At 72.8% G+C, this 86,060-nt stretch carries 85 protein-coding genes; 21 read left to right on the forward strand and 64 right to left on the reverse strand.

Translation table 11 applies throughout. The features are described 5' to 3' along the window. The 5 genes from ftsW to GCL84_RS18975 all read right to left on the reverse strand — a co-directional run. Positions 1-1,270 (reverse strand): putative lipid II flippase FtsW (gene ftsW, locus GCL84_RS18955; RefSeq protein WP_156756852.1); only part of this gene is annotated, 1,270 nt, incomplete at its 3' end. Continuing rightward, entirely contained in the window at positions 1,270-2,652 is a 1,383-nt protein-coding gene (gene murD / locus GCL84_RS18960) for a UDP-N-acetylmuramoyl-L-alanine--D-glutamate ligase (protein WP_235926428.1), read from the reverse strand. The genes ftsW and murD, both read right to left, overlap by 1 nt. Further along, entirely contained in the window at positions 2,649-3,737 is a 1,089-nt protein-coding gene (mraY, locus tag GCL84_RS18965) for a phospho-N-acetylmuramoyl-pentapeptide-transferase (RefSeq protein ID WP_156756853.1), read from the reverse strand. Before mraY ends, murD begins: the two co-directional genes overlap by 4 nt. Then, positions 3,734-5,203, reverse strand: coding sequence for a UDP-N-acetylmuramoyl-tripeptide--D-alanyl-D-alanine ligase (locus GCL84_RS18970; RefSeq protein WP_156756854.1), 1,470 nt, complete (start codon positions 5,201-5,203; stop codon positions 3,734-3,736). The genes mraY and GCL84_RS18970 overlap by 4 nt, the downstream gene beginning before the upstream one ends. Further along, positions 5,200-6,765 carry a UDP-N-acetylmuramoyl-L-alanyl-D-glutamate--2,6-diaminopimelate ligase gene (locus tag GCL84_RS18975; protein ID WP_156756855.1) on the reverse strand — a complete coding sequence of 522 codons (1,566 nt, stop codon included), beginning with the start codon at positions 6,763-6,765 and terminating at the stop codon, positions 5,200-5,202. Before GCL84_RS18975 ends, GCL84_RS18970 begins: the two co-directional genes overlap by 4 nt. Before the next feature lie 265 nt (positions 6,766-7,030). Here GCL84_RS18975 and bla point away from each other — a divergent pair, with 265 nt between their 5' ends. Continuing rightward, positions 7,031-7,954, forward strand: coding sequence for a class A beta-lactamase (gene bla / locus GCL84_RS18980; RefSeq protein ID WP_197523351.1), 924 nt, complete (start codon positions 7,031-7,033; stop codon positions 7,952-7,954). Positions 7,955-7,975: 21 nt separating this feature from the next. Here bla and GCL84_RS18985 read toward each other — a convergent pair whose 3' ends face one another. The 4 genes from GCL84_RS18985 to mraZ form a co-directional block, all read right to left on the reverse strand. After that, positions 7,976-9,826: a peptidoglycan D,D-transpeptidase FtsI family protein gene (locus GCL84_RS18985; protein ID WP_407924411.1), complete on the reverse strand. Its 1,851-nt coding sequence runs from the start codon at positions 9,824-9,826 to the stop codon at positions 7,976-7,978. Positions 9,827-9,944: 118 nt separating this feature from the next. Next, complete coding sequence (locus GCL84_RS18990; RefSeq protein WP_156756857.1) at positions 9,945-10,787, reverse strand: hypothetical protein; 843 nt, start codon at positions 10,785-10,787, stop codon at positions 9,945-9,947. Beyond that, positions 10,784-11,740 carry a 16S rRNA (cytosine(1402)-N(4))-methyltransferase RsmH gene (gene rsmH / locus GCL84_RS18995; RefSeq protein ID WP_156756858.1) on the reverse strand — a complete coding sequence of 319 codons (957 nt, stop codon included), beginning with the start codon at positions 11,738-11,740 and terminating at the stop codon, positions 10,784-10,786. The genes GCL84_RS18990 and rsmH overlap by 4 nt, the downstream gene beginning before the upstream one ends. A 190-nt stretch (positions 11,741-11,930) precedes the next feature. After that, complete coding sequence (mraZ, locus tag GCL84_RS19000) at positions 11,931-12,362, reverse strand: division/cell wall cluster transcriptional repressor MraZ (protein ID WP_156756924.1); 432 nt, start codon at positions 12,360-12,362, stop codon at positions 11,931-11,933. Positions 12,363-13,008: 646 nt separating this feature from the next. Between mraZ and GCL84_RS19005 the strand changes: the two genes are divergently transcribed. The 3 genes from GCL84_RS19005 to GCL84_RS19015 are packed head-to-tail and all read left to right on the forward strand — an operon-like array spanning position 13,009 to position 17,892. Continuing rightward, positions 13,009-14,136, forward strand: a complete 1,128-nt coding sequence (locus tag GCL84_RS19005; RefSeq protein ID WP_197523353.1) for an AAA family ATPase — start codon at positions 13,009-13,011, stop codon at positions 14,134-14,136. A 34-nt stretch (positions 14,137-14,170) separates the two neighbouring features. Then, positions 14,171-15,433: a DUF58 domain-containing protein gene (locus GCL84_RS19010; RefSeq protein WP_156756859.1), complete on the forward strand. Its 1,263-nt coding sequence runs from the start codon at positions 14,171-14,173 to the stop codon at positions 15,431-15,433. Beyond that, the gene (locus GCL84_RS19015) at positions 15,430-17,892 is read left to right on the forward strand and encodes a transglutaminase family protein (protein ID WP_156756860.1); all 2,463 of its coding nucleotides are present in this window, start codon (positions 15,430-15,432) and stop codon (positions 17,890-17,892) included. The genes GCL84_RS19010 and GCL84_RS19015 overlap by 4 nt, the downstream gene beginning before the upstream one ends. Positions 17,893-18,158: 266 nt before the next feature. Here the strand turns inward: GCL84_RS19015 and GCL84_RS19020 are convergent, their stop codons facing one another. Together GCL84_RS19020 and GCL84_RS19025 are read right to left on the reverse strand one after the other, a co-directional pair. Next, a complete protein-coding gene (locus GCL84_RS19020) occupies positions 18,159-18,566 on the reverse strand; it encodes a DUF3040 domain-containing protein (RefSeq protein ID WP_156756861.1) in 408 nt (135 codons plus the stop codon). A 217-nt stretch (positions 18,567-18,783) separates the two neighbouring features. Then, complete coding sequence (locus GCL84_RS19025; RefSeq protein ID WP_156756862.1) at positions 18,784-20,796, reverse strand: acyl-CoA dehydrogenase family protein; 2,013 nt, start codon at positions 20,794-20,796, stop codon at positions 18,784-18,786. Positions 20,797-20,903: 107 nt separating this feature from the next. Here GCL84_RS19025 and GCL84_RS19030 point away from each other — a divergent pair, with 107 nt between their 5' ends. Beyond that, positions 20,904-21,911: a PHP domain-containing protein gene (locus GCL84_RS19030; protein ID WP_156756863.1), complete on the forward strand. Its 1,008-nt coding sequence runs from the start codon at positions 20,904-20,906 to the stop codon at positions 21,909-21,911. 1 nt (position 21,912) lies between these two features. Here the strand turns inward: GCL84_RS19030 and GCL84_RS19035 are convergent, their stop codons facing one another. Then, entirely contained in the window at positions 21,913-22,347 is a 435-nt protein-coding gene (locus GCL84_RS19035) for a MarR family winged helix-turn-helix transcriptional regulator (RefSeq protein WP_197523354.1), read from the reverse strand. Positions 22,348-22,455: 108 nt separating this feature from the next. Here GCL84_RS19035 and GCL84_RS19040 point away from each other — a divergent pair, with 108 nt between their 5' ends. After that, positions 22,456-23,580: a PP2C family protein-serine/threonine phosphatase gene (locus GCL84_RS19040; protein ID WP_156756865.1), complete on the forward strand. Its 1,125-nt coding sequence runs from the start codon at positions 22,456-22,458 to the stop codon at positions 23,578-23,580. A gap of 108 nt (positions 23,581-23,688) precedes the next feature. Here the strand turns inward: GCL84_RS19040 and GCL84_RS19045 are convergent, their stop codons facing one another. The 3 genes from GCL84_RS19045 to GCL84_RS19055 form a co-directional block, all read right to left on the reverse strand. Then, positions 23,689-24,009 (reverse strand): STAS domain-containing protein, encoded by a 321-nt coding sequence (locus GCL84_RS19045; RefSeq protein WP_156756866.1) that lies wholly within the window; start codon positions 24,007-24,009, stop codon positions 23,689-23,691. A 100-nt stretch (positions 24,010-24,109) separates the two neighbouring features. Next, a complete protein-coding gene (locus GCL84_RS19050) occupies positions 24,110-24,709 on the reverse strand; it encodes an ATP-binding protein (protein WP_235926432.1) in 600 nt (199 codons plus the stop codon). Between the two features lie 46 nt (positions 24,710-24,755). Further along, positions 24,756-25,067 (reverse strand): STAS domain-containing protein, encoded by a 312-nt coding sequence (locus GCL84_RS19055; protein WP_197523355.1) that lies wholly within the window; start codon positions 25,065-25,067, stop codon positions 24,756-24,758. Between the two features lie 200 nt (positions 25,068-25,267). On the opposite strand from GCL84_RS19055, the gene GCL84_RS19060 reads away from it, so the two are divergent. Further along, positions 25,268-25,564, forward strand: a complete 297-nt coding sequence (locus GCL84_RS19060) for a WhiB family transcriptional regulator (protein WP_156756868.1) — start codon at positions 25,268-25,270, stop codon at positions 25,562-25,564. A gap of 30 nt (positions 25,565-25,594) precedes the next feature. On the opposite strand, the gene GCL84_RS19065 is transcribed toward GCL84_RS19060, so the two are convergent. The 4 genes from GCL84_RS19065 to GCL84_RS19080 form a co-directional block, all read right to left on the reverse strand. Beyond that, the gene (locus GCL84_RS19065; RefSeq protein WP_156756927.1) at positions 25,595-26,305 is read right to left on the reverse strand and encodes a SigB/SigF/SigG family RNA polymerase sigma factor; all 711 of its coding nucleotides are present in this window, start codon (positions 26,303-26,305) and stop codon (positions 25,595-25,597) included. 89 nt (positions 26,306-26,394) lie between these two features. Next, a complete protein-coding gene (locus tag GCL84_RS19070) occupies positions 26,395-26,838 on the reverse strand; it encodes an ATP-binding protein (RefSeq protein ID WP_197523356.1) in 444 nt (147 codons plus the stop codon). Positions 26,839-27,054: 216 nt separating this feature from the next. Next, positions 27,055-28,347 (reverse strand): DNA polymerase IV, encoded by a 1,293-nt coding sequence (locus tag GCL84_RS19075; RefSeq protein ID WP_156756870.1) that lies wholly within the window; start codon positions 28,345-28,347, stop codon positions 27,055-27,057. 32 nt (positions 28,348-28,379) lie between these two features. Then, positions 28,380-29,099 (reverse strand): class I SAM-dependent methyltransferase, encoded by a 720-nt coding sequence (locus GCL84_RS19080; RefSeq protein ID WP_156756871.1) that lies wholly within the window; start codon positions 29,097-29,099, stop codon positions 28,380-28,382. A gap of 34 nt (positions 29,100-29,133) precedes the next feature. On the opposite strand from GCL84_RS19080, the gene GCL84_RS19085 reads away from it, so the two are divergent. Both GCL84_RS19085 and GCL84_RS19090 read left to right on the forward strand, forming a co-directional pair. After that, positions 29,134-29,997 carry a ParA family protein gene (locus tag GCL84_RS19085; protein ID WP_235926435.1) on the forward strand — a complete coding sequence of 288 codons (864 nt, stop codon included), beginning with the start codon at positions 29,134-29,136 and terminating at the stop codon, positions 29,995-29,997. Between the two features lie 21 nt (positions 29,998-30,018). After that, entirely contained in the window at positions 30,019-30,816 is a 798-nt protein-coding gene (locus tag GCL84_RS19090; protein WP_156756872.1) for a DNA-formamidopyrimidine glycosylase family protein, read from the forward strand. A 13-nt stretch (positions 30,817-30,829) separates the two neighbouring features. Here the strand turns inward: GCL84_RS19090 and GCL84_RS19095 are convergent, their stop codons facing one another. Together GCL84_RS19095 and GCL84_RS19100 are read right to left on the reverse strand one after the other, a co-directional pair. Further along, the gene (locus GCL84_RS19095) at positions 30,830-31,276 is read right to left on the reverse strand and encodes a hypothetical protein (protein WP_156756873.1); all 447 of its coding nucleotides are present in this window, start codon (positions 31,274-31,276) and stop codon (positions 30,830-30,832) included. A 400-nt stretch (positions 31,277-31,676) separates the two neighbouring features. Beyond that, the gene (locus GCL84_RS19100) at positions 31,677-32,486 is read right to left on the reverse strand and encodes a hypothetical protein (RefSeq protein WP_156756874.1); all 810 of its coding nucleotides are present in this window, start codon (positions 32,484-32,486) and stop codon (positions 31,677-31,679) included. Between the two features lie 44 nt (positions 32,487-32,530). Here GCL84_RS19100 and GCL84_RS19105 point away from each other — a divergent pair, with 44 nt between their 5' ends. Continuing rightward, the gene (locus GCL84_RS19105; protein WP_156756875.1) at positions 32,531-33,580 is read left to right on the forward strand and encodes a quinone-dependent dihydroorotate dehydrogenase; all 1,050 of its coding nucleotides are present in this window, start codon (positions 32,531-32,533) and stop codon (positions 33,578-33,580) included. Here GCL84_RS19105 and GCL84_RS19110 read toward each other — a convergent pair. The 7 genes from GCL84_RS19110 to rimO form a co-directional block, all read right to left on the reverse strand. Further along, entirely contained in the window at positions 33,552-34,832 is a 1,281-nt protein-coding gene (locus tag GCL84_RS19110; protein WP_197523357.1) for a uracil-xanthine permease family protein, read from the reverse strand. The two genes, GCL84_RS19105 and GCL84_RS19110, sit on opposite strands and share 29 nt — an antisense overlap. Before the next feature lie 183 nt (positions 34,833-35,015). Beyond that, positions 35,016-35,801 (reverse strand): phage shock envelope stress response protein PspM, encoded by a 786-nt coding sequence (gene pspM / locus GCL84_RS19115; protein ID WP_156756877.1) that lies wholly within the window; start codon positions 35,799-35,801, stop codon positions 35,016-35,018. 14 nt (positions 35,802-35,815) lie between these two features. Further along, the gene (locus GCL84_RS19120) at positions 35,816-36,652 is read right to left on the reverse strand and encodes a PspA/IM30 family protein (protein ID WP_156756878.1); all 837 of its coding nucleotides are present in this window, start codon (positions 36,650-36,652) and stop codon (positions 35,816-35,818) included. Positions 36,653-37,016: 364 nt separating this feature from the next. Further along, positions 37,017-37,448, reverse strand: coding sequence for a helix-turn-helix domain-containing protein (locus tag GCL84_RS19125; protein ID WP_156756879.1), 432 nt, complete (start codon positions 37,446-37,448; stop codon positions 37,017-37,019). 208 nt (positions 37,449-37,656) lie between these two features. Next, positions 37,657-38,166: a CinA family protein gene (locus GCL84_RS19130; protein WP_156756880.1), complete on the reverse strand. Its 510-nt coding sequence runs from the start codon at positions 38,164-38,166 to the stop codon at positions 37,657-37,659. Then, positions 38,163-38,744, reverse strand: a complete 582-nt coding sequence (gene pgsA, locus GCL84_RS19135; RefSeq protein ID WP_328618780.1) for a CDP-diacylglycerol--glycerol-3-phosphate 3-phosphatidyltransferase — start codon at positions 38,742-38,744, stop codon at positions 38,163-38,165. The genes GCL84_RS19130 and pgsA overlap by 4 nt, the downstream gene beginning before the upstream one ends. A gap of 146 nt (positions 38,745-38,890) precedes the next feature. Next, positions 38,891-40,330 carry a 30S ribosomal protein S12 methylthiotransferase RimO gene (gene rimO, locus GCL84_RS19140; protein ID WP_156756930.1) on the reverse strand — a complete coding sequence of 480 codons (1,440 nt, stop codon included), beginning with the start codon at positions 40,328-40,330 and terminating at the stop codon, positions 38,891-38,893. A gap of 292 nt (positions 40,331-40,622) precedes the next feature. On the opposite strand from rimO, the gene GCL84_RS19145 reads away from it, so the two are divergent. Next, positions 40,623-41,912 carry a lytic transglycosylase domain-containing protein gene (locus tag GCL84_RS19145; RefSeq protein ID WP_156756881.1) on the forward strand — a complete coding sequence of 430 codons (1,290 nt, stop codon included), beginning with the start codon at positions 40,623-40,625 and terminating at the stop codon, positions 41,910-41,912. Positions 41,913-41,964: 52 nt separating this feature from the next. On the opposite strand, the gene GCL84_RS19150 is transcribed toward GCL84_RS19145, so the two are convergent. Next, positions 41,965-43,179, reverse strand: coding sequence for an acetyl-CoA C-acetyltransferase (locus GCL84_RS19150; protein WP_156756882.1), 1,215 nt, complete (start codon positions 43,177-43,179; stop codon positions 41,965-41,967). Between the two features lie 139 nt (positions 43,180-43,318). Here GCL84_RS19150 and GCL84_RS19155 point away from each other — a divergent pair, with 139 nt between their 5' ends. Continuing rightward, positions 43,319-43,813, forward strand: a complete 495-nt coding sequence (locus GCL84_RS19155; RefSeq protein WP_156756883.1) for an amino-acid N-acetyltransferase — start codon at positions 43,319-43,321, stop codon at positions 43,811-43,813. Between the two features lie 22 nt (positions 43,814-43,835). Here the strand turns inward: GCL84_RS19155 and GCL84_RS19160 are convergent, their stop codons facing one another. Continuing rightward, complete coding sequence (locus tag GCL84_RS19160; protein ID WP_156756884.1) at positions 43,836-44,225, reverse strand: VOC family protein; 390 nt, start codon at positions 44,223-44,225, stop codon at positions 43,836-43,838. Beyond that, complete coding sequence (locus GCL84_RS19165; protein ID WP_156756885.1) at positions 44,222-44,518, reverse strand: ArsR/SmtB family transcription factor; 297 nt, start codon at positions 44,516-44,518, stop codon at positions 44,222-44,224. The genes GCL84_RS19160 and GCL84_RS19165 overlap by 4 nt, the downstream gene beginning before the upstream one ends. Before the next feature lie 159 nt (positions 44,519-44,677). Between GCL84_RS19165 and GCL84_RS19170 the strand changes: the two genes are divergently transcribed. Further along, complete coding sequence (locus GCL84_RS19170) at positions 44,678-45,130, forward strand: phospholipase (RefSeq protein WP_235926438.1); 453 nt, start codon at positions 44,678-44,680, stop codon at positions 45,128-45,130. A 66-nt stretch (positions 45,131-45,196) separates the two neighbouring features. On the opposite strand, the gene GCL84_RS29380 is transcribed toward GCL84_RS19170, so the two are convergent. Continuing rightward, a complete protein-coding gene (locus tag GCL84_RS29380) occupies positions 45,197-45,802 on the reverse strand; it encodes a DUF5684 domain-containing protein (protein ID WP_197523358.1) in 606 nt (201 codons plus the stop codon). A gap of 99 nt (positions 45,803-45,901) precedes the next feature. Further along, positions 45,902-48,397 (reverse strand): FtsK/SpoIIIE family DNA translocase, encoded by a 2,496-nt coding sequence (locus GCL84_RS19180; RefSeq protein WP_156756886.1) that lies wholly within the window; start codon positions 48,395-48,397, stop codon positions 45,902-45,904. Between the two features lie 142 nt (positions 48,398-48,539). Here GCL84_RS19180 and GCL84_RS19185 point away from each other — a divergent pair, with 142 nt between their 5' ends. Together GCL84_RS19185 and GCL84_RS19190 are read left to right on the forward strand one after the other, a co-directional pair. Next, positions 48,540-49,370, forward strand: coding sequence for a lysophospholipid acyltransferase family protein (locus tag GCL84_RS19185; protein ID WP_235926439.1), 831 nt, complete (start codon positions 48,540-48,542; stop codon positions 49,368-49,370). Between the two features lie 665 nt (positions 49,371-50,035). Further along, the gene (locus tag GCL84_RS19190) at positions 50,036-52,300 is read left to right on the forward strand and encodes a SulP family inorganic anion transporter (protein ID WP_156756888.1); all 2,265 of its coding nucleotides are present in this window, start codon (positions 50,036-50,038) and stop codon (positions 52,298-52,300) included. 105 nt (positions 52,301-52,405) lie between these two features. Here the strand turns inward: GCL84_RS19190 and GCL84_RS19195 are convergent, their stop codons facing one another. Together GCL84_RS19195 and dapA are read right to left on the reverse strand one after the other, a co-directional pair. Beyond that, positions 52,406-54,124: a ribonuclease J gene (locus tag GCL84_RS19195; protein WP_407924410.1), complete on the reverse strand. Its 1,719-nt coding sequence runs from the start codon at positions 54,122-54,124 to the stop codon at positions 52,406-52,408. Beyond that, a complete protein-coding gene (gene dapA, locus GCL84_RS19200; RefSeq protein ID WP_156756889.1) occupies positions 54,121-55,134 on the reverse strand; it encodes a 4-hydroxy-tetrahydrodipicolinate synthase in 1,014 nt (337 codons plus the stop codon). The genes GCL84_RS19195 and dapA overlap by 4 nt, the downstream gene beginning before the upstream one ends. 78 nt (positions 55,135-55,212) lie before the next feature. Between dapA and GCL84_RS19205 the strand changes: the two genes are divergently transcribed. After that, positions 55,213-55,734, forward strand: a complete 522-nt coding sequence (locus GCL84_RS19205) for a hypothetical protein (protein ID WP_156756890.1) — start codon at positions 55,213-55,215, stop codon at positions 55,732-55,734. 52 nt (positions 55,735-55,786) lie between these two features. Here the strand turns inward: GCL84_RS19205 and GCL84_RS19210 are convergent, their stop codons facing one another. From GCL84_RS19210 to GCL84_RS19240, 7 genes are all read right to left on the reverse strand, one after another. Further along, positions 55,787-56,404, reverse strand: a complete 618-nt coding sequence (locus GCL84_RS19210; protein ID WP_156756891.1) for a TIGR03085 family metal-binding protein — start codon at positions 56,402-56,404, stop codon at positions 55,787-55,789. A 47-nt stretch (positions 56,405-56,451) separates the two neighbouring features. Next, positions 56,452-57,954: a serine/threonine-protein kinase gene (locus GCL84_RS19215; RefSeq protein WP_235926440.1), complete on the reverse strand. Its 1,503-nt coding sequence runs from the start codon at positions 57,952-57,954 to the stop codon at positions 56,452-56,454. Between the two features lie 51 nt (positions 57,955-58,005). Beyond that, positions 58,006-58,401: an ACT domain-containing protein gene (locus GCL84_RS19220; protein ID WP_156756892.1), complete on the reverse strand. Its 396-nt coding sequence runs from the start codon at positions 58,399-58,401 to the stop codon at positions 58,006-58,008. Between the two features lie 4 nt (positions 58,402-58,405). Next, entirely contained in the window at positions 58,406-59,158 is a 753-nt protein-coding gene (gene thyX / locus GCL84_RS19225) for an FAD-dependent thymidylate synthase (RefSeq protein WP_156756893.1), read from the reverse strand. Between the two features lie 114 nt (positions 59,159-59,272). Next, the gene (locus GCL84_RS19230) at positions 59,273-60,148 is read right to left on the reverse strand and encodes a DUF4097 family beta strand repeat-containing protein (protein ID WP_156756894.1); all 876 of its coding nucleotides are present in this window, start codon (positions 60,146-60,148) and stop codon (positions 59,273-59,275) included. Then, positions 60,145-60,696, reverse strand: a complete 552-nt coding sequence (locus GCL84_RS19235) for a toxin-antitoxin system HicB family antitoxin (protein ID WP_156756895.1) — start codon at positions 60,694-60,696, stop codon at positions 60,145-60,147. The genes GCL84_RS19230 and GCL84_RS19235 overlap by 4 nt, the downstream gene beginning before the upstream one ends. A 70-nt stretch (positions 60,697-60,766) precedes the next feature. Further along, positions 60,767-61,981, reverse strand: coding sequence for a winged helix-turn-helix domain-containing protein (locus GCL84_RS19240; protein WP_156756934.1), 1,215 nt, complete (start codon positions 61,979-61,981; stop codon positions 60,767-60,769). A 66-nt stretch (positions 61,982-62,047) separates the two neighbouring features. On the opposite strand from GCL84_RS19240, the gene GCL84_RS19245 reads away from it, so the two are divergent. From GCL84_RS19245 to GCL84_RS19255, 3 genes are all read left to right on the forward strand, one after another. Beyond that, entirely contained in the window at positions 62,048-62,605 is a 558-nt protein-coding gene (locus GCL84_RS19245; RefSeq protein WP_156756896.1) for a GNAT family N-acetyltransferase, read from the forward strand. A 60-nt stretch (positions 62,606-62,665) separates the two neighbouring features. Next, the gene (locus GCL84_RS19250; protein ID WP_156756897.1) at positions 62,666-63,229 is read left to right on the forward strand and encodes an EF-hand domain-containing protein; all 564 of its coding nucleotides are present in this window, start codon (positions 62,666-62,668) and stop codon (positions 63,227-63,229) included. Between the two features lie 96 nt (positions 63,230-63,325). Continuing rightward, entirely contained in the window at positions 63,326-63,832 is a 507-nt protein-coding gene (locus GCL84_RS19255) for a YqaA family protein (protein ID WP_156756935.1), read from the forward strand. A gap of 9 nt (positions 63,833-63,841) precedes the next feature. Here the strand turns inward: GCL84_RS19255 and GCL84_RS19260 are convergent, their stop codons facing one another. The 15 genes from GCL84_RS19260 to GCL84_RS19330 all read right to left on the reverse strand — a co-directional run bounded on the left by GCL84_RS19260 (position 63,842) and on the right by GCL84_RS19330 (position 77,180). Then, on the reverse strand, positions 63,842-64,051 hold the full coding sequence (locus GCL84_RS19260; RefSeq protein ID WP_156756898.1) for a DUF2277 domain-containing protein: 210 nt from the start codon (positions 64,049-64,051) through the stop codon (positions 63,842-63,844). Positions 64,052-64,214: 163 nt separating this feature from the next. Further along, on the reverse strand, positions 64,215-64,379 hold the full coding sequence (locus GCL84_RS19265; protein WP_156756899.1) for a hypothetical protein: 165 nt from the start codon (positions 64,377-64,379) through the stop codon (positions 64,215-64,217). 83 nt (positions 64,380-64,462) lie between these two features. Next, on the reverse strand, positions 64,463-64,945 hold the full coding sequence (locus tag GCL84_RS19270) for a GyrI-like domain-containing protein (RefSeq protein WP_156756900.1): 483 nt from the start codon (positions 64,943-64,945) through the stop codon (positions 64,463-64,465). Positions 64,946-64,976: 31 nt separating this feature from the next. Beyond that, on the reverse strand, positions 64,977-65,666 hold the full coding sequence (locus GCL84_RS19275) for an alpha/beta fold hydrolase (protein ID WP_156756901.1): 690 nt from the start codon (positions 65,664-65,666) through the stop codon (positions 64,977-64,979). Beyond that, a complete protein-coding gene (locus tag GCL84_RS19280; RefSeq protein WP_156756902.1) occupies positions 65,663-66,103 on the reverse strand; it encodes a hypothetical protein in 441 nt (146 codons plus the stop codon). The genes GCL84_RS19275 and GCL84_RS19280 overlap by 4 nt, the downstream gene beginning before the upstream one ends. 18 nt (positions 66,104-66,121) lie before the next feature. Then, a complete protein-coding gene (gene dapB / locus GCL84_RS19285; RefSeq protein ID WP_156756903.1) occupies positions 66,122-66,895 on the reverse strand; it encodes a 4-hydroxy-tetrahydrodipicolinate reductase in 774 nt (257 codons plus the stop codon). 17 nt (positions 66,896-66,912) lie between these two features. Beyond that, the gene (locus GCL84_RS19290) at positions 66,913-68,223 is read right to left on the reverse strand and encodes a M16 family metallopeptidase (RefSeq protein ID WP_235926441.1); all 1,311 of its coding nucleotides are present in this window, start codon (positions 68,221-68,223) and stop codon (positions 66,913-66,915) included. Between the two features lie 86 nt (positions 68,224-68,309). Next, a complete protein-coding gene (locus tag GCL84_RS19295; RefSeq protein ID WP_156756905.1) occupies positions 68,310-70,559 on the reverse strand; it encodes a polyribonucleotide nucleotidyltransferase in 2,250 nt (749 codons plus the stop codon). 279 nt (positions 70,560-70,838) lie between these two features. After that, complete coding sequence (gene rpsO / locus GCL84_RS19300; RefSeq protein ID WP_156756906.1) at positions 70,839-71,108, reverse strand: 30S ribosomal protein S15; 270 nt, start codon at positions 71,106-71,108, stop codon at positions 70,839-70,841. A 128-nt stretch (positions 71,109-71,236) separates the two neighbouring features. Beyond that, complete coding sequence (locus GCL84_RS19305; RefSeq protein WP_156756907.1) at positions 71,237-71,743, reverse strand: 2'-5' RNA ligase family protein; 507 nt, start codon at positions 71,741-71,743, stop codon at positions 71,237-71,239. Continuing rightward, the gene (locus GCL84_RS19310; RefSeq protein ID WP_156756908.1) at positions 71,740-72,210 is read right to left on the reverse strand and encodes an XRE family transcriptional regulator; all 471 of its coding nucleotides are present in this window, start codon (positions 72,208-72,210) and stop codon (positions 71,740-71,742) included. Before GCL84_RS19310 ends, GCL84_RS19305 begins: the two co-directional genes overlap by 4 nt. A gap of 121 nt (positions 72,211-72,331) precedes the next feature. Continuing rightward, positions 72,332-73,276 (reverse strand): bifunctional riboflavin kinase/FAD synthetase, encoded by a 945-nt coding sequence (locus GCL84_RS19315; protein ID WP_156756909.1) that lies wholly within the window; start codon positions 73,274-73,276, stop codon positions 72,332-72,334. A gap of 209 nt (positions 73,277-73,485) precedes the next feature. Continuing rightward, positions 73,486-74,400 carry a tRNA pseudouridine(55) synthase TruB gene (truB, locus tag GCL84_RS19320; RefSeq protein WP_156756910.1) on the reverse strand — a complete coding sequence of 305 codons (915 nt, stop codon included), beginning with the start codon at positions 74,398-74,400 and terminating at the stop codon, positions 73,486-73,488. Positions 74,401-74,431: 31 nt separating this feature from the next. Further along, positions 74,432-75,790 (reverse strand): MFS transporter, encoded by a 1,359-nt coding sequence (locus GCL84_RS19325; RefSeq protein ID WP_156756911.1) that lies wholly within the window; start codon positions 75,788-75,790, stop codon positions 74,432-74,434. An 88-nt stretch (positions 75,791-75,878) separates the two neighbouring features. After that, positions 75,879-77,180 carry an MATE family efflux transporter gene (locus GCL84_RS19330; RefSeq protein ID WP_156756912.1) on the reverse strand — a complete coding sequence of 434 codons (1,302 nt, stop codon included), beginning with the start codon at positions 77,178-77,180 and terminating at the stop codon, positions 75,879-75,881. Between the two features lie 61 nt (positions 77,181-77,241). Here GCL84_RS19330 and GCL84_RS19335 point away from each other — a divergent pair, with 61 nt between their 5' ends. Both GCL84_RS19335 and GCL84_RS19340 read left to right on the forward strand, forming a co-directional pair. Further along, on the forward strand, positions 77,242-77,745 hold the full coding sequence (locus GCL84_RS19335; RefSeq protein WP_156756913.1) for a CGNR zinc finger domain-containing protein: 504 nt from the start codon (positions 77,242-77,244) through the stop codon (positions 77,743-77,745). A gap of 99 nt (positions 77,746-77,844) precedes the next feature. Continuing rightward, complete coding sequence (locus GCL84_RS19340) at positions 77,845-78,531, forward strand: sigma-70 family RNA polymerase sigma factor (protein WP_156756914.1); 687 nt, start codon at positions 77,845-77,847, stop codon at positions 78,529-78,531. Between the two features lie 29 nt (positions 78,532-78,560). Here the strand turns inward: GCL84_RS19340 and GCL84_RS19345 are convergent, their stop codons facing one another. From GCL84_RS19345 to infB, 7 genes are all read right to left on the reverse strand, one after another. Continuing rightward, positions 78,561-79,640, reverse strand: a complete 1,080-nt coding sequence (locus tag GCL84_RS19345; protein WP_156756915.1) for an ABC transporter ATP-binding protein — start codon at positions 79,638-79,640, stop codon at positions 78,561-78,563. A 21-nt stretch (positions 79,641-79,661) separates the two neighbouring features. Beyond that, the gene (locus tag GCL84_RS19350) at positions 79,662-80,570 is read right to left on the reverse strand and encodes a carbohydrate ABC transporter permease (RefSeq protein WP_156756916.1); all 909 of its coding nucleotides are present in this window, start codon (positions 80,568-80,570) and stop codon (positions 79,662-79,664) included. A gap of 9 nt (positions 80,571-80,579) precedes the next feature. Continuing rightward, positions 80,580-81,518 (reverse strand): carbohydrate ABC transporter permease, encoded by a 939-nt coding sequence (locus GCL84_RS19355; RefSeq protein ID WP_156756917.1) that lies wholly within the window; start codon positions 81,516-81,518, stop codon positions 80,580-80,582. Then, a complete protein-coding gene (locus tag GCL84_RS19360) occupies positions 81,518-82,912 on the reverse strand; it encodes an ABC transporter substrate-binding protein (RefSeq protein WP_156756918.1) in 1,395 nt (464 codons plus the stop codon). Before GCL84_RS19360 ends, GCL84_RS19355 begins: the two co-directional genes overlap by 1 nt. 268 nt (positions 82,913-83,180) lie before the next feature. Continuing rightward, on the reverse strand, positions 83,181-83,633 hold the full coding sequence (gene rbfA, locus GCL84_RS19365; protein ID WP_156756919.1) for a 30S ribosome-binding factor RbfA: 453 nt from the start codon (positions 83,631-83,633) through the stop codon (positions 83,181-83,183). A 48-nt stretch (positions 83,634-83,681) separates the two neighbouring features. After that, the gene (locus GCL84_RS19370; RefSeq protein ID WP_156756920.1) at positions 83,682-83,975 is read right to left on the reverse strand and encodes a DUF503 domain-containing protein; all 294 of its coding nucleotides are present in this window, start codon (positions 83,973-83,975) and stop codon (positions 83,682-83,684) included. An 83-nt stretch (positions 83,976-84,058) separates the two neighbouring features. Then, a partial coding sequence (gene infB, locus GCL84_RS19375; protein ID WP_156756921.1) for a translation initiation factor IF-2 occupies positions 84,059-86,060 on the reverse strand: 2,002 nt, incomplete at its 5' end.

Genomic DNA, 86,060 nt, shown 5'->3' on the forward strand with positions numbered 1-86,060 from the left:
GCTTGTAGGGGTCGGGGGCGGGCAGGCGCAGCAGCTTGCCGAACCGGCCCGGCCCCTGCGAGCGCAGCGCGGACACGGCCTCGGGCTCGTGCCGGGCGCAGTTGGCCAGCAGGCCGAACACGATCATCGTCACCACCGCGGAGGTGCCGCCGGAGGAGATCATCGGCAGCGTGATGCCGGTGACCGGCAGCAGCCCGACGACGTAGCCGATGTTGATGGCGGCCTGCGCGACCAGCCACACGGTGAGGGTGGCGGCGACCATGCGCACCCACGGGTCGATGTTGCGCGCGGCGACCCGCATGCCCGCCACCGCGAGCATGATGAACAGCCCCAGCACCAGCGAGCAGCCCAGGAACCCGAGCTCGTCGCCGATCAGGGCGAAGATGAAGTCGTTGTGCGCCTTGGGCAGGAAGCTCCACTTGGACGGCCCCTGGCCCAGGCCGCGGCCGAACAGCCCGCCGTCGGCCAGCGCCAACTGCGCCTGGTTGGCCTGGTAGCCGGTGCCCTGCGGGTCGGCGCCCGGATTCAGGAACGACACCAGGCGGTCGAGCCGGTACCCGGCGCCGGTGGCGAGCAGCAGCACGCCCGCGACGCCGCCGAGCGCCAGCGCGCCGAACAGCCGCAGCGGGGCGCCCGCGAACCACAGCAGGGCGATCAGCACCACGCCCAGGGTGATCGTGCCGCCCAGGTCGGGCTGCAGCATGACCAGCGCGAACATCAGCAGCGCGACGGGCACGACGGGCACCAGCAGGTGCCGGTAGCGGTGCAGCACGGCGCGCTTGGCGACCAGCACGTGCGCGCCCCACAGCGCGAGCGCCAGCTTGGCGACCTCGATCGGCTGGAACGAGAACGGGCCGTAGACGAACCAGCTCTGGGTGTTGTAGACCTCTGTGCCCAGCGGGGTCAGGACGGCGACCAGCAGCAGCACGCAGACGGCCATCACCGCGGGGCTCAGCGCGCGGATCGTCGACAGCGGCACGCGCAGCGCCACCCAGAACAGCACCGACCCGATGGCGACGTAGACCAACTGCTTGATGAACACGGTGTAGAGCCCGGAGCCCGGCGTGTTGAACGACACGACCGACGACGCCGAGAGCACCATGATCAGACCCAGCACCGTGAGCAGGCCGAACACGGCGAGCACGAGGTGGAAGGAGGCCAGCGGCCTGCCCAGCCAGGCGGTCAGCGCGACGCGGACGGCGTGCACCCGCCCCGGGGCCCGGCGGACCCGGCGGGTGCGCTCCGGCCGGGCCTCGACCTGGGTGGCCATCAGCCGACCCCAGCTCCGCCGGGGCCGGGCGCCAGCGCGCCGACGGCGGCGGCGAACGCCTCACCCCGGTGGGCGTAGTCGCGGAACATGTCCATCGAGGCCGCGGCCGGGGCCAGCAGCACGACGTCACCCGGACGTGCCATGGCGCGGGCCGCGTTGACGGCTGCGGTCATGGCCCCATCGTCTCCCGGCGCGACCCGGTGCACGGGGACCTCGGGCGCGTGTCGCGCCAGCGCGGCGGCGATGACCCCGGCGTCGCGGCCGATCAGCACGACGCCGCGCAGCCTGCCCGCGACCTCGGCGACCAGCTCGTCGACCGAGGCCCCTTTGAGCAGGCCGCCCGCGATCCACACCGCCGACTCGAACCCGCGCAGCGAGCTGGCGGCGGCGTGCGGGTTGGTGGCCTTGGAGTCGTTGACGTAGAGGACCCCGTCGAGGGAGCCGACCGGCACCGACCGGTGCGCGCCGGGCCGGTAGTCCAGCAGGCCCTGCCGCACGGCCTCGGGGGGGACCCCGAAGGCGCGGGCCAGGGCGGCCGCGGCGAGGGCGTTGGAGACCGCGTGCGGGACCTGGGGGCGCACGTCGGCGAGGGTGAACAGCTCCTCGGCGGAGGTGTCCGGCTCGGCGATGTAGGCGCGGTCGACCAGCAGGTCCTCGACCAGACCCAGCTCGCCGGGGCGCGGGGTGGACAGGCTGAACCCGACCTTGGCGCCGTCGTGGCCCTCGGTGAGCCGGGTGGACCAGTCGTCGTCGAGGTTGTGCACGACGACCTTGGCCCCGGTGTGGATGGTGGCCTTGGCGCGGGCGTAGGCGTCCATGCCGCCGTGCCAGTCCAGGTGGTCCTCGGCGAGGTTGAGCACGACCGAGGCGTGCGCGCGCATCGACGACTGCCAGTGCAGCTGGAAGCTGGACAGCTCCACGGCGAGCACCTCGTGCCCGGCGCGGACCGCGTCGACGACCGGCAGGCCGACGTTGCCGCAGGCCACGGCGTCGAGGCCGTGGGCGCGCAGCATCGACTCCAGCATCAGCACCGTGCTGGTCTTGCCGTTGGTCCCGGTGACGGCCAGCCAGACCGGGGGTCTGCGCAGCCGCGCGCCGAGGCGCCAGGCCAGTTCGACGTCCCCGACGACCTCGACGCCCGCGGCCGCCGCCGCGCGCAGCAGCGGGTTGTCCGGGCGCCAGCCGGGGCTGGTCACGACCAGGTCGGTGCCCGCGGGCGGGCCGTCGGGGGCGTGCGCGGTCTCGACGCCGAGGTCGGCGGCCAGCGCGGCCAGCCGGTCGGCGTCGCCGTCGGCGACCGTGACGTGCACGCCCTCGGCGACCAGGGCCGCGGCGACCCCGCGGCCCGCGACCCCGGCCCCGGTGACCAGGACCCTCCTCACAGACCGCCGCCCAGGGCGAGCCAGTCGGCGTAGAACAGGCCGAGGCCGAACATCGCGCAGACGCCCGCGAGCAGCCAGAACCGGATGATGACCGTGGTCTCCGCCCAGCCAGCCAACTCGAAGTGGTGGTGGAACGGGGCCATCCGGAACAACCGGCGGCGGGTGGTGCGGAAGATCGCGATCTGCAGCACGACCGAGACCATCTCGACCACGAACAGGCCGCCAATAATGATCATCAGCAGCTCGGTGCGGGTGGCCATGGCCAGGCCCGCGACCAGGCCGCCGAGCGCCAGCGAGCCGGTGTCGCCCATGAAGATCTTGGCCGGGGCCGCGTTCCACCACAGGAAGCCGATGCAGGCGCCCATCGACGACGCCGCCACCAGTGCCAGGTCCAGCGGGTCGCGCACGTCGAAGCAGGCGGCCTCGGCCACCCGGCCGCAGTCGTGGCTGAACTGCCAGAACGCGATGACCACGTAGGTGCCCAGCACCATCGCCGAGGAGCCGCCCGCCAGGCCGTCGAGGCCGTCGGTGAAGTTCACCGCGTTCGACCAGGCCGACACCGCCAGGTAGCAGAAGATGATGAAGCCGATCGTGCCGAAGCTGACGATCGAGATGTCGCGGACGAACGACAGGTTGTCCGAGGCGGGGGTCAGGTTCCGCTCGTCGGGGAAGCTCAGCGCCAGCACCGCGAAGACGATGGCCACGACCAGTTGCCCGACCAGCTTCGCGGTCTTGTTCAGCCCCAGGTTGCGCTGCTTGCGGATCTTGATGAAGTCGTCCAGGAACCCGACCAGGCCCAGGCCGGTGGCCAGGCCCAGCACCAGGAGGCCGGACGCGGTGGGCGCCTCGCCCTGGGGGGTGGAGGTGGCGTTGACGATGTGCGAGGTCCCGTACCCGGCCCACATGGCGATGATGATCGCCACGCCGCCCATGGTCGGGGTGCCGCGCTTGCTCTTGTGGCCCTGCGGGCCCTCCTCGCGGATCTCCTGCCCGAAGCCCTGCCGGGAGAAGACCCGGATCAGGTACGGGGTGAGCAGGATGGACACGACCATCGCGACAGCCGCCGCGATGAGGATGCTCTTCACTCGCCAGCCTCCAGCAGCGCGTCCGCCACCCGCCACAGGGCGGCGGCCTTGGACGCCTTCACGAGAACGACGTCATCGGGCGCCAGCTCGGCGCGCAGCAGCGCGATCGCGGCATCGACGTCCGGCACCAGCACCGACTCCTCTCCCCACGAGCCCTCCAGGCTCGCCCCCTGGTGCATGGGGCGCGCGTCGGCGCCGACCACCACCAGGCGGTTGATGTCCAGTCGCACGGCGAGCCTGCCCACCTCGTCGTGCGCGACGACGTGGTCCTCGCCCAACTCGCCCATGACCCCCAGGACGGCCCAGGACCGGCGGCGGTTGCCCGCGCGCGCCATCGTGGCCAGCGCCTTGAGCGCGGCCCGGACCGACTCGGGGTTGGCGTTGAAGGAGTCGTTGACCACCGTGACGCCGTCGGCGCGGGTGGTCACCTCCATGCGGCGCGCGGACACCGGCCGCGCGCCGGAGAGCCGCTCGGCGACCTCGGCCGGGGTCGCCCCCAGCTCGAGCGCGATCGCGGCGGCGGTCAGGGCGTTGCCGACGTGGTGCTCGCCGTGCAGGCCGAGCGCGACATCGGCCTCGCCGCGCGGCGTGACCAGGCGGAAGCTCGCCCTGGCCTGCTCGTCGAGGACGATGCCGGTGGCCCGCACGTGCGCGCCGGCGGCCTCGCCGACGAGCACGACCCTGGCCGCCGTGCGCTCGGCCATCGCGGCGACCAGCGGGTCGTCGGCGTTGAGCACGGCGACGCCGTGGGCGGGCAGCTTCTCGACCAGCTCGCCCTTGGTCCGGGCGATGTCCTGGCGGGAGCCGAACTCGCCGAGGTGCGCGGTGCCGACGTTGAGCACGGCGCCGATGTGCGGCGGGGCGGTCTCGCACAGGGCGGCGATGTGTCCGGGGCCGCGCGCGGACAGCTCCAGCACCAGGTGCCGGGTGCCCGCGTCGGCGCGCAGGGCGGTCCACGGGTGGCCCAGCTCGTTGTTGAACGAGCCGGGCGGGGCGATGGTCGGGCCCATCGGCGCCAGCACGTGGGCGATGAGGTCCTTGGTCGAGGTCTTGCCGGACGAGCCGGTCAGGCCGACCACGGTCAGCCCGGCCGGGGCGAGGCGGTCGACGACGGCGCGGGCCAGCGCGGCGAGGGCGGCCAGCACGGCGGCGCCGGAGCCGTCCTTGTCGCCGGTCAGCGCGACCGAGCGGGTGTGCGCCCGGTCGGCAGGCGGCACGACGACCGCCGGGACGCCGACCGGGCGCGCGGCCAGCACGGCCAGCGCACCGTCGGCGACGGCCTTGGCGGCGAAGTCGTGCCCGTCGACCCGCTCGCCGGGCACGGCGACGAACAGCCCGCCCGGGGTCACCTGGCGCGAGTCGAACTCCACGCTGCCGGTGACGGGGGTTTCCGGGGCGGTGTCGCCCAGGTCGTGCAGGACGCCGCCGACGGCGTCGGCGACCTCCCGCAGGGTCAGGGGGATCATCCGGCGTCCACTCGCTCGCGGATGGCGGCCTCCAGCTCGTCGCGGTCGGAGAAGGGGTGCACGACGCCCGCGACCTCTTGCCCGGTCTCGTGGCCCTTGCCCGCGATGACGACGATGTCGCCCTCGCGGGCGCGGGCGACGGCCTCGGTGATGGCCTGCCTGCGGTCGCCGATGTCGAGCAGCTCGCCGCGCTCGCCCGGCGGCACGGCGCGCGCCCCGGTGAGCATGGCGGCGCGGATGGCCTCGGGGTCCTCGGTGCGCGGGTTGTCGTCGGTGACCACCAGGACGTCGCTGCGGCGGGCGGCGGCCTCGCCCATCAGCGGGCGCTTGGCGGTGTCGCGGTCGCCGCCGCAGCCGAGCACGGTGATCAGCCTGCCGTCGGTGCGCGCGCGCATGGCGTCCAGCGCGACCGCGACGGCCTCGGGCTTGTGCGAGTAGTCGACGACGGCGGTGAAGTCCTGGCCGACGGCGACCCGCTCCATCCGGCCGGGGACGCGCACGCCGGCCAACCCGGCCAGGATCGCCTCGTCCGGCACGCCGATGGCGGTCAGCACGGCCGTGGCGACCAGGGCGTTGGCGATGTTGAACGAGCCGGGGATGGGCAGCGCCGCCGCCAGCTCGCGGCCCCCGGGGCCGACCATGGTGAACGACTGCTCGCCGGACAGGGAGGTGCGCGCGTCCTTGGCGGTCCACGCCGCGTCGCCGGTGGTGGACACGGTGACCGTCGAGGGCGTGACCAGCCTGCGGCCCCACTCCCCGTCGACGCAGACCACCTCGACGGCGGAGCGGCCGTCGAAGAGCAGGGCCTTGGTCTGGAAGTAGTCCTCCATCGAGGGGTGGAAGTCCAGGTGGTCCTGCGAGAGGTTGGTGAACCCGCCGACGGCGAACCGGGTGCCCGCGGCGCGGCCGAGGGCCAGGGCGTGGCTGGACACCTCCATCGGCACGTGCGTGACGCCGCGCTCGACCATGACCGCGAGCAGCGCCTGCAGGTCGGGCGCCTCGGGGGTGGTGAACTCGCTGGCCAGCCGCTGCCCCGCGACGCGGGTCTCGACCGTGCCGATGAGCCCGGTGCGGTGGCCCGCGGCGGCGAGGCCCGCCTCGACCATGTAGGTGGTGGTGGTCTTGCCGGACGTGCCGGTGACGCCGAGGACCTTCAGCGCCAGCGACGGCTCGCCGTAGATGTGGCCCGCGAGCGGGCCGAGGGCGCCCCGGGGGTCCTCGTGGACGAGCACGGGCAGACCGGTCGCCAGCAGCGCGGGCCGCTCGGCGCCCGCAACGTCGGTGAGCACCGCGACAGCGCCCGCGGCGGCCGCGGCGGCGACGAAGTCGGCCCCGTGCGCGCGGGCGCCGGGCAGCGCGGCGAACAGGTCGCCGGGCAGCACGTGCTGGGCGCGCAGGGTCGCGCCGGTGACGACCACTTGGGACACCGGCACGGCGGCGGGACCACTGCCCGCGCGCAGGCGCGCCGAGGTGCGGGAGGCCAGGGCGGCGAGGGGCACGGGCTGGATGCGGGAGGGGCGAGGCGGCGCTGTGACTGCCTTGCCGTCGAGCTTGGCGGGCACGGGGCGGAAGGCTACCCGCGCACGCAGGGCGACCGCGCGGCACCTCGATCACCCGGTCTCGACCGGCATGCGCTAAACGCCCCGGGCCGCCCCTGCCCGACCGCGCCCCACCTGGTCGGATGGGCCGCGGGCGGCAGGCGTCCGGACCAGGCGAGAGCCCCCCGCGGCGAACGCGCGTCCGCCTCCGGAGAGCGCTTTCGCAACGTTCCGCCCAGTCGCGCGTCTACCTGGTGAACCCCTGTCACCACGCGCGAGGAGCCACGCTGTGCAGCACCCACCCACCCCGAGCAGGCGCGCGATCCTCCTGGGCGGACTGGGACTGGCGGGGTGGGCGACCACCGCCTGCTCCGGTCCGTCCACACCGGCCGAGCGGCCTTCCCCGACCACGTCCGCGCTCGCGCCGCCGGAGCAGTCCCAGGCCACTGAGGAGTTCACCGCCCTGGAATCCACTTTCGGGGGCCGCGTGGGCGTGTACGCGGTGGACACCGCCACCGGCCGCTCGACCGGCCACCGCGCGGACGAGCGCTTCCTGATGTGCTCCACCGCCAAGGTCCTCATGGCCGCCGCCGCCCTGCGGGCCACCCCCGACCTCATGGACCGCCTCGTCCGCTACACCCCCGCGGACCTGGTCGCCCACTCCCCCGTCACCGAGCAGCACGTCGGCACCGGCATGACCGTCGCCGCCCTGTGCGAGGCGACCCTGACCGTCAGTGACAACACCGCCGCCAACCTGATCCTGTCCACCCTGGGCGGCCCCCAGGCCGTCACCGACTACGTCCGCACCCTGGACGACCCCACCACCCGCCTGGACCGCACCGAGACCGCCCTCAACACGACCACCCCCGAGGGCCTGGACACCTCCACCCCGGCCGCCTTCGCCCAGACCACCACCGCCCTCCTCGTCGACGGCGCCCTCCCCGCGCGGGCCCGCGACACCCTCACCGCCTGGATGAAGGCCAGCACCACCGGCCTCGACCTCATCCGGGCAGCCCTCCCACCGACCTGGACCACCGCGGACAAGAGCGGCTCCGGCGCCCAGGGCGAGGTCAACAACGTCGCGGTGACCTGGCCGCCCAACGGCAAACCCTGGGTAGTCGCGGTCTTCACCGCCCCGGACGACCCCGAGTCGGACGGCTCGCGCGAGGTGGTCGCCCGGGCAGCCGCCATCGCCCTCAAGACCCTGGGCTGACCGCCGGCCGGACGACCCCGGTCAGGGGGCGATGAGGGGGACGATCGGGGCCTCGGTGGCCGAGAGCGGGATGTTGTAGCGCTGGGCCAGGTACGAGGCCACGTCGTGGAAGAAGGGGGCGGCGGAGTTGCCCTCCGGGCTGGAGTAGACCGGGGAGTCGTAGACCATGCCCACGACGAAGCGGGGGCTGTCGGCGGGGAGTATGCCCGCGAAGGTGATCCAGTACTTGGAGTCGCTGTACTGGCCCGCCATCTGGTCGAACTGCTGGGCGGTCCCGGTCTTCCCGGAGATCTGGTAGCCGGTCAGGGCGGCGCCGGGGGCGGTGCCGCTGTTCTGGTGGGGGGCCTTCTGCACCACGGCGCGGAGCATCTCGCGGACAGTGGTGGCGGTCTGCGGGCTGACCACGCGGACCGGTTCGGGGCGTGGTTCGGCGATGCGGTCGCCGTCGGGGTCGATGCGGGCGGAGATGATCCGGGGCGGGACGCGGACGCCGTCGTTGGCGATGGCCTGGTACATGCCCGCCATCTGCAGCACGGTCATCGACAGGCCCTGGCCGATGGGCAGGTTGCCGAAGGTGCTGCCCGACCACTGGTTGCGCGCGGGGACCCGGCCGGGGCTCTCGCCGGGCAGGCCGACGCCGGTGCGCTCGCCGATGCCCAGCCGGGTGAGCATGTCGGCGAAGCGGTCGGGGCCGACCTGGTCGGCGAGCATGAGGGTGCCGACGTTGGAGGACTTGGCGAACACGCCGGTGGTGCTCATGTTCAGCGGGCCGTGTGCCCAGGCGTCGCGGATCGTGCGGTCGGCGACCTTGATCGAGCCGGGCACCGACTGCACGGCGTCGGGGGTGGTCACGCCGTACTCGATGGCCGCCATGGCGGTGACGATCTTGTTCACCGAACCCGGCTCGAACGGCGTGGTGACCGCCGGGTTGCCCATCAGCTTGGGGTCGCGGCCCTCGCGCGTCGACGGGTCGAAGGTCTTGTCGTTGGCCAGCGCGTAGACCTCGCCGGTCTTGACGTCGAGGACCACCGCGCTCGCGCTGGCGGCCCCGGAGCGCCTGGTGTACTCGGCGGTCTTCTGCTGCAGGTAGAACTGCAGGTCGGAGTCGATCGTCAGCTCCAGGTCGGAGCCGTCCACCGCGGGCTTGGGCTCGCGCTCGGTGAACGGGATGACGACGTCGGAGCCCTCCTGGGTCTCCACGAGCTGGCTGCCCCGCTGCCCGGCGAGGTCGTTGTCGCGCAGCGACTCGAGGCCCACGCGGCCGTGCAGGTTGTGCTTGCTGGTGTCCGGGTCGTCCATCGACCAGTGCGCGTACCCGACGATGTTGGCCGCCAGCGAGCCGCCCGGGTACTCGCGCACCGACCGGTTCTCGGCGATGAGCTGTGGGAACTCCTGCTGGAGCACGCGGGTGGGACCGGGCTCGGCGTTGTCGACCAGGTAGACGAACTTGCGGTCGGAGCGCAGCTCGCCGAGCAGCTCGGCCTCGTCGACGGAGGGGCCGAGCAGCTCGCGCATCCGGCGGGCGATGTCGGCGGTCTCCTGCTCGAACGACAGCGGCTCGTCGGGGTTTTCCGCGTTGAACTCCTCGATCTCCGCACGCTGGGCGATGGGCCGGTAGGCGATGGCCTTCGACTCCACCGTGAACGCCAACTGCGCGCCGTTGCGGTCGAGGATGGCACCGCGCAGCGCCGGGATGGAGATGGTCTCAGCGCGCTGCTGCAGCGCGCGGGCCGCCAGCTCCTCGGCCTTGAAGCCCTGCACCTGCACCAGCTTGAGCCCGGCCGCGACCAGCGAGGCGATCAGCAGGAAGCGGACGACGACGACCCGGGTGCGGTGGTCCGTCCCGGCGGCGCGCTTGGTCACCCGGCGCACCCGGCCCGGTGACAGGGGGGCACGCCGGACGGGGGCCGAACCACGCCGGGCCGCGGGCCGCCTGCCGTCCCGGTTGCGCTCAGCCACGATCCGCACCCACTTCGCTCGCCCCTCCCATTCAGCCGCCACCCGCCGCTGGCGGCGCGGGCGGCTGCTCCTGCTGCTCTTGTTGCTGTTGCTGTTGCTGTTCCTGCTGCTGCTGCTCCTGCCGCTGTCGCTCCTGCTCGGCGGCCACCCTGGCGGCCTCGCGCTCGGCGGCGATCTCCTGCGGTGTGCGCACCGGCGGGGGCGCGGCGGCCGGGGTCGGCTCGCCGATGACGGTCGTGCTGCCGTCGGGGGCCACCCGGATGTGGCCGGGGTCGCCGGAGGGCACCATGCCCAACGCCTCGGCGCGCCTGGCCAGCGCGGGCGCCGACTCCTCGCGGCTGACCTCGCGCTGGAGCTGGGCCGCGCGCTCGGCCAGCTCGGTGACGCCGTTCTTGGCCGCGTCGAGCCGGTAGGTGTCGGCGATGGCCTGCGTGGTCAGCCACAGCGTCGCCGCGACGCCGACGACCAGCAGGCTGATCACCAGCACGACGAACGAGGCCCGCCCGGCGGGCGCCTCCTGGTCGGCGGCGGACGCCGCGGCCTGGGCGACCCGGTGGTTGGAGTTGTGCGCGGGCCTGCCCTCGCGCTGGGCGCGCTTGGCGTAGGCGCGCTCGGCGGCGGCCGTGCGCGGCCTGCGCTCGCCGGCGCGCGCGGGGGCCTCGGCGCCCGCCCGCGCCTGGCGGCGGCCCTCAGACCCGGACCGCTCCCGCAGCGACCGTTCCCCCGTGCTCCGGGAGGTCCGCGCCCGGCGGGGCTGGGTCGAGGCGGGCGCCTCGGTCGTCGAACGCGACTTCGCCGAGCGGGTCTGGGCCGCGGCCCGGCGCGGCTGCGCGCCCGCCTCGTCCGGGGACGGCTTCCTGGCTGGCGCGGTCACGGGGCCTCCCTGGTGCGTTCGGCCGCGCGCAGGCGCACCGGCTGCGCGCGGGAGTTGCGTTCGGTCTCGCGCTCGTCCGCCTGCTCCGCGCCCCTGGTCAGCATGCGCAGCTGCGGGGCGTGCTCGGGCAGCTCGACCGGGAGGTCGGGCGGGGCGGTGGAGCGGGACAGCTCGGTGAGGCACCGCTTGACGATGCGGTCCTCGAGGGACTGGTAGCTCTCGACGACGATGCGCCCGCCGACGCGCAGGGCGGCGACCCCGGCGGGGATGGCGCGGCGCAGGACCTCCAACTCGGCGTTGACCTCGACGCGCAGGGCCTGGAAGGTGCGCTTGGCCGGGTGGCCGCCGGTGCGCAGGCTGGCCTGCGGGAGCACCGAGTACAGGAGCTGGACCAGCCGGGCGCTGGTGGTGAACGGGGTCTTGTCCCGCTCCTTGAGCACCGCCGAGGCGATCTTGCCCGCGTAGCGCTCCTCGCCGTACTCGTGCAGCACGCGGGCGAGGTCGCCGTGGGAGTAGGTGTTGAGCACGTCCGCGGCGGTGGGGCCGGTGGTCGGGTCCATGCGCATGTCCAGCGGGGAGTCGCGGGAGTAGGCGAAGCCGCGCTCGGGCAGGTCGAGTTGCATGGAGGACACACCGAGGTCGAACAGCACCCCGTCCACGCGCGACAGTCCGAGGTCGGACAGCGCCGCGGGCAGTCCGTCGTAGACGGTGTGCACGAGGTGGACGCGGTCGCCGTGCGGGGCGAGCCGTTCGCCCGCCAGGGCGAGGGCCTGCGGGTCGCGGTCGAGGCCGACGAGGGTGAGGCGGGGGTTGGCGGTCAGCAGGGCGTCGGCGTGGCCGCCGAGGCCGAGGGTGGCGTCGACGAGGACGGCGTCGCGGTCGGCGAGGGCGGGGGCGAACAGGTCGACGATGCGCTCGAGCAGCACCGGGACGTGGCGGGGGCGGTCGGTCACGCGCACACCCTTCCCGTCGAACTCCCGGCCGCGCCCAGCGGCACCCCCCGGCCGGATGGCCGGGTGCCGCCAGGTCCCCGCCCGCTCGCCGGACTTGGCACCGGGGAAGGTGTGCCAAGGCCGGGGGCGAGCGGACCGAGGCCTGGCGGCACCCGTGTCCCCCTCGGTGCGGGCGCGCTCCGAGCCGTGCTCAGAACACGCCGGGCAGGACTTCCTCCCGGGCCTGGGAGTAGCTGTCCTCGTGCTCGTCCAGGTAGGCCTGCCACGCTCCCGCGTCCCAGATCTCCAGCCTGGTGATCGCCCCGATGACGACGCAGTCCTTGTTGAGGCCCGCGTAGCGCCGCAGTTCCGAGGCGATCGGGATCCGCCCCTGACCATCGGGTCGCTGCTCGTCCGTTCCGGCGAACAGGTACCGCTGGTAGGCGCGGACCGCCTCGTTCGTCAACGGGGCGGCGGCGACCTTGCGCGCCATGTCCTCGAACTCCGCCCGCGGGAACACGTAGAGACAGTGATCCTGACCCTTCGTGACCATGAGTCCACCCGCGAGAGCGTCCCGGAACTTGGCGGGCAGTGTCAGCCGCCCCTTGTCGTCGAGCTTGGGGGTGTGCGTGCCGAGGAACACCCGGACACCCACCTCCCCACCGAACCGGTTGGATCGGCCGTGGAACCCCTGCTGCCCCACTGAGCGCCACAGTACCCCACTTTCCACCACAGTCAACGCGAACGACGGCCGTCCAGCTCCGCGAAAATCGACGTTTTCGCAGGTGAGAAGGTGGGGGTCGCAGTGGGGGGCGGTGGGGGCACCACCGTCTCGGGTTACTCGACCACCCCGTGAAACCCCCGGTATCCAGGGTGCAAGAGCCCGCAATCGCACGTCACGGGGGCAACGTGAGCACCGCTGGGGGTCGAGGTGGGGAGCGGTGGGGATGGGCGTGGGGACCGGTGGGGGAGCAGTCCCGCGCCACGCAGAGTCAGCACCAGAGATGGTTGAGCGAGCAATATCACTCGAATGGCCCAGGGGTGGCCCCCGCCGAACGGGCTAGCCGGCGCGCGATCAGGGCACGCCGGGGACAACCCGGCCCCGCCCGGGTGCGCGCGGCGTGCGGGGAAACAGTGGGGGACCTCGCCCCGGTTTGACACACTGGGTGCCAGGCTGGCGTCCGGCACGGGACTTGCGACGGAGTGAGTCCGGCCCCACCGCCTCCAGACCGCCCATCCCGGCGGCGACGAGCGACCGGACGGCCGCCGTGAACGATGCAGGAGGTCGCGTGACGTCGAGCACCCCGCCCAGCGCTCCCCCGGGCGCCCCGTACGGGGCGAACGGTGGTGAGCCCCACCCCGGGCGCCCGCACCAAGCCCCGCCGGTCGCCTACCCCGGGACGGGGGCCCACCTGCCGGTCGCGGGCCACCAGCAGGGGCTCGCGGAGTTGCACGCGGTGGTGAACCGCATCGCGGCCAACGTGGAGAAGGTGCTGGTCGGCAAGCCCGAGGTGGTGCGCATCGCGCTGGTGACGCTGCTGGCCGAGGGGCACCTGCTGGTCGAGGACGTCCCCGGCGTGGGCAAGACGTCGCTGGCCAAGGCGCTGGCCCGGTCCATCGACTGCTCGGTCAGCCGCATCCAGTTCACCCCGGACCTGCTGCCCTCCGACGTCACCGGCGTGTCCATCTTCGACCGGCGCAACAACGAGTTCGAGTTCCGGCCGGGTCCGGTGTTCGCCAACATCGTCGTCGGCGACGAGATCAACCGCGCCTCCCCCAAGACCCAGTCGGCGCTGCTGGAGTGCATGGAGGAGCACCAGGTCACCGTGGACGGCAAGTCCTACGGGCTGGACTCCCCGTTCATGGTCATCGCCACCCAGAACCCGGTCGAGATGGAGGGCACCTACGCCCTGCCCGAGGCCCAGCGCGACCGCTTCACCGCCCGGGTGTCCATCGGCTACCCCGACCCGGCCGCCGAGCTGGCGATGGTGGACGAGCACGCGGGCCACGACGTGTGGGCCGACCTCACGCCGGTGTCCGACGCCGACCAGGTGCGCGGTCTGATCGCGACGGTGCGCACCGTGCGGATGGCCCAGGAGGTCCGCCGCTACGCCGTGGAGGTCGTCACCGCGACCCGGCGGCTGTCGGAGATCCGGCTCGGCGCCTCGCCGCGCTCGACGCTGCACCTGGTGCGCGCGGCGCGGGCGCAGGCCGCGCTGGCCGGGCGCGACTTCGTGGTGCCCGACGACCTGCAGGCCGTGGCCGTGCCGGTGCTGGCGCACCGGCTGGTGCTGACCCCCGAGGCGCAGGCCTCCCGCCGCGCCCCCGCCGACCTGGTCCGCGGGCTGCTGCAGCGGGTGCCGGTGCCGCAGGCGGGCGCGGTGGAGTCGCAGTGGCCGGGACAGGGCAGGCGCTGAGCGGGCGGGTGGCCGTGGGAGAGGCGGGGTCGCGATGCGCGCGGCGTTGGCTGGTCTGACGACCAGGGGGCGGTGCCTGCTGGCCGCCGGGCTGGCCGCGGCGCTGTGCTCGCTGGTCCTCAACGAGCGGGACCTGCTGCGGGTGTCGGTGTTCGTGGTGGCGCTGCCGCTGCTGGTGTGCTGGCTCACCGCGGCGACGCGGGTCGGCCTGCGGGCGCAGCGGCACATCACGCCGAGCCGGGTGCCGGTGGGCGGGCAGGCGGGCGTGGTGCTCGCCGTGCGCAGCACCGGGCGGCTGCCGACGGTGGGCCTGCTGGTCACCGACGGCGTGCCCTACGCGCTGGGCGGCAAACCCCGCTTCCTCATCGACCGGCTGCCCCGGCACTCCGGGACGCGGCTGCAGTACGCGGTGCGGCCGATGCTGCGCGGCGTCCAGCAGCTCGGCCCGTTGCGCGCCACGGTCACCGACCCGTTCGGCCTGGCCGAGTACGAGCGCGAGCTGACCGGGCAGTCGCGGTTGGTCGTGGTGCCGAAGGTGCACTCGTTCGCCAGCGCGCCCGGCGGTTCCGGCCTGGGCTCCGGCGACGACGGCTCGCACCGGCTCTCGGCCGGGCAGGGCGATGACGACGCCGTGGTGCGCCCGTACCGGCAGGGCGACGACCTGCGCAAGGTGCACTGGCGCTCCACGGCCAAGCGCGACGAGATGATGGTGCGGGTCGAGGAGAGCCCGTGGCGCGGCGGCACGACGGTGCTGCTCGACCACCGGCAGCACGGCCACCGCGGCTCCGGGGCCGACTCGAGCCTGGAGTGGGCGATCTCCTTCGCCGCCAGCGCCTGCCTGCACCTGCACCGCTACGGCCACCAGGTCCGGCTGGTCACCGAGAGCGGCTCGGTGCTGGTCTCCGACACCGGCGACGGCGGGCACAGCGACACGATGGTGCTCGACGCGCTGGCCGCGCTGAGCCCCTCGCACCACCGGGACATCTCCTGCCCGGCCGACCCCGGCGGCGGCCAGGAGCTGATCGCGGTGCTGGGCAGCGCCACCCCGGAGCAGCTCGGCGCGCTGATCCGCTACCGCAACCGCGGCGCGCGCAGTCTGGCCGTGCTGCTCGACACCCGGGCCTGGGGCGCGCAGAGCCCCTCGGTCGACCCGACCGGCGCGGCGACGCTGCTGGCCGGGGCGGGCTGGGGGGTCACGGTGGCCCGGCCGGACCTGCCGATGAACCGGGTGTGGTCCAGCCTGCACCGCTCGGGTTCGCGCCGGGACGGGACGATGATCACCGGAGCGGGGTCGTGAGCACTCAGCAGACCGAACACAGCGCGCAGGACACCGGTCGGCACGCGCCGGACCGCTCGTCGGAGGCCGCGCAGTGGTCGACGACGGTGACCCCGGTGGTCGCCGCGCTGACGACGCTGTGCGCGTCGACGGCGCTGGCCGGGGTGGTCGAGGGGGTGCGCTGGCTCGGCTACGCGGGCGTCGCGGTGATCGTCGTGGCCGCGGTCGGCATGGGCCTGCGCGCGCTGCGCACACCGACGGTCCTGGTCGGCCTGGCGCAACTGGCGGCGCTGCTGTGCCTGCTCGTCGCGCTGTTCACCGACGACGGCGTGCTGGGCGTGTTCCCCGGCCCGGACGCGTTCGCCGCGCTCGGCGACGTGCTCGCCATGGCGGTGGAGACCGTCCAGGTCGGCGTGCCGCCGGTCGAGGCCGCCACGCCGGTGCTGTGCCTGGTCGTCATCGCGATCGGGCTGGTGGCGGTGCTGGTGGACACCCTGGCCGTGGCCGCGGGCGCGCCCGCGGCGTGCGGGCTGGTGCTGCTGTGCGTCTACGCGGTGCCCGCGTCGCTGGCCGACGAGATGCTGCCGTGGTGGTCGTTCGTGCTCGGCGCGGTGTCGTTCGCGGGGTTGCTGGCCGTCGACGGCACCCAGCGGCACCAGTTATGGCACAACCGGCCGCCGATGCCCGTCTCCGCCCGGGGCCTGGGCGCGCCCAGCGCGGTGGTGGCCGTCGCGCTGACGCTCGGCCTCGTCGTGGGGGTCTCGGTGACCGGCATCGGCACCGTGGGCGGGCTGCCGGGCAACCCGGCGGCAGGCTCCGGCGGCGGGCTGGCGCTCAAGCCGTTCACCGCGCTGCGCGGGATGCTCGACCAGGGCGCGAACGCGGAGCTGTTCCGGGTGCGCGGCCTGGGCTCCGAGGGCCGCTACCTGCGGGCGATGACGCTGCCGAGGTTCGACCGCAACGGCGGCTGGGTGGCCGCCGACGCGCTGTCGGTGGACGTGCGGGTCGAGGGCTCGCTGCCGCCCGCCCCCGGCGACCAGGGCAGTGGGTCGACCACGCGGATCGAGATTGAGCCGGTGAGCTCGCAGGACCTGTGGGCGCCGGTGTACGGCATCCCGCGCCGGATCGAGGGCCTGCCCGCGGACATGTACTACGACGTCGCGGGCGGGATGGTCTACTCGCGCAGCCCCCGCACCCTCGACACCTACGTCGAGCACGCCGACCTGAGCCACCCCGACGCCGCCGACCTGCGCCGGGCGAGCGCCCAGTACCCGTCGAGCATCGGCGTCTACCTGGGCGCGGAGGGCATCGACCAGGAGGTCGTCGACCTGGCGTCCCAGCTGACCCAGGACGCGGACAACCCGTTCGACAAGGCGCTGGCGCTGAAGGGGTACTTCAGCCCGGAGAACGGCTTCCGGTACGACACCCAGACCGGCACCTCCAGCGACGAGGACGCGCTCGAGGAGTTCCTGTTCCGGTCCAAGCTGGGGTTCTGCGAGCAGTACGCCTCGGCCATGGCCATCCTGGCCAGGGCCGCGGGCCTGCCCGCCCGGGTCGCGATCGGCTACACCGGCGGCTACCTCACCGGCGACTACCGCACCATCACCACCCAGGACGCGCACGCCTGGGTCGAGGTCTTCTTCCCGGGCAGCGGCTGGGTCACCTTCGACCCCACCCCGCTGGCCGACGGCCGCGCCTACCAGCCGCCGTACGTCGAGAACGGCGGGGGCACCACCGCCCCGCCGACGACCACGACCACGGAGCCCGTCCCCACCGAGGCCCCCGCCCCGACCGTGGGCCCGCTCGACCCCGGTGACGGCGACTTCACCCAGGGCGGGGGGCGCGTCGGCGGATCAGGCGCGTCGTTCTCCCTGCCCTGGCAGGTCTGGGCGGGTCTGGTCCTGCTCGTCGTCGTGGTCGGTGTGGGCGCCCCGACGACGACGGCCGTGCGCCGCGACCCGCGCCAGGCCCGGGTGCCCGTGCTGGCGATCGCCGCGCTGGCGGTGGCCGCCGTGGTGGTGTTCCTCGGCGCCGTCTCCTGGTGGCTGGCCGCGCTGGTCATCCCCCTGGCGGTCCTCGCCGTGCCGGTCGCCCTGCGCACCTGGCGCCGCCGCGAGTCCCGCGCCGCCATCACCGACCTCCAGGCCGACCAAGCCTCCGCCGCCTGGTCGGAACTGGTCGCCGAGTCCCGCGACCGCGGCGCCCAGGTCCCCGAATCCGACACGGTCCGCTCCACCGCCCGCCGGATGGTGCACACCCACAACCTCGACGACCAGGGCCAGTCAGCCCTGCGCACGGTCGTCGTCTCACTCGAGCGGAGCTGGTACGGCGGTCTCCCCGGCCAGGACCCCACCCTGCCCCCAGCGTTCGACGAGGTCGTGGCGAGCCTGCACCGCTCAGCCCCCCTGGGCTGGAAGGACAAGCTCCTCCCCCGCTCGATCGTGCGCCGCAAGCCCAAGAAGCCCACCAACGAGAACTAGGTCGTGTTTCGAAAGCCGCTGTCCGCGATAGCCGCGCCGGGGCGGCCCCTGATCACGACTCTCATCGAACGAACTTCCGAAACACGACCTAGCCCCACCGCCCCACCCAAAGCACCCAGCGTCCGCCTCCACCAAAATCTCCCAGCGCCCGACCTACGGAGATCTCCCAGCACCCCCACCGGCCACAGGACCACCCAGAACACAGCGGCGCCCGCCCCCCGAAGATCCCGGGGGCGGGCGCCACGCTGTCTGTCCTGTGGAGGAGCCTAACGCTCCTCGTCGAAGCGGCGCTTGAACCGCTCCTCCATCCGTTGCGAGAACGAGCTGCGATTGCGCGCGGGGGTCGCACCCCCGCCGCCGCCGCCTTCGGACTCCTCACCGGATTCCGCGGCCTCGCCCCCCCGCCGCATCGCCGTCAGCGTCACCAGGGCGCCGCCGAACATCGCGAGGAAGCCGAGCAGGCTCAACGCGGGGAACCCGTTGAAGTTGAAGGCCACGCCCACCACGAGGAGGGCTACCCCCACGATGAACAGTGCGATGCCCAACAGCCGCCGTCGGCGGGACGGCTTGCGCAGGCGGGCACCTCGGACGGTGGACGCGAATTTGGGGTCCTCGGCGTAGAGAGCGCGCTCGATCTGGTCGAGCAGTCGCTGCTCGTGCTCGGAGAGTGGCATCTTTCCTCCTCCGGCACAGTCGCGGGCGCCGGGCGATCACGGGTTGCCGCCGGACCCGGCGGGCACCCCGCACGGGGGTGTCACAACCCAGGATACGGGCCCTCGCGCCGGAGGACTACCCGATCCCGGATCACGAGTCGACGGGTTTTCGCCACGCGCCCGTCACCGGTGGGTCCACCCCGGGTCACGGGGCGTGGCGGTGACGGTCGGTGACCGCTCACGCGCGGGCCGCGTCGTGGGCGTGCTGGGCGGCCTGGCGGTCGGCCTCGGCTCCCGTCGCGATGGGCGCGGCGACCAGCGAGTCGGGGATGGCGAAGGCGTCGACCAGGTCCGCGACGTGCGGGCGCAGGTGCTGGCACAGGGTGTTGACCGCGCCGGTGACCGCCTTGGCCCTGGCCGCGGTCATCCGGCCGTGGCCGAGGAACCAGTCCAGGTCGGCCTCGATCTGCGAGAGCACGTGCAGGTCACACACCCTGCTCAGCAGCGCGGCGACGGCCTCGTCCGCGCACCGGTCGATGGCCGCGACGAACGCCTCCAGCACGACCCGCTCGATGTGCACCCTGGCCGCGCGCAGCACGTGGTCCTGGGCGTTGTTGAACACCTGGAACGGGTCGGCGTCGGCGTCGCCCGCCTTGCGCAGGCGGCGCACGGCGGTGTCGAGGACGTGCTTCTCCCGGTCCTCGAACAGCTTGAGGTGCCAGCCGCGGTCGAGCAGGTCGGTCTCGTCGTCGTTGGGGGTCACGGCGTTGACGAGCTTGTCGATCAGCGACCGGGCCGCGGTCCGCTCGATGACGGTGTCGACCACCTGGTCGGCGACGAACCGGGCCATGCCGACGCTGCCCAGCTCGCCGACGTGCTGCCGGTAGCCGGTGAGCAGGCCCTTGGCGACGAGCTGCTGCAGCACGGTGTTGTCGCCCTCGAACGTGGTGAACACGTCGGTGTCGGCCTTGAGCTGCGGCAGCCGGTTCTCGGCCAGGTAGCCCGCGCCGCCGCAGGCCTCCCGGCAGGCCTGGATGGTGCGGGTGGCGTGCCAGGTGGTGGCCGCCTTGAGCCCGGCGGCGCGCGACTCGAGCTCGCGCTGGCGGTGTTCGTGGGCCTCGGTGTTCTGCTCACCGTCGGTGTACTCGACGGCGGCGTCGTTGGCCTCGCTCAGCTCGTGCAGGGTCGTGACCAGCTCCTCCTGGGCGAAGTGCAGCGCGTAGGAGGTGGCCAGCGCGGGCAGCAGCTTGCGCTGGTGGGCCAGGTAGTCCAGGACCACGACCTCCCGGTCGCGGCCGGGCGCGTCGAACTGGCGGCGGACCAGGCCGTAGCGCACGGCGATGGTCAGCGCGCTCTTGGTGGCGCTGCCCGCCGCGCCCGCGACGCTGATCCGGCCGCGGATCAGGGTGCCGAGCATGGTGAAGAAGCGGCGGCCGTCGCTGTCGATGGGGCTGGTGTAGGTGCCGTCCTCGGTGACGTCGCCGTACCGGTTGAGCAGGGACTCGCGGGGCACGCGCAGGTGGTCGAACCAGATCCGGCCGTTGTCGACGCCGTTGAGGCCCGCCTTGCGCCCGCAGTCCTCGATGCGCACGCCCGCGACCAGGTTGCCCCCGTCGTCGCGGATCCGCACGAGCAGCGCGTGCACACCCCGGCTCCGGCCACCCACGACGAGCTGGGCGAACACCACGGCCATGCGCCCGTCGCGGGCGGCGTTGCCGATGTAGTCCTTGCGCGCGCCGTCGTGCGGGGTGTGCAGCTCGAACTGGCCGGTCGCCTGGTCGTAGGTCGCGGTGGTGCGCAGACTTTGCACGTCGGAGCCGTGCCCGGTCTCGGTCATCGCGAAGCACCCGGGCGTGTCCAGCTCCATGATCGCGCGCAGGTGCGCGTCGTGGTGGCGCTCGGTGCCCAGCGCCTCGACGGCCCCGCCGAACAGGCCCCACTGCACGCCCGCCTTGACCATGACGGACAGGTCGCCGAAGCCGAGCATCTCGAACGAGGTCAGCGACCCGCCGGTGTCGCCGTCGCCGCCGTAGCGCTTGGGGAAGCCGACGCGGGGGTAGCCCGCCTCGGCCAGCAGCTTGAGCTCGCCGAAGACCTGGGCGCGGTGCTCCTCGGTGCTCAGGTCGTGGGTGGCGGGCGAGGGCAGTTCCGACATCCGCTGCCTGGCCTGCCTGCGCACGTGCCCCCACCTGCCGTCCAACAGCTCGGTCAACCTGTCCACCGAAGCGGCGGGGGTGGCGGGGATGTCCATCGTGTCCTCCCGGATCGTGCTGCTGACCCACTCCCCGCCGACGCTAACCGCGCCCGTCGCGGCGCGCCGGGTGTGCGAGGTCCGCCCGGGTGCGGTTTCCTGGCCCGATGGACCCGGTGGCCGCCCTCAAGCTGATCGCCCTGTCGCTGGAGCGGGCCGCCGCGCCCACCCAGAAGGTCCGCGCCTTCCGCCGTGCCGCGGCGGTCCTCGCCGAGCTGCCCGCGGGCGAGCTGGAGACCCGCCTCACCGGCGGCACGCTGGAGGAACTCCCCGGGATCGGGGCCTCCACCGCCCGCGCCATCACCCAGGCGGCGGCCGGGGCCGAGCCGGACTACCTGACCGACCTGCTGGCCGCCCAGCCCCCCGAGCTCGAGGGCGGGAGCCCGCTGCGCGAAGCCCTCCGTGGCGATTGCCACACCCACTCGACGTGGTCCGACGGCGGCAGCCCGATCCGCGAGATGGCCGAGGCCGCGATCGCCCTCGGCCACTCGTGGATGGCCGTGACCGACCACTCCCCCCGCCTCCGGATCGCCAACGGGCTCTCCGCCGAGCGCTTGGAGCAGCAGTTGGCTGAGGTGGCCGAGCTGAACGAGGCGCTGGCGCCGTTCCGCGTCCTCACCGGCATCGAGGTCGACGTCCTCCTGGACGGCGCGCTGGACCAGTCCGAGGAGCTGCTGTCGCGGCTGGACGTCGTCGTGGCCAGCGTGCACTCCAAGCTCGCCATGCCCGCCGCGGAGATGACCGAGCGGCTGCTCACCGCGGTGGCCAACCCGCACGTGGACGTCCTCGGCCACTGCACGGGCAGGCTGGTCGGCGCCAAGAAGCGCCCGGAGTCGCGGTTCGACGCAGGCGCGGTGTTCTCCGCGTGTGCCGAGCACGGGGTCGCCGTGGAGATCAACTCCCGGCCGGAGCGCCTGGACCCGCCCCGGCGGCTGCTGGCCCAGGCGCGGGACCTGGGGTGCCGGTTCGCGATCGACTCCGACGCGCACGCGCCGGGGCAGCTGCACTGGCTGCCCCGCGGGTGCGCGCGGGCCCAGGAGTGCGGGATCGGGCCGGATCGGGTGATCAACACCCTGGACGCGGACGCGTTCCTGGACCGGCCGCGCACGCCCTGACTCAGGCGGTGTCCTGCTGGCGGATCGACTGCGCCGGGGTGGCCACGGCGGAGGTGAACTCGCGCAGGCCGCGCAGCAGCGCCCCCCGCCCCTGGGTGCTCATCCGCTCCAGGACCTCCGCCAGGCCCGCGCGGCGGGCGGCCCGCAGCCGGTCGAGCAGGCTCGCGCCGTCGCTGGTCAGCACCAGTTCGACCTCGCGGCGGTCGGCGGTGGCGGGGCGGCGGTCGAGCAGGCCCGCGGCCTGCAGCCGGTCGCAGACCCGGCTCGCCGACGAGGCGATGGTGCCCAGCTCCTCGGTGAGGCGGGTGAGGTTGATGGGCTCGTTGGCCCCGATGAACTCGAGCGCTCTGAGCTGGACGGCGGGGACCTTGGGGTAGACCGAGGCGGTGGCCTTGGCCAGGAGGGAGCCCAGGACGCCCGCCGCGATCTCGGTCATGGCCGCGGGGTCGGGTGGGTCCGGCGTGGGAGCGGGCCAGGACGGAGCCATACTTCAACTCTCGCACACTGGCGGCCCGAGCGGGCCCATGCCTGCCGGAGGCCACTCGTGATCGCCGCTGACAGCCTGCGCGCCCTCGGGGTGGCGCTGAGAGCCCTGCCGCTGCACTCCCTCGCCGACGGGTTGCCTGCTGTGCTGGCCGAGCACGTGGGGGTCAAGGGGGCCGTGGTGCGGTTGGTCGACTACCCGGCGGTCCAGCTCGTGTCGGTGGCCGACCCGCGGGACGCCGTGCCGATCGCGGGGACCGTGGTGGGAGCGGCCTACCGGGAGCAGCAGGCGGTGCTGGACGGCCCGGAGGCGCACCTGCCGCTGGTGTGCCGGGGGCACTGCCACGGGGTGTTGAGCGGGACCGTGCAGGACGCCGAGCTGGCGGAGCTGGCGGAGGTCGCCGACGCGGTCGCCGACGCGCTGCAGGTGGCGGACGTGGGCACCGACCAGCTCACCCGGGCTCGGCGGGACCGCCGGATGACGGTGGCGGCGGAGATGCAGTGGGACCTGCTGCCCGCCCGGGGCCTGGCGTGCGCGGAGTTCACCCTGGCGGGGCAGCTCGAACCCGCCTACAGCGTCCGCGGGGACAACTTCGACTGGAGCCTCGACCCCGGCCACCTGACCCTGACGCTGACCAACGGGTGGGGCGAGGGCATGGACGCGGCCGTGGTCACGGCCATCGCGATCTCGGCGATGCGCAACGCGCGGCGCTCCGGGCACGGGATCGCGGAGGCCGCCGCGCTCGCCGACCAGGCCGTCTACGGTCAGTACGCCGGGGAGCGGTCGGTGGCGGCGCTGCTGATGTCGATCGACCTGGCGACCGGGGCGATGAGCGTCGTCGACTGCGGGTCGCCGGAGCTGTGGCTGGTGCGCGACGAGGCGTGCACGCGGATCGACCTCGACCGGCAGGTGCCGCTGGGCGCGGTGGAGGAGACGCTGTACCGGGTGCAGCCGGAGCGGCTGCTGCCCGGCGACCGGCTCGTGGCCGTCAGCGACGGCGTCTTCGACTCCAGCGACGGGGAGCGGACCTACGCCGACACCTCGCTGCCCCGCACGCTGCGCACGACGCGGGGGCTGCCGCCTGCCCAGGTGGTGCGGGCGGTGCTCAGCGACTTGGCCCTCTTCCGCGACCACCGGGAACTCGACGACGACGCGGTGGTCGTGTGCCTGGACTGGCGCGGCTAGGCCGTTTTTCGGAAGTTCGTTCGATGAGAGTCGTGATCGGGGTGGTTCCTGGCCGTGCGGGGCCGCATCCGGCGCGGCTATCGCGGACAGCGGCTTTCGAGACACGGCCTAGCTCGCCGCCGCTGTCTGCAGGACGGCCGACAGGCCGGTCACCGCGAGGATGCGGTTGAGGAACGGTGGCACGTCGCGGAGCACGAGGCAGGCGCCGCTGTGGGAGAGCGCCGCCTTGTGCACGGCGATGAAGACGCTCAGGCCGCTGGAGTCGACGAAGCTGAGTCCGGCCAGGTCGACCACCAGTTCGGTGTCGTCGGCCAGCAGGTCGAGCAGGTCCTGCCGGAACTCGCCTGAGTTGTGCATGTCCAGTTCGCCGACCGCGGTGACCAGGACCCGGCCGCCCGCGACGGCGGCGTTGTGGTGGAAGTCGTTCATGGCGGCGGCGGTCCAGACGTCAGCGGGGAGGGGTCGCGCTCTCGGTCGCCGCGGACTCGCCCGGGGTCGGGCCCCTCCCGCGACGGGAGAGGAACCAAGATTACTGCGCCTCGGCCGGTCCCGCCGCCGCACGGGTGCGACTCACCGGCAGATCGGCGGGCAGGGCGAAGTCGGCCCACACCCACTTGCCGTCGTTGGCGAGCACCTCGTGGCCCCAGGCGGAGCTCAGCGCCTCGACGATGATCAGCCCCCGGGAGCGCTCGGACAGCAGCGAGGGCTGCCTGCGCACCGGGATGCCGCGCGACCGGTCGCCCACGCGCAGCCGCACCGCGCCGTCGAGCGCCCAGACCTCGACGTCGACCGACCCGGAGCCGTGCTCGATGGCGTTGGTGACCAGCTCGGACACCGACAGCACGATGTCGCCTGCCAGGGCGGCGGGCACCGACCAGGCGCCCAGCGCGGCGCCGACGAACTCCCTGGCCTCGCCCACCGAGTCCTCGACCGCGGGCAGCCGCGTGCTCGACCGACGCGCCCCGGCCGCGCCCGGCCCGCTGCTCACCGCGCTCCCGTCCACCGCCACCGTCCTCGGGGGATCACACGCCTGCTGCCACCACGCCCCGGTCACCGCGACCGGGGCGCGGCCCAGGTGCGCGTCCCGCTTGGTCACCACCGGCGCCAGCCGGATCGCCTGCTCGTCCACGCTCCGGTGGGTACCCCGCGCTGGGCGGGATGAACCACCTCGGCCCTCACGCGCTGTCTGCGAGCCCGAAGACCTCGGACAGACCCGTGATCTGAATGATGCGGCGGACCCGATCGTGCGGGGCGGCCAGGGTCAGCACGAGGCCCTTCTGCTCGGCGGCCGCACGGGCGGCGACGAGCACCCGCAGACCGGCGGAGTCCATGAACTCGACCCCGGCCAGGTTCACCCGGACCCCGGTGGCGCCCGGCACCCGCACCGCGTCGGCCAGCTTGGCCTCCAACTGCGGGGCCGTGGCCAGGTCGACCTCCCCGGTCACCGCCACGACGACCGGGTCGACGCCCTCGGTGTTGATCTCCACGTTGTTCCTTCCCTCCCGGCTGGGCCGCGCCCCGCCGTGTGGTGACAGTAGTGGGCGCGGGCCCGGCGCACCGGATCACCGCACGTGCGTGAGCGGCCGCACATTTTGCCCCAAGCGGGTGTGTTTCGCCCGCCGAGGGCCGGGGTAAGTCGTCGTCGCAACCCCGCGGCGCGGCGCGGGGCCGTGAGGAAGGAAGCAGCATGGCGGAGATCACCCGACTGCCCAAGCCGGTCGCCGACGAGTGGTCGTGGCAGCTCGAGGGCTCGTGCCGGGGGGCGGACAGCAGGGTGTTCTTCCACCCCGACGCCGAGCGGGGTCCCGCCAGGCACGCCCGCGAGGAGCGGGCCAAGGCGATCTGCCGGGAGTGCCCGGTGCTGGCGCAGTGCCGGGAGCACGCGCTCGCCGTGCAGGAGCCCTACGGCATCTGGGGCGCCATGGGCGAGGGCGAGCGGCGCACGCTCATCGCCCAGCGCCGTCGCGAGCTGCGCGTGTCCTGACCGTGGAGGCGCGGTGGCGGGCATCGGTCCCTAGCCTGCCATCGTGTCCTCGCCGAGGGCGTTGCGCAGCCGCTCGAGCGTCTTGGCCAGCAGCCGCGACACCTGCATCTGCGACACGCCGACCCGGCGGGCGATGTCGGCCTGGGACAGGCCGCGGAAGAATCTCAGCACGATGATCCGCTGCTCGCGCTCGGGCAGCTCCGCCAGCAGCGGGCCCAGGGCGCGGCGGTTGTCGACCTCGTCCAGCCGGTCGTCGGTGTAGCCGAAGCGGTCGCCCGAGGGCTCCGCGAGCCGGGCGTCCAGCGAGGTGCCCTGCTTGCCCGCGCTGGCGACGAGCGCCTCGTAGACCTGTTCCTTGGTCAGACCGAGGTGCTCGGCCAGCTCGCTGGGCTTGGGGGCCCGGCCCAGTTGCTGGCTGAGCTCGTTGCGCCCGGCCGCGACCGTGACGTGCAGCTCCTTGAGCTGCCGCGGGACGCGCACCGCCCAGCCGGTGTCCCGGAAGTGCCTGCGCAGCTCGCCCATGATCGTGGGGATGGCGAAGGCGTAGAAGTTGCCCCGCTCGACCTCGAACCGGTCGACGGCCTTGATCAGCCCGATCGTGGCCACCTGGACCAGGTCCTCGAGCTGGTCGCCGCGCCGGTCGAACTTGCGAGCCAGGTTGCGCGCGAGGTCCACGTGGTCGGCGACGAGTTCCCCGCGCAGCGCCGCGCGCCGCGGGTCGCCCTCGGCCAAGCCCGCCATCTCCTGGAACCGGGCGACGTCCTCGGCGTCGCGCCTGGCCTTGTCGGCCCGCGCCCGCTCGGCGGCCTCGCCTGCCTTCCCCGCGGGGCTCACGGCGACCCTGTGCCAGGGCCGCAGCTCAGCTCGATCGACACCCGGTGCCCGCCGTCGGCCTCCTCGACCCGCTCGCCCGCGGACTGGGCCAGCGCGGTGAGGATGCGCCAGCTCATCGCGTCGGCCGACGGCGGCGTCGGCTCGGCCGCGTCGACCGCGGCCAGCAGCGCCAGCCGGGCCTCGCCCGCCTCGAACCGGCATTCCAGCGACGTCCCCGGCACCGCGGCGCGCACCAGCATCAGGCACGCCTCGTCGACGGCCATCCGCAGGTCCTCGATCGCGTCGAGGTCGAAATCCATCCGCATCGCGATGTCCGCGGCGAACGAGCGGACCAGCGGCACCTGCTCGGCGTCGGCGAACACCCGCACCTCGACCGTCCGCACCCCGTGGGCGCGCACCGCCTGATCCGTCTCCACCATGCCTGCTTCGACCTCGGACACGCCTGACCTCCTGCCGTCCCGTGTTGTCCCGGGACCGTACCGCCCGGGAGGCAAATGGTGGAGCGGGGCGGGATTCGCGCCCCGCGGGGGCACCCTCACCACCCCGCTCCACAGCGGTTGGCTCATCGGGGCACACGACCCGACAACTGATACCCGATCGGGTAGATCGACAAACCACGCTGTCCCATTTTCTTGGAAACTTCTTCTCCGCGCAGGTCATCGGCGGTGCGGGTCCGGCAAGGTGGCCCCGGAGCGGTCCGGGGCCTCGCCGAGCAGCGCCGCCGGGCGGATCGCCAGGTCGCCGAACCGGGCCCTGGCCCGGTCGGCGGCCTGGTCGGCGTCGCGCCAGCCCTGCTCGGGCGCGTCGAGGGCGAGCTGCTCGGCCGCGCCCGCGCCGAGCTGCTCGACCCGCACCCCGATGAGCCGGACCGCGCCGGGCGGGGTCTGCTCGGCGAGCAACTGGGCGGCGGTGCGGTAGATCTCCTGGGTGACGTCCGTGGGCACGCTCAGGGTGCGGCTGCGGGTGATGGTGGTGAAGTCGCTGTAGCGGACCTTGATCACCACGGTGCGCCCGCGCAGGCCCCTGGTGCGCAGGGTCGCGGCGGTGCGCTCGGCCAACCGGAGCAGCTCCCGGCGCAGCAGGTCGCGGTCGAAGTGGTCGGTGGAGAAGGTCTCCTCGGCGCCGATGGACTTCTCCGCGTGCTCGGGGACCACCGCCCGGGCGTCGTGGCCCGAGGCCAGGGCGTGCAGGTGCTCGGCCATGGCCGTGCCGATGAGCCTGCGCAGCCGGGGCAGCGGGCAGGCCGCGACGTCGGAGACCCGGTCGAGGCCGACGTCGCGCAGCTTCTCGGCGGTCTTGCGGCCCACGCCCCACAGCGCCGTCACCGGCAGCGGGTGCAGGAAGGCGAGCACGTCGGTCTTGGGCACGACCAGCATGCCGTCCGGCTTGGCCAGGCCGGAGGCGAGCTTGGCGGTGAACTTGGTCGGGCCGACGCCGACCGAGCAGACGATGCCGTGCTCGGCGCGCACCCGCTCCCGGACGCGGGCGCCGACCCCGGCCGGGGTGGTGCGCAGCCGCTTGAGCGCACCGGAGACGTCGAGGAACGCCTCGTCCAGGCTCAGCGGTTCCACCAACGGGGTGATGTCGCGGAAGATGGCCATGACCCCCGCGGAGACCTCTTGGTAGAGGGCGAAGGTGGGCGGCAGGAAGACCGCGGTCGGGCACAGCCGCCTGGCCTGCCCGGTGGGCATGGCCGAGCGGACGCCGTACTCGCGGGCGATGTAGTTGGCCGAGGACACCACCCCGCGCGCGCCGACGCCGCCGACGACCACCGGCTGGTCGGCCAGCTCCGGCCGCTCCCGGATCTCCACCGAGGCGTAGAAGGCGTCCATGTCGACGTGCAGCACCGGGCAGCCGGAGTCGTCCGGCCACGACCGGCGCCCCGGCGGCCCCTCGACCGCCCGGTACCTCTCGACCAGCCCCTTGGGCAGGTCAGCGCTGCGCCCCATGCCGTGAGCAAACCACGGCGGACCGACAGCCCTCAGCCCGGCTTGCGGGCCAGCGCGTGCAGGCTGGTGGCGATGTCGCGCAGCGGCGGCAGCTCGGCCAGCGCGTCCTCCAGGTCGGCCAGCGAGTGCGGGTTGGCCTCGCGCACCGAGCGGCTGGCCAGGTCGGTGACCACGCCCTGCCCGCGCAGCGCCGCCACCACCAGGCCCGCGCCGGTGAGCAGGGCGGTGAGCGAGCCGGTGTCGAAGCGGCGCAGCAGCGCCTCGGCGGGCGCGCCGAGGACGCCGGTCGGGGCGGCGAGCAGGGCCGTGGCCTCGTCGACGCGGCCCGCCACGGCGCGGCTGAGCACGGTGGCGAAGCGGTTGGCGACCAGCGCCGAGACCGCGCCGCCCGCGACCGCGGCCCCGGCCAGGGCGGCGACGGTGGCCGCCGGGTCGTCGACGACCTCGAGCAGGCCGTGCGCGAGGACCAGGTCGGCGCTGCCGGGGGCGACGAGGTCGGCGAGGGCGTCGCTGTCGGCCTGCACGGCGGTGATCCGCTCGGCGACCCCGGCCTCGGCGGCCCGCCGGTGCAGGGTGGCCAGCGCGTTGGGGCTGGGCTCGACCACGGTGACGACGCACCCGGTCTCGGCCAGCGAGACGGCCAGCACCCCGCTGCCCGCCCCGACGTCGAGGACGTGCGGGGCCGCGCCCCGGCGGGCGCGGGCGGCGGTCAACTCGAGGTCGAGCACACGGCGAACAGCATCCGGTCGCATGGACACGGACTCTAGAGACTCTAAGGTCTAGGGCGTGCAAACGGTCGCAGTGCTCAGCCTCAAGGGCGGCGTCGGCAAGACCACGGTGGTGCTGGGCCTGGCCTCGGCCGCCCAGCGCCGCGGCGCCCGCACGCTGGTCGTCGACCTGGACCCGCAGTGCAACGCGACGGCCACGCTCGACCCGGCTGAGACCGAGGCCACACTGGCCGACGTCCTGGAGACCCCGCGCGCGTCGGTGCTGCGAGCGGCCATCGCCCGCAGCGCCTGGAGCGACCAGGTCGACGTGATGGTCGGCTCCGAGGAGCTGGAGTCGCTCAACGACCCGGACCCCGGGCAGCGCAGGCTGGAGAAGCTGGGGCGGGCGCTGGCGGAGCTGGGCTCGCTGCTGGCCGAGGGCGAGCTGCCCTACCAACTGGTGCTGATGGACTGCCCGCCGTCGCTGGGCAGGCTGACCCGGTCGGCGCTGGTGGCCGCGCAAGGGGCGCTGCTGGTGACCGAGCCCACGCTCTACGCGGTGTCGGGCGCGCAGCGGGCGTTCGAGGCCGTCGAGGACACCCGCGAGCGGCACAACCCGAACCTGGTGCCGCTGGGCGTGGTGGTCAACAAGGTGCGCACGCACTCCTACGAGCACCAGTTCCGGATCGCGGAGCTGCGGGAGAGCTTCGGGGCGCTGGTGATGCCGGTGGCGCTGCCGGACCGGTTGGCGGTGCAGCAGGCGCAGGGGGCGTGCATGCCCATCCACCAGTGGCACACGCCGGGCGCGCGGGAGGTGTCGCTGGCGTTCAACCTGCTGTTGGCGCGCGTGCTGCGCACCGGTGGCCGGGGCAGGCACCAGGCGATCGCGTGGCCGGACGACGATGACGAGCCGAGCACGGACGCGGACCCGGCGGCGGACTGATCCCGGGGGCATGCTGGTGCCATGCCCGAGGGTGACACCGTCTTCCGCACCGCCGCGCGACTGCGCGCGGCGCTGGTCGACCACGAGCTGGCCAAGGGCGAGCTGCGCCACCCGCGATTGTCCACTGTGGACCTCGCTGGCCGGGTGGCGGTCGGCGTGCGCAGCGTGGGCAAGCACCTGTTCATCCGGTTCGACCGCGACCTGAGCCTGCGCAGCCACCTGGGCATGGACGGCGCGTGGGACGTCTACGACCCGGGGGCGCGCTGGCGCAGGCCCGGGCACCAGGCGCGGGCGCTGCTGTCCACGGCGCAGCGGCAGGCGGTGGGCTTCAACCTGCACGAGATGGCGCTCGTCCGCACGGACGAGGAGGACCGGCTCGTCGCGCACCTGGGTCCAGACCTGCTGGCCGCGGACTGGGGACCCGCGCTGGCGGCGGAGGCGAGCAGGCGGCTGGCCGAGTCGCCGGGGCGGGAGTTGGGGTTGGCGCTGCTCGACCAGCGGGTGATGGCGGGCGTGGGCAACGTGTTCAAGGCCGAGATCTGCCACATCCTGCGCGTCTCACCGTGGTCCCCGGTGTCCGCTGTGGACGTCGACGAGGTGGTGGCGCTGTCGCGGGACCTGTTGGAGCGCAACAAGACGCGGGTGGAGCGCTGCACGACCGGCGACGAGCGCCGGGGCAGGCGGTTGTGGGTCTACGGACGGCGACGCGAGGGCTGCCTGCGCTGCGGCGCGCGGGTGGTCGCGGGGACGCAGGGCCGGGACGTTCGCGAGCGGGTCGCCTACTACTGCCCTGTCTGCCAGCCGGGCCCCACGGGCTGAGCGGGCGGTCGGGTCAGCAGAACAGCAGGCCGCAGGGCTTGGTGGTGGTCGTCGTCGTGACCGGCGGAGGCGGCGGGGGTGGGGGCGGCGGGGGCGGCTGCTGCGTGGTGCTGCTGGTGGTGGTGACCGGCGGCGGGGGCTGCCTGGTCGGCTCCTCGACGGGCGGCGGGGGCGGCTGCGCCTCGGACCCCGCGGTGGTCCTCGGGGTCGACGTCGTGGACGCGGTCGTCGTGGTGCTGGACGGCACGAGCACCGACACCGAGGTCACCACCTCGACGCTCGTGCGCTCGGTCGCCGGGGCCGGGATGGGCTCCGGCACGGCCTCGGCGGCGGGCCGCGAGGCGGGGAGGTCGCCGGGCAGCGGCTCGGCCGCCACGCCCTCGTAGAACAGCGCCGCGGTCGTCGCGCCGACCACGGCGCCCAGGGCCAGCCGCCTCGACCTGCTCAGCGAACTCCGCAACGACTGTCCCCCTCCAGGCAGCACGGGCACTTGTGAGTGAAATTCATACACGTCACATACCCGGTTGATCACCCTAGCATCCACCGAATGGGTGACTGGAAAACACGTTGAAGCCTTCCGGGCGACCGCCTACATTTGACGGCACACGAGAGAGGAGGTGGTCCAACAGTGATTTCCGCTTGGGCACGTGAGGTGACTGTCCGCTAAGGACCACCCATCGAAGATGGTTGCCGGCTCGCTCACGGCAGACACCGGTCACCCGGTGCCGTAGGCGCGGCGTGGTCGGCGAATACCAGGCAGTCACCCGGCCCCCGGGCTCTCAGGATGGTCCGTCCTGAGCCCTGGCCCGCACCCGCGGGACAGGGAGTCGCCCGGGGGCCGACCCATGCCCGGACCCGGGTCAGCCACTCTCGCCCTCCACCTGGCGCAGCTTGCGCCAGGCCAGTCCCGCGGCGCGCTCGGCCGCCTTGGCCTGGCGGCGGGCGGACTGCAACCGGCGGCGGGCGTCCAGTTCGGCGGTCTCGGCCTCGTCCAGCAGGGCGTTCAGCTCGCGGACCCGGTCCTCGGCCGCCGTCGTGGCCTCCTCGGCGTCGGCCACCGCGTGGTCGGCGCCCGCCCGGTCCGCCTCAGCCGCCTTGACCGCCGACCGCGCCTCCTTGACGGCGGCGCGGTCGACCGGCGGGGTCTTGGCACTGGGTCGCGTCTCGGGCCCGCGCTTGGCGGGGAGGGGCTTGGCGACGGTGAGACCGGGCCAGGACGGGGTGATCGCCAGGTCCCTGGCCGAGGTGACCTGGGCGTCCAGCAGCCGCTCGGTGGCGTCGGCGTCGGTGATGGCCGCGGTGAGCATGTCCTCCAGCTCCCGGGTGACCGCCTCGCTCGGGGACTCCCCCGCCGCCGCGGCGCGCACGAGGTCTCGGAGGAGCGCGGTGCGCTCGCGGGTCAGGGCGCGCAGGTCGGCCCCGGAGCCGTCGGTGTGCGCGGCGCGGAGGCGCTTGCCCAGGGAGACCAGGGAGTCGAGGGCCGCCTGGTCCTGGCGGACCAGGCGGTTGAGCAGCCAGGCCGAGGTGGTGGGTTTGGCCAGGCGTCTGATCTCGGCGGCGCGCGCGGTGTCGCCGTCCGCCTTCACCGCCTTCGCCCAGGTGTCGCGGGCGGCGGTGAACTCCTCTCGGGGCAGCGCGTAGAGGTCCCGGGCGCTGTGGACGTCGGTCACGGGGTCCATTCTCCCCGTGCGGGCGCTGGTGGGACGATTCGGCCGTGGTCTACCAGCAGATTTCCCGCAGCGTCCTGTTCCGCCTGGGGTCGGGGGACCCCGAGGTCGCCCACGAGCAGGTGCTCGCGGGCCTGGGCCGGGTGGGGGCGGCGCGGCCCGTCGTCGAGGGCATGGCGCGGGTGTTCGGGCCCAAGCGGGGGGCGACGGTGTTCGGGGTCCGGTTCCCCGGGCTCGTCGGGCTGGGCGCGGGCGCGGACAAGAACGGCGTGGCGCTGCGGGCGTGGCGGGGCCTGGGGTTCGGCTTCGTCGAGGTGGGCACGGTGACCCGGCACGCGCAGCCGGGCAACCCCAAGCCCCGGCTGCACCGGCTGCCCGAGAGCGGCGCCGTGATCAACCGGATGGGGTTCAACAACGCGGGCGCCGACGCGCTGGCGGCGACGCTGCGGCGGGTGGGGCCGCCCGGGGTGCCGCTGGGCGTGAGCATCGGCAAGTCCAAGGTGACCCCGGTCGAGGACGCGGTGGCCGACTACCGGCACTCGCTGCGCGTGCTGCACCCGTTCGCCGACTACTTCGCGATCAACGTCAGCTCGCCCAACACCCCGGGGCTGCGCGGCCTGCAGGACAAGGCGCAGCTCACCGAGCTGGTCGGCGAGCTGCGCCGGGAGACCCTGGCGCTGGCGTCCGGCTCGCTGCCGCCGACGCCGCTGCTGGTCAAGATCGCCCCCGACCTCTCCGACAACGCGGTCGCCGAGGTGCTGCAGGTGTGCGCCGACCACGGCGTGGCCGGGCTCATCGCCACCAACACCACGCTGGGCCGGGGCGGCCTGGACCCGAACGACGTCGAGACCGGGCAGCAGGCGGGTGGCCTGAGCGGCCGGCCGCTGACCGAGCGGGCCCGCGAGGTCGTGTCCTTCGTCACGCGCGAGACCGGCGGCGCGCTGCCGGTGATCGGGGTCGGCGGCATCATGACGCCCGACGACGCGGTGCGGATGCTCGACGCGGGCGCGCGGCTGGTGCAGCTCTACACCGGGTTCATCTACGGCGGGCCGCCGCTGGTGCGGGCGGTCAACCGCGCGGTCGAATCCCGCCGGTGAACTCGCCGCCGCGGTGCAGCCACCGCAGCAGGGGGTGACCGGCCACGACGGCCAGGCAGCCCCAGCCGATGCCGTCGACGGTCATCCCGCCCAGGGTCAGCTCGAGGTCGCCGACCCCGGCGGCCACGGCCACGGCCACGACGGTGAGGTTGACCGGGTCGGCGAAGTCGACCGCGTTCTGCTGCCAGATCCGCACGCCGATCAGGCCGATCATCCCGTACAGCAGCAGTGAGGCCCCGCCGAGCACGCCCGCGGGGACGGTGTCGATGAGCGCGCCGAACTTGGGGCTCAGCGACAGCAGCACGGCCACCAGTGCGGCGACCACGTAGGTGGCGGTGGAGTGCACGCGGCTGATCGCCATGACGCCGATGTTCTCGGCGTAGGTGGTGGTGCCGGAGCCGCCGCCCGCGCCCGCCAGCGACGTGGACAGGCCGTTGGCGATCAGCGCGTCGCCCACCGTCCCGTCGACGTTGCGGCCGGTGATCGCGGCGACCGCCTTGACGTGCCCGACGTTCTCCGCGACCAGCACCAGCACGACCGGGATGACCAGCAGGATCACCGAGGGCCGGAACTCCGGGCTCTGGATCTGCGGCAGCCCGACCCACCCGGCCGCGCCGAGCCGGTCGAGCTTGTCCGGGTCGATGCCGCCGGTTAGCACCGCGGTCAGCCACCCCGCGAGCACCCCGACCAGGATCGACACCCTGGACAGCAGGCCGCGCGGGACGAGCGTGCAGCCCAGCACCACGCCCAGCGTCACCACCGCGATCAGCGGCTGCTTGCCGAAGGAGTCGGCGGCGTCCGGGGTCAGCTTCAACCCGATGATCACCACGACCGCCCCGGTGACGACCGGTGGCATGACCGACTCGAGCAGCCGCACGCCCAGCGCCTTGACCGCGACGCCCACGCCCATCAGCAGCAGCCCGCCGACCAGGACGCCGCCGAGCTTGGCCGCGGGGGTCTCCCCCGCGGCTGCCTGCAGCGGGGCGATGAACGCGAACGACGACCCGAGGTAGGCCGGGATGCGGTTGCGGGTGATGACCAGGAAGAGCAGTGTGCCCAACCCGGAGAACAGCAGCGTGGTGGTCACCGGGAAACCGGTGGCGAGCGGGACGACGACGGTCGCGCTGAACATCGCGGCGACGTGCTGGACGCCGAGGCCGATGGTGAGCGGCCAGCTCAGCCGCTCGTTCGGGGCGACGACCTCGCCGTCGCGGAGACGGCGACCGTCCCCGTGCACGGACCACACGGTCACCCTCGCCCCTCCACACCCCGGTGCCCCCGACCGGATGTGCTGCATGCTGCCACAGGACGTAGTCGATCAGTCGAGACCACGCCGTGATGTTCACACGAATGCCGTATCAAGTACCGGCCGTGACCTGCCCAAACGAGTGGGCAGCTACCACTGGTGAGCTCTGCGGCGTGCAGGATCGCCAGGTCAGCGCTGCAAATCGCGGAGCGCGATCGCCAGCGCGGAGAGCCGGTCGGAGGCGTCGGTGAGGGTGTCGTGCGAAGCCGACGCGGTGCTCGCGGCGAGCGCGCGGCCCGCGGCGGAGACCAGCCCCAGGTAGCCCTCGACGCCCTCGTCGAGTTGGCGGCGCAGTCCGCGCACGCCCTCGGACAACGGGGAGCGGTCGCGGGACGGGGAGTGGTCGCGGGCGCGCTCGACGGCCTGGAGCTGGGCGGAGATCGCGTGCAGCGCGGTGGCGGCCTCGGCGCCGGAGGCGCGGGCCTGGGCGACGTCGTCCGGCGGGACCAGCGCGGCGCTGCCGAGCTGTTCGAGCAGCACGTGCAGGGTCTCCTGGGCCTCGCCCAGCCTGCGCATCGGCTCCCGGGCGGCGGAGGTCCTGGCGGGCAGCGCGACCGGCTTGGGCGGGGGCTCGGGCAGCGGCTGCCGGTGCAGCCGCCAGGACTGCACCCCGGAGACGGTGGTGGCGATCCCGGAGAAGACCGCCCCGCCGATCAGCAGCGGCAGGCTCACCCCCGGGTTGAGCACGGCGATGTCGACCACGGCCGCGCCGACGCCGGTCGCGGCCGTCGTGGCGCCCCAGCCCTGGGCGATCGCCACGGACTGCTTGCGCTTGCGGATGGCCTTGGCCCTGGGATCGCGCCACCCGGCGAGAGCACCCCGGACCTGTTCGGCGTAGGGGTGGGAGAGGCCGCGGAGGCTCTGCTCGACCATCTTGTTGCCGAGCTTGATCAGCTCGTTCCTCCGCGACCCCACCACGTGCCCTCTTCTCAGCCGTTGGCTTGCGGGTTCTTCTCCTGCGCGACCCGCGAGGCGATCTCGGCCTGGATGTCACCGCCCGCGGGCGAGGCGCTCGCGCCACCGCTCACCTGACCGGCCACCTGACCGCCGCCCATCGACGCGCGGATCTGGTCGAGCCGCGACTGGCCCGCCATCTCGGTGGTGGAGGCCTGGACCTCCATCATCCGGCCCTGCACCGAGTTCTGCGCCAGCTCAGCCGAGCCCAGCGCGGTGGTGTAGCGCTTCTCGATCTTGTCCCGGACCTCCTCCAGGGAGGGGGTGTTGCCCGGGGCGGCCAGCTCGCTCATCTGGTTGAGCGACTTGGAGACCTGCTCCTGCATCTTGGCCTGCTCGAGCTGGCTGAGCAGCTTGGTGCGCTCGGCCAGCTTGTTCTGCAGCACCATGGCGTTGCGCTCGACGGCCTGCTTGGCCTGCGCGGCGGCCTGCAGCGCCTGGTCGTGCAGCGTCTTGAGGTCCTCGATGCCCTGCTCGGCGGTCACGAGCTGGGTGGCGAAGGACTGGGCGGCGTTCTCGAACTGCGTCGCCTTCTGGTCGTCGCCCTTGCCGCGGGCCTCGTCGGCCAGCACCAGCGCTTGGCGCGCCGAGGCCTGCAGCTTCTCGACCTCGCCGAGCTGGCGGTTGAGCTTCATCTCCAGCTGGCGCTGGTTGCCGATCACGGAGGCGGCCTGCTGCGAGAGTGCCTGGTGCTGGCGCTGCGCCTCCTCGATGGCCTGCTGGATCTGCACCTTGGGATCGGCGTGCTCGTCGATCTTCGACGAGAACGACGCCATCAGGTACTTCCAGAACTTCACGAACGGGTTGGCCATCTCCTCCGCCTGCCTTCTCGTACTGCCGGTCCACTGGTCCCGTCGGCCGCGTTAGGCCAACGTGCCTGCGCCTGCGCGGGTTCCATCGAGCTGTGCGGTCCATCGTGTCAGGTGCGTTCGGGCGGTTCCACCGGACCCGGGGGAATTCCCGGGTTCTCCCGGAGACCTCGGACCACCCTCGGGGTCCGCCCGACCCCGGGTATGGGTGATTCTCCCCGATGACACGGCCGGAGCCGGGACGAACGCGGGAAACGGCCGCCGAATGTCACCTCGACGTGATCACCCGCGGACGGGACGGGCCCGGGGGACGCGCGGTGCGCTCCCCCGGGCCCGTCCCGGCTGTGTGTGGTTGTCGGTGCGGGTCTCAGGCGGCGAACACTGCCTCGGACCTGCCCGCGCCGAGGGGGGGCTCGATCCGGTGCGTCAGCACCGGCTGCAACCGCAGGTCGGCCAGGCTGTCCCCGACGACGGCGGGCACCAGCCTGCCACCGTCGACGCGCGCCACGGCCTCGCTGTCCACCGGCTCGGTGACGCGCCCGGGCACGCCGTCGGCGACGGCGGTCAGCGCGCCGATGTCCGAGGCCACGTTGTGCAGCAGCTCCGACAGCGGCAGTTCCAGGGCGTCGCAGATCGCCGCGAGCAGCTCGCTGGAGGCCTCCTTGCGGCCCCGCTCCACTTCCGAGAGGTAACCCAGGCTGACCCGCGCGGAGCGGGAGACCTCCCGCAGCGTGCGCTGCTGGTTGGTGCGGGCGTGTCGGAGCCGATCACCGATCGCCTCGCGCAACAGCACGGTCATCGCGCACCTCCCTTCCTCGGCGGACCTCAGTCCGAGCGTCGCCCCCGCCCCGGGTGACTTGAGCGGAAACCACGCCTGGCCCTCATGCGAACAACGTTACCCAGTGGGTCGGACACAGCGCAGCGACTTCTCGGGTAGTCCGCCAAGAGCGAACGTCCCAGACGCCCGGATCGTTCCCCGGGCCACACCACTGACCGTGACCGGCCACTTACCCGTAGAGGGTACCGAGTCGCCCCGCGAGCAGGTCAAGGGCGGCACGCACGGCGACGGTGCGAATTTGGTCTCGCCCACCCGCCGCGACCGGCGCTGACGACCACGCGCCGTCCGGTCCGGACAGCGCGGCGAAGATCATCCCGACCGGCTTGCCGTCCTGCTCGTCGGGACCCGCGACGCCGGTCAGGCCGATACCGTACGTGGCCGAGCAGCGGGTCCTGGCGCCCTCGGCGAGGGCGGCGGCGACGGCCGGGTCGACCGGTCCACGAGCCGCGAGCAGCGCTGGGTCGACCCCGGCGAGCCCGGATTTCAAGTCGGTCGCGTAGACGACCAGCCCGCCGCGGACCACGGTGCTGGAACCGGCCACGGTGGTCAGCGCGGCGGTCAGGAGCCCCGCCGTCAAAGACTCCGCTGTGGCGACTGTCTCATTTCGGGCGCGCAGCCCGGCCACGACGCGCACGACCTCGGCCCGGGTGAGGCCGGGCAGCAGGTCCAGCCCCGTCACGGGGCCATGGCCCGGCGCCCCCGGGCGCGCAGCCGCACGGCGCGCACGACGTAGTCGACGCCGGTGACGACGGTCAGCACCAGCGCGACGGCCATCACCACCCAGGCCGCGGGCACCAGGAAGCCGGGCAGCGGGAGCACGAACAACCCGATCGCCAGCACCTGGGCCAGCGTCTTGGCCTTGCCACCCCGGCTGGCCGGGATGACCCCGTGCCGGATGACCCAGAACCGCAGCAGCGTCACCCCGACCTCGCGCACGGCGATGACGGTGGTGATCCACCACGGCAGCATGCCCAGCACGCTCAGCCCGACCAGCGCCGAACCGGTGAGCGCCTTGTCCGCGATCGGGTCGACGATCTTGCCGAAGTCGGTGATCAGGCCGTGCTTGCGGGCCAGCCGCCCGTCGATGTGGTCGGTGACCGAGGCGACGGCGAAGACGAACCAGGCCACCAGCCGCCACAGCGGGTCGGTCCCGTCCTCGGCGAACAGCGCCAGCAGGAAGAACGGCACCAGCAGCAGCCGGGACACGGTGAGCATGTTGGCGATGTTGAGCAACGGCACGCGCGTGGGCTCGGGCAGCGTGGCGTGCGGCGGCTCGGCGCCCGCGGGCTGGGCGGTCGGGGCGGCGACCGGCCGGACCGGCGGCTGCCCGGCGGGTTGGGGCGGGGACTCCTGCCCCGGCTCGACCCGCTCCGCCGCCCCGCCCTGACCACCCGCCGCCGTGCTCACGCCGCGCCCGGTGACACGCGGGGCAGCACCTCTAGCGGCTCGACCAGCAGGTCGACGCCCTCGGTGTCGACGACGCGGCCGCGCACCAGGTCGCCGACGGCCAGGTCGGCGGGCTCGAGCGAGTCGCCCGCGACGAACACGCACTCGCCGTCGACCTCGGGGGCCTGGTGGGCGGCGCGGCCCGCGCAGTCCTCGTCGTCGGTCTCGGGGCGCTCGACGAGCACGACGACCTCGGCGCCGACGCGCTCCTCGGCGCGCTGCGCCGTCAGCTCCTCGACCAGGTCGGAGATCCGGGAGACGCGGGCGGCGATGGTCTCGGCGTCGAGCTTGTCCGGGAGGTCCGCCGCCTCGGTGCCGTCCTCGTCGGAGTAGCCGAACACGCCGACGGCGTCGAGCCGGGCCTCGGTGAGGAAGCGGACCAGCTCGGCGAAGTCGGCCTCGGTCTCGCCGGGGAAGCCGACGATGAAGTTGGACCGGATGCCCGCCGCGGGCGAGTGCTCGCGGATCTGGCCGACCAGCTTGAGGAAGGAGTCGGTGTCGCCGAAGCGGCGCATCCGGCGCAGCACCGACTCGCTCGAGTGCTGGAAGGACATGTCGAAGTAGTCGGCGACGCCCGGGGTGGTGGCGATGGCGCGGACCAGGTTCGGCCGGGTCTCGGCGGGCTGCAGGTAGGACGGGCGCACGCGGTCGATCCCGGGCAGCGCGGCCAGCCGGGTCAGCAGGGCCTCCAGGGCGCGGTCGCCCGCGTGCTCGCGGCCGAGGTCCTTGCCGTAGGAGGTGGTGTTCTCGCTGACCAGGACCAGCTCGCGCACGCCCTGACCGGCCAGCCACGCGCCCTCGGCGATGATCTCGTCGGGCAGCCGGGACACGAACGAGCCGCGGAAGCTGGGGATGGCGCAGAACGAGCACCGGCGGTCGCAGCCGGAGGCGATCTTCAACGAGGCGACCGGGGCGTCGTCGAGGCGCTTGCGCTCGATGCGCGGGCCCCAGGCGTGGCCGGGCACGGTCACCTCGGCCGCGGCGGCCTGCCGGTCGACCGGGCTGATCGGCAGCAGCGTGCGCCGGTCCACCGGCACGTGCGAGGGCACGGCGTGGCCGGAGAGCACGTCGCCGAGGCGTTCGGCGAGGTCGGGGTAGTGGTCGAAGCCCAGGACGGCGTCGGCCTCCGGCAGGCTCTCGGCCAGCTCGGCGCCGTAGCGCTCGGCCATGCAGCCGACCGCGACGACCTTGGCCCCGGTGTCGGCGGCGGCGAGCAGGGTGTCGACCGAGTCCTTCTTGGCCGACTCGACGAACCCGCAGGTGTTGACGACGATGACGTCGGGGCTCGACCCGTCCTCGCCGCCGTCGGGGTCGACCAGCTCCCAGCCACCGCCCGCGAGCCTGCCCGCGAGCTCCTCGGAGTCGACCTCGTTGCGGGCGCAGCCGAGGGTGAGCATGGCGACACGGCGTGACGTGGACGGAGAAGGCACGACCAAAGGGTAACCGCCGGGGGGTGGCCTGCCCGCGAGGGACGGGGAGGGGGCGGGCGCCGAGCCGGATAAGTGTTGATCACCGTCGATGAGAACTGTCGGCGTTCGACAAACCCCTCACAGGGGGTCATCGTGCACCGTCGGGTTTAACACCGTTGCGCAATCGGGACTACGAATACTCGCTGTAATAGTGCAGAGTGTCAGTCCTGTACAGGCTGCGCCCGATCGTGGGCGGGATGTCAAGGGAGCGGTTGGGGTCATGTCCAGGGGTCGGCACCGCAAGAAGCGCAGGATTCCCACAGCCGCGGCGGCGTTGGTGCCGGTCGCGGTCGTGCTGGTGGTCTCCACCGGCGACGGGGCCGAACAGCCGGGCCCGACCGGGCCGCGGGCGCTGCCCGCCGAGCTGTTGGTGCCCGTGCCCGCCTCGATGAGCTCCGTGGCGGTCAACGGCTCGCTGCCCACCGACCAGGAGCTCTCCCCCGAGCTGCTGCAGGCGGTCGTGACCGCGGGCACCTCGGCCGAGCCCGCCTGGCCGACCGTCGACGTCGACCTCACCGACTCCTCGATCCCCGAGGTGGCGATGCGCGCCTACGCGCGCGCCGAGCAGCTCCTGCGCGCGGCGCAGCCGGGCTGCAACGTCACCTGGACGCTGCTCGCGGGCCTGGGCAAGGCCGAGTCCGACCACGCGGACGGCGGCCTGGTCGACGGCGTCGGCGACACCCTGAGCCCGATCCTGGGCCCGCTGCTCGACGGCAGCGAGGGCTCCGGCGCGGCGAAGGTCCCCGACACCGACGGTGGCCGCTGGGACGGCGACAAGCACTGGGACCGCGCGGTCGGCCCCATGCAGTTCATCCCGGGTGTGTGGTCGGTCTACGGCACCGACGGCAGCGGCGACGGCAAGGCCGACCCGAACAACCTCTACGACGCGGCGGTGACCGCGGCGCGGTTCCTGTGCGCGGGCGGCACGGACCTGGACGACCCGGCGCAGCGGGCCAGGGCGATCTTCCGCTACAACCACTCGGACAACTTCGTCCGCGTCATCCTGACCTGGGACGCCTCGTACGGCAAGGTCGTGGAGCAGCCGACCGGGATCATCCCGCCGCCCGGCGCGGGCGCCCCGGACGAGGGCGGCGTGCTCGCGGGCGGCGCCCAGCCCACCCCGCTGGCGGCCGCGGGCACGACGGTCGCCCCGCAGGCGGGCAACACCCCCGGCGGCATCACGGTGCCGCCGATCACGGTGCCGGGCGTGCCCGGCGTCCAGATCCCCGGCATCCAGATCCCGGTGCCCGGCCTGCCGAACACCCCGCCCCCGCCCGGGGCCACGCCGCCCAAGCCGACCACGACGAACCAGCCGAGGCCGACGACCACCACGGCGCAGCCGAAGCCGACCACGACGCAGCCCAAGCCGACGACCACGGCCCCCAAGCCGACCACGACGCAGCCGAGGCCGACGACGACCACCCCGAGGCCGACCACCACGTCCAACACGCCGAACCTGCCCGGCACCGACTGGTACGACTGGACCGTCTGGCTCCCCTGGAACCGCTGACGCGCGACGCGCCCGAGGCCCCCACCCGCCGCGGGTGGGGGCCTCGGGCGTTCTAGACCCGCTCGAACAGCGCGGCCAGGCCCTGCCCGCCGCCGATGCACATCGTCTCCAGCGCGTAGCGGCCCTGCCTGCGGTCCAGCTCGCGCAGCATGGTCGCCAGGACGCGGGCGCCGGTGGCCCCCAGCGGGTGGCCCAGGGAGATGCCGGAGCCGTTGACGTTGACCCGCTCCCAGTCGGCCTCGGTGAGCCCCCACTCGGCGGCGACCGCGAGCACCTGGGCGGCGAAGGCCTCGTTCAGCTCGATGAGGTCGACCTCGGCCAGGGTCAGCCCGGCGCGGCCGAGCGCCTTGGCGGTGGCGGGCACCGGGCCCAGGCCCATCAGGTGCGGCGCCACGCCCGCGCTCGCCCAGGACACCAGCCGCGCCAGCGGTCGCAGCCCCAGCTCGGCGGCCTTCTCCGGGGTGGTGACCACGCAGCACGCGGCGCCGTCGTTCTGGCCGCTGGCGTTGCCCGCGGTGACGGTGGCCTCGGCGTCCTGCCTGCCCATGATCGGCTTGAGCCCGGCCAGGGTGTCGGCGGTGGTGTCGGCGCGCGGGTGCTCGTCGCGGTCGACGTCCACGGCGGGCCCGCCGCGCTTGCCGGGGACGGTGACCGGCACGATCTCGTCGGCGAAGCGGCCCGCGGTGATGGCGGCGACGGCGCGCGCGTGCGAGCGCACGGCCAGCTCGTCCTGCTCGGCGCGGGAGATCCCGTACTCGCGGCGCAGGTTTTCCGCGGTCTCCACCATGCCGCCGGGCACCGGGTGGTTGGCCCCACCCGCGGTCACCCTGGCCCTGGCCAGCCGGTCGTGCAGCTCGACGCCCGCGCCCTTGATCCCCCAGCGCATGGCCGTGGAGTAGAACTCGACCTGGCTCATGTTCTCCGCGCCGCCCGCCACGACCAGGTCGTTGGCCCCGGTCTGCACCCGCATCGCGGCGTCGATGACCGCCTGCAGCCCGGAGCCGCAGCGCCGGTCGACCTGGACACCGGGCACCTCGACCGGGAACCCGGCGTCGAGCGCGGCGACCCGGCCCAGCGCGGGCGCCTCGGCGTTGGGGTGGCACTGGCCGAACACCACGTCCTCGACCACCGCGGGGTCGATGCCCGTGCGCGCGATCAGCGCGCGCAGCGCCGTCGCGGCCAGCTCGGTCACCGCCACCCCGGCGAACTGCCCGCCGAAGCGCCCCACCGGGGTCCGGACCGGTTCGCAGATGACCGCCTCGCGCATGGTGCTCCCTGGTTCCTCTGGCCTCGCCGCCGGATGACGGCCCCAGCCTGCCCCCCGGACGGGCACCGTCGCCATGTGCGGTACCACACGGGGTGTCCCACCGGCGTGAACCCGGCCCCGAGGGCTAGATTGGCCGGTTGTGAAGCCGGTAGTGCGCAGGGCCAGGACCGCCGACGTCCGCCCGATGAAGGCGGTGATCGACACCTACGTCGGCAAGGTGCTGCTCGCCAAGCCCATCGTGACCCTGTACGAGGACGTCCAGGAGTTCTGGGTGGCCGAGGTCGACGGCGAGCTGGTGGGCTGCGGCGCCCTGCACGTGCTGTGGGAGGACATCGCCGAGATCCGCACGATCGCGGTGGCGCCGGGCGCGCGCGGCCTCGGCGTCGGGCACCTGCTGGCCGAGGCGCTGATCGCGGTGGCCCGCGAGCTGGGCCTGCAGCGGATCTTCGTGCTGACCTTCGAGACCGGATTCTTCGCCAAGCACGGCTTCGTCGAGATCGACGGCACGCCGGTGGCCCCGGAGGTCTACGAGGAGATGCGCCGCTCGATGGACGAGGGCGTCGCGGAGTTCCTCGACCTGGAGTACGTCAAGCCGAACACCCTGGGCAACAGCAGGATGCTGCTCAAGCTCTGAGCGCCCGGCGGGGACCGCGCGGCTACTTCGTGGCGGCGAGCTGGATCAGGTTGCCGCAGGTGTCGTCGAACACGGCGGTGACCACCGGCCCGAAGTCGGTCGCCTCCTGGGTGAACTCGACCCCGAGGCCCTTGAGCCGCTCGACCTCGGCGGGCACGTCGTCCACGGCGAAACTGGTGAACGGGATGCCGTCGGCCACGAGGGCGTCCTTGAACGGCTTCGCCGCCGGGTGGGCGCTGGGCTCGAGCAGCAACTCGACCCCGTCCGGGCTGGCCGGGGAGACCACCGTGAGCCAGCGGTACTCGCCGGCGGGCACGTCGGTCTTCTTGGTGAACCCCAGCTTCTCGGTGTAGAACGCCAGCGCCTTGGCCTGGTCGTCGACGAACACGCTGGTGACGTTGATGCGGATCACGGGGTGCTTCCCTCTCGGTGGACGGGCCATCGCTCGGAGATCGAGCGCAGTGGGCCCGTGTCGATGTCGTGGAACTTGTACCGGCCCTGCCGCCGGGTGCGCACGAGACCAGCCTGCTCCAGCACCGCGAGGTGCTGGGAGATCGCTTGCCGCGAGGAGGCCAGGCCGTGCTTCATGGTGAGTCGCCCGCAGATCTCGAACAGCGTCTGGCCGTCCCGATCGATCAGCTCATCCAGGATGAGCCGCCGCGTCGGGTCCCCGATGGCCTTGAACAGCTCGTGGTCTGCGTCCACCGGCGCCAGTATAGGCAAGTCCACACTTGCCTGTCAAGGCGCAGGGGGCCGGTGCCCGCCGACAGGGGTTCGGCGGGGTATGCCCGGCGGGGCGCGCGGTGGGATTAATTGCTGGCCGGATCTCCGGCCCCGATTCCCGAGTCTCGAGGGAGACCACCCGTGGCCACGACCACCCTGCGCCGTGCCAGCCGAGCCTTCGTCCTGTCCGCCGCGGCGACCGCCGCCATGATCGTCGGCGCGGGCACCGCCTCCGCGGACCTGTCGAGCGCGCAGTTGCGCTCGACCACCGACAGCTACCTCTACACCCACAGCCTCAACGGGTTCCAGTCGACGCGGAACAACCGCCCCTACGCCAGCCAGCTCGACTGGTCGTCGGACGGGTGCTCCAACTCCCCCGACAACCCGTTCGGCTTCAACTTCGTGAAGGCCTGCCACCGCCACGACTTCGGCTACCGCAACTACAAGAGGCAGAGCCGCTTCACCGAGGCGAACCGACTGCGCATCGACAACAACTTCAAGGAAGACCTGTACGAGATCTGCGCGGGCAACTGGAGCTGCAACCGGACCGCGGACGTCTACTACGCCGCCGTCCGCCAGTTCGGCAACAGCTAGTCCGGAACAGGCGAAGCGCCCGTCGGACCGGGGACCGACGGGCGCTTCGAGAATCGTGGGGGCCGCTCAGCCCTGGTAGCCGCCACCCTGCTGCGGGTAGCCGCCCTGCTGCGGGTAGCCGCCCTGCTGGGGGTAGCCCTGCTGCTGCGGGTACCCACCCTGCTGGGGATAGCCCTGCTGCGGGTACCCCGGCTGACCGTAACCCTGCTGCGGGTACCCCGGCTGGCCGTAGCCCTGCTGCGGGTAGCCGCCGTGGAAGCCGGGGGCGCCCGCCGGGCCGACGTAGCGGGCGGAGCCGAAGCCGAGGATCGGGAAGCCGATGAACGGCAAGAAGATGAGCAGGACCGCGAAGCCGCCGTCCTTGCCGTAGGACTTGGCGACGTCGATGTAGAGCATGATCATGATGACGATGTTCACCAGCGGGATCAGCATCAGCAGGATCCACCACGCCGGCCTGCCCGCGATCTTGAGCAGCACGATGATGTTGTAGATCGGCACGATGGCCGCCCAGCCGGGCTGCCCCGCCTTGGTGAACATCTTCCACATCGAGGCGATCATGAAGACCGCGAACACGAGGTAGAACAGGCCCATCCCGACCAGGAGGCCGGTGGGGATCTCGGTGCTCGTGTAGGTGTAGTCGTAATCGTACTGCTGGGCCACGGTGGTCCTCACGGTCTCCGGTATCGGTGTGCGCGCTTGATTGTCGCGAATGGACCCTCGGACGTTGCCGCAGTTACCCGTTTGTGACCTCGCGGGGGTACAAGACCGTGCTCAGTCGTCCTCACCGGTGTCGACGGTCACCGGCCCGCCGCCGCGCATCTCGTACAGCACGCCGTCCAGCTCGTCCGGTTTGATGAGCACGTCGCGCGCCTTGGACCCCTCGGTCGGGCCGACCACGCCGCGTGTCTCCAGCAGGTCCATCAGCCGCCCGGCCTTGGCGAACCCGACCCGCAGCTTGCGCTGCAGCATCGACGTCGAGCCGAACTGGGAGGTCACGATCAGCTCGGTGGCCGCCACCAGCAGCTCCAGGTCGTCGCCGATGTCGGGGTCGATCTCCTTCTTCTCCCCGGCCTTGGCCGAGGTGACCCCGTCGGTGTAGTCCGGCTGCGCCTGCTCCTTGGTGAACGCGACGATGCCCATGATCTCCTCGTCGGAGACGTAGGCGCCCTGCACGCGCACCGGCTTGGACGCGCCCATCGGCAGGTAGAGCCCGTCGCCCATGCCGATCAGCTTCTCCGCGCCCGGCTGGTCGAGGATGACCCGGGAGTCGGTCAGCGACGAGGTGGCGAAGGCCAGCCGCGAGGGCACGTTGGTCTTGATCAGGCCGGTGACCACGTCGACCGAGGGCCGCTGGGTCGCCAGGACCAGGTGGATGCCCGCCGCGCGCGCCTTCTGCGTGATCCGGACGATGGCGTCCTCGACGTCGCGCGGGGCGGTCATCATCAGGTCGGCCAGCTCGTCGACGATGGCCAGGATGTAGGGGTACGGGCGGTACACGCGCTCGCTGCCGGGCGGGGCGGCGATCTCGCCGGACTTCACCTTCTTGTTGAAGTCGTCGATGTGGCGGACCCGGTTGGCCTGCATGTCCTGGTAGCGCTGCTCCATCTCCTCCACCAGCCAGGTCAGCGCGGCGGCCGCCTTCTTGGGCTGGGTGATGATGGGCGTGATCAGGTGCGGGATGCCCTCGTAGGGGGTCAGCTCGACCATCTTCGGGTCGATCAGGATCATCCGCACCTCGTCCGGGGTGGCCCGCGCCAGCAGCGAGACCAGCATCGAGTTGACGAAGCTGGACTTGCCGGAGCCGGTGGAGCCCGCGCACAGCAGGTGCGGCATCTTCGCCAGGTTGGCCGTGATCATGTGGCCCTCGATGTCCTTGCCGAGGCCGACGACCATGGGGTGGCTGTCGGACAGGGCCGTGGTCGAGCGCAGCACGTCACCGAGGCGCACCATCTCGCGGTCGGCGTTGGGCACCTCGATGCCCACCGCGGACTTGCCGGGGATCGGGGCCAGCAGGCGCACGTTGTCGGTGGCCACCGCGTAGGCGATGTTCTTGGTCAGCGCGGTGATCTTCTCGACCTTCACCCCCGGGCCGAGCTCGACCTCGTAGCGGGTGACCGTCGGCCCCCGGGTGAAGCCGGTGACCTGGGCGTCGATGTTGAACTGGTCGAGCACGCCGGTGATGGCCTCGATCATCGCGTCGTTGGCCTTGGAGCGGGCCTTGGGCGCGTCGCCCGCGACCAGCAGCCCCGGGTCGGGCAGGGCGTAGTCGCCGTCGACGACGCGGGTGACGGTGATGGTGTCCGGGTCGCGCGGGGTGTCGGCGACCTGCGGGGTCTCCTTGACCTGTGGCTTGCCCTTGGCGCGCGCGGGCTTGGCCCGCGCGGGCTCGTCCAGCGGCAGGGCGGGCTGCTCCTGGGCCGTCTCCGCCTCGGCGTCGGCCTTGCGGGAGCGGCCCTTGCGCGGCTTGAGCGGCGGCTCGACCAGGTCGTCGGAGCCGAGGTCGAAGTCGTCGATGCCGAGGTGGCCGCCGTCGTCCTCGTCGTCGGGGCGGCTCAACTCGCGCAGCCGGGTGGGGATCTCGCGGACCGGGGTGCCGGTGAAGACCAGGATGCCGAAGCCGAGCACGAGCACCAGGACCGGCACCGCGACCCAGGCGGTGACGCCCTTGGCGAGCAGGCCGCCGGACAGGTAGCCCAGGGCGCCGCCCGCGAACATCCGGCCGTCGTTGGTCTCGGGCATCCCGGCGAACACGTGCAGCACGCCGAGCACGGCCAGCACGGCCAGCAGCGTGCCCACGGCGTAGCGGGGCCGCTTGTCCGGTTGCGGCTCCGAGCGCATCAGCACAACGCCGATCACGACCAGCGCGACCGGCACCACGACCGACAGCGCGCCGAACACCGTCCGCACCCCGATGGCCAGCCCCGCGCCGACGACGCCCGCCGCCCGCCACCACACGGCCGCGGCGAGGACGACGCCCAGGGCCAGCAGGGCGAAGGCCGCGCCGTCGCGGCGGTGGGCCGGGTCGAGCTCCTTGGTCCGGCCGATCGCGCGGGCCAGCGACCCGACGCCGCGGGCGAGCAGGCCGAATGCCGAAGCGACCGCGCCCTTCTTCGGCGGCGCGACGGGCTGGCGCGCGGGGGCCTTGCGGGCCGTGGCCCTCGCCGCGGGTTTGGCCGGGGCCTTCGCGGCGGGCTTGCGTGGGCCGCCCGAGGACGCCCGAGCCCTGGTGGTCCCGGTGTTCTTCGAGGTCGTGGAGCGGCTCGCCATGCCTACACGGTAGTCGCCCCAGCCCCTCCCGCACCGCACATCACCTGCGCCACCTGCGACGCGGGCGGCACACTCCCCGCGGGCGCGAGCGCGCGCGGGGGCGATCCACCCGGCTGACCAGCACCGTGCCATGCTCTGCGCCATGGTTGCGCTGCGAGGCGACGGCGATCGGGCGACACGCCGGAAGAAGGCCATCCACGACACACCGGCGGTCTGGCGGTTCCTCACCGCCCTCGACCGGGTCGTCGTCCGGGCCGTGGGCACGCTCGAGGTCACCGGTGAGTTCCCACCGCACCTGCTCGGCAAACCGGTGCTGGTCGCGGCCAACCACATCGGCATGTTCGACCCGATGGTCATCATGGCGGCCTCCGGCACCCAGGGCTTCCTGCCGCGCTTCATGCTCACCGCGGGCCTGATCGACGCCCCGGTCGTCGGCTGGTTCCTGCGCAAGAGCGGCCACCTGCGCGTCGACCGGGGCAAGGCCAACATCATCGAGGCCTTCACCGTCGCCATCGACACCCTCAGAACGGCCAGGGTGCCGCTGCTGGTCTACCCCGAGGGCCGGGTGACCCTGGACCCGGGCATGTGGCCGGAGAAGGGCAAGACCGGCGTGGCCAGGATGGCCCTGGGCGCCTCGGTCCCGGTCGTGACGATCAGCCAGTGGGGCGCCCACGAGGCCGTCTACTGGGGCTCGGAGACGGTCTCGGGCTGGAAGGACGTCAAGCCACTGCTGACCTCCTTCCTCAAGGCCATGCGCCGCCGTCCGGTCTTCAAGGTCCACTTCGGTGGCGAGGTGGACCTGTCCGACCTGACGGCGGGCAAGCCGGGGGACGCCATGCGGGCGCACAAGCGCATCATGCAGGCCATCACCGACGGCCTGGTGCCGTTGCGCGCGGACGAGCCGGACATGCCCGCCTTCCACGACCCCACCCGGCCCACCATCGCCAAGAGCCCCTGGAAGCCCACCGCCTGAGCCCGCGGCGCATTCCCCCGCCCGAATCCCATCCAGGCACCACCGCGGGTCGCCCGTGCGAATACCGACTCCACGATTCATCAACGCCCCGCACTCGGAATCGACGGTCGTAATTCCCGCGTTCAGCACTCCGGCGACGAACGAACCCAAAGGTGTGAGCCACCTGGTCGCGCCCGGCCTGCGCGGATTTGGCGAGGTCAGCCAACTTCAGCCACAAGGCCCGCCAACCAGCCCAGGTCTGCGGTTATCGGACCTCGACCGGTGCTGAACAGCCACCCGGACGGTGGAACGCACAGCGTGCACACGCGAACCTGATCGACTGTCAGTAAAAGTAAAGAGTTTGCCATCACCCGGACAGGCGTTTGCCCTACCCAGCGCTCGCCCGGCTCAATCGCCGTTGGCGCGCATTTTTTCCGCCTGCAACAGCATTTCTCCTGCGTGATGACCGGACGGTCTCGTCACACGTACGAGAGTTGGATCACACCCTATTGGGCTATCCGGGTGAATACTTGACAGCAGACTGCCCAATCGGAACGGTAGTGGGTAAAGATCTGTTTACTCGACGAACGCGACAACCTGTGTCATCTTCGTCACAATGAGCAAGCGATCGTTCTCGCTGCGCAACGACGCGCGCCCCTGCTAGATCCACCACCTGGAGGTCACCAATGGGTGCTGCACGCACCGACGCCCACGCCCCACCGCACCAGCGCTTGCGGTCGTGGTTCGTTGAGGACGCCCGGCACGACCTCCCAGCCTCGCTGGTCGTGTTCCTGGTCGCCGTCCCCCTCTCGCTCGGCATCGCCGCCGCCTCCGGCGCGCCGGTCATGGCCGGGCTCATCGCCGCCGTCATCGGCGGCATCGTCGCGGGCAGCCTCGGCGGCTCCGCGCTCCAGGTCAGCGGCCCCGCGGCCGGCCTGACCGTCGTCGTCGCCGGACTGGTCTCCCAGTTCGGGTGGGCTGTCACCTGCGCGATCACCGTCATCGCCGGTGCGCTGCAACTGCTGCTGGGCGCCTGCCGCATCGGCCGCGCCGCGCTCGCCATCTCCCCCACTGTCGTGCACGCCATGCTCGCGGGCATCGGCGTCACCATCGTCCTCGGCCAGCTGCACGTCCTCCTGGGCGGCGCGGCCGGGTCATCCGCCTGGGAGAACATCAGCGAGCTGCCCGCGCAGCTACTGGGCCTGCACAGCCCCGCCGCCTTCATCGGCCTCGGCGTGATCCTGCTGCTGCTGGTCTGGCCCAAGCTCCCCGCCAAGGTCCGGGCGGTCCCCGGCCCGCTGGTCGCGATCACGCTGGCCACCGCCGTGGCGGGTCTCGCCGCGCTGCAGGTGGCCCGGGTCGACCTGCCGGACAACCCGCTCTCGGCGATCAGCCTGCCCAGCCTGCCCGAGGGCCAGTGGGGCGCGTTCGCGCTCGGCGTGGTCACCATGACGATCATCGCCAGCGTGGAGAGCCTGCTCTCGGCCGTGTCGGTCGACAAGATGCGCGAGGGCCACCGCTCCAACCTCGACCGCGAGCTGATCGGCCAGGGCTCGGCGAACATGGCCTCCGGCCTGCTGGGCGGCCTGCCGGTCACCGGCGTCATCGTCCGCAGCTCCACCAACGTCCGCGCGGGCGCGCGCACCCGGGCCTCGGCGGTCATGCACGGCGTGTGGGTGCTGTTGTTCACCGCGCTGCTGGTCGGTCTGGTCGAGCAGGTGCCGATGGCCGCGCTGGCAGGCCTGCTGGTCCACATCGGACTGGCGCTGGTCAAGCCGGACGACATCCGCGCCGCCCGCAGGCACGGCGAGCTGCACGTCTACGTCATCACCGTGCTCGGCGTGGTGTTCCTGAACCTGCTCGAGGGCGTGCTCATCGGCGTCGCCGTCGCGGTGCTGGGCATGCTGCGCCGCGTGGTCTGGGCCCGGGTCCGGGTGGAGAAGGACGACGCCCCCGACCACTACTCGGTGATCGTCGAGGGCACGCTGAGCTTCCTGTCCGTGCCCCGGCTGTCGCGGGTGCTCGCCCAGGTCCCCGAGGGTGCGCACGTGGACGTGGAACTGGTGGTCGACTACCTCGACCACGCCGCCTACGAGCACCTGGCCACCTGGAAGGCCACGCACACCGGAGCGGGCGGCACCGTCGTGGTCGACGAGGTCGGCCTGGGCACCGAGCAGCGCTCGGCCCCGAAGCCGGGCAACCGCGTGTTCCTGGCCTGGTCGCAGTGGCAGGAGGGCGAGCCGGAGATCCCCGCGCAGACCCGCCGCGACCCCCTGGTCGAGGGCGCCCGCGAGTACCACAAGCGCAGCGCCCAGATGATCCGCCCGCAACTGGAGAAGCTGGCCTCCTCCCAGGCCCCGCACGCGCTGTTCCTCACCTGCGCGGACTCCCGCATCGTGCCCAACGTCATCACCACCTCGGGCCCCGGCGACCTGTTCACCATCCGCAACGTCGGCAACCTGGTCCCCCGCCACAACGAGTCCGACGACCAGTCGGTCCACGCGGCGGTCCAGTACGCGGTGGACAACCTGGACGTGTCCACGATCGTCGTCTGCGGCCACTCCCGCTGCGGCGCGATGACGGCGGCCATCGCCGACGGTGCCCTGGACGGACCCGTGGGCAAGTGGCTCCGCTGGGCCGAGACGAGCGTCCGCGCCTGGCGCGCGGGCCACGTCCTCGGCCGCGCGGCCGCCGACGACGGCTGGTCGGAGATCGATCAGCTCGCCATGGTCAACGTGGCGGTGCAGCTCGAGTCCCTGTCGGAGTTCCCGGAGGTGCGGGAGGCGGAGGTCAAGCTCGTCGGCCTCTTCTTCGACATCCCCACCGGGACCCTGCTGATGCTCGACGCAGGCGCCGAGCGATTCACTCCCATGCCGGGCGGCCGGGCGTCGCTGGTGCCCGCGTCGACCAACGGCGCGGCCACCCCGGTCACCGGGGTCATCACGGGCTAGCAGGCTGACCACACCGGTCCGGGTTCGTGCGAGGTGTCTCGCACGAACCCGGACCGGAGGTGCTGCTCGGGGGTCGCCAACCAGGCGACTCGGCCGCTGGGGCGGTCAGACCGGGATGACCGTCGGCACGATCATCGGCCTGCGCCGGTAGGTGTCGGCCACCCAGCGGCCCACCACGCGCCGGACCGACTGCGCGATCCGGTGGATGTCGGTGATGCCCTCGGACTCGGTGTGCGACAACTCCATCTCCACGAGGGACACCGCCGCGTCCAGCGCCTTCGGGTCGTCGGAGAAGCCGCGGCCGGAGACCGTCGGGGCCGAGACAGCGCGGCCGGTCTTCGAGTCCACGACGATGGTGATGGCGATGAAACCGCCCTCGCCCAACACCAGCCGGTCGGACAAGGTGGACTCGCCGACGTCACCCACCGACAGGCCGTCCACATAGACGTGTCCGACCTCGACGCGGCCGGAGATCGCGGCGCGGCCGTCGACCATGTCGACCACCACCCCGTCCTCGGCGATGACCACGCGGTCCTCGGACACACCGGTCTGCACCGCCAGGGCGGCGTTCGCGCGCAGGTGGCGCCACTCGCCGTGCACGGGCATGACGTTGGAGGGGCGGACGGCGTTGTAGAGGAACAGCAGCTCGCCCGCGGGAGCGTGGCCCGACACGTGGACCTTGGCGTTGCCCTGGTGGACCACCTCGGCGCCCAGCCGGACCAGGCCGTTGACCACGCCGAAGACGGCGTTCTCGTTGCCGGGGATCAGCGAGCTGGCCAGGACCACCGTGTCGCCGGGGCGGATGGAGATCTGGCGGTGCTCGCCGCGGGCCATGCGGGACAGGGCCGAGAGGGGTTCGCCCTGGGACCCGGTCGAGACGAACAGGACGCGCTCCTCGGGCATGGACATGGCCTCGTCGAGGTTGACCATCAGCCCCGCGGGGACGTTGAGCAGGCCCAGGTCGGCGGCGATGCCCATGTTGCGGACCATGGAACGGCCCACCAGCGCCACCTTGCGGCCGTGCTTGACCGCGACGTCGAGGACCTGCTGGACGCGGTGGACGTGGCTGGCGAAGCAGGCGACGATGACGCGCTGGCTGGCGCTGTTGATGACGCGGTCGATGACCGGGCCGATCTCGCGCTCGGGGACGACGAAGCCGGGGACCTCGGCGTTGGTGGAGTCGACCAGGAACAGGTCGACGCCCTCGTCGCCGAGCCGGGAGAAGCCCGCGAGGTCGGTGAGGCGGCCGTCGAGGGGCAACTGGTCCAGCTTGATGTCGCCGGTGTGCAGCACCACGCCCGCGGGGGTGCGGATGGCCACGGCGAGGGCGTCCGGGATGGAGTGGTTGACCGCGAAGTACTCGCAGTCGAACTCGCCGTAGGAGCCGGTGTCGCCCTCCTTGACCTCGCGCAGCACCGGGTTGAGGCGGTGCTCCTTGCACTTGGCCGCGACCAGGGCGAGGGTGAACCGGGAGCCGATGACGGGCAGGTCCGGCCGCAGGCGCAGCAGGAACGGCACCGCGCCGATGTGGTCCTCGTGGCCGTGGGTGAGCACCAGGGCGTCCACATCGGACATCCGATCCTCGATGGCGCGGAAGTCCGGCAGGATCAGGTCGACGCCGGGCTGCTGGTCCTCGGGGAACAGCACGCCGCAGTCGACGATGAGCAGGCGGCCGCCGTACTCGAACACGGTCATGTTCCGGCCCACCTCGCCGATGCCGCCGAGGGCGACGACGCGCAGCGCGCCGTCGGGCAGCGGGGGCGGGGGGTTTGCCGGCCACTTGCCCACGGTCGGGGCTGGCTGGCGCGGCGGGGTCTGGCTCACTGGTGGACCGTCCCTGCGGAGGTGTGGGTGGTGGTCGGGATGTAGGCGGCGTTCGCGTCGGCGCGGGCCACGCGGTCGGTGGCCATGTGCGCGTCCGGCGCGGAGGCCAGCGGCACGCCCGCCTCGGCGAGGTCGTGGGCGATGGCGCTGACCTGGTCCTCGGTGGCCGCGACCAGCGGCAGCCTGGGGTCGCCGACCTCGTGGCCGCGCAGCCGCATCGCGGCCTTGCTGAAGACCACGCCGCCGACCCGGCTGAACGCGGTGAGCACCGGCAGCAGGCCGTTGTGGATGTTGCGGGCGTTGGTGATCTCGCCCAGCTCGTAGTTGTCCACCAGCGTGCGCAGCCGCCCGGCGACGACGTGGCCGATGACGCTGACGCAGCCGACGCCGCCGATGGACAGCCACGGCAGGTTCAGCGCGTCGTCGCCGGAGTAGTAGGCCAGGTCGGTGCTGGCGATGACCTGCGAGCCCGCCAGCAGGTCGCCCTTGGCGTCCTTGACCGCCTGGATGCGCGGGTGCTCGGCGAGCCTGCGCAGCGTGTCGACCTCGATGGGCACGACCGAGCGCGGCGGGATGTCGTAGAGCATCGACGGCAGCCCGGTGGCGTCGGCGATGGCGGTGAAGTGCGCCAGCAGGCCCGCCTGGGAGGGCCGCGAGTAGTACGGGGTGACCACGAGCAGCCCGTGCGCGCCCGCGGCCTCGGCCTGGCGGGCCAGCTCGAGGCTGTGCGCGGTGTTGTAGGTGCCCACCGAGGCGACCACGGTCGCGCGGTCGCCGACGGCCTCCACCACGGCCCGCACCAGGTCGGACTTCTCCTGGTCGGAGGTCGTCGGCGACTCGCCGGTGGTCCCGTTGAGGACCAGGCCGTCGTTGCCGAGCTCCACCAGGTGCTCGGCGACGGCCTGCGCGCGGTCGAGGTCCACCGACCCGTCGGTGGAGAACGGGCTGACCATCGCGGTCAGCACCCGGCCGAACGGCCTGCCGGGGGCGGCGGTGGGACATGCGGTCATGGGTGTAGACGCTACCTGTAGGGCTCAGTTGGGCCGTTCACCACCTGAGTGATGTGACCCCGCGTTACCGTCGCGACCATGGCTGAGGACTCGTCCGCGCGCCCGGTTTTCGACTCCGACCCGGCGGACCCGCTCACCGACAGGGTCAAGGTCCTGCGCGGCGCGCCCGAGGGCACGCGCGACGTCCGGGTGCGGTTCCGGGCCGGTGGCGGCCTGCTCGGGCGCCGGACGGTGCGCCGGGACCAGGCCGACTCGGCGCTGCTGACCTACGTCGGCGGGGATGAGTACAAGCAGGAGGAGGTGTTGACGCTCGCGGGGGTGGACGAGTTCTTCGCGGAGGTGCGGGCGCGGGCCGCCGAGGAGGACGCGGTCGAGGCGGCCAAGAACGCCTGCGTGCACCTGCGGTGCCGTTATTGCGACGTGCGCGCGGAGTACCTGGGGACACGGACGTGGGTGGTCGGGGAGCCGACCATGACCGGGACGGCGCTGCGGTCGTTGAGCGAGGAGGCGGTCACGCAGCATGTCTACCGGTGTCCGCGGTGTGGGTTGCTGGAGTTGTTCGCTGAGGGGTTCCTGCGGCATCCGGTGCCGGAGGCCTGAGAGGCCGGGGTGTTCGCTTGGGCGGCTCGTCGGAATGGGGGCCGCCGGTCGGTCAGAAACCGCGCTTGAGGCCCTTGAGCCGGGCCACGCCGGTGTCGGAGCCCTCGAACTCCAGGACGCTCTGGTCGCGGCCGAAGGCCCACAGCAGGATCTCGCCGGGGGCGCCGGTCAGGGTCACCGGGTCGGGGCCGTTCTTGACCGTCGACCGGCGCTCGCCCGAGACCAGGGTGATGCCGACGGGGCTCTTGCGGAGGAGGACCTTGCCCATGCGGCCCAGGGTGGCCCAGATGGCGGCGTCGCGGCGGGGGTCCGCGGGGCGGGGGGTCCAGGTGGGGGTCGCTCGGCGGACGTCCTCGTGGTGGACGTAGTACTCGGTGGTGTTCACCAGGTTGTCGAGGGGGTTGAACGGGGACCAGACCGGGGGGCCGGTGCGGATCAGCTCGACGATCTGCTCCCACGGCTTGTCGAGGTAGGACTTGGTGACCTTGTCCAGGTAGCCCGAGAACACGGGCAGCAGGATGCCGGGGGCGGCGTCCAGGCGGCGCTCGCGAATGACCAGGTGCACGGCGAGGTCGCGCGTGGTCCAGTCACCGCACAGCGTCGGCGCGTCCGGTCCGACTGCGGTGAACAGGTCGCAGAGCTGTGCGCGTTCGTCCTTGGCGACACCCATGGGCAGACCCTACCGGCGGTCGGTGGCCGCCGGGCAGGGCGACCGGGTCACTTGCTGTACTTGGTGAGGACCGTCTTGGTCAGGAACGCCCCGCTGGGGTCGTAGACGACGCAGAAGGTCTCGTACCGGTTGCTGATGTCATCGTCCTCCCAGACCGCCTGGGAGGGGTAGACGACGGCGAAGGCGAGCTTGCCGTCCGCGTGCTTGGTGGGGTCGACCCGCTCGGTGTTGAACAGCCAGGTGCAGAAGCCCTCGGCCGCGCCCTTCACCCGGTCGCCGTTGTAGGTCAGGTCGTAGGAGGTGCTGAGCGGGCTGAACGAGCCGAACACCTCGATCTTGTGCGGCTTGTCGCAGTCGCTGCCGCTCGAGGAGTAGCCCGCGTTCATCTGCAGCGGGTTGTTGCTGCAGTAGCCCTCGCGGAGCTCGAACTCGGTGAGGTCGCCGCCCGGGCCGTAGGAGTAGGTCTGCACCACGTTCTCGGCGTCCGCCGACGGGATGAACGCCTCGCGCAGGAAGATGCCCGCGACCAGGCCGACGACGGCCAGCACACCGGCGATGACCAGGGCGGTCTTCGTCCTGACCCGTCCCCCCTGTCCGGCGGCCACCAGGTGGGTGGCGTTCGGCGGGGTGGGCGGGATGTAGTGGGTCTGCGTCGGCACCGGGCCGGAGTGCGCGGCCACCGGGCCCGACGGGGGGCCGTTGCGCACGTGGCCGAGCAGGCTGCGCACCTGCGGGCCGGTGAGGCGGCCCTGCGGGGTGCCGTTCATCAGGCCGGTGATGATCGAGGCGAGCGCGCCCTGGGCCCTGGTGAGGTACGGAACCTCGGCCAGGATGGCGTGCATGGTGGCCGCGGTGGTGGTGCGCTCGAACGGCGAGTAGCCCTCGACGGCGAAGAACAGCACCGCGCCCAGCGCCCACAGGTCCGACGAGCCCTGGGCCTCCTCGCCGCGGATGCGCTCGGGGGCCATGTAGGTCGGCGAGCCGATGAGCATGCCGCTGCTGGTCAGCCTCGGGTCGTCGAGGGACTGGGCGATGCCGAAGTCGGTGAGCTTCACCCGGCCGTTGCGGGCGAGCATGATGTTCGACGGCTTGACGTCGCGGTGCACGATCCCGGCCTGGTGCGCGGCCTCCAGCGCGGACAGCAACTGCTCGGCCAGCACCGCGACCTGGTCCTGGGGCAGCGGCCCGCGCTCCTTGACCACGTCCGACAGCGTGGGGGCCTGGATCAGCTCCATCACGATGTAGGTCGCCCCGGCCTCCTGGACCACGTCGTAGACGGTGACCACGGCCGGGTCGTTGAGCCTGCCCGCGGTGCGCGCCTCGCGCAGCACGCGCTCCTCGAAGACCTTGCGCTCGGCGTGCGGCACGCCGTCGGGCAGGTGCAGCTCCTTGATCGCCACCTGCCTGCCGATCATGCGGTCCTCGGCCAGCCACACCACGCCCATGCCGCCGCGGCCCAGTTCCGACTGGACCACGTACCGGCCCGCGACCACGCGCTGCCCCGGCTGCCTGCCGTGCTGTGTCACGGCGGGGCCCTGCTCCTGCGTCACCCATCCACCTCCTGCGAACGCGGGGATAGTAACCGTGCCCCGCTCGCCGGTTCAGTCGTTCGGCGGATGCACTTCGTGTCCTGCCTCGCGCAACGCGCGCACTGCGCGGTCCAGCACGGCGTCGCGGACCAGGATGTGGTCGGTGTCGAAGGTCGACAGCGCGAACAGCGAGACCCCGGCGGCGGCCAGCGACCCGGCCAGCGAGGCCATGATCCCGGTCAGGCTGAACTCCAGCGGCCCGCGCACGGTCAGCAGCCGCCAGCCCGGCTCCGCGCGCCCGGCGTCCGGGGCGTGCCCGGCCGGGGCGACCACCGAGATCTCGGTGACGCTGCTGGTGATCGAGACCAGGCCGGGGGCGGCGAACACCGCCGGGTCGACCGGGGCGCCCCGGTCGAGCCGGGTGATCGTGTACAGCCCGTCGACCACGTCGACGACCAGGCGCTTCACCGGCTCAGCCCTCGGCGACGAGCGGGCTGGAGGCCACGTCGGTGCCGTCGGGCAGCGCGGTGATGGCGAAGTCGGCGAACGCGCCGGGCGCGGCCTTCTGGAGCTGGCGCAGGCACTCCACCGCCAGGGCGCGGATCTCGACGTCGGCGTGCTCGGTGGCGCGCATGGCGATGAAGTGCCGCCAGGCGCGGTAGTTGCCGGTGACCACGATGCGGGTCTCGGTGGCGTTGGGCAGGATCGACCGGGCCGCCTGGCGGGCCTGCTTCTTGCGCAGGGTGGCGCTGGGCGCGTCGGCGAACTTGGCCTCGAGGCCCTTGAGCAGCGAGTTGTAGGCGTCCTGGCTGGCCTGGGCGGCCTCGAGGAACTGCGCGTGCAGCTCGGGGTCGGAGGCGATGACGTCCGGCTCGACCATGGCCGCGGACTTCTCCGGCACGTAGCGCTGCGAGAGCTGCGAGTAGGAGAAGTGGCGGTGCCGGATCAGCTCGTGGGTCAGCGACCGGGAGATGCCGGTGAGGTAGAACGACACGCTGCCGTGCTCGAGCACCGACAGGTGGCCGACCTCGATGATGTGGCGCAGGTAGCCCTCGTTGGTCGCGGTGGCCGGGTTGGGCTTGGTCCACGACTGGTAGCAGGCGCGCCCGGCGAACTCGGCCAGCGCCTCGCCGCCGTCGGCGTCGGTGGACCAGGGGACGTCCTCCGGCGGGAAGAACTCCGTCTTGGCGATGAGCCGCACCCGCACCCGCACCGTCTCGGTCACCCGTCGATCCCTCGCTCCGCTGTCGATCACCGACCGGGGGCGAACGCCGCCCCGGCTCCGCCTGCCAGCCTAAAGGGCGTGGCGCGGTCGGCGGAGCCGGGGCGCGGCCGGGACTCAGGGCCGCGCGAAGGTGACGGTGAGGTCGCCGGAGCCGGTGCGCCCGCGCACCCGCAGGCCCGGCTTGGCCGCGGGCTCCTCGTGGCTCAGCGGCAGGTCGTTGCTGACCGTGCCCGCGCCGGAGGTCAGGTCGAACTCGGCAGGGGTGCCCCGCGCGACCGCGACGGTGAGGCCGCCGGTGCCGGTGGACAACTCCACCTGGCCGCTGCGCGCGTCGGCGACGGTGATCGTCCCGGTGCCGCTGCGGACCATGACGTCGCCCTCGACCCGGCCCAGGTGCACGTCGCCGCCGCCGGTGGTGATGCTCGACGGGCCCGAGACCGCGCTGACCTCGACGTCGCCGGAGCCGCTGCGGGCGCGCACGCCCGAGGCGACCGGTCCGACGCGCACCGCGCCGGTGCCGTTGGTCACCTGCACCGGGCCGCTGGCGCGCTCGACGTCGACCACGCCGGAGCCGCTGGTGGCCCTGACCCGGCCCGCCTCGCCCACAACCGTGATGGAGGCGCCGCCGCCCACGACGACCACCTCGGACCCGGTGTGCGCCAGGACCGTGACGCCCAGCGGAATGGCCCGCAGCGGCATGCTCTTGGACGAGCGGACCGTCAGCCTGCCCGCGCCGAACTCGACCTGGGTCCTGGCGACGGCCTCGGTGGGCGCGTCGGCGGCGTCGGACTGCTCGCCCAACTGCCCGCCGACCCAGCTCAGCAGGGACGACACGCCCTCCATCCACGGGGTGGCGGCCTCCGGGGCGTGCCGGACCTCGACCTGCACGCCCGGCTCGTCGACCAGCCGGACCTCCACCAGGCCCGCGGCGATGCCGATGTCGACCTGGACCGGGCCCTCGGCCTCGAACGCCTCGATGCGCGTGCTCATCCCTGGTACCAGCCCTTCACCTCGGCGCCGGTGCCGCCCGGGTCGGCGTCCGCCGCGCGCCGCTGCTGCTGGTCTTGGCCGCCGTGCTTGCCGAAGCCCTTGGACAGCGCGCCCTGCACGGCCTGCTGGACGTAGGTGTTGAGCGAGACGCCCTGCTTGGACGCGGCGTGCTCGGCCTTGGTCTTGAGCTCCTCGAACAGCCGCAGCGTCATCCGGCTCATGTCGCCCGCCGCGGTGGCGACGGGGGTGAGCGGGACCTCGGGCTCGGGTTCGGGCTCCGGGTGCGGCTCGGCCGGGCGCGGCCTGCTGGTCGCGGTGACCGCCACCCGGACGTCGCGGCCGTCGAGGCGGACCTCGACGACGTGGTCGGGCAGCTCGGCGGTCACCTCGGCGGCCAGGTCGGACAGCGCGTTCATGATGGCCAGCCGGGCCGCGGGCTCCAGCGCGGCGCCCAGCACGGTCGCGGCGCGGCGGGTGCTCTCGTCACCCGCCGCCGCCGTGGTGGTCAGGTCATCCCGCAGAGCGGTGATGTACGGGCTCAGATCCATGACACCACTATGACACCGCTTTTGACACCTGTCGAGGAATCGTGACGTCAGAAATGGTGTCGCGGTGATGTCAAACGGCGTTTCGGAGCGAAGCGGCCAAATCGCCCCGCTCACCGACCCAGATCCGGTCCAGGCCCTGCCAGTCCGCCATGAGCCGCAGCTCCTCGGCCAGCTCGCCCGCGACGCGGGTGGTGTCGGCCCCCTCTTCGGCGAACGAGCCCTGGACCCGCAGGGTTCCCGCGGCGCGGTCGGCCTTGAGGTCCACCCGGGCCACCAGCTCGCCGTCGAGCAGGAAGGGGAACACGTAGTACCCGTGCACCCGCTTGGGCTCCGGGACGTAGATCTCGATGCGGTAGTGGAAGCCGAACAGCCGCAGGGCGCGGTCGCGCTCCCAGATCAGCGGGTCGAACGGGCACAGCAGCGCCCGGCCCCGCACCTCGCGCGGGGCGCGCGCAGCCGGGTGGCGGTAGGCGGGCGCGCGCCAGCCCTCGACCGCGACCGCCTCGAGCAGCCCCTCCTCGACCAGCTCGGCGACCGCCTGCTTGGACTGGGCGGGCTGGAGGCGGTAGTAGTCGCGCAGGTCCTTCTCGGTGCCGATGCCGTGCGCGAGCGCGGCGCGCAGGGTCAGCCGCCGGGCGCACTCCTCGTCGTCCGGGGTCTGGGCGAGGGCCTCGGCGGGCAGCACCCGCTCGGGCAGGTCGTAGTGGCGCTGGAAGCTCCTGCGGGTGCCCGTGGTCAACTCCCCCACCCCGAACAGGTACTCGCACACGTGCTTGACGTCGGACCGGTTCCACCAGCCGCCCTTGACCTTGGGCACCGCCCCGCCCAGCGCCGCCTCCAGCGCGCCCGCGGCGATCGGCCCCTGCTCGCGCACGGTCGCCAGCACGTCCTCGACCAGACCGGGCGACTTCTCGCGGATGGGGGCCAGGTGGTGGGCGTAGCGCTGCTCGTAGCCGCGCATCCGCCAGCGGAACAGCGGCCAGTCCTCGGCCGGGATCAGGCTCGCCTCGTGCGCCCAGTACTCGACCAGCAGCCGGGGCCTGCGCGCGCTGTGCGACCACGCGGCCTCGTCGACGAGGTCCTGGTCGTAGGAGCCGAGCCGGGCGAACAGCGGCATGTAGTGCGCGCGGACGGCCACGTTGACCGAGTCCAGTTGCAACAACTGCACCCGGCTCAGCGCCTTCTGCAGGTGCTTGCGCGTGGGGCGGCCGCTCGGGCGGGGGTCGGCGAAGCCCTGCGCGGCGAGGGCGGTGCGGCGGGCGGTGTCGGCGGAGACTGTCTGCACAACGGCGGTCACGGTGCTGATGCTGCCAGTGACCACCGACAACCCGGCACCAGATAGGTTCACGCCATGGCCGATGCCGCTGTCCGCCCCGCGACCCCGGGCGACGCCGCCGAGATCGCCCGCATCCAGGTCGAGACCTGGCGCACCGGGTTCGCCGACCTCCTCCCCGCGCTCGTGCTGGCGGGCCTGGACGTCGACGCGGCGGCCGAGCAGTGGCGGGCGGCGGTGGCCCAGGGCCCGGCGACGGTGCTGGTGGCCACCGAGGGCAACTGGGTGGTCGGGTTCTGCTCGGCGGGCCCGTCGCCGGAGTCGGAGTCGGCCGCGGCCAACGACGTCCCGGTCCCGGACGCCTCGACGGTCGCCCTGGTGGGCTCCCTGCTGGTCGAGCCGCGCTGGGGCAGGCGCGGGCACGCGGGGCGGCTGTTGGCCACGATGGCCCAGCGGCTCCGGGCGGGCGGCGCGACGCGCGGGATCGCGTGGGTGCCGGTGCGCAACACCGCGTCGCTGGAGTTCTACCGGCGCGCGGGCTGGGCGCCCGACGGCGTGGTGCGGACGCTGGACGCCGACGGACAGCCACTGCGTGAGCTGCGTCTCACCGGATCGTTGGACTTGGCTCTGCACTAGGCGCGGGAGGTGGTTGACTCGGTCCCGGTTGATCATGATCCCGTGGAACGGAGTCACCGCGTGCCCCCCAGCGAGTTCCTCGACCGCAAGCTCACCCGCCGGTTCCAGACCTACGACCTCGACGGCAACGGCCACCTGGAGCGGGCGGACTTCGACCGCGCCCGCGACAACCTGGCGGCGGAGTACGGACTGGCCGCCGAAGACCCCAGGGTGACCCGCCTGGGCGAGTTGATGACGGGGCTGTGGGAGCACCTGCTCGGCGTCGCCGACACCGACTCCGACCAGCGCGTCTCCGAACAGGAGTACAAGCGCGCCTTCGCCGCGGGCCTGCTGGAGACCCCGGAGAACTTCGACTCGGTCTACCAGCCGTTCCTCGACGCGGTCATGGCCATCGCCGACACCGACGGCGACGGCGCGCTCACCGCCGAGGACGAGGTCCGCTGGACCCGCGGCCTGATGGCCCTGCCCGAGGCCGACGCCCGCGAGGTCCACCGCCGCCTCGACACCGACGGCGACGGCCGCGTCGGGGTGCGCGAACTGCTGTCGGCCATTCGCGAGTACTACTTCGACGACTCGCCCGGCTCGGCGGGCGAGTACCTGCTCGGCCCGCTCCCCCGCGGCTGAGGCGCCCCCGCTGGTGCCGGACCCGGCCCGATCCGCCCCCGGGTCCGGTACCGTCGGTGGCCGACCGCTCCCGGGAAAGGTGGTGTCCGCGTGGCGCTGGCTTGGCTCGGCCTGGCCATGGGCATCGCCTTCGGCTCCGCCCTGGTCCCGTTCATCAGCATCGAGCTGTTCGTGATCGGCATGGCCGCGCAGGAGCCCCAGGTCTCGTGCCTGCTGCTGGGCTTGGTCGTCGCCATCGGCCAGGTGGGCGGCAAGCTGCTCTACTACTACGCCGGGCGCGGGTCGATCCGCCTGCCCGCGTTCCTGCACCGCGAGGCCCGGCCGATGACCGCCCGCCGGGAGCGGTGGCACGTGCGCACCAAGCGCCTCCGCTCCTGGGTCGCGGTGCTGCGCGCCAAGTGCGAGCGCCACCCGCACTGGATGGTCGGCGCCTACAGCGTCAGCTCCGTGGTCGGGCTGCCGCCCTACATGGCGACGGTGGTGCTGGCGGGCCTGGTCCGGATGCGGCTCGCGACCTTCATCAGCGCGGGCCTGGCGGGCCGGTTCATCCGGTTCAGCCTGCTGGCCGCCTCCCCCGCCCTGTTCACCGGCTGGCTCTTCTAGGCCCTGCTCCTACCGACCCTTGACGACCAGGCGGTCCAGCAGGTCCGCCGTGGCGGCGGCCACGGCGTCGACGGCGGCCTCGAAGGCCTCGGCGTTGTGCGCGGCCGGGGCGCGGAAGCCCGAGATCTTGCGCACGTACTGCAACGCGGCGGCGCGGACGTCATCGTCGCCCGGGTCCTCGGTGAACGGGGGGCGGAGGGTCTTGATGCTGCGGCACATGGGACCCATCATGCGCCGGGCCACCGACATTCCGCAGATCCCTCGCGACGTCGACCAGGACGACCCGGACGGCAAAGCGGAGACCAGCAGGCCTGGGCCTGCTGGTCTCCGCCGTCGTGATCAGTTGTCCGAGTTGGTTGCTCCCGTTCGCGGGGGGGCGGGGTCAGCCCTGGTTGGCTGCCGCCTCGTCGGTGTGGGCGCAGCCGGGGGCGCCGATGTCGTGCAACTCGCGCCTGCCCGGCACGCGCGAGTACGACGGGCAGAGGCACGCGCCGACGGAGTCGTCGTAGAGCCCGTCGTCTTCGGCCAGCGTCTCGTTGGCGTTCACTCGTCCGCCTTCGGGGGTGAAGGGACCTGTGCGATGGCGATGCTAGCGCCGCCGCCACCGTGGGCGAAGATCATTGGAGATGATCAGCCCCGGTTCAGCAGGTACGCCACCTCGGTGCGCCATTTCCCCATGTCAGGCTCGTGCGCGGGGTCGGTGAGATAAGTCTCGAAACGACCGGCCCACACCCCGTCACGGACGTCGAAGTACTCGCCGGTGCGGTCGGACCACTCGTCGAGGCGGTCGAAGGTCTCGCGGATGGTGTCCGGGCTGCCCTCGTGCACGGCCACGGCGTAGTCGCCCTCGGGGACCTCCTGGGCGGTGACCCGCCCGTCGCCCTCGACCGGCTCGGCGACCGGCCAACCGACCTCGACATCGATCACGCCCGCCTCGTCGACCTGGTGGTAGCGGTACATCGGCGGTCCGACGACCGCGACACCCCGCTCGGCCAACCAGCCCTGGACCTCCGGCAGCAGGGCGTTGACCCGGCCCCACTCCGACAGCGGGGCCTGCGTGCGGATGCCCGCGTAGTGCTTCGGCGGGCGGTACTCGATCTGCGGCTCGCTCATGCGGGGGAGGGTAGCGACCCGGACCGACAGATCAGGTGCTCTCCCGGTAGCGCTCAAGCCACTCGACCAGGGCCCCCGGGTGCGCGAGGGCGGGCAGGTGGCCGCCCTCCATCTCGTCCGGGGTGATGCCGAGGCGCTCGCGGGTGACGCGGCGCTGGAACGCCAGCGGGAACAGCCGGTCGTCGCGGCAGACCAGCACCCTGGTCGGCACGTCCGGCCACGCGGCCAGCGGCCACGGGTCGGCGAACGGCCGGTCGGACTGGTCGATCGGCGGGGCGGCCAGCACCTCGTCGAGCACGTCCGGGGGCAGGTCGTGCAGGAAGGTGACCACCGGGTCGAAGGGCGCGTCCGGGTCGCGCCCCGCGGCCAGGTCGGCCGCCCGCTGCGCCTCGGGCTGCCCGGTCGCCGCCCACCACTGCCCGCCGGTCTCCCCCGGCGCCGGGATCATCGCCGCGACCAGGACGAGCAGCGCCACGTCGGCCCGGGTGGCCGCGACCGGGGCGGACAGCCCGGCCATGGACTGCGCGACGAGGATGACGCCCGAGCGGTCGCCGATGGCCTCGACGATCGTGTCGACGTAGGCGCCCAGCCCGGCCTCCGGGTCGGCCGCAGGCAGGTCGGGGGTGATCACCTCGTGGCCGCGGGCCTCCAGCAGCGGGCGCACCCGGTTCCAGTGGGCGGAATCCGACCCGGCGCCCGGGACCAGCACGTAGGTGCTCAAACCTGCGCCAACTCCAGGGCCTTGCGCATCGCGTCCCGCGCGCGGGACCGGTCGCCCGCCACGTCGTAGGCCACGGCCAGCCGGTACCAGGACCGCCAGTCGTCCGGGGCCTGCTCGGCCGCGGCGCGCTGGGTCTCGAACCAGGCGTCGGCCGCCGACCGGTCGACCCGGCCCGAGGGCGTGCGCGGCAGGTCCAAGGTGTCGGGCAGGCCGTCCTCGGCGGCCAGGCGCCTGCCCAGCTCCGAGGTGCGCACCCCGAACCGCAGCGTCGACCACACGATCCACGCCCCCACCACGGGCAGCAGCACGACCCCCACGCCCAGCGCGACCGCGATCGGCGACCCGTCGCGGAACAGGGCCAGCGCCCGACCGCCGAGCAGGACGAAGTAGACGACCAGGACGGCGCTCAGGATTACCGAGACGGTGCGTGCGGACACCCGGGGATCGTACGTCGGCTAGAGGTCGAGCAGGTTCTCGAGGCCCACGGTCAAGCCGGGCCTGCCCAGGATCTCGCGCACGCCGTGCAGCACGCCGGGCATGAAGCTGGTGCGGTCCAACGAGTCGTGCCGAATGGTCAGGGTCTCCCCCTGGCCGCCGAACAGGACTTCCTGGTGCGCCACCAAACCCCGCAACCGCACCGAGTGCACCCGCACGTCGTCGACCAGCGCGCCGCGCGCGCCATCCACTTCGGACGTGGTGGCGTCGGGCGCCGCGCCGAGCCCGGCGGCCTGCCGGGCCTGGGCGACCAGCCGGGCGGTGTGCGCCGCGGTGCCGCTGGGCGCGTCGGCCTTGCGGTTGTGGTGCAGCTCGATGATCTCGACGGTGTCGTAGTACTTGGCCGCGAGCGCGGCGAAGCGCATCGACAGCACCGCGCCCAGGGCGAAGTTCGGCGCGAGGAGCACGCCCAGCCCCGGCTTGTCCGCGAGCCACCGGGTGAGCGTGGCGACCTTGGCGTCGTCGAACCCGGAGGTGCCGACGACGGCGTGGATGCCCTGGTCGAGGCAGAACCGCAGGTTGTCCATCACCACGTCGGGGTGGGTGAAGTCGACGACCACCTCAGCCCCGGCGTCGGCGATGTCGAGCATCCGGTCGCCGGTGTCGACCGCGGCCACCACCCGCGTGTCGTCCGCGGCCTCCACGGCGCGCACGACCTCCGCGCCCATGCGGCCGCGGGCGCCGAGCACGCCGACGCGGATCGGGTTGTCCGCGGCGCGGGAACGCGTCGTCATCGGTTCACCTCGGGGGATCAGAGCTGGAAAGGGAGGTCGGAGAGGGTCTCGTAGGGGCCGACGACGGCCCCGGCGAGCGGGCGGGTGAGCAGGTCCCCGGCCAGCGCCGCGACGTCCTCGGCGGTGACGGCGGCGATGCGCTCCAGGGTCTGCTCGACGGTGAGGTAGTCGGCGTAGGCCAGCTCGCCCTTGCCGATGCGCGACATCCGGGAGCTGGTGTCCTCCAGGCCCAGCACCAGGCCGCCGCGCAACTGGCCCTTGCCGCGCGCCACCTCGGCGTCGGACAGGCCGTGCGCGGCCACGTCGGCGAGCACCTCGCGGATCACGCCCGCGACCTCACCGAGCCGGTCGGGCTGGCAGCCCGCGTAGACCGACAGGTGGCCGCTGTCGGCGTAGGACGCCACCGACGAGTACACCTGGTAGGCCAGGCCGCGGCGCTCGCGGACCTCCTGGAACAGCCGGGAGCTCATGCCCCCGCCCAGGGCGGCGTTGAGCACGCTGAGGACGAACCGGCGCTCGTCGTGCCGGTCGATCGCGCGCACGCCGAGCATCAGGTGCGCCTGCTCGGTGTCGTCGGTGTGCAGCACCAGCTCCGGCTTGGCGGCGAAACGGGCCCGGCCCACGCGCGGGGGCAGCGGGGCGCGCTCGCCGGTGAGCCGGTCGCCGAGGGCCTTGCGGACCTGGGCGAGCACCTGCCGGTGGGTGATGTTGCCCGCGACGGCGAGCACCATCTTCGGCAGCGTGTAGCGGCGCCGGTAGAAGCCGTTGAGCGCGGTCCGGCTCATGCCGGTGATCGAGTCCTCGGTGCCCAGCACCGGGCGGCCCAGCGCGTGGCCGGGCATGAGCGCCTCGCAGAACGCGTCGTGCAGCAGGTCCTCGGGGTCGTCGTCGCGCATGGCGATCTCCTCGAGCACCACTCCGCGCTCGGTCTCCACGTCGGACTCGGCGCACAGCGCGTCGAAGACCACGTCGGACACCAGGTCGACCGCCAGCGGCAGGTCCTCGTCGAGGACGTGCGCGTAGTAGCAGGTGTGCTCCTTGGCGGTGAACGCGTTGAGCTCGCCGCCGACGGCGTCGATCTCCTCGGCGATGGCCGCGGCGGAGCGCTTGGCCGTCCCCTTGAACAGCAGGTGCTCGAGGTAGTGCGCGGCGCCCGCGACCGGTCGCGGCTCGTCGCGCGAGCCGACGCCGACCCAGATGCCGATGGAGGCCGACCGCACGCCGGGGACCTGCTCGGTGATGACCCGCAGGCCGCCGGGCAGCAGGGTGCGCCGGACCTCGGCGTCGCCGGTGCGCTCCAGCACGACGGTGCTGCCCGGCTTCTGCAGGTGCCCCTGGACGCGGGACGGGGTGCGGGAGGGACCGCGGCCGCGGGCGCCGGTGGCGCCCGCGGCCGTAGTGGAGCGGTTGGCCACTAGGCGTTGGCCGCCTCGGTGTCCGGGGTCTCCACGGGGGCGTCCGCGCCGTTGGCGTTCTCGGCGCTGTCCTCGTCCACCAGGATCAGGCTGATCTTGCCGCGCTGGTCGATGTCGGCGATCTCCACGCGCAGCTTGTCGCCGACGTTCGCGACGTCCTCGACCTTGTTGACGCGCTTGCCGCGGCCCAGCTTGGAGATGTGGACCAGACCGTCCTTGCCCGGCAGCAGGGAGACGAAGGCGCCGAAGGCGGCGGTCTTGACGACCGTGCCCAGGAACCGCTCGCCGACCTTGGGCAGCTGCGGGTTGGCGATGGCGTTGATCAGGTCGATCGCCGCCTCGGCGGACGGGCCGTCGGCCGCGCCGACGTAGATCGTGCCGTCGTCCTCGATGGAGATGTCGGCACCGGTCTGCTCGGTGATCGAGTTGATCATCTTGCCCTTCGGGCCGATGACCTCGCCGATCTTGTCGACCGGGATCTTCACCGAGGTGACGCGCGGCGAGAACGGGCTCATCTCGTCCGGGCCGTCGATGGCCTCGGCCATGACCTCCAGGATGGTCAGGCGCGCGTCGCGGGCCTGGCCCAGGGCGGCGGCCAGCACTTCGGAGGGGATGCCGTCGAGCTTGGTGTCGAGCTGCAGCGCGGTCACGAACTCCTTCGTGCCCGCGACCTTGAAGTCCATGTCGCCGAAGGCGTCCTCGGCGCCGAGGATGTCGGTCAGCGCCACGTAGCGCGTCTCCCCGTCGACCTGGTCGGAGACCAGGCCCATGGCGATGCCGGAGACCGGCGCCTTGAGCGGGACGCCTGCGTTGAGCAGCGACATGGTCGACGCGCAGACCGAGCCCATCGAGGTGGAGCCGTTGGAGCTCAGCGCCTCGGAGACCTGGCGGATCGCGTAGGGGAACTCGTCGCGCTTGGGCAGCACCGGCATCAGCGCGCGCTCGGCGAGCGCGCCGTGGCCGATCTCGCGCCGCTTGGGCGAGCCCACGCGGCCGGTCTCGCCGGTGGAGAACGGCGGGAAGTTGTAGTGGTGCATGTAGCGCTTGTGGGTCTCCGGCGACAGCGAGTCGATCTGCTGCTCGAGGCGGAGCATGTTCAGCGTGGTGACACCCAGGATCTGGGTCTCGCCGCGCTCGAACAGGGCCGAGCCGTGCGCGCGCGGGATGAGCGCGACCTCGGCGGACAGGCCGCGGATGTCGGTCAGGCCGCGGCCGTCGATGCGCACCTTGTCGCGCAGGATGCGCTGGCGGACGAGCTGCTTGTTCAGCGAGCGGAACGCCGCGCCGACCTCCTTCTCGCGGCCGTCGAAGGCGCCGCCCTCGACCGCGCCGACCTTGACCAGGGTCTCGGCCTTGATCGCGTCCAGGCGCGACTCGCGCTCCTGCTTGTCGCCGATGGTCAGCGCCTGGGCCAGCTCGTCGGAGGCGGCGGCGGTGACGGCCTCGAGCGCGTCGGGCTGGTAGGCCGGGAACGTCGGGTAGTCGCGGGTCGCCTTGGCCGCGTGCGCGGCCAGCTCGGCCTGCGCGTCGCAGAGCGTCTTGATGAACGTCTTCGACGCCTCGAGGCCCGCGGCCACGATCTCCTCGGTGGGGGCCTGCTGGCCCTCGCCCACCAGGTCGATGACGTTGTCGGTGGCCTCGGCCTCGACCATCATGATCGCGACGTCGTCGTTGACAGTCCGGCCCGCGACAACCATGTCGAACACGGCCGTCTTGAGCTGGTCGTGGGTCGGGAACGCGACCCACTGGCCCTCGATCAGGGCGACGCGGACGGCGCCGATCGGGCCGGAGAACGGCAGGCCCGCGAGCTGGGTGGAGGCGGACGCGGCGTTGATGGCCACCACGTCGTAGAGGTCCTGCGGGTTGAGCGACTGCACGGTGATGACGACCTGGATCTCGTTGCGCAGGCCGTCCACGAAGGACGGGCGCAGCGGGCGGTCGATCAGGCGGCAGGTCAGGATCGCGTCCGTGGACGGACGGCCCTCGCGGCGGAAGAACGCGCCGGGGATGCGGCCCACGGCGTACATGCGCTCCTCGACGTCCACCGTGAGGGGGAAGAAGTCGAAGTGCTCCTTGGGCTGCTTGGAGGCGGTGGTCGCCGACAGCAGCATGGTCTCCTCGTCGAGGTAGGCCACGACGCTGCCCGCGGCCTGGCGCGCCAGGCGGCCGGTCTCGAAGCGGATGGTGCGCGAGCCGAACTTGCCGTTGTCGATGACAGCGGTCGACTCGTGGACGGTGGTGTCCGTCATGTAGTTGGTGCTCCTCGTTTGTTCCGGGCGCGCAGTGCCACTCGAGCACGGGGTCGCGGTTCGGACGAGGCCGGTCTTCGATCGAAGTCCACGGGACACCGTGTCCCGGAGACCACTACCGAGGACCGGCGAACTGGTCCCGTACCTCGCGTGGCGTCGTGCTCGCCCTGATTCGTCTTCGCTAGCTGTTCAGTTCTGTCTTCTGTTCGAGTACCACCCGCGAGGGGGTGGAACACCCGGGGGGAGCGACCGATTCGGCCTCTCCCCCCGGGGTCGTGCTCAGCGGCGCAGGCCGAGGCGCTGGATCAGCGACCGGTAGCGCTCGATGTCCACCTTGGTCAGGTAGTTGAGCAGGCGGCGACGACGGCCGACCAGCAGCAGCAGACCACGACGGGAGTGGTGGTCGTGCTTGTGCTCCTTGAGGTGCTCGGTGAGGTCCTTGATGCGCTTGGTGAGCAGCGCGATCTGGGCCTCGGGCGATCCGGTGTCCGAGTCGTGCACGCCGTACTCGGTGAGGATCGTCTTCTTCTGGTCTGTGGTCAGTGCCACTTGTCGTGCTCCTGCTTCGTGATGTCCCGTGCGGCCCGGACCGGGAAACCCCGTCCCGGGTGAGTCGGTACCGGCCGCCACGGACCACAGCCGGACCCGGTCACCAAGGTTAGCAGGTGCTCACCGGACTACCCGGGCAACCGCAGCCGCACCCGGTCGACCGGCGTGTGGCGGCCCAGCTCGCTGGCGTAGAGCACCAGCTCGGACGGGGTCCACCACGGCCCGGTGTAGTCGGCGAGGCCCGCGGCGAGGGCCTGGCCCGGGGCCGGGTCCCCGCCGCGCGCCCACCTGGCGACGGTGACGTGCGGCCGGTAGGGCTCGTGCCCGCCCGCTCCGGCGTCGGCCGCCTCGGCGATCGCGGCCAGTTCGGCCCCCCGCCCCCGCACGACCAGGAGCACGACGGAGGCGAAGGTGCCCGACCCGCGCAGCCGCAAGGTCGGCGCGGCCAGCTCGCCCGCCCGCTCCCGCAGGGACGCCAGTCGCTCGACCGGGTCGACCGCACCGTAGTAGCCGACCGTCACGTGCCACTGCCCCCGCGGCGTCGGCCGCAGTGGGGCGGGGACGTCGCCCAGCGCCTCGGCCAGGTGGATGGAGACAGCGGCGGGCAGGTCGAACGCGGAGAAGTACCGGGTCAAGGACGCTTGCCCGCCCGGCGCAACAGGTCGGCGACCTCGGGGAAGCGGTCGTTGAGCAGGCCGGCGGCCTCGGCCAGGTCGTCCGGCGAGGCGATCCGGCGCAGCGCCATGATCGCGCTGCGGCCGATGTCGACGGGCAGGTTGTCCCTGGTCACCGACGGCTTGGAGCCGCGCACGTCGTCGAGCGCGCGCTGCAGCGCCTCGCGCCGCCCGGACGCGACCTCCGGGGTGAGCACCTTGCGCTCGAGCATGATCAGCCTGGCCAGCACCGCCGGGTTGCCGATCTTGGCCCGGCGCCCGCTCATCACCTGGCTGAGCATCGGGGCGCTGATGCCGAGCACGTCGGCCAGATTGGCCTGGGACACGTCGAAGGCCACCACCAGCCTGCGCACCCGGTCGCCCAGCGGCTCGCCGTACCACTCCCGCTGCAGGGCGATGTTGCGCTGGACGATTTTGTGGTCCTCCACCTGCCGCCTCTCCCCTGGATTTCGCGCGTGTCGCGCGGACCTCGCGCCCGGTATCCTGCCAGGCCGTGAGCGGTCGCGGAGGCGACTTGCCGGAATCCGCCGGGGGATACCGACCAGTAGGTCAATCCCCGAGGAGCTCGCGGGTCTCCTCGACGTCCAGGTGCATCTGCGTCACGAGCGCCTCGGAGGACGGGTAGCGCTCCATCCCGCGCAACCGCTCGACGAAGTCGACGGCGACCCGCTGGCCGTAGAAGTCCTCGTCCACGTCGAGCACGAACGCCTCGACCCGGCGCTCCCGGCCGGAGAACGTCGGGTTGGTGCCCACCGACACCGCGGCGGCCAGCGGCTCCCGGTCGGGGCTGTTGAGCAGTGCGAACCGGCAGGCGTAGACGCCGTCGGCGGGCACGGCCGCGAACCGCGGGGTGGACAGGTTCGCGGTGGGGAAGCCCAGCTCGTGGCCGCGGCCGTCACCGCGCACCACGATGCCCTCCAGCCGCGGCGGCCTGCCCAGCGCGGTGGCCGCGGCCCGCACGTCGCCCGCGTCGATGCAGGCGCGGATGTAGGTGGAGGAGAAGGTGACCCCGCCCGCCTGGCCGGTGACCAGGCGCGCGCCCTCGGTGGTGAACCCGAACCGCTGCCCGAGCGCGGCCAGCGTCGCGATGTCGCCCTGCGCCCGGTGTCCGAAGGTGAAGTTCTCGCCCACCACCACGGCCGCCACGTGCAGCCGCTCGACGAGGATCTCGTGCACGAACTCGTCGGCGGGCACCTTGGACAGCTCGGGGGTGAAGGGCAGCACGCAGAACACGTCCACGCCCAGCTCCTCGACCAGCTCCGCCTTGCGGTTCAGCGTGGTGAGCTGCGCGGGGTGGCTGCCGGGGCGGACGACCTCGGCGGGGTGCGGGTCGAAGGTGACCACGACGCTGGGGAGGTCGCGTTCACCGGCCACCGCCACCGCTCGGCCGATGAGTTCTTGGTGTCCGAGGTGGACCCCGTCGAAGACACCGATGGTCGCCACACAGCGGCCCCAGCCGCCGGGGAGGTCGTCGAGTCCGCGCCAACGCTGCACGGGGGTGAACCTTAGTTGTTGGGGGTGGGTGGGTGCTGGCTGGGGGCTTGGCGGGTTGCCGGGTGCAGGTGGGGGCGTTCTGGGGGCTCGAGCCAGGGGGTGCTGGGCTGTGGACAACTCGACCTCGGCGCGTCGGAAGCGTCGGACCCTGGCGGTAGCGTGGATGCCGGGGGCCGAAGGCCAGGCTCGACCGGGGTGCGTGGGCGGAGCTAGGGGACGTTGAGGACTACCAGGGCCTTGGCGGTGCGGCCCTCGTCCACGCCGAGGGCGATGGCGTGGCCCTCGGGGTCGAAGATGCCGTAGGTGCCCTCGATGTCGGCGGCGGGGATGCGCTTGCCGTGGGCCAGGGCCTGGGTCTCGGCGCGGTCGAGGTCGCGGCGGGGGAAGGCGGTGGCGACCGAGGCGTCCATGTCCAGGGAGAGGGCGGGGTCCTGCTCCAACTGCTCCAGGGTTCGGCAGACGCGCAGGTCGAAGGGGCCGACGCGGGTGCGGCGGAGGGCGGCGAGGTGGCCGCCGACGCCGAGGGTGGCGCCGAGGTCGCGGGCCAGGGCGCGCACGTAGGTGCCCGAGGAGCAGTCGACCATGACGTCGAGGTCGACCGAGGTGTCGGTGCGGGTGGTGGCGAGCAGGTCGAAGCGGAAGACGGTGACCGGGCGGGCCGGGATCTCGACCTCCTCCCCCGCGCGGACGCGGGCGTAGGCGCGCTTGCCATCGATCTTCACGGCGCTGACCGAGCTGGGGACCTGCATGATCTCGCCGGTCAGGTCGGCGATCCCGGCGGCGATGGCCGCGTCGGTGACGCCGGTCGGGTCGGCGGTGGTGACCGGCTCGCCCTCGGCGTCGTCGGTGGTCGTGGACTGCCCGAGGCGGATGGTGGCCAGGTAGACCTTGCGGTCGAGGGCGAGGTGGCCGAGCAGCTTGGTGGCCCGCTCGACGCCGAGCACCAGGATGCCGGTGGCCATCGGGTCCAGCGTGCCCGCGTGCCCGACCTTGCGGGTGCCCACGATCCTGCGCACCCGCGCGACGACGTCGTGCGAGGTCATGCCGGGGGCCTTGTCGACGACGACGAGACCGGGGGGGACGGTTTTGCGGGGGGTGTCGCTCTTGCGCGTGGAACTGGGCACGGGCGGCAATCTTAGGGGTGGTGGGCGGCGCTCACGGACGGGCGGGTTCCGGTTGCGCCTCACCGGCGGGCAGCGCGGGGATGTCCCAGGCCCGGCGGCGGATGCGGACGGGCACCGCCTCGCCGCGCTCGGTGGCCGCGAACACCGCGGCGCGGGCCCGGCGCCACCACACGAACATCCGCCAGGAGCCCAGCACCAGGAGCACGGCGATGGCCAGGAAGGCGGTCCGGAAGTCCCGCGGGCCCGCGGCGGCGGTGTCGCCACCGAGCAGCACGCCCACCGCGAACGAGGTGATGGTGATGGCGCAGAAGCCGCCGACGTTGACCACGCCGGTGGCCGTGCCGACCCGGCTCAGCGGGTTGTAGTCGCGGGCCAGGGCGAAGGAGACGCTGGAGATGGGGCCGCCGATGGACATCAGCCCGACGGCGACCACGACGACCGGCTTGGGCGGCACTCCCCCCGGCCAGCCCAGCAGGACGGCCCACAGGACGAACGACAGCGCCATGTAGGACCACACGACCGGCAGCCGCAGGACCGGGCGGCGGCCGGTGGTCTCGCCGATCACCGGCCCGAACACCATCCCGACCAGGACGAGCAGGCTCAGCGTCGCCCCGGCCTGCGGGGCGGTCATCCCCTGCGCCTGCACCAGGTACGGGAAGCCCCAGAGCAGGCCGAGCGAGGCGGGCGCGAACATCGTGGTGAAGTGCACCCAGAACCCCAGCCGGTTGCCCGGCACCTTCCACACGGCGCGCACGTGCGAGAGCACGTCGCGCGGGGCGACGACAACAGGTCGACTGGCGTCGCCGTCGGGGGTGTCGCGCACGCGCAGGGCGACGACCAGGGCGTAGGCGAAGGTGACCGCCCCGGTGGCGGCGAAGGTGGCCGTCCAGCCCGCGGTGGACAGCAGCAGGGTCAGCGGGACGGTGGCGACCAGGTTGCCGAACATGCCGGTGGCGGCGCTGAGCGCGGCGAAGCGGGTGTAGCTGCGGCGGGGGAAGTGCGCGGCGCAGATCCGCAGGACGCTGACGAAGGTCATCGCGTCGCCGAGGCCGAGCAGGGCGCGGGCGGCGAGGGCGACGGGGAAGCTCCCGGCGACGGCGAACAGGACCTGCCCGGTGCCCATGAACAGCGCGGCGGCGGTGAGCACGCGGCGCGGGCCGAAGCGGTCGACGAGCACGCCGGTGGGCACCTGCATCGCGGCGTAGACGCCGATCTGCAGGACCGTGAACGTGCCCAGCGCGGCGGAGCCGATGCCGAACCGCTCGGCCGCCTCGAGCCCGGCGACGCCGAGCGAGGCGCGGTGGAAGACGGCGACGAGGTACACCGCGACGGCGGTGCCCCAGACGAGCAGCGCGGCCCGGTCCGCCCTGGGCGTGACCACCGACGACATCAGCGTCCCTCCTGTCGCGTCCCCCTCGGGTATCGACGGTGCGAGGTCAACTATTAGCGTTGCTAATGGTGCAGTCGGTCACAGGTCCTCACCGGACCGCCCCGACCACCGCCCACTTCCCCGAGTTGGTGCGCAGCAGGATGGTCGCGAGCCGGATGACCATGAACGCCGACAACCCCGTCCAGATCCCGGCCAGACCCCAGTCGAGCGCGAACGACACCCACACCAGCGGCAGGAAGCCCGCCACCGCCGCGAAGATGCTCGCCGTGCGCAGGAAGGCCGCGTCGCCCGCGCCGAGCAGCACGCCGTCCAGGGCGAACACGACACCCGCGATCGGTTGCAGCGCGACGAAGAACCACCAGGCGTGCGGGATCTCGCCGAGCACGGCGGCGTCCTGGGTGAACGCGCCCGGAAGCACCCCGGACACCGCGGCGAACAGCACGCCGGTCCCGATCCCGAACACCAGGCCGTAGCCGGTGAGCTTGCGCCCCAACACCTTGGCGCGCCCGGCGTCCCCGGAGCCGAGCGCGGCCCCGACGAGCGCCTGCGCGGCGATCGCGATGGAGTCGAGGACCAGCGCCAGGAACGTCCAGAGCTGCAACACGACCTGGTGCGCGCCCGCCGCGCCCACCGAGGTCCGCGCGGCCACGGCGGCGGCGGAGACGAAGCACGCCTGGAACGCCAGGCTGCGCAGGACGAGGTCGCGGGCCAGCACGAGCTGCGCCCACACCACCACCGGCCGCGGCCGCAGCGGCACCCGCTCGCGGCGCAGCGCGCCGAGGAACAGCGCCCCGACGACCGCCTGCCCGATGACGTTGGCGATGGCCGACCCGGGCAGGCCCCAGCCGACGACGTGCACCAGTACCGGGCACAGCACGGCCGACAACGCGTTGCCCGCCAGCACCAGGCGCAGCGGCGTCCTGGTGTCCTGCACGCCGCGCATCCACCCGTTGCCCGCCAGGGACACCAGGATCATCGGCACGCCCAGCAGCGCGATCCGCACCCAGCCGACCGCGGCGTCGGCCAACTCCCCCGGCCCGGCCAGGCCGCGCACGACCGGCCCGGCGAGGAGTTGGCCGAGGCCGAGCAGCAGCACGCCCAGGCCCAGCGCCAGCCAGGTCGCCTGGACGCCCTCGGCCACCGCCTCGGCGCGACGCCCGGCGCCGTGCAGCCGCGCGGCGCGCGCGGTGGTCCCGTAGGACAGGAAGGTCAACTGGGTCGACACCTGGGCCAGGACGATGGCCCCCACGCCCAGCGCCGCCAGCGGCAGCCCGCCGAGGTGGCCGACCACGGCGGTGTCGACGAGCAGGTACAGCGGCTCGGCCGCCAGCACCGGCAGCGCGGGGACGGCCAGGTCCACCACCTGCCGCCAAGTCGACCGCTCCGCCATCGCCCACTCCCGTAAGGTATGAAATCCTTATTCGCCCCTGACGCTACGGTAAGGACCGTCTATGGACAACGCCACTTACCTCGACGTCGCCCTGCGCCTGGCCAACGCGGACCTGGCCACCGTCGACGACCTGCGCGCCGCCCTGCACGACGAGCCGTGGTGGGCCGACCGCTGCACTGACGACGACCTGGCAGGCCTCCGCGCGGTCCGCGACGCCCTGCGCGCGGCCCTGGGCGCGGCCGTCGACGGCGACGGCGACGGCGTGCTCAGCCGGGTGAACGCCCTGCTGTCCGCCCACCCGCCCCAGCCCCGCCTGTCCGGGCACTCCGGCTCCTGGCACATCCACGTCGCCTCGGCCGAGGCGCCCCCGGCCCGCGAGGTCGCCGCCGCCGCCGCGTGGGGCCTGGCCCAGGCGGTGGTCGACCTCGGCACCGCCCGCTGGGGCCGCTGCGCCGCCTGCCCCAACTACTTCGTCGACTCCTCCACCAACCGCGCCAAGCGCTTCTGCTCCCCCCGCTGCGCCAACCGGGTCCACGTCGCCGCCCACCGGTCCCGCGCGCGCTGAACCCGCTCGACACGCGCCCGCTCGCGAGAGTGCGTAGGCTGGCCACGCCCCAGACCCCGGCACCCTGCGATTCGACCGCCTACCCAGCCGGGGTGCAGCGTGGAGTTATCGAGCAACGGCCCGCCCGGCCACCCCGGTGGCGCACTCCTCACCCGCACGCGCCCCCGCTCGCCCGCGACCGACGGCCAGGTCGCCATCGGCTCCCTCGTGGCGGCCGCGATGGTCGACCCGCACACGGCCCGGGACCTGTTGTTCATCCGCCTGCACCCGGTGGTGCGCCGCTACTGCGACCGCAAGATGGCCACGTCGGTCCGACGCTTCGTCGACGGGGAGGACATCACCCAGGAGGTGCTGGCCGCCGTGCACGCCCTGCTGCCCGGCTACCAGGGGCCACCGGAGCGGTTCCTCCCGATGGTCTACCGCATCGCGTCCAACAAGGTCGCCGACCACTTCCGCCACCTGGGCCGGGACCAGAGCAACCCCACCGACGACCTGCCTGCGGGCGCGTCGGAGGAACCGGGGCCCGCGGAGTCGGCGTGCGCGGGCGAGACCCTGCGCGAACTCGGCGAACTGGTGAACAGGCTGTCGGAGCTCCAGCGCCGGGTGGTGGTGCTGCGGGTGCTCGCCGGCCTCACCTCCCGCGAGACCGGCGCCATCATCGGCGCCACCCCCGAGGCGGTCCGGGTGACCCAGCACCGCGCGCTGCAACGCCTGCGCACGTGGCTGGCCGAGACCGCGCAGGACCACGCCCAGGACCGTGTTTCGGGATCTCTTCGAGAATCGTGATCTGGCGCGCACGGCTTCGAGGCCACGCCCTAATCCGGGAGGCGTTCCCCCGTGCCCTTGTCGAACACGTGCAGCGACTCGGCGACCGGGGCCAGGACCACCTTCTCGCCGCGCTGCCACGGCGACATCCCCGGCGTGCGGACCGCGATCGGCTCGGACACGACCCCGTCGACCACGCAGTACAGGTACTGGTCGCTGCCGAGTTCCTCCACGACCTCCACCACGGCCGACAACCCCGGCCCCGCCCCGGAGACCCGCCAGGCCTCCGGGCGCACGCCCAGCACGAGGTCATCCCCGGTGAGCCCGGCGCGCTGGGCCGGGGTCAGCGGCACCGTCACCCCGCCCACCGCGGCCGACTCACCGGATGCCCGCGCGGGCACCAGGTTCATCGCGGGCGAGCCGATGAACCCGGCGACGAAGAGGTTCGCGGGCTTGCTGAACAGGCCGATCGGGGTGTCGCACTGCTGCAGCACGCCGTCCTTGAGCACGGCCACGCGGTCGCCCATGGTCATCGCCTCGACCTGGTCGTGGGTGACGTAGATGGTGGTGACGCCCAGGCGGCGCTGCAGGGAGGCGATCTGGGTGCGGGTCTGCACGCGCAGCTTGGCATCCAAATTGGACAGTGGTTCGTCCATGCAGAACACCTGCGGGGAGCGGACGATCGCGCGGCCCATGGCCACCCGCTGGCGCTGGCCGCCGGAGAGCTTGGCGGGCTTGCGGTCGAGGTAGTCGGTCAGGCCCAGCAGTTCGGCGGCGTCGCGGACCTTGGCCTCGCGGTCGGTCTTGGCCACCTTGGCGATCTTGAGGTGGAAGCCGATGTTCTCCGCGACGGTCATGTGCGGGTACAGCGCGTAGTTCTGGAACACCATGGCGATGTCGCGCTCCTTCGGCGGCAGGTCGGTCACGTCCCGGTCGCCGATGTGGATCGTGCCGTCGTCGACGCCCTCGAGGCCCGCGAGCATCCGCAGGGTGGTCGACTTGCCGCAGCCGGACGGGCCGACCAGGACGAGGAACTCGCCGTCGGCGACCTCGAGGTCGAGGCCGTCGACGGCGGGGACCGGGTTGCCCGCGTAGAAGCGCGTGGTGCCGGTGAAGGTGACCGATGCCATTGCTGTGAGCCCTTTCCGCGCTTATTTGCCCGCGCCGAGCGTGAGACCGGTGATGATCCGCCGGGCCAGGAGGAGGTAGAGCACGAGCATGGGCAGGACGACGATGGCCACGCCCGCGACGAGGCCGCCGTACTCCGACTGGTAGCTGGCCGCGCTGTTGAACGCGAACAGCGCCCTGGCGAGGGTGAAGTTGGCGTTCTCGTTGAGGAACACGATCGAGAGCAGCGTCTCGTTCCACAGCCCGATCGCGTTGAGGATCAGCGCCGTGATCAGCCCGCCGCGGGCCAGCGGCAGCATGATGGTGAAGAAGGTGCGCGACGGCGACGCCCCGTCGATGGCCGCCGCCTCCTCCAGCTCGTCGGGCAGCGAGCGGAAGAAGCCGGTCAGCAGGAACACGGTGAACGGCAACGACAGCGCGACGTAGATGAGGAACAGTCCGAACAGGTCGTTGGTGAGGTCGAACTCCGCCATGCCGATGAACAGCGGGATCACCACGGTCTGGAACGGGATGCCCATGCCGATGGCGAACAGGTTCGTCAGCCCGCCCGACCCGCGCACGCCCAGCCGGGTCAGCGCGTAGGCGGCGGGCGCGGCCAGCAGCACGATCACCACCGAGGCCACCGCCACCAGCACGACGGTGATCAGGAACGCCCGGCCGAAACCGGCGTTGTCCCAGGCGTAGAGCAGGTTCCGGAACGGCTGCCCGCGCTCGAACCACGTCCGCGGCAGGGCGAAGGGCTTGGTGAAGATCTCGATCGGCGTCTTGAACGCCGCGGCCACCAGCCAGTACAGGACGAGGACGTTGAGCGCGGTGAACAGCCACACCACCGCCATGCCCAGCGCGCGCAGCGGGCTCAGGCCGCGCGCGGTGGGCGCGGGCTTGGGCTTGCGCGGCGGGGTCCGCTTCCCCGCGGGAGCCGTCGTGGTCATCGTCGCCCCTCAGTACTGGATCACGTCGCGGCGCATCAGCCTGCGCAGCGCCACGACCAGGACGGACACCAGCAGGATCATCACGACCGCCGCCGCGCAGGCCGTGCCGTACGCGGGCGCGCCCTGGTCGCCGAAGGAGCGGTCGAACACGAACACGCCCAGCGTCCAGGAGCGGATCGGCGGCGAGTACGTGCCCGGCCCGGCCAGCACGAACACCAACTCGAAGATCTTCACCGCGCTGATCGTCCACAGCACCCCGGCCACGCCGACCACGTCCCAGGTCAGCGGGAGCGTGACGTGCCGGAACTTCTGCCACGGGGTGGCGCCCGCGATGTCGGAGTCCTCGTAGAGGTAGGGCGGGATGCGGTCGACCGCGGCCATCAGGATGGTGATGTAGAAGCCGGAGCTGGCCCAGATCAGGCAGCCGGTGACCACCCAGGTGATGTTCTCCGGGGCCAGGAACTTCACCGCGTCGATCCCCACGGACTCCAGCAGGTAGTTCGCCAGCCCCTGCCGGTTGGGGCGGTACACCAGGATGATGCCGAAGAACATGCCCAGCGCGATCGGCGCGACGATGTTGGGGAAGAACAGGATCGCGCGCACGACCTTGCCGCCGCGCATCTCGCGCAGCACCATCGTGAACAGGAACGCCAGCAGGAACGTCCCCACCCCGCCGACCACGATGTAGAGCAGGGTGTTGAGGAACGAGTACCGGAAGGCGTCGGAGGCGATCAGCTCGCTGTAGTTGGCCAGGCCGGTGAACTCGGGGGTGTCGCCCGCGCCCGACCAGTCCGTGAAGCCCAGCACCACGGTCGCGACCGTGGGCACCAGCAGGAACAGCACGTACAGCGCGACCGCGGGCAGGAAGAACGGGAAGAACAGCCGCTTCTTGCGCGCCAGGTGGGCGCCCGGGGCGGGAGGCCGCCCGGGCGCCGTCGCCGTGCTCATCAGCCGTTCGTCTTCCAGAACTCGGCCTGCTTGGCCGCCAACTGCCGGACGAACTCCTGCGCGGTCAGCTTGCCCTTGAGCAGGTCGTTGTTGAGCGGGTAGAACACCGACTCGACCCACTTGCCGCCCGAGAGCGCGTCGAGGCCGTCCATGAAGATGGTCTTCTCCGCGTCGGAGTCCAGCGCCGCCTTGATGTCGGTCATCGACTCCGGGGTCGGCAGGTCCGGGCGCGAGGTCAGGTTGTCGGCGACGGTGGCGATGCCGGACAGGATGTCCTTGTTCATCATGTAGGCGATGAACGCCTTGGCCGCCTCGGGGTTCTTGGCCTTCTTGGTCACCGCGAAGCCCAGCGGCAATTGCTCGACCACCCGGTGCGTGGCGCCCTCGGGCTGCGGGAACTGGAAGGTGGCGTAGGTGATCCCCTTGTCCCCGCCCTGCTTGGCCAGGTACTCGCGGGTCTCGCTGGGCGCCCAGCCGCCGAGGAAGACGTACGCCGCCTCGCCGTCGGCCCAGCGCTGCTGCACCTGCGGGAACTTCGCCGCGTCCCAGCCGTCGATGAGGTAGCCGCCCTTGGCCAGCCGCTCCACCGGCTCGGCGGCCTTGGCCAGGTTCGGGTCGGCCACCCACGCCTGCCCGGTCTTGTCCAGCGCCGCCTTCTCCAGCCCGCCCGCGCCGACGTAGCGCTCGGCGATCTGGGTGTAGAAGTAGGCGTTGTAGAAGTCGATGTCGCCGTCCTGGCTGACGGCGGCCATGCCGTTCTCCTTGGCCTTGTCGAACAGGCCGAACAGTTCGTCGATCGACTGGGGGGCGGTGAAGTCGGTGATGAGGTCCTTGTTGAACCACCACGCGTTGCCGATGCGCTCGTACGGGATCTCGAAGATCTTGCCGTCGGCGTCCTTGTTGGCCGGGAAGTCCCAGACGCTCCGGGGGAGCACGTCGCGGACGGTCTTGTCGCCCTCGCCTATCTTGTAGTCGAGGACGTCCTCGACGGTCTGCGTGCCGCCCGGGGCGACGATGGCCGCCTTCACCTGCGAGACGTCCTGGTCGAACAGGTCGGGCACGTCGTCGGTGTTGAGCGCGGGGGCCAGGTTCTGGGTCAGCAGCTTGCGACCGAGCCACTGCACGTCGACCTTGACACCGGTCTTCTCGGTGAAGCAGTTCATGGCCTTGGTGAGGACCTGGCCCTGCGGCTCGTCCTTGGTCCACATGGACCAGTAGGTGAACTCGCCGCCGGTGGTGGGTTTGGTCCCGACCTCGGGACAGGGCGCGGCGAGGTACTCGTCCTTGCCCGGCAGGGCCAACGCGTCCTCGCCGCCGCCGGAGGCGCCCCCGCCACACGCGGCGAGCAGGAGCGCGGACACCGCAGCGAGTGCTGTCAGCCTGGTCGATCGCATGACCACCACCTGGTCTCGGTTGCGTGATGTTGCGCAGTTTGGTCAGGCACCAAACATCTGTCAACAATTCACGGCGGTCCTTCACACGGACAGCCGCACCACCAGATTGGTTTATACCACCTGACCGGAAGCGGGCGCGAGGGTGCGGCCGAACCCGCCACGACGACCTGCGCCCGGAGCGCGTGCCCGGGTGCGGGGCACGCCCTCCGGGCGCATGGCGACAACGTGCGTGGGGAGGCCCCTGTCGTAGGCGCCGCCCCCTGGGGGATCAGTCCTCGTCCTCGTCCTCGACGCGGGGCTGCTTGTACGGGTCGGCCTCGCCCGCGGGCTTGGCGTCGACGGCCCTGGCGGCCACCTCGGCGTCGGCGGCCCTGGCCTTGGCCAGCAGCTCGTCGATGCCGCGCGCCACTTCGGGCACCTTGTCGGCGACGAACTCCAGGGTCGGGGTGAACCGGACGCCGGTGCCCTGGCCGACCAGGGTGCGCAGCCGCCCCTTGGCCTTCTCCAGCGCGGCGGCGACCCCCTGGTGGTCGGGCTCGACATCGATCTTGTCGCCGAAGACGGTGTAGTAGATCGTCGCCTCGTGCAGGTCGCCGGTGACCCGGGTGTCGGTGACGGTGACACCGGTCAGCCTGGGGTCCTTGACCTCGTGCTCCAGCGCGGAGGCCACGATCTGCGAGATGCGCTTCGCCAGCTTGCGGGCGCGGGGTGCGTCGGCCACGGCGCTCCTTCTTTCTCGTGCTCGGACCACGGCGGGCCCGGGTGCTTGCTAATCGTCGTCGCCGAAGAGCCTGCGGCGGGCGGAGAGCAGCTCCATGTCGGTTCGGCCCACCATGAACCGCTCGCAGTTGTCGAGCACGTCGCGGACGTGCGCGGCGTCCGCGGCGACGGTGGCGACCCCGATCAGGGCCCTGCGGTGCAGCTCCAGGTGGCCGGCCTCGGACACGGCCACGTCGAACCGCTTGCGCAGCTCGGCGACGACCGGCCGCACGGCGGACCGCTTCTGCTTGAGCGAGTGGACGTCACCGAGCAGCAGGTCGAGCTCGAGCGAGCCTACGAACACCGGGCATCACCGTGGATGTGCTTGTGCGGAAGGGGGAGAACACCCTCGGGGCGCCCCGGCCGGGGCGCCCCGAGGGCTGAGACTCACGCGCGCGGCTTCTCGCGCATCTCGTAGGTCTCGATGATGTCGTCCACCCGCAGGTCGTTGTACGACCCGAGGGTCAGACCGCACTCGAAGCCCTCGCGGACCTCGGTCGCGTCGTCCTTGAACCGGCGCAGCGAGCTGATCGGCAGACCCTCCTGGACCACGACGCTGTCGCGGATGAGGCGGGCCTTGGTGTTCCGCCTGATCTCCCCGGAGAGGACCATGCAACCGGCGATCGTGCCGACCTTGGACGACTTGAACACGTCGCGGACCTCCGCGCGGCCAAGCTCGACCTCTTCGTAGATCGGCTTGAGCATGCCCTTGAGGGCCTGCTCGATCTCGTCGATCGCCTGGTAGATCACCGAGTAGTAGCGGACGTCGATGCCCTCGCGGTTGGCGAGCTCGGTGGCCTTGCCCTCGGCGCGGACGTTGAAGCCGATGACGATGACGTTGTCGGCGATGGCGAGGTTGATGTCGCCCTCGGTGATGCCGCCGACGCCGCGGTGGATGACCCGCAGCTCGACCTCGTCGCCCACGTCGATCTTCGTGAGCGCGTCCTCGAGTGCCTCGACGGTACCCGAGTTGTCGCCCTTGATGATCAGGTTGAGCTGGCTGGTCTCCTTCAGCGCGGCGTCGAGGTCCTCCAGGCTGATGCGCTTGCGCTTCTGCGCGTTCTGCGCGGCCCGGTTCCTGGCGGCCCGGCGCTCGGCGATCTGCCGCGCGGTCCGGTCCTCCTCCACCACGAGGAAGGTGTCGCCCGCGCCGGGCACCGACGTGAAGCCGATGACCTGCACCGGGCGCGACGGGTAGGCCTCGACGACGTCCTCGTTGAACTCGTCGACCATCCGGCGCACGCGGCCGTAGGCGTCGCCCGCGACGATGCTGTCGCCGACGCGCAGCGTGCCGCGCTGCACCAGGACGGTGGCCACCGGGCCGCGGCCGCGGTCGAGGTGCGCCTCGATCGCCACGCCCTGGGCCTCCATCTCGGGGTTGGCCCGCAGGTCCAGCGCCGCGTCCGCCGTCAGCAGGATCGCCTCGAGCAGCGCGTCGATGTTGGTGCCCTGCTTCGCCGAGATGTCGACGAACATCGTCTCGCCGCCGTACTCCTCGGCCACGAGGTTGTACTCGGTGAGCTGCTGGCGGATCTTCTGAGGGTTGGCGCCCTCCTTGTCGATCTTGTTGACCGCCACCACGACCGGCACGTTCGCCGCCTGGGCGTGGTTGATCGCCTCGACCGTCTGCGGCATGACGCCGTCGTCGGCCGCGACCACGATCACCGCGATGTCCGTCGCCTGGGCGCCACGGGCACGCATGGCCGTGAACGCCTCGTGACCCGGGGTGTCGATGAAGGTGATCAGGCGTTCCTTGCCCTCCAGCGACGTCGCCACCTGGTAGGCGCCGATGTGCTGGGTGATGCCACCCGCCTCGCCCTCGTGCACGGTCGTCTTGCGGATCGTGTCGAGCAGGCGGGTCTTGCCGTGGTCGACGTGACCCATGACGGTCACGACCGGCGGGCGCGCCTCCAGGTCTTCCTCGCCACCGGCGTCCTCGCCGTAGGAGATCTTGAAGCTGTCGAGCAGCTCCCGGTCCTCCTCCTCGGGCGTGACGACCTGGATCGAGTAGTTCATCTCGGAGCCGAGCAGCTCCAGGACGTCGTCGGACACCGACTGCGTCGCGGTGACCATCTCGCCGAGGTGGAACAGCACCTGCACCAGCGAGGCCGGGTTGGCGTTGATCTTCTCCGCGAAGTCGGTCAGCGAGGAGCCGCGCGCCAGGCGGATCGTCTCGCCACTGCCCTTGGGCAGGCGGACGCCGCCGACGCTGGGCGCCTGCATGTTGTCCATGTACTCCTGGCGCTTCTGCCGCTTCGACTTGCGACCACGCCGGGAGGGACCGCCGGGGCGGCCGAACGCGCCTGCCGCGCCGCCGCGACCGCCGCCGCCACCGGGACGACCACCGCCGCCGCGGAAACCGCCGCCACCCGCCGGGGCGCCGCCACCG

It is taken from the genome of Actinokineospora pegani, assembly GCF_009745975.1.
In the GTDB taxonomy this organism is placed as follows: domain Bacteria; phylum Actinomycetota; class Actinomycetes; order Mycobacteriales; family Pseudonocardiaceae; genus Actinokineospora; species Actinokineospora pegani.

What these genes read in the sequence shown, in the direction of transcription:
- GCL84_RS18970 (WP_156756854.1), bottom strand. Translation starts at nt 5,203, where the DNA reads ATGATCCCCCTGACCCTGCGGGAGGTCGCCGACGCCGTCGGCGGCGTC.
- GCL84_RS19010 (WP_156756859.1), top strand. Translation starts at nt 14,171, where the DNA reads ATGCGCGCGGCGTTGGCTGGTCTGACGACCAGGGGGCGGTGCCTGCTG.
- GCL84_RS19020 (WP_156756861.1), bottom strand. Translation starts at nt 18,566, where the DNA reads ATGCCACTCTCCGAGCACGAGCAGCGACTGCTCGACCAGATCGAGCGC.
- GCL84_RS19025 (WP_156756862.1), bottom strand. Translation starts at nt 20,796, where the DNA reads ATGGACATCCCCGCCACCCCCGCCGCTTCGGTGGACAGGTTGACCGAG.
- GCL84_RS19030 (WP_156756863.1), top strand. Translation starts at nt 20,904, where the DNA reads ATGGACCCGGTGGCCGCCCTCAAGCTGATCGCCCTGTCGCTGGAGCGG.
- GCL84_RS19035 (WP_197523354.1), bottom strand. Translation starts at nt 22,347, where the DNA reads ATGACCGAGATCGCGGCGGGCGTCCTGGGCTCCCTCCTGGCCAAGGCC.
- GCL84_RS19045 (WP_156756866.1), bottom strand. Translation starts at nt 24,009, where the DNA reads ATGAACGACTTCCACCACAACGCCGCCGTCGCGGGCGGCCGGGTCCTG.
- GCL84_RS19060 (WP_156756868.1), top strand. Translation starts at nt 25,268, where the DNA reads ATGGCGGAGATCACCCGACTGCCCAAGCCGGTCGCCGACGAGTGGTCG.
- GCL84_RS19065 (WP_156756927.1), bottom strand. Translation starts at nt 26,305, where the DNA reads ATGGCGGGCTTGGCCGAGGGCGACCCGCGGCGCGCGGCGCTGCGCGGG.
- GCL84_RS19075 (WP_156756870.1), bottom strand. Translation starts at nt 28,347, where the DNA reads ATGGGGCGCAGCGCTGACCTGCCCAAGGGGCTGGTCGAGAGGTACCGG.
- GCL84_RS19080 (WP_156756871.1), bottom strand. Translation starts at nt 29,099, where the DNA reads ATGCGACCGGATGCTGTTCGCCGTGTGCTCGACCTCGAGTTGACCGCC.
- GCL84_RS19090 (WP_156756872.1), top strand. Translation starts at nt 30,019, where the DNA reads ATGCCCGAGGGTGACACCGTCTTCCGCACCGCCGCGCGACTGCGCGCG.
- GCL84_RS19120 (WP_156756878.1), bottom strand. Translation starts at nt 36,652, where the DNA reads ATGGCCAACCCGTTCGTGAAGTTCTGGAAGTACCTGATGGCGTCGTTC.
- GCL84_RS19125 (WP_156756879.1), bottom strand. Translation starts at nt 37,448, where the DNA reads ATGACCGTGCTGTTGCGCGAGGCGATCGGTGATCGGCTCCGACACGCC.
- rimO (WP_156756930.1), bottom strand. Translation starts at nt 40,330, where the DNA reads ATGCTCACCCTCGGCTGCGCCCGCAACGAGGTCGACTCCGAGGAGCTC.
- GCL84_RS19145 (WP_156756881.1), top strand. Translation starts at nt 40,623, where the DNA reads ATGTCCAGGGGTCGGCACCGCAAGAAGCGCAGGATTCCCACAGCCGCG.
- GCL84_RS19150 (WP_156756882.1), bottom strand. Translation starts at nt 43,179, where the DNA reads ATGCGCGAGGCGGTCATCTGCGAACCGGTCCGGACCCCGGTGGGGCGC.
- GCL84_RS19180 (WP_156756886.1), bottom strand. Translation starts at nt 48,397, where the DNA reads ATGGCGAGCCGCTCCACGACCTCGAAGAACACCGGGACCACCAGGGCT.
- GCL84_RS19185 (WP_235926439.1), top strand. Translation starts at nt 48,540, where the DNA reads ATGGTTGCGCTGCGAGGCGACGGCGATCGGGCGACACGCCGGAAGAAG.
- GCL84_RS19190 (WP_156756888.1), top strand. Translation starts at nt 50,036, where the DNA reads ATGGGTGCTGCACGCACCGACGCCCACGCCCCACCGCACCAGCGCTTG.
- dapA (WP_156756889.1), bottom strand. Translation starts at nt 55,134, where the DNA reads ATGACCGCATGTCCCACCGCCGCCCCCGGCAGGCCGTTCGGCCGGGTG.
- GCL84_RS19205 (WP_156756890.1), top strand. Translation starts at nt 55,213, where the DNA reads ATGGCTGAGGACTCGTCCGCGCGCCCGGTTTTCGACTCCGACCCGGCG.
- GCL84_RS19210 (WP_156756891.1), bottom strand. Translation starts at nt 56,404, where the DNA reads ATGGGTGTCGCCAAGGACGAACGCGCACAGCTCTGCGACCTGTTCACC.
- GCL84_RS19230 (WP_156756894.1), bottom strand. Translation starts at nt 60,148, where the DNA reads ATGAGCACGCGCATCGAGGCGTTCGAGGCCGAGGGCCCGGTCCAGGTC.
- GCL84_RS19235 (WP_156756895.1), bottom strand. Translation starts at nt 60,696, where the DNA reads ATGGATCTGAGCCCGTACATCACCGCTCTGCGGGATGACCTGACCACC.
- GCL84_RS19245 (WP_156756896.1), top strand. Translation starts at nt 62,048, where the DNA reads ATGGCCGATGCCGCTGTCCGCCCCGCGACCCCGGGCGACGCCGCCGAG.
- GCL84_RS19260 (WP_156756898.1), bottom strand. Translation starts at nt 64,051, where the DNA reads ATGTGCCGCAGCATCAAGACCCTCCGCCCCCCGTTCACCGAGGACCCG.
- GCL84_RS19270 (WP_156756900.1), bottom strand. Translation starts at nt 64,945, where the DNA reads ATGAGCGAGCCGCAGATCGAGTACCGCCCGCCGAAGCACTACGCGGGC.
- dapB (WP_156756903.1), bottom strand. Translation starts at nt 66,895, where the DNA reads ATGACGACGCGTTCCCGCGCCGCGGACAACCCGATCCGCGTCGGCGTG.
- GCL84_RS19295 (WP_156756905.1), bottom strand. Translation starts at nt 70,559, where the DNA reads ATGACGGACACCACCGTCCACGAGTCGACCGCTGTCATCGACAACGGC.
- GCL84_RS19325 (WP_156756911.1), bottom strand. Translation starts at nt 75,790, where the DNA reads ATGTCGTCGGTGGTCACGCCCAGGGCGGACCGGGCCGCGCTGCTCGTC.
- GCL84_RS19330 (WP_156756912.1), bottom strand. Translation starts at nt 77,180, where the DNA reads ATGGCGGAGCGGTCGACTTGGCGGCAGGTGGTGGACCTGGCCGTCCCC.
- GCL84_RS19335 (WP_156756913.1), top strand. Translation starts at nt 77,242, where the DNA reads ATGGACAACGCCACTTACCTCGACGTCGCCCTGCGCCTGGCCAACGCG.
- GCL84_RS19345 (WP_156756915.1), bottom strand. Translation starts at nt 79,640, where the DNA reads ATGGCATCGGTCACCTTCACCGGCACCACGCGCTTCTACGCGGGCAAC.
- GCL84_RS19350 (WP_156756916.1), bottom strand. Translation starts at nt 80,570, where the DNA reads ATGACCACGACGGCTCCCGCGGGGAAGCGGACCCCGCCGCGCAAGCCC.
- GCL84_RS19355 (WP_156756917.1), bottom strand. Translation starts at nt 81,518, where the DNA reads ATGAGCACGGCGACGGCGCCCGGGCGGCCTCCCGCCCCGGGCGCCCAC.
- GCL84_RS19360 (WP_156756918.1), bottom strand. Translation starts at nt 82,912, where the DNA reads ATGCGATCGACCAGGCTGACAGCACTCGCTGCGGTGTCCGCGCTCCTG.